At 59.4% G+C, this 96,641-nt stretch carries 79 protein-coding genes, 3 tRNA genes and 2 pseudogenes; 62 read left to right on the top strand and 22 right to left on the bottom strand.

The features are described from left to right. Nucleotides 1-61: 61 nt before the first annotated feature. The 4 genes from H585_RS0113805 to ftsH form a co-directional block, all read right to left on the bottom strand. Entirely contained in the window at nt 62-964 is a 903-nt protein-coding gene (locus tag H585_RS0113805; RefSeq protein WP_027368246.1) for a CdaR family protein, read from the bottom strand. A gap of 6 nt (nt 965-970) precedes the next feature. Further along, a complete protein-coding gene (gene cdaA, locus H585_RS0113800; RefSeq protein ID WP_014261196.1) occupies nt 971-1,738 on the bottom strand; it encodes a diadenylate cyclase CdaA in 768 nt (255 codons plus the stop codon). A gap of 95 nt (nt 1,739-1,833) precedes the next feature. Next, nucleotides 1,834-2,688, bottom strand: a complete 855-nt coding sequence (gene folP, locus H585_RS0113795) for a dihydropteroate synthase (RefSeq protein WP_027368245.1) — start codon at nt 2,686-2,688, stop codon at nt 1,834-1,836. A 19-nt stretch (nt 2,689-2,707) separates the two neighbouring features. Beyond that, the gene (gene ftsH / locus H585_RS0113790; RefSeq protein WP_027368244.1) at nt 2,708-4,723 is read right to left on the bottom strand and encodes an ATP-dependent zinc metalloprotease FtsH; all 2,016 of its coding nucleotides are present in this window, start codon (nt 4,721-4,723) and stop codon (nt 2,708-2,710) included. 314 nt (nt 4,724-5,037) lie between these two features. Here ftsH and H585_RS0113785 point away from each other — a divergent pair. After that, nucleotides 5,038-5,131, top strand: a tRNA-Sec gene (locus H585_RS0113785). Nucleotides 5,132-5,480: 349 nt separating this feature from the next. On the opposite strand, the gene H585_RS0113780 is transcribed toward H585_RS0113785, so the two are convergent. Next, nucleotides 5,481-6,035: an acetate uptake transporter gene (locus tag H585_RS0113780; RefSeq protein WP_027368243.1), complete on the bottom strand. Its 555-nt coding sequence runs from the start codon at nt 6,033-6,035 to the stop codon at nt 5,481-5,483. Between the two features lie 139 nt (nt 6,036-6,174). Here H585_RS0113780 and H585_RS23090 point away from each other — a divergent pair, with 139 nt between their 5' ends. From H585_RS23090 to H585_RS0113705, 16 genes and pseudogenes are all read left to right on the top strand, one after another. Next, nucleotides 6,175-6,558, top strand: coding sequence for a hypothetical protein (locus H585_RS23090; protein WP_138708196.1), 384 nt, complete (start codon nt 6,175-6,177; stop codon nt 6,556-6,558). A gap of 552 nt (nt 6,559-7,110) precedes the next feature. Continuing rightward, complete coding sequence (locus H585_RS0113775) at nt 7,111-7,587, top strand: cytochrome c3 family protein (protein ID WP_027368242.1); 477 nt, start codon at nt 7,111-7,113, stop codon at nt 7,585-7,587. A gap of 5 nt (nt 7,588-7,592) precedes the next feature. Further along, entirely contained in the window at nt 7,593-8,729 is a 1,137-nt protein-coding gene (locus H585_RS0113770; RefSeq protein ID WP_027368241.1) for a 4Fe-4S dicluster domain-containing protein, read from the top strand. 53 nt (nt 8,730-8,782) lie between these two features. Then, complete coding sequence (locus tag H585_RS0113765) at nt 8,783-9,763, top strand: RnfABCDGE type electron transport complex subunit D (RefSeq protein ID WP_027368240.1); 981 nt, start codon at nt 8,783-8,785, stop codon at nt 9,761-9,763. A 3-nt stretch (nt 9,764-9,766) separates the two neighbouring features. Next, nucleotides 9,767-10,336, top strand: a complete 570-nt coding sequence (rnfG, locus tag H585_RS0113760) for an RnfABCDGE type electron transport complex subunit G (RefSeq protein ID WP_014261203.1) — start codon at nt 9,767-9,769, stop codon at nt 10,334-10,336. A 9-nt stretch (nt 10,337-10,345) separates the two neighbouring features. Then, nucleotides 10,346-11,023 (top strand): electron transport complex subunit RsxE, encoded by a 678-nt coding sequence (rsxE, locus tag H585_RS0113755; RefSeq protein ID WP_027368239.1) that lies wholly within the window; start codon nt 10,346-10,348, stop codon nt 11,021-11,023. A 15-nt stretch (nt 11,024-11,038) separates the two neighbouring features. Beyond that, a complete protein-coding gene (locus H585_RS0113750) occupies nt 11,039-11,614 on the top strand; it encodes an electron transport complex protein RnfA (RefSeq protein WP_027368238.1) in 576 nt (191 codons plus the stop codon). Between the two features lie 24 nt (nt 11,615-11,638). Then, nucleotides 11,639-13,759: an FAD-dependent oxidoreductase gene (locus H585_RS0113745; protein WP_027368237.1), complete on the top strand. Its 2,121-nt coding sequence runs from the start codon at nt 11,639-11,641 to the stop codon at nt 13,757-13,759. Then, nucleotides 13,756-14,793 carry an FAD:protein FMN transferase gene (locus H585_RS0113740; RefSeq protein WP_027368236.1) on the top strand — a complete coding sequence of 346 codons (1,038 nt, stop codon included), beginning with the start codon at nt 13,756-13,758 and terminating at the stop codon, nt 14,791-14,793. Before H585_RS0113745 ends, H585_RS0113740 begins: the two co-directional genes overlap by 4 nt. A 111-nt stretch (nt 14,794-14,904) precedes the next feature. Beyond that, nucleotides 14,905-14,988: transfer RNA gene (locus H585_RS23285), tRNA-OTHER, on the top strand. 449 nt (nt 14,989-15,437) lie between these two features. After that, nucleotides 15,438-16,502, top strand: a pseudogene (locus H585_RS21560) (IS3 family transposase); the annotation flags it as partial. A gap of 257 nt (nt 16,503-16,759) precedes the next feature. Beyond that, nucleotides 16,760-17,428, top strand: a complete 669-nt coding sequence (locus H585_RS23085; RefSeq protein WP_138708195.1) for a hypothetical protein — start codon at nt 16,760-16,762, stop codon at nt 17,426-17,428. A 311-nt stretch (nt 17,429-17,739) separates the two neighbouring features. Continuing rightward, nucleotides 17,740-20,592: a phage NrS-1 polymerase family protein gene (locus H585_RS22220; RefSeq protein ID WP_081678676.1), complete on the top strand. Its 2,853-nt coding sequence runs from the start codon at nt 17,740-17,742 to the stop codon at nt 20,590-20,592. A gap of 4 nt (nt 20,593-20,596) precedes the next feature. Beyond that, nucleotides 20,597-21,001 (top strand): hypothetical protein, encoded by a 405-nt coding sequence (locus H585_RS0113715; RefSeq protein WP_027368235.1) that lies wholly within the window; start codon nt 20,597-20,599, stop codon nt 20,999-21,001. Between the two features lie 44 nt (nt 21,002-21,045). Beyond that, a complete protein-coding gene (locus H585_RS0113710; protein ID WP_027368234.1) occupies nt 21,046-21,333 on the top strand; it encodes a hypothetical protein in 288 nt (95 codons plus the stop codon). After that, nucleotides 21,321-21,779, top strand: a complete 459-nt coding sequence (locus H585_RS0113705) for an ERCC4 domain-containing protein (RefSeq protein ID WP_027368233.1) — start codon at nt 21,321-21,323, stop codon at nt 21,777-21,779. Before H585_RS0113710 ends, H585_RS0113705 begins: the two co-directional genes overlap by 13 nt. On the opposite strand, the gene H585_RS21545 is transcribed toward H585_RS0113705, so the two are convergent. The 4 genes from H585_RS21545 to H585_RS24030 form a co-directional block, all read right to left on the bottom strand. Continuing rightward, a complete protein-coding gene (locus tag H585_RS21545; protein ID WP_051183154.1) occupies nt 21,773-22,123 on the bottom strand; it encodes a transposase in 351 nt (116 codons plus the stop codon). The genes H585_RS0113705 and H585_RS21545 overlap by 7 nt on opposite strands. Before the next feature lie 256 nt (nt 22,124-22,379). Then, nucleotides 22,380-22,559: a GNAT family N-acetyltransferase gene (locus H585_RS22610; RefSeq protein ID WP_161628428.1), complete on the bottom strand. Its 180-nt coding sequence runs from the start codon at nt 22,557-22,559 to the stop codon at nt 22,380-22,382. Between the two features lie 68 nt (nt 22,560-22,627). Then, complete coding sequence (locus H585_RS21535) at nt 22,628-23,452, bottom strand: SAVED domain-containing protein (protein ID WP_211221633.1); 825 nt, start codon at nt 23,450-23,452, stop codon at nt 22,628-22,630. 409 nt (nt 23,453-23,861) lie between these two features. Further along, entirely contained in the window at nt 23,862-24,308 is a 447-nt protein-coding gene (locus tag H585_RS24030; protein ID WP_027368232.1) for a type II CBASS E2 protein, read from the bottom strand. 170 nt (nt 24,309-24,478) lie between these two features. Here H585_RS24030 and H585_RS22215 point away from each other — a divergent pair, with 170 nt between their 5' ends. Beyond that, on the top strand, nt 24,479-24,718 hold the full coding sequence (locus H585_RS22215; RefSeq protein WP_051183150.1) for a hypothetical protein: 240 nt from the start codon (nt 24,479-24,481) through the stop codon (nt 24,716-24,718). Nucleotides 24,719-24,907: 189 nt separating this feature from the next. Here H585_RS22215 and H585_RS22210 read toward each other — a convergent pair whose 3' ends face one another. Next, nucleotides 24,908-25,483, bottom strand: a complete 576-nt coding sequence (locus tag H585_RS22210) for a nucleotidyltransferase domain-containing protein (RefSeq protein ID WP_051183148.1) — start codon at nt 25,481-25,483, stop codon at nt 24,908-24,910. Between the two features lie 324 nt (nt 25,484-25,807). Here H585_RS22210 and H585_RS0113675 point away from each other — a divergent pair, with 324 nt between their 5' ends. The 5 genes from H585_RS0113675 (at nt 25,808) to H585_RS0113655 (ending at nt 31,108) form a co-directional block, all read left to right on the top strand. After that, entirely contained in the window at nt 25,808-26,173 is a 366-nt protein-coding gene (locus tag H585_RS0113675; RefSeq protein ID WP_211221632.1) for a helix-turn-helix domain-containing protein, read from the top strand. Nucleotides 26,174-26,175: 2 nt separating this feature from the next. Further along, on the top strand, nt 26,176-26,457 hold the full coding sequence (locus tag H585_RS0113670) for an ImmA/IrrE family metallo-endopeptidase (protein ID WP_027368230.1): 282 nt from the start codon (nt 26,176-26,178) through the stop codon (nt 26,455-26,457). Nucleotides 26,458-27,102: 645 nt separating this feature from the next. After that, nucleotides 27,103-28,566, top strand: a complete 1,464-nt coding sequence (locus H585_RS0113665; RefSeq protein WP_138708194.1) for a lipopolysaccharide biosynthesis protein — start codon at nt 27,103-27,105, stop codon at nt 28,564-28,566. Beyond that, the gene (locus tag H585_RS0113660; RefSeq protein ID WP_027368228.1) at nt 28,563-29,882 is read left to right on the top strand and encodes a glycosyltransferase family protein; all 1,320 of its coding nucleotides are present in this window, start codon (nt 28,563-28,565) and stop codon (nt 29,880-29,882) included. The genes H585_RS0113665 and H585_RS0113660 overlap by 4 nt, the downstream gene beginning before the upstream one ends. A 167-nt stretch (nt 29,883-30,049) precedes the next feature. Next, the gene (locus H585_RS0113655) at nt 30,050-31,108 is read left to right on the top strand and encodes a hypothetical protein (protein WP_138708193.1); all 1,059 of its coding nucleotides are present in this window, start codon (nt 30,050-30,052) and stop codon (nt 31,106-31,108) included. A gap of 454 nt (nt 31,109-31,562) precedes the next feature. Here the strand turns inward: H585_RS0113655 and H585_RS0113650 are convergent, their stop codons facing one another. The 3 genes from H585_RS0113650 to H585_RS0113640 form a co-directional block, all read right to left on the bottom strand. After that, nucleotides 31,563-32,102 (bottom strand): PEP-CTERM sorting domain-containing protein, encoded by a 540-nt coding sequence (locus H585_RS0113650; protein WP_027368226.1) that lies wholly within the window; start codon nt 32,100-32,102, stop codon nt 31,563-31,565. 448 nt (nt 32,103-32,550) lie between these two features. Then, on the bottom strand, nt 32,551-33,717 hold the full coding sequence (locus tag H585_RS0113645) for a porin family protein (RefSeq protein ID WP_027368225.1): 1,167 nt from the start codon (nt 33,715-33,717) through the stop codon (nt 32,551-32,553). Nucleotides 33,718-33,732: 15 nt separating this feature from the next. After that, entirely contained in the window at nt 33,733-34,299 is a 567-nt protein-coding gene (locus H585_RS0113640) for a polysaccharide biosynthesis/export family protein (RefSeq protein ID WP_027368224.1), read from the bottom strand. Nucleotides 34,300-35,034: 735 nt separating this feature from the next. Between H585_RS0113640 and prsK the strand changes: the two genes are divergently transcribed. The 20 genes from prsK to H585_RS0113530 all read left to right on the top strand — a co-directional run bounded on the left by prsK (nt 35,035) and on the right by H585_RS0113530 (nt 62,544). Continuing rightward, entirely contained in the window at nt 35,035-37,098 is a 2,064-nt protein-coding gene (prsK, locus tag H585_RS21525) for an XrtA/PEP-CTERM system histidine kinase PrsK (protein WP_081678674.1), read from the top strand. Beyond that, a complete protein-coding gene (gene prsR, locus H585_RS0113625) occupies nt 37,095-38,489 on the top strand; it encodes a PEP-CTERM-box response regulator transcription factor (protein WP_027368222.1) in 1,395 nt (464 codons plus the stop codon). Before prsK ends, prsR begins: the two co-directional genes overlap by 4 nt. A 20-nt stretch (nt 38,490-38,509) precedes the next feature. After that, nucleotides 38,510-39,376: an exosortase A gene (gene xrtA / locus H585_RS0113620; protein WP_027368221.1), complete on the top strand. Its 867-nt coding sequence runs from the start codon at nt 38,510-38,512 to the stop codon at nt 39,374-39,376. Then, nucleotides 39,373-40,002: an exosortase C-terminal domain/associated protein EpsI gene (locus H585_RS0113615; RefSeq protein WP_027368220.1), complete on the top strand. Its 630-nt coding sequence runs from the start codon at nt 39,373-39,375 to the stop codon at nt 40,000-40,002. The genes xrtA and H585_RS0113615 overlap by 4 nt, the downstream gene beginning before the upstream one ends. Before the next feature lie 990 nt (nt 40,003-40,992). After that, nucleotides 40,993-43,671, top strand: a complete 2,679-nt coding sequence (gene prsT / locus H585_RS0113610) for an XrtA/PEP-CTERM system TPR-repeat protein PrsT (RefSeq protein ID WP_027368219.1) — start codon at nt 40,993-40,995, stop codon at nt 43,669-43,671. A 12-nt stretch (nt 43,672-43,683) separates the two neighbouring features. After that, entirely contained in the window at nt 43,684-45,033 is a 1,350-nt protein-coding gene (locus tag H585_RS0113605) for a TIGR03013 family XrtA/PEP-CTERM system glycosyltransferase (protein ID WP_027368218.1), read from the top strand. Between the two features lie 88 nt (nt 45,034-45,121). Next, nucleotides 45,122-46,486, top strand: a complete 1,365-nt coding sequence (locus tag H585_RS0113600; RefSeq protein ID WP_081678673.1) for a nucleotide sugar dehydrogenase — start codon at nt 45,122-45,124, stop codon at nt 46,484-46,486. A gap of 41 nt (nt 46,487-46,527) precedes the next feature. Continuing rightward, complete coding sequence (locus tag H585_RS0113595; protein WP_027368216.1) at nt 46,528-47,580, top strand: SDR family oxidoreductase; 1,053 nt, start codon at nt 46,528-46,530, stop codon at nt 47,578-47,580. Nucleotides 47,581-47,702: 122 nt separating this feature from the next. Further along, complete coding sequence (locus tag H585_RS0113590) at nt 47,703-49,232, top strand: XrtA system polysaccharide chain length determinant (protein ID WP_034628096.1); 1,530 nt, start codon at nt 47,703-47,705, stop codon at nt 49,230-49,232. Between the two features lie 31 nt (nt 49,233-49,263). Beyond that, nucleotides 49,264-50,085: an XrtA-associated tyrosine autokinase gene (locus tag H585_RS0113585; protein ID WP_027368214.1), complete on the top strand. Its 822-nt coding sequence runs from the start codon at nt 49,264-49,266 to the stop codon at nt 50,083-50,085. A gap of 26 nt (nt 50,086-50,111) precedes the next feature. After that, complete coding sequence (locus tag H585_RS0113580; protein WP_027368213.1) at nt 50,112-51,293, top strand: XrtA/PEP-CTERM system-associated ATPase; 1,182 nt, start codon at nt 50,112-50,114, stop codon at nt 51,291-51,293. 5 nt (nt 51,294-51,298) lie between these two features. After that, nucleotides 51,299-52,150: a glycosyltransferase family 2 protein gene (locus H585_RS0113575; RefSeq protein WP_211221631.1), complete on the top strand. Its 852-nt coding sequence runs from the start codon at nt 51,299-51,301 to the stop codon at nt 52,148-52,150. A gap of 7 nt (nt 52,151-52,157) precedes the next feature. Beyond that, complete coding sequence (locus H585_RS21520) at nt 52,158-53,288, top strand: hypothetical protein (protein WP_051183139.1); 1,131 nt, start codon at nt 52,158-52,160, stop codon at nt 53,286-53,288. A gap of 4 nt (nt 53,289-53,292) precedes the next feature. Continuing rightward, on the top strand, nt 53,293-54,576 hold the full coding sequence (locus H585_RS0113565; protein ID WP_027368211.1) for an O-antigen ligase family protein: 1,284 nt from the start codon (nt 53,293-53,295) through the stop codon (nt 54,574-54,576). 62 nt (nt 54,577-54,638) lie between these two features. After that, nucleotides 54,639-55,751, top strand: coding sequence for a GT4 family glycosyltransferase PelF (pelF, locus tag H585_RS21515; protein ID WP_051183137.1), 1,113 nt, complete (start codon nt 54,639-54,641; stop codon nt 55,749-55,751). Between the two features lie 91 nt (nt 55,752-55,842). After that, nucleotides 55,843-56,901, top strand: coding sequence for a radical SAM protein (locus tag H585_RS0113555; protein WP_027368210.1), 1,059 nt, complete (start codon nt 55,843-55,845; stop codon nt 56,899-56,901). Between the two features lie 343 nt (nt 56,902-57,244). After that, on the top strand, nt 57,245-58,474 hold the full coding sequence (locus H585_RS22600; protein ID WP_081678668.1) for a glycosyltransferase: 1,230 nt from the start codon (nt 57,245-57,247) through the stop codon (nt 58,472-58,474). Nucleotides 58,475-58,619: 145 nt separating this feature from the next. Next, nucleotides 58,620-59,516: a hypothetical protein gene (locus H585_RS0113545; protein WP_211221630.1), complete on the top strand. Its 897-nt coding sequence runs from the start codon at nt 58,620-58,622 to the stop codon at nt 59,514-59,516. Nucleotides 59,517-59,944: 428 nt separating this feature from the next. Continuing rightward, nucleotides 59,945-61,240 carry a glycosyltransferase gene (locus H585_RS0113540; protein ID WP_027368207.1) on the top strand — a complete coding sequence of 432 codons (1,296 nt, stop codon included), beginning with the start codon at nt 59,945-59,947 and terminating at the stop codon, nt 61,238-61,240. Nucleotides 61,241-61,875: 635 nt separating this feature from the next. Then, entirely contained in the window at nt 61,876-62,544 is a 669-nt protein-coding gene (locus tag H585_RS0113530; RefSeq protein WP_027368205.1) for a DVUA0089 family protein, read from the top strand. 425 nt (nt 62,545-62,969) lie between these two features. Here H585_RS0113530 and H585_RS0113525 read toward each other — a convergent pair whose 3' ends face one another. Continuing rightward, entirely contained in the window at nt 62,970-63,449 is a 480-nt protein-coding gene (locus H585_RS0113525) for a nitrous oxide reductase accessory protein NosL (RefSeq protein ID WP_027368204.1), read from the bottom strand. A gap of 764 nt (nt 63,450-64,213) precedes the next feature. On the opposite strand from H585_RS0113525, the gene H585_RS0113520 reads away from it, so the two are divergent. The 12 genes from H585_RS0113520 (at nt 64,214) to H585_RS0113465 (ending at nt 84,038) form a co-directional block, all read left to right on the top strand. Then, nucleotides 64,214-68,935, top strand: a complete 4,722-nt coding sequence (locus H585_RS0113520; protein WP_027368203.1) for an SdrD B-like domain-containing protein — start codon at nt 64,214-64,216, stop codon at nt 68,933-68,935. A 121-nt stretch (nt 68,936-69,056) separates the two neighbouring features. Further along, nucleotides 69,057-70,328, top strand: a complete 1,272-nt coding sequence (locus H585_RS0113515; RefSeq protein ID WP_161628427.1) for a multicopper oxidase domain-containing protein — start codon at nt 69,057-69,059, stop codon at nt 70,326-70,328. Nucleotides 70,329-70,341: 13 nt separating this feature from the next. Next, on the top strand, nt 70,342-71,880 hold the full coding sequence (locus H585_RS22205) for a multicopper oxidase domain-containing protein (RefSeq protein WP_051183135.1): 1,539 nt from the start codon (nt 70,342-70,344) through the stop codon (nt 71,878-71,880). A gap of 16 nt (nt 71,881-71,896) precedes the next feature. After that, nucleotides 71,897-72,874, top strand: a complete 978-nt coding sequence (locus H585_RS0113505; RefSeq protein ID WP_027368201.1) for a multicopper oxidase domain-containing protein — start codon at nt 71,897-71,899, stop codon at nt 72,872-72,874. Nucleotides 72,875-72,985: 111 nt separating this feature from the next. Next, a complete protein-coding gene (locus H585_RS22200; protein WP_051183134.1) occupies nt 72,986-73,513 on the top strand; it encodes a hypothetical protein in 528 nt (175 codons plus the stop codon). A gap of 206 nt (nt 73,514-73,719) precedes the next feature. After that, the gene (locus H585_RS22195) at nt 73,720-74,457 is read left to right on the top strand and encodes a nitrous oxide reductase accessory protein NosL (RefSeq protein ID WP_211221629.1); all 738 of its coding nucleotides are present in this window, start codon (nt 73,720-73,722) and stop codon (nt 74,455-74,457) included. Between the two features lie 74 nt (nt 74,458-74,531). After that, a complete protein-coding gene (locus H585_RS21495; protein ID WP_169432902.1) occupies nt 74,532-74,843 on the top strand; it encodes a hypothetical protein in 312 nt (103 codons plus the stop codon). After that, nucleotides 74,830-75,966 (top strand): ABC transporter permease, encoded by a 1,137-nt coding sequence (locus H585_RS0113485; protein ID WP_027368200.1) that lies wholly within the window; start codon nt 74,830-74,832, stop codon nt 75,964-75,966. The genes H585_RS21495 and H585_RS0113485 overlap by 14 nt, the downstream gene beginning before the upstream one ends. A gap of 9 nt (nt 75,967-75,975) precedes the next feature. Continuing rightward, the gene (locus H585_RS0113480) at nt 75,976-76,761 is read left to right on the top strand and encodes an ABC transporter ATP-binding protein (protein WP_211221628.1); all 786 of its coding nucleotides are present in this window, start codon (nt 75,976-75,978) and stop codon (nt 76,759-76,761) included. A 1-nt stretch (nt 76,762) separates the two neighbouring features. After that, nucleotides 76,763-77,764, top strand: coding sequence for a hypothetical protein (locus tag H585_RS0113475; protein ID WP_027368198.1), 1,002 nt, complete (start codon nt 76,763-76,765; stop codon nt 77,762-77,764). Nucleotides 77,765-78,051: 287 nt separating this feature from the next. Continuing rightward, the gene (locus H585_RS22190) at nt 78,052-80,103 is read left to right on the top strand and encodes an efflux RND transporter periplasmic adaptor subunit (RefSeq protein ID WP_027368197.1); all 2,052 of its coding nucleotides are present in this window, start codon (nt 78,052-78,054) and stop codon (nt 80,101-80,103) included. Nucleotides 80,104-80,123: 20 nt separating this feature from the next. Beyond that, entirely contained in the window at nt 80,124-84,038 is a 3,915-nt protein-coding gene (locus tag H585_RS0113465) for an efflux RND transporter permease subunit (RefSeq protein WP_034628051.1), read from the top strand. Nucleotides 84,039-84,132: 94 nt separating this feature from the next. Here H585_RS0113465 and H585_RS22595 read toward each other — a convergent pair whose 3' ends face one another. Further along, entirely contained in the window at nt 84,133-84,360 is a 228-nt protein-coding gene (locus H585_RS22595) for an RDD family protein (protein WP_244432556.1), read from the bottom strand. On the opposite strand from H585_RS22595, the gene H585_RS21485 reads away from it, so the two are divergent. The 6 genes from H585_RS21485 (at nt 84,330) to H585_RS21470 (ending at nt 90,521) form a co-directional block, all read left to right on the top strand. Next, the gene (locus H585_RS21485) at nt 84,330-85,235 is read left to right on the top strand and encodes a Fic family protein (RefSeq protein WP_081678663.1); all 906 of its coding nucleotides are present in this window, start codon (nt 84,330-84,332) and stop codon (nt 85,233-85,235) included. The genes H585_RS22595 and H585_RS21485 overlap by 31 nt on opposite strands. A 152-nt stretch (nt 85,236-85,387) precedes the next feature. Then, complete coding sequence (locus tag H585_RS0113450; protein ID WP_027368195.1) at nt 85,388-85,720, top strand: helix-turn-helix domain-containing protein; 333 nt, start codon at nt 85,388-85,390, stop codon at nt 85,718-85,720. Next, complete coding sequence (locus H585_RS21480) at nt 85,713-87,023, top strand: type II toxin-antitoxin system HipA family toxin (RefSeq protein ID WP_051183124.1); 1,311 nt, start codon at nt 85,713-85,715, stop codon at nt 87,021-87,023. Before H585_RS0113450 ends, H585_RS21480 begins: the two co-directional genes overlap by 8 nt. Nucleotides 87,024-88,442: 1,419 nt before the next feature. Continuing rightward, nucleotides 88,443-88,883 carry a hypothetical protein gene (locus H585_RS21475; protein WP_027368194.1) on the top strand — a complete coding sequence of 147 codons (441 nt, stop codon included), beginning with the start codon at nt 88,443-88,445 and terminating at the stop codon, nt 88,881-88,883. A gap of 8 nt (nt 88,884-88,891) precedes the next feature. Further along, nucleotides 88,892-89,302 carry a 3TM-type holin gene (locus tag H585_RS0113435; protein ID WP_027368193.1) on the top strand — a complete coding sequence of 137 codons (411 nt, stop codon included), beginning with the start codon at nt 88,892-88,894 and terminating at the stop codon, nt 89,300-89,302. A gap of 604 nt (nt 89,303-89,906) precedes the next feature. After that, nucleotides 89,907-90,521, top strand: coding sequence for an IS630 transposase-related protein (locus tag H585_RS21470; RefSeq protein ID WP_244432555.1), 615 nt, complete (start codon nt 89,907-89,909; stop codon nt 90,519-90,521). Here the strand turns inward: H585_RS21470 and H585_RS0113425 are convergent, their stop codons facing one another. From H585_RS0113425 to H585_RS0113395, 7 genes and pseudogenes are all read right to left on the bottom strand, one after another. Continuing rightward, nucleotides 90,522-91,004, bottom strand: a complete 483-nt coding sequence (locus H585_RS0113425) for an HAD domain-containing protein (protein WP_027368191.1) — start codon at nt 91,002-91,004, stop codon at nt 90,522-90,524. A gap of 41 nt (nt 91,005-91,045) precedes the next feature. Further along, nucleotides 91,046-91,714 (bottom strand): metallophosphoesterase family protein, encoded by a 669-nt coding sequence (locus tag H585_RS21465; protein ID WP_034628047.1) that lies wholly within the window; start codon nt 91,712-91,714, stop codon nt 91,046-91,048. Then, a complete protein-coding gene (locus H585_RS21460; RefSeq protein WP_034628044.1) occupies nt 91,711-92,178 on the bottom strand; it encodes a DUF6915 family protein in 468 nt (155 codons plus the stop codon). The genes H585_RS21465 and H585_RS21460 overlap by 4 nt, the downstream gene beginning before the upstream one ends. Before the next feature lie 36 nt (nt 92,179-92,214). Continuing rightward, nucleotides 92,215-92,967 carry a metallophosphoesterase family protein gene (locus H585_RS0113410; protein WP_027368190.1) on the bottom strand — a complete coding sequence of 251 codons (753 nt, stop codon included), beginning with the start codon at nt 92,965-92,967 and terminating at the stop codon, nt 92,215-92,217. Next, nucleotides 92,967-93,737 (bottom strand): metallophosphoesterase family protein, encoded by a 771-nt coding sequence (locus H585_RS23950; protein ID WP_027368189.1) that lies wholly within the window; start codon nt 93,735-93,737, stop codon nt 92,967-92,969. The genes H585_RS0113410 and H585_RS23950 overlap by 1 nt, the downstream gene beginning before the upstream one ends. A 169-nt stretch (nt 93,738-93,906) precedes the next feature. After that, a pseudogene (locus H585_RS21455) lies at nt 93,907-94,698 on the bottom strand (IS5 family transposase); the annotation flags it as partial. A gap of 16 nt (nt 94,699-94,714) precedes the next feature. Continuing rightward, nucleotides 94,715-95,947 carry a tyrosine-type recombinase/integrase gene (locus H585_RS0113395; protein ID WP_027368188.1) on the bottom strand — a complete coding sequence of 411 codons (1,233 nt, stop codon included), beginning with the start codon at nt 95,945-95,947 and terminating at the stop codon, nt 94,715-94,717. A gap of 138 nt (nt 95,948-96,085) precedes the next feature. On the opposite strand from H585_RS0113395, the gene H585_RS23280 reads away from it, so the two are divergent. Further along, nucleotides 96,086-96,183: transfer RNA gene (locus tag H585_RS23280), tRNA-OTHER, on the top strand. The last annotated feature ends 458 nt before the right edge of the window (nt 96,184-96,641 follow it).

Below are 96,641 nucleotides of genomic sequence, written 5' to 3'. Positions count from 1 at the left end.
CTTAAAAGCAATCTGCTCTAGATGAGCGTGCCCATGAGCATGCCGTGAGATAGCCTGGCGGCTATTTCCTGACCGTGATCTCCACGGCCTCCGGTCTGGTCTTGAGCAGCGTCGTATGTTCGGGAAGGCGGACCTGGAAGGGCAGCGTGTAGCGCCCCGGGTCCACGTCCGGATCAATACGCAGGAAGGCTCTTACCTGCTCGTGGAGCCGATCCTCATTGATGAGCCTGAGTGGCGCCTCCAGATGCAGTCGGACTTCCTTGGGTTCAAAATCCGTTATGCGCTTGGCGCTGTCCCTGTCCAGCACCAGCGGCACACGGATCCAGATCTCGCGCGTCTTGGGACCGAAAACCAGCAGCGTCTTTACCTTGGCCGGCTCCACGCTCATGTCGCCCGGCACATCCATACTGACCGCATCCTCGAACATCAGCGGCGTCCGGCCCTCGACCTTGATTTGCTGGGTGCTCAGCCTGTCCACCTTGTCCACCATGGATCTTGGTCCGCGCAGAACGACCTTGGACGGCTCCACAAGTTTTTCCTTGAGCAGCCAGTCAGATGCCAGGTTGCCGGTCCAGGCCACCGTTACCGGGACCTCTTTCCTGGCCACCTCCTCCGCTTGGATCACGATGCGCGGCGGCTTGATCTCCACGACTTCCACGGCACCTTTCAGGGGAATGCGGTCTGGCGTGAAGTTGAGGATGTTCTCGCCGGGCTTGAGCGCGCCGAGGTCCAAGGAGTAGCCGATCTTGCGCGAATCAATGGAGCGCACCAAACTCTTGGGGCCGCGCACCACCACGTCGATGGTGCTGATGAGCCCTTCGCGCACCACGAGGTCGCGCGGCTGATTTGTGGTCTCCAGGCGCACTTGCACGGTTGAATTGACCTTCTGCTCGAAGGACACGGAGTACCAGGAGTAGAAGCCGAGTATGAGGGCGATGACCAGAAACTGCCAATTGCTCTTCATGTGCGCCTACCTGGCCCAGGCATTGCGGATGACTCTGCGCAAACGAATCTCGTCCAGGTTGGTGACGAGCTTTCCGTCAATGACCACGGAGATGCTGCCGCGCTCTTCGCTGACCACCGTGACCACAGCGTCGGTTTCCTCGCTGATGCCGATGGCCGCGCGGTGCCTCGTGCCGTACTGCGAGGCCAGCTTGGGATCGGTTGTCAGGGGCAGGACACAGCCCGCGGCCATGATCTTATCGCCTTGGATGATGACCGCACCGTCGTGCAGCGGAGTATTCGGATGAAAAATGGTCATGAGCAGCTCCTTGGTCACCTCGCCTCGGATGGGGATGCCGCGCTCGCCGACATCGCCCAGGGGCACGGTCTTTTCGATGACGATGAGCGCGCCGACGCGCATTTGAGCCATGGCGGTCAAGGCGCGCACGATCTCCTCCAGGGTCTTCTCATGCACGCCGCGATCACGCCGAAACAGGCCGCCAGTGCCCACGGCGGCCAAGCCCTTGCGGATATCGGCTTGGAACAAAATGATGATGATGAGGAAGATGGATCCCAGGAAATTCTGCAGCAGCCAGTTGAGCGTGGTCAGGCCCAGTTCGCTGGAAAAATAGTAAAGCAGCACCACGAGCACGAGGCCGTACATGACCGGTACGGCGCGCGTGCCCTTCACCAGCAAAATGAGCCGGTAGTAGACGAAGGATACCAGGACGAAGTCCAGGATCTCCTTCCAGGTTATTTGGGTGAAGTCGAAGCCGAACAGGTTTGGGATCTCCATTGCGCAGCCAGCCCTGCGGTGACTGCGTTTGGTTGTCTCCGGTCAGCCGAGCAGTTCCAAGCACATTTTCAGGAACACTTGCAATGCGGGCAACCTCAGCCGATGGCCTCGGCGATGCGCAGGCTCTGCCGCGCCAGGGCCACCTCGTGCACTCGATGGATGCTCGCGCCCTTGGACCAGGTCAGGGCCGTGGCCACGGCCGTGGCCACCTGACGCTCCAGGGGTCCCAAACCTAAGAGCTTTTGCCACAAGCTCTTGTTGGACAAGCCCATGTATACGGGCCGCCCCAAAGACAAAAATTTGTCCACTCTGCGAAGAATATCCAAGTTATGTGCCAGGGTTTTGCCAAAGCCGATGCCCGGATCGAGCACTATGCATGCCTCGGGCAGGCCCCGGCAAACCAGGTAATCCAGGCGTTCTTCAAAAAAGGCCAGAATGTCCTCCACCACGTCGGCGTAGACCGGGGCCTTCTGCATGTCCGCCGGCCGTCCCTGGCTGTGCATGAGCACATAGCCCGGCTTGTGCTGCGCCAGCACATCGGCCAACTCCTGATCAAAACGGCAAGCCGAGACGTCGTTGACGATAACCGCCCCGGCATCCAAGGCGCGGGCAGCCACCTCGGCCTTGTACGTATCCACGGATACGGCAGGAGCTTGACCGTCGGCGCAACGCAAGGCCAGTACCGCCTGAATGGCAGGCATGACCCTGGAAATCTCCTCGGCGGCATTAACCGATCGCGCTCCAGGCCGAGTGGACTCGCCGCCCACGTCGAGCATGTCCGCGCCCTCAGCCAAAAGCCGTGCGGCATGTGCAGCGGCCTGCTCCGGCAGCTCATGCGCCCCACCGTCATAAAAAGAATCCGGGGTCACATTAAGAATACCCGCCACGAGAAAGGGGGCGGGCCCGAGAACCCTGCCCCCCATGACTTGCCAATTGATGTTTCCGAGCATTGCGTCCAGATGTCAAGAATTACTGGATCTTCTTGTCGTCATCCTCGCCATGCAGCAGAAACTCGTCCTCATCCTGTCCCTGATTACGCCTGGAAGCGTCACTGGGACCCGGCTTGCCGACCTGCTCCTCGGCTTTGTCCCGATCACCGTACTTACGGTCGTCCTCTTGGCGCGCCTTGGCCTGGGCCGTTTTGAAATCCGTGCCCGTGCCCGGCTCGCCGCCAGACCCGTTCGAGGGCAGATCCTTGCCCGCGATGAGCAGATCGATATCCGCGCCGCTGATGGTCTCCCGCTCAAGCAACGCCTTGGCGATGCGCTCCATGACCTCGGCATGCTCCTTGAGCAGCTTTTTGGAGATCTGGTAGGCCTCGTCCACAAAACGGCGCACTTCGGAGTCGATCTCGCGGGCCGTTTCCTCGCTGTAATCCTTGCTATGGATGAGTTCCTTGCCCAGGAAGACCTGATCCTGGTTGTCGCCGAAGGAAAGCGGACCGAGCTTGTCGCTCATGCCGAACTGGCAGACCATCTTGCGGGCCAACTTGGAAGCGCGCTCGATATCGTTGCTCGCGCCCGTAGTGATCTCCTCCATGAACAGCTCCTCGGCCACGCGGCCGCCGAGCAGCATGGCGAGCTGATTCCTGATGAAGGTCTTGGAATAGCTATGGCGGTCGTCCACCGGCAACTGCATGGTCACGCCCAAGGCGCGGCCGCGCGGAATGATGGAGACCTTGTGCACCGGGTCCGTACCGGGCAGCAGCTTGGCCATCAGCGCATGGCCGCCTTCGTGGTAGGCCGTGATGCGCTTCTCCTCGTCCGAGAGAATGAGGCTCCTGCGCTCCTTGCCCATGAGCACCTTATCCTTGGCCTCTTCAAAATCACGCATATCCACCTGGGTCTTGTTCGTCTTAGCCGCGTGCAGGGCCGCTTCGTTGACCAGGTTTTCAAGATCCGCGCCGGAGAAACCGGGCGTGCCCCGGGCGATAACCCCCAGATCCACCTCGCTGGACAGCGGCGTGCGCCGGGCATGGACCTCCAGGATCCTCTTGCGGCCGCGCACGTCAGGCGTGGGCACGACCACCTGCCGGTCGAAACGACCAGGCCGCAGCAACGCCGGGTCAAGCACGTCGGGACGGTTGGTGGCCGCGATCAGAATGACGCCTTCATTGGACTCGAAACCGTCCATCTCCACCAGCAGCTGGTTCAAGGTCTGCTCGCGCTCGTCATGACCGCCACCCAGACCCGCTCCGCGCTGACGGCCAACGGCGTCGATTTCGTCGATGAAGATAAGGCATGGCGCGTTCTTTTTGCCCTGCACGAATAGATCGCGCACGCGGGCCGCGCCCACGCCCACGAACATTTCAACAAAGTCCGAGCCGGAGATGGAAAAGAAGGGTACGCCAGCCTCGCCGGCCACAGCCCGCGCCAGCAGAGTCTTGCCCGTGCCTGGAGGGCCGACCAAAAGCACGCCCTTGGGGATGCGGCCGCCCAGACGCGTGAAGCGCTTGGGATCGGACAGGAAATCCACGATCTCCGTGAGCTCCTCCTTGGCCTCGTCCACACCGGCCACATCCTCGAAAGTGACCTTGGCCTGCTCGGGCGAGGTGAGCCGCGCCTTGGAGCGGCCAAAGGAGAGCGCGCCGCCCTTGCCGCCGCCGCCCTGCATCTGGCGCATGAAGAAAATCCAGACACCGATGAGCAGGAGCATGGGGAACCAGGAGACGAGCACCGTGACATACCATGGCGCCTCTTCCTCCGGTTCGGCAACGACCCGCACCTTATTCTCGATAAGCTTCTCGACGAGATTGGCGTCCTGGGGAGAGTAAGAGACGAAGCGCTCCTCGCTCACCAGCACACCCGAGATCTTCTGCCCCTGAATCTTGACCTCGAGCACGTCGCCATGATCCACCCGCTGCAGGAACTCGCTGTAAGGCAGCTTGGTCTCAGCGGTCTGCGGCTGGTTGAAAAGATTAAACAGGGCGATCATGACCAGGGATATGGTCACCCACAAAATTAGATTCTTTGTAAAACTGTTCAACGTATTCCTCCGCGTTACCGGCCGGGCTAATCCAGCCGGGTGCGCCTATGGCGCCGGACGCTCTATACCTTCTGGTTATTGCGGGAGCCTGCTCAAAAAGCAAGCAGCTATAACTAATGCTTGGAAGGCCTGCGGGCAACATGGTCGCAATAAATACCCGCAGAAATTTAATAGCTAGCATACAGCCCCATGGCTGTCCACGCTGAGCGAAGAGTGCGAGAGACCGCCCAGACCCTCAGGCCTCTTGACAAGCGGGTCCGCATGCCCAACCTTGCCATGCATCGGTGGTTCTGATACTAGCCACTTTCTCGAAGGGAAGCATATCGTCACCGGTGTGGCGCCCGGACTTCAAATCCGGTGGACGGTCGAAAGGTCGTCGGTAGGTTCGACTCCTATATGCTTCCGCCAATATGAAAGAAATTTAATAAGCCCGCTGGGAAACCGGCGGGCTTTTTTGTCTATGGGGAGGATATGGGGGGACAGGGCTCGCTGGACAGCAGGGGCCGGATGACGGTCCAGATCCGTCCAATCTTGACTGGGCCAAGGCCCTTCCATCGAAAACCATAAAAACCGCTTCTAGAGCAGATTGCTTTTAAGACGCCCGCTCCGGCGTTGACGGCGCAAGTGAATTGCGCCTACGCCGAAGCTAGCGGCAAGCCATGTCGACGCATGGCTTGCAGAGCATTTTCAAAAGCAAAATGCTCTAGTAACGCAGGGACCGGGGGCATGATGCCCCCCAGACGCCGGAGGCAAGAATTTAGCCGATTGGCAGGATGGTGCGGCCGTATTGCTCGTTCAGGACTTCGGCCATGGCGAGGTAACAGGCGGAAGCGCCGCAGACGATGCCTTCGTAGCCGGCAATGGTGCCGATGAGCACGGAGCCGGTCCAGTCGCGCACGGCGAGCAGGAAGAAGAGCAATGTGAGCGAGCCGAAGATGAAGCGCAGAGCGGCGCTGGCCTTCAGGGTGCCGAGGAACATGAAGAAGGTGAACACGCCCCAGAGGAACAGGTACCAGCCCATGAAGGCGTGCGGGGTGGGATCGGCGAGGCCGAGCTTGGGCATGACGATGAGGCCGACGAGGGTTAGCCAGAAGAGGCCGTAGGAAGTGAAGGCGGTGAGGCCGAAGGTATTGCCCTTCTTGAATTCCATGATGCCGACGACGACCTGCCCGATGCCGCCGTAGAATAAGCCCATGGCCAGGATCATGGCGCTGATCGGGAAGAACCCGGCGTTGTGGATGTTCAGCAGTATGGTGGTCATGCCGAAGCCCATAAGCCCCAGCGGGGCGGGGTTCGCAAGCTTTTCGCTTATCTTTTCGCTCATCTGGGACATTCCTTGTACGTGATTGGCCGCGGAAGCGGGAAATAGGGAAATTTCCGGCCATGCACGAAGCGGGCCGCCGCATACGGCACGCTTGCGACATGACCGGCTGTCAACCGCGCCGGGCCGAATGGCCCGTCTTCATGCCTGCTCCACCATGCCATGGGCGCATTTCAAGGATTTAGAGCAGATTGCTTTTAAGACGCCCGCTCCGGCGTTGACGGCGCAAGTGAATTGCGCCTGCGCCTGCGCGCGGCGGCAAGCCATGCCGACGCATGGTTTGCAGAGCATTTTCAAAGTAAAATGCTCTAGGCTCTGCTTCCTGCTTTATGGATACCTTGGCGAGCAAGGAAGCGCACCTGCGGCACAAGAGAAAGCCGAGTTTTTCCCTTCGTGGCGTTTAACCTGGGAAGGCAGTCGCCTGGGGCATATCCACGCACGTGGACACGCGCCGGATTTCCGGAATGCAAAACCTCTCTGCTCCGAAAAACAGGAAAGCGTCCTTGTGAGTTAATCAGCTGGATAAGTTTGATAATCTTATAGTTCTTGGCGGAAAATAATCTTGGGATGGGTCTGGTATTCCGGACTCACGTTTCAAACATTGCTCACTGGATAGGAAAACGCCTGTCCTCGCCCTCCTCCAACAACACGTCATTGTGAATTATTTCTCTCGCTATTCCTGGCTCTAGCCAGTCCTTCCGTACTCTTCGGGTCCATTCGAGACCACACCTTCTTTCATGGCATGCTATCTGCTTTGTTTGGCCAACCAACCAATTTATGTATGCAACCAATCTGACCAGAAGTCTCCCCTTGCGCGATACTGCCCGTTTTTTACCAATTATTACGCTGAATTAAACGCGCATTCAGGTGGAGCGGTCCATGCAATAGCACTTTGTGCATGCCTGCCGCGCATGCTCTGCAGCACGTCTGCGGCTTGGATGATGGCTCCACCGGGCGCATGCCCGAAGAAATGAGCCCGACGGTCAGAACGAAAGACGTATCTCGCAATGGTGCGGGATCGTGCCCAAGGCTCATGAATAATGCACTTCAAGAGAGGAATGATCCATTGAAGAAGAGATACTTCTCAATCACCGCGATTGTCGCCGTCATGTTTCTGGTGGCCTTGAGCGGTTACCTCAGGCTTCAGGCAAAGCATGACGTTCCGGCCCGCGTCATCATGGACAACAACGGCGGCAGGGTCATCTTCACTCACCAGGCTCATGCCCAGGACTATGGATTCGAGTGCGCCGATTGTCACCACGACAATATCGGCCAGGACCAGCCGCTGGCATGCGGATCCTGTCATCCCTCGGCGTTCGATGAAAAGTTCAGGATCGAGCATCAGAAGACCTTCCCTAACGACGAGGCTTGCATGCGCTGCCATAGCGAGCCCCCAACGGGGCCGCTCGCCGAGGAGGACAAGCCCGACACCGAGATCATTCCCACCAGGGCCGATGCCTTTCATAACCAGTGCATGAGCTGTCACGAAGAGAGCGGCGGCCCCTACGGCAAAGACTCCTGTTACGACTGCCATGCGAGGTAGGGTTGATGCATAAAACTCAATATTCTCTCAGAACCGACTTGAACAACGGGATCATCGACATCCCCGCTCCTGCGGAACTGAACGTTCAGGTGCGCAACCTTGTCATGAAGACCAGCAAGGGAAAAACGCTCGCCGCCGGAGAGATGATCGCCGAACATCCATCCAAGCTCGGCGGGGCGTATCATACTCCGCTCTCGGGCAAGGTTGTGAAGGTCAACTATCATAACCTGACTATCAAGTGTGATGGCGGTGAAGAGGCTGTCGCACCCGTCGACATCGCCTCCATGGGTCCCGGCAAGGAACTGCTCCGCAGCCTGCAGGACCTTGGCATCGGTGTCGCTCCCCTGTCCGGTGCCGAGATCCTTGTCATCAACGGTCTCAATCCCGAACCAGGCGTTTCCGTAGCCGAACAGCTCCTGAAGGGGGAGCGTGAGCTCCTGGAAGACGGTCTGAAGCTGGTCAAGAAGTTCATCGTCCCGGTCAGGACCGTGCTGGCCCTGGCCGAGGGTGCGCCCTATAAGCTGGCCGGAAGCGAAACCAAAACCGTCAAGCCCAAGTACCCCAACTCCCTAGACGCACTGGTGGTCAAGGCCGTGACCGGTAAGGAGTTTCCCTCCAATACCAAGGTCATTAGCGTCATGGACCTGTACAACATCGGCCGCATCGCCAGGACCGGCCTGCCCATGACTCACACGGTCATGACCATCAACGGCAATAACTATCGCGTGCCGCTGGGAACGCCCATTCGCCACATCATTGACCACCTTGGGATGTCTGTCGAGCCTCATGACAAGGTCGTTCTCGGTGGCCCCTTCCGTGGCGAGGCAGTCTACAGCCTGGATGAAGGCGTGAAGAAGGGCGACTACGGTTTGTTCGTGGTTCCTGCCGGAAGCTTCCCTCCGGTCGAAGATGCGGCCTGCATCAACTGTGGAGAGTGCGTGCTGTTCTGTCCCGGTCGCATCCAGGCCAATCTGATAGCCCGCTACGCCGAATTCGAAAGGTTCGAGATGGCCGAAAAGCACGGCCTGAACAGCTGCTTCGAGTGCGGCCTGTGCGCATTCAACTGTGTCGCACGTAAGCCGCTCCTGCAGTACATCCGCTTCGCCAAGGCCCAGCTCAAGGCCAGGGGCGAAAAAGCATAGGACTCAGGCCCAAAACGACTGGAATCCCGAGAATCAAAGGGGATAGCAACGATATGACCACTTCTTCTCCCGTCATCATAAAGGCGATGTCCGACATCGCCACCAGACTCACGGTTTCGCCTCCGCCGCACTGGCGCAGCGGTCGTACCGTGCAGCGCATGATGGTGCATCATCTGCTCGCGCTCCTGCCCGCTGCAATCATGGGCGTCCTGTACTTCGGATTCGATGCGGCGCGAGTCATGACACTTGCCGGCATGGTTGCGGTCCTGACAGAGGTCGCCTGCCAGAAACTCATGGGCAGGGACATCGACGTCGACAACTTCAACGCCCTGTACGCCGGCGTGCTCTTCGCCTTCCTGCTGCCAGCCACCGCTTCCTGGTGGTTCGTGACCATGGGCGCAGGGATCACCATCGTACTCGGCCGCACCGTGTTCGGCGGCTTCGGCTCCAACCCGGTCTGCGCCCCGCTGGTCGCCTGGGCCGTGTGTAGGCTGTCCTGGCCCTCGGCCGTGGATATCGACCTGAATATGGCCCACTCGCTGATGAATTATCCGCCGGACCAATTAAAGCACTTTGGTCTGCAGGCGCTTTACCAGTTCAACTACACCGACCTGCTTCTGGGCAAACAGCTAGGCGGTCTCGGTGCATCACAAGTGCTCGCACTCCTCGCGGGCGGCATCTACCTACTCGCCACCGGCTGGATACGCGCATACATCCCAGCCGCGTTCCTCGCCGGCGTCGTGGGTCTGTCCGGCATCTTCTGGATGATCGATCCCGGCGCATACGCCGACCCGGCCTTTCATCTGCTGACCGGCAGCACTATCTTCGGCGCGTTTTTCCTGGCTACCGATGCTGCATCCTCCCCTGTGGGCAGGCTGCCTCAGGTCCTCTTCGGCCTGATCGCGGGCATGATGGTCATCACCATCCGCGTCTACGGAGTGTACCCCGACGGAGTGCCCTTCGCCATCATGGTGGCGAACCTGCTCACCCCGCTCCTTGACCGGATTCGCCCCAAACCTTTCGGAGGCAGGTAAGCCATGCGCGAAATATTTTATATGCTCGCCGTCCTGTCCATGATCTGCGCCACCTCCGGCGCGGTTCTGGTGAATCTCAAGCAGGCGACCAAGGACCGGATCGAACAGCAGGTGCTGACCTACGTGCAGGGTCCCGCCCTCCTCACCGTCCTGAAGTTCCGTGACAACGACCCCATCGCCGAACGTGTGAAGATCGGCGATGTGAACGTCTTCCCGGCCATGAAGGACGGCAAACTCGCCGGCGTGGCGTTTGAAACCTTCGCTCCAGGCTACTCCGGCGACATCGGCGTCATGGTCGGCATCGACGTGGAAAAGGACGAGCTTCTCGGTATCGGCATCACAACTCAGACCGAAACTCCCGGCCTCGGCACCCGCATCTTGGAGCCAGCCTTCACCACGCAGTTCACGGCTCACGGTCTCGAAAGCATGAACTTGAAGTCCAAGGGCGGTGACATCGACGCCGTTTCCGGCGCGACCTTCTCGTCCGTAGGTACCGTGGATGCAGTGCGCAAGGCCATCGAGATCTACCAGGGCATCAAGCCAGAAATCATAAAGACCTGGAAGAACTCATAGGAGACCGACATGAACCGTATTGGTAAAGAATTCATCAAGGGTTTGTGGGCCGAGCTCCCTCCGTTCAGGGTGCTTCTCGGTCTGTGCCCTACCCTGGCCGTCACCTCCACCGCGGAGAACGGCCTCGGCATGGGCATGGCGGTCCTCTTCGTTCTGACCATGTCCAACCTGATCATTTCCTCGCTCAGAAAGATCATCCCGGCCAAGGTCCGTATCGCCTGTTTCATCGTCATCGCTGCCTCGCTGGTCGTTGCCGTCGAGCTGCTCATGCAGGCTTACACCTACCCGCTCTATCAACAGCTCGGCATCTTCGTCCCGCTGATCGTCGTCAACTGTCTGATTCTGGGCCGCGCGGAGGCGTTCGCCTCCAAGAACGACGTGCTTCCGTCAATCGCCGACGCCCTCGGCATGGGCTTGGGCTTCATGCTCTCGCTGACCTTCCTTGGCGCCGTGCGCGAGATCCTCGGCTCAGGCACTGTCTTCGGACATGCCGTGATGTGGGATTCGTTCGAGCCCATGGCCTTCATGGTCAAGGCTCCGGGCGCGTTCGTCGGTCTGGGCATGATCCTGGCCGGCATGAACGCCTTCAACCGCTACAGGAGCCGCAAGAAGGGCGAAACAAAGCCCGTGGTTCAAAACTCCACCTGCGCCTCCTGCGGGGCGTGCAACTCCTGCGGCGGCAAGTAAGGAGGCTAGATACCTATGGATTTCTTCCTGCTGTTCATCTCCGCTATCTTCATCAACAATATCGTCCTGGTGCAGTACCTTGGCACGTGTCCCTTCATGGGCACCTCCAAGTCCACCGATCTCGCGCTCGGCATGGGCGGCGCGGTCATCTTCGTCATCGTCATGGCCACGGCCTTCACCTGGCCCCTGCAGCAGTACGTGCTCATTCCCTACGGGATCGAGTACCTGCAGACCATTGTCTTCATTCTGGTCATCGCCTCCCTGGTGCAGTTCGTCGAAATGTTCCTGAAGAAGGTACTTCCGCCGCTGTACAAGTCGCTCGGCCTGTTCCTGCCGCTCATCACAACCAACTGCGCGGTGCTGGGCGTGGCGATCATGGTGCAGCGCAACGGCTATTCCTTCTTGAAGTCCATCATGTTCGCGCTGGCCTCAGGCATCGGCTTCCTGGTCGCCCTGGTCATCATTTCCTCCATCCGCGAACGGCTGGATATCGCTCCGATCCCGGCGGTGTTCAGGGGCGTGCCCATCGCCCTGATCATGGCCGGCATCATGTCCCTGGCGTTCTTCGCCTTCCAGGGCATGGCCGCCTAACCAGCAAGCTAGGGAGACTTAGGTATGGCAACTTCGATTCTGATTCTGTTCCTGCTGGGCCTGACCGCCGCGGCCGTCCTGGCCGCCGCCTCCAAGGTCCTGCATGTCAAGGAAGACCCGCGCATCGCGGCCGTCGAAGCCTGCTTCCCAGGCGCGAACTGCGGCGGCTGCGGCTATCCGGGCTGCTCGGCGGCTGCGGGGGCCATCGTCAAGGGCGAGGCTGCCCCGGAAATCTGCGTCGCCGGTGGCTCCGACATCGCCAAGAATGTCGCGGCCGTGATGGGCCTGGAGGCTTCCTTCAAGGAGCCCAAAGTCGCCCACAATATCTGCACTGGCGGTTCCCGCGCCAACCTGCTCTTCGACTACGAGGGCATTCATGACTGCCGCGCCGAGGCCCTGCTCTACGGCGGCGAGAAGTCCTGCGGCCTCGGCTGCATCGGCATGGGCTCCTGCGTGAAGGTCTGCGGCTTCGACGCCATCCGCCTGAACGACGACAACCTGCCGATTGTCGATATGAACGCCTGCCGCTCATGCGGCAAGTGCGTCGAGGTCTGCCCCACGGGAGCCATCCGAGTCTCCGGCCTGACCATGGACCTCCTGCATCTGAACAAGACCGACGACTGCCTGGCGCCCTGCATGCAGAAATGCCCGGCCCAGATAGACGTGCGCACCTACATCCAGCAGATGAAGCAGGGTGACATGCGCGGCGCCCTGCTGACCATGAAGGAGCGCAATCCGCTGCCGCTGGCCGTCGGCCGCCTGTGCCCGGCCCCCTGCGAAACAATCTGCCGCCGCAACATCGCGGATGAGGGCGTGGCCATCCACACCCTGCACCGCTTCGTCGCCGACTGGGAAATGAACTCCGGCACGCGCGTCAAGCTGGACTGCAATCCCCGCTCCGGCCACCGCGTGGCCATCATCGGCGGCGGTCCCGCCGGCCTGTCCTGCGCCTACTTCCTGCGCCGCATCGGCCACGAGCCTGTCATCTTCGAGAAGCGTGAAAAGGTCGGCGGCATGCTCACGGGTGTTATCCCCGAGTACCGCCTGCCCGACAAGGTCGTGAACTGGGAAATCCAGTCCATCCTCGAGCTCGGCGTCGAGGTCCGCAGCGGTGTTGAATTCGGCAAGGACATCACCATTAAGGATCTGGAAGAACAGGGCTTTGAAGCCGTGTTCATCGCCACCGGCGCATGGAAGGTTCCCGGTCTCCAGGCCGAGAACGCCGATGCCGAGGGAGTGGTCGACTCGATCAGCTTCCTGTCCGCCATCAACAAGTCCATCACCAATCTCAAGGGCAAGAAGGTTGTCGTCGTCGGCGACACCAATACAGCCATGGACATCATCCGCAGCGCTGCCCGCCTGGGCGCCCAAACCACGGCGCTCATCCCCTGCATCCAGCGCAAAATGTCCGCGAACAAGAACGAAGTCACGCGCGCGGCGGAACTGGGCGGCAAGCTCATGTTCCTGACTGAGCCTGTGAAGGTTCTGACTGAAAGCGGCAAGGTCTCCGGCATCGAGTACCGCGAGCTGCAATACGATGACCCCGAGAAGGCAACGGGCACGCCCAAGCCAGTCGCGGGAAGCGAGGCGAGCATGGAAGCCGACCTTGTCGTCGTGGCCACCGATCGCCTCGTGGACACCACTCCCTTCACCGACGAAAGCGGCAAGCTTCTTCTTGATCTGGATAAGAAGACTGGCGGCATCAAGGCCGACACAACCACCTTGCGGACCAGCCTCGCGAACGTCTTCGTCGGCGGCGAAGCGCGCACCGGCCGTAACATCCTTATTCAGGCCGTCGCCGACGGCCGCCGCGCGGCACGCTCGATCCATTACCTCGTTACCCAGAATGACATCCCCGAGCCGGTCAACCCGCAAACTGGCGTCATTCCCGAGTCCATCCTCAAGCACATGGAGGTCGTCTACACCATCCCGCGCATCAAGGTCCCTGAGATCAGCGTCGAGGACCGCAGGTGCACCTTCAAGGAAGAGGTCAAGGGCTCCGTGACGTTCGAGGCCGCCCGCAAGGAAGGCAGCCGTTGCCTGCGCTGCGGCCTGACCTGCTACGACTCCTATGCCGGCTCCGAATACGCAGCCGACGCGGACGTCAGGGAATACAGCAAGCCCGCAAAGGAGCAGAGGGCATGAACAGCAAGCTGTTTACCAGAAGGGCTTTCATCCGCGCCCTGGGCATCGTGGGCCTGGGCGCGGCCGTAACACCCGCGCCAGTCATGGCCGCGATCCGCATGACCGAAACCCGGAAGATCGGAAACGCATACAAGGTCAGTGAGAACCGCTTCCTGCTGGGCACCTTCGTGGCCATTACCGCAGTGCACGAGTCCAGGCAGGCAGCCGAGAATGCCATCGGTCTCGCCTTCGCGGAGATCGAGCGCCTTTCAGCCATCTTCGACCGTCACAACGCGAGCACCCCGCTGGCGCATCTGAACGCCACCGGCCGTCTGTCCGACGTCGAGCCCGAGTTCTTCGCGGTCATGCGCGAGGCCATCGGTTTCAACAGGCTCAGCAGCGGCGCCTTCGACGCAACCGTTCTGCCCGTGGTCCAAACTTTGAAGTCCAGCGGCGGCATGCATATCTCCGAGAAGGAGTTGCGCGAGGCTCTCGAACTGGTCGATTCCAGCGCCATCCGCCTCTCCCGCTCCGAAGTCCACTTCGGCAAACAGGGCATGGGCGTGACCCTCGACGGCATCGCCAAGGGCTTCATCGTCGACCGTGCGTCCGACGTACTGGCCGCGAACGGCGTCGCCAACCACCTGATCAACGCAGGCGGCGACATCCGCGCCCGGGGTGCGCGCTCCGTCGGGCAGCCCTGGACCGTGGCCATCGAGGACCCGGCCAAGAAAGGCGACTACCCGGCGATCCTGGAGCTCAAGGACGCAGCCGTAGCTACTTCCGGCGGCTATGAGGTTTTCTACGACGCGGAGCGCAAGCACCACCACGTCGTCGACCCGAAAACCGCCCATTCGCCGACCAAGAGCGTCAGCGTCTCCGTGACCGCTCAGACCGTCATGGCAGCCGACGCCCTGTCCACTTCCGTGTTCGTCATGGCACCCAAGGCAGGCCTCAACTTCATCGACACTCTGTCCGCAAGCGAATGCTTGATCGTGGGCGACACCGGAGGCAAGCTCGCTTCAAGACATTGGAATAGATTGGTCCAGGCTTGACCAATCATTCCATCCGCACGCCCGAGGAATAGTATCGCCCCACTGCCCTCGGGAATGCTCATTCCCCTCGGAAACAGCCTCCGGATTCTCCGGGGGCTGTTTCATTTCAGGGGAAACCTGTATTCAGCCCGGACTTCAAATCCGGTGGACGGTCGAAAGGTCGTCGGTAGGTTCGACTCCTATATGCTTCCGCCATTATTGGACATTTTCAAGTCAGCCCGGCGATCAGGCGGGCTTTGTTTTTCTAGCCTGACGCATTCTATCCCCACTCTGTCCCCACTTTTTCAGACCCAAGGCCCGATACAGACGTCAATTCCCCACCCTTTTTGTAGAGAAGTTGGTTGCACAAATCGCCTACTCACCCCCTCATCATTCCAGCTCCAGTCCTGATATACTCAATGCGCCATATGCGAATTTAAACGTACCAACTCACAAGAATCCTGACGCAATCCGTCCCAAGAGGAAAGACCAATACTTGGCCCAGAAAAGCCCCCGCGCGATGACAGGCCGTCTTGTGCGGTTTTTTTGTTGCGCCTATCGCTGTCTGGCACCTTTGGAGAGCTGGGCTGATTCCAAACCCTGATCCACTCCCCCGTCAGGTATCCCAGTGTAAAGGTTGTGGCGTTGGCCAGGAGGTCGTCGTCATGCGCAAGAGCCGCTTCATCGAGGAACAGATCATCCAGATTCTCACGCGAGCCGAGGCCGGGATGTCGGTTGCCGACATCTGCCGGCAGTACTTAGGTTTCCGACACGACATTCTACAAGTGGAAGAGCAAGTATGGCGGCCTTGAGATATCCGAGGCAAGACGCCTGAGGCTTCTTGAGCAGGAGAACGCCCGTCTCAAGCGCCTAGTGGCCGAGCAGGCCTTGAACATCGGGGTGCTGCGCGAGGCGCTCCAAAAAAACTCGTAGAGCCTGCCGCACGCAAGGAGGCCGTGGTCCATGCAATCTCACAGCACGGCTACTCCGAGCGGCGGGCATGTCGACTTATGCTGCTTAATCGGCGCACGTTCAGGCGGCCTGCCGGGCCTGACAGGGATGAGGACCTGCGCAAGCGCCTGCGTGAGCTGTCCGAGGAGCGCAGGAGCTTTGGCAGTCCCCGACTGTGCATTCTGCTGCGCCGGGAGGGACTCCTTGTGAACCACAAACAAGTTGAGCGCGTCTACCGCGAGGAGGGACTCTCGCTTCGGCTGAAGCGCCGCAGAAAGCGTCCAAGCCACTTGCGAGTCGTTCAGCCTGGACCAAGTGGACCGGATGAGCAGTGGCCGCTTGATTTCGTGAGCGACTCCCTGATAAGCGGGCGCAGGCTTCGGCTTCTGACCATCGTGGAACTGTGGGATCGCAGCTGCTCGCGAATCGAGCTGGACCACTCCCTGCCGGGAGAGCGCGTGGTCCGTGTGCTTGATGCGCTACGCCTTGGAGGCCGAAAGCCGTCCGTGCTGAGGATGGACAAGGGGCCGAAGCTGACGGGCAAGGCGCTTGACCGCTGGGCGCATGAGCATGGCGTCCTGTTGGACTTCATTCGGCCTGGTCGGCCCATGGACAACGGGCACATCGAAAGCTTCAATGGCCGCTTGCGAGAGGAATGCCTGAACCTGAACGTTTTCGTTTCACTGGCGGATGCCCGGCGAATGGTCGAAGCCTGGCGTCAGGACTACAATCGCGAGCGTCCGCATAGTGCGCTTGCAGGACTCTCGCCCGAGCAGTTTCGGGCGAGCTACTACGGAAACATCAAAGACCAGGCAGTCACCAACTTATCCGTGGGGTACCAAGCGGGGGTAAGGTCAGATGAAGAGGCGAATGATGACACGCCTCCTGTAGCTTAGCGCTATTGCCGGCTGGGACCGCCCTCGGTTGGACGCGTCAGTCTTTCTCCGGCCAAGGCGTGGACTAGCTACCCATGCCGAAAAGGCGGTACTCTCGCAGCTCTGGCCGGGACATTCGGGAGAAAAGCCTGGGAGAATATATGTTTAAAATGACTGAAGAGGAATTACGGACTTTTCTTACGGTTCAGGAGGTTGAATACTTCAATAACGGCAATCCTTTCCGAGCTTGGGCCGCGCTTGAGGTTTGCCTTTATCATGGTCATCCAATTCCCTCATGGGTCGGCGAGTATCTGTTGGTTGTTTCAAATGCCCTAATTCGAGGTGGGCAGGTGGAGTATTCTAAACTTAGAGATGGATTGGGTGTCGACGCAAACGGTGTAGATAGTCCGGCATACCTAAAGAGAGCTCTTGGCATATCAGATATGAGACAAAGAAGTGAGCTTTTGATGGATATGAAAGTGACTTGTGCTGTGTTGATGGTAAAGATTGCCATGAAGACAAAATGTATAACTAGAGAAAATGCAGCAGAGGAAGTGGCGTCTGTTTTTGCTATATCAAAATCTAAGTTAGATAAGGCATATTATCGAAATGAGAGGAGTTGTTATCAACTTGATGCCGAAGTGCTGATAAGAGACATTGGTAGGTCTGTGTTGTGTATATACTCGCAGTTGACAACGGTAGAAGGTCGTGATGACTCTGTAGAGCTTAGGCGACTAGTCGCAAACACATTAGGCTTCTCTTTGGAAAGACTAAACTCAGTATTGGCCAGTGCGCTTGATGCCTTTGCAAAAAGGCCTAGACTTAAATGATAAGCATTTAGCTTCAGGTTGGCGCACGATTGCCCCTGTGTGAAACTTCAACACAGGAGGCGATATGCCCCAAGTAAAAACGTGCCTTGCAGACCTCGCATCCCGTTGGCCATCCCCCTACGTCGCACGCGACCGTGTAAGCGAGTTCAGCGGCGGCATCCTACATCCTCGGACTTTGGCAAATCTCGACAGCAAGGGCGAAGGTCCGAAGGGCCGCATTCGCGTCGGGAAGAAGGTGGCTTACCCTGTGGCCGAACTCACGTCCTGGCTAGAGTCTCGCGCCGTGTCTTGCGATAAGGGCGGTGCTATCGATGCAAAGTAGAACCCCGGCGGCCAGGGAAGGCTACCGGGGCGGGGCAATGATTGGCGGCACAAATTTATTACCCGATGCCGAAGCCTTGTGCAAGGCCGATAAAGCCAATACCTCTGACCCTGAACCAGCTAGGCCGCAAGCCATTGCGCCCAATCCTGACGGCATTCCCAATGAATTGCGCGAAGTGCCCCAATGGGTGTGCTGGCGCTATGAATGGCGTCAGATCAAAGGCGGGGAATGGAAGTGGGCCAAGGTTCCTGTGAATGCTCGTACTGGTGGCAACGCTTCCAGCACGGACCCCACCACATGGTCAGACTTCGACACCGCTTATCAGGCATACTCCCGCCTCGACTGTGACGGCACCGGCTTTGTTCTGAGCAAGGCCGACCACTTCGTCGGAATCGACCTGGACCACTGCCGGGATGCCTCCACAGGAGAGATCAAGCCGTGGACCATGGCCATTATTCAGGACATGGCGACTTATGCCGAAGCGAGCCCGTCCGGCACCGGCATTCGCATGTTCGTCTTTGCCAATCTCCCGCCCAATGGCAGGAAGAAAGGCCCAATCGAGATGTACGAGTCGGGCCGCTATCTGACCGTTACGGGCTGCCGGATCAAGGGCACACCGTCCAAGGTAAAAGCGCGGCAAGCAGAAGTCGAAGCCTTCCATGCGGAAACCTTTGGAACCCGCCCCGCCCAAGTGGCCGATCCGTCAACCGTCCAGGCTTCCAGGCCAGTGCCAGCCATCGAAGACCGCGCCCGTCTTGAGCGCGCCTTCGTCTCGAAGAACGGGCAGGAAATAAAGGCCCTGTTCGATGGCGTGTGGCAAGACCACTACGCTTCGCAGTCCGAGGCGGATTCGGCCCTGTGCTGTCATCTGGCCTTCTGGTTTGGCCGCGATATCATGGCCATAGACCGCGTTTTCCGTCTGTCCGGGCTCATGCGCCCGAAGTGGGATGCCCCTGCCCGAGGCGGTGAAACATACGGCGCGGGCACTGTGGCGCGGGCGATTGCCATTACCGCCGAAACATCCGGCCAAGGCAATTTGTTGTCGGGCACGTCGGGCACGTCGGGCGGGGTTTGCTCCCCCAACGATTGCGGGATGCCCGAAGCAGACGGCGGGCATTCGGGCACGTCGGGCGGGCCTGTCAGGCAGGACGCGCCCAAGGGCTTTGTGAACGACAACACCGGGCTTTACCGCCTGGAGGAAGACCAGGAAGGCGCGGTGCAGGAAGTGTGGCTTGGCCCACGCCTGGACGTGCTGGGCATGACCCGCGACACCTCAAGCGGGGCTTGGGGGCTTTACATCGAATGGCGTGACCCTGACGGCCAGCTGCACCGCTGGGCTATGCCCCTGTCCATGCTCTCGCGTGATGATTCGACGTGGCATTCCACGCTTGCTGACGGCGGATGGATCGGAGCACCGGGCAGGAAAAACCGCCAAAGCATTGCGACCTATCTCGCCACGTCCAGGCCTAAGGCCCGCGTGCGCTGCGTGGAACGGACCGGCTGGCATGGCCCGGTGTACGTCTTCCCCGATGAGGTTGTCGGCAGTACGGGCGAAATGGTCGTACTTCAGCACGAAGTGGCAGAAAGCGTTTACCGCCGGGGCGGCACGCTTGAGGGCTGGCAAGAATGCCTCGCCACACTGGCACAGGGCAATTCCCGCCTTGTGCTGGCAATAAGTGCGGCGTTTGCGGCGGCCCTGCTTGAAGTCGCGGGCAAGGAAAGCGGCGGGTTAAACTTCGTGGGCGGAAGCTCCACCGGCAAATCGACTGCGCTTCATGCTGCGGGGTCCGTCTGCGGAGGCGGGGGCATAAGCGGCTTTGTCCGCAACTGGCGGGCCACGTCCAATGGCCTGGAGGGCTTGGCCGCCATGCACTGTGACAGCCTCTTGGCCCTCGATGAGCTAGGCCAAGCTGATGCCCGCGCCGTGAGCGAAGCCGTCTACATGCTCGCCAACGGGTCCGGCAAATCCAGGGCAACCCGTGACGGCACGCACAGGACGCCCGCCACATGGAGAACGCTTGTCCTCTCAAGCGGCGAGATTGGGCTTGCCTTGAAGATTCAGGAAGAAATGGGGCGCACGGTCAAAGCTGGCCAAGAAGTTCGACTTGTGGACATTCCCGCCGATGCTGGCAAGGGCCTGGGCCTATTCGAGAACCTGCACGGCCATGCTTCGCCTACAGTGTTTGCCGACAGCATCAAGCGAGCCGCCGCGACTCACTACGGGCACGCCTTCCGGGCCTTCACTGCTCGCATGGTGGCCGACATGGACAACGCCCGCACCGAAGTCCTGAAGGCCATTCCCGCCTTCGTGGCTCGGGCTTGCCCTGCCGAGGCTGATGGGCAGGTCCGCCGTGTGGCCGCTCGCTTCGCCCTGTGCGCCGTGGCCGGTGAAATGGCAACCGAATGGGGCATTCTGCCTTGGCGGGCGGGCGAAGCCATCGAAGCTGCCATGCGGTGCCTTGGCGAGTGGATAGCCGCACGCGGCGGGGCCGGGGCCTCCGAGGATCGGGCCATTCTGTCAGCCGTCCGCCTGTTTATTGAGCAGCATGGAGCAGCCCGCTTCCAAGACCTTGACGCGGATGGCAACGCCAATGCCGACAGGTGCATCAATCGGGCTGGATTCAGGCGCAAGGCGCAAGCCGGGCATGAGTTTATCTTCCTGCCGAGCGTATTTAGCGCCGAAGTCCTGCGCGGCCATGACGCGAGCCGTGCGACCAAGGTGTTGAAGCAGGCCGGATGGCTGCGGACGAATGAGAAGGGCCTACAGGTCAAGGTTGCCTTGCCCGGCCTTGGGCGGCCTCGATGCTATGTTGTGGCCCTACCTGACGAGCAGGAGGGCTAGCCACATGGGATGGATTGACCTGTTCATGCCCGAGCCCGAGCCCGAGCCCGACCTGCCCGAAATGTCCGATTCCCTGTCGGGCACCTCGGAAATGGCGCAGGACATGGGCTTGCCCGACCTGCCCGACCTGCCCGAAGCGTTTTCGGCAAACACGAAAACGCGGGCGGACCAGGCCGAAGCCTTCGAGCGTCTTCTATGGTGCCTGGACGCCTACCGTGTCGAGGGCCTGCACCTGCACTTCTACGCCGTGAACCCCAAGCCCGAGTTCGCCATGGTCTATCCCGAGGCGTTCACACCATCCGAGCGGATCATGGTGCAAGACTGCTTCCTTGGGGCCGTGGACCTCATAGCCGCGCACGCCCGCGAATTGGCGAATGGATCATATAACCCGATGAAACTGGCCGCATAACGCCCGGCAGGACGCCAGGCTAAACGCACTAGGATGGTGCAGAAATGAATTTGTTCAAGATCACGGCCTATCGACAGGACTATTCCGAATCCCAGTGCCAGGGTGATTACAAGCTGTCCGAGTACGTCTATTACGCCATTGCTCGCAACGGGGGCGATGTTGCGGAGTATGAACAGCCTTTCAACCATATCAAGAGCGTCGAGCTTGTAGCGTCTGACGGCAGCGAGAACGCGCCCAACCTGATTGACACGCGGCCAGAAGCCGTGGAGCAGCACCGCGCAGAGATGAAGGCGCGCATTGCCAGGGCCGGGGGCACGCCATGCGAGTGCTAATCGACACCCGCGAGCAAGCGCCCTTCACCTTCGACAAGTACGAGTGCGAGCAGGTCCGGGGCACCCTTCCCACTGGCGACTATTCCCTTGCTGGGCTTGAGGACCGCGTGGCCGTCGAGCGCAAAAGCCTTGATGACCTTGTGGGCTGTTTGACCACAGGCCGTGAGCGATTCGAGCGCGAGCTTGCGTGGGCCGCTGCCCTGGACCGCTTCGCCGTGGTCGTGGAGGCGGGGCTACAGGACATGGCCCAAGGCCGCTACCGCTCGAAGATGCAGCCCCATGCAGCCCTGCAAAGCGTTCTGGCCTTCCAGGCGCGACACGGTACCGCCTTCCTGTGGGCGGGCAACCGGCAAGGCGCGGAGTATGTGACCTTCCATTTCCTACGTCACTACCTGCGAGAAGCGCGGGAGAGGTTGAATGCGATAACTAGAGCAGTTCTCTATTGAGCTGGCAGATACCCGCAGGCCCTGAACCATCCCAATGCATCTTCAGGGGTGACGCTATCCAGGGCCTGTGCCAGCCCTTTGTACAAGGCCTCTTCCGTGCGAGCCTTGAGCCCTCGCAGGAGGGCTTTCACCTTGCTCCACATCTGTTCAATCGGATTTAGGTCTGGAGAGTAGGCTGGCAGAGACCAGTTCGTGGCTCCGGATTGTTTTATCAATGCCCTTGCTTGCGCATCTTTGTGCGCCGAGAGATTGTCCGCGACGACAATATCGCCAGGCTTAAGCGTTCTGACCAGAACTTCACGGACATACTCACGAAATACAACTCCAATCCCGACCAAAACCATCTTCCTTGCTCCCGTGTGCATCTCGTGCATGGGATGCAGGATTTTAATGGGTTACACAGGGGTGAGCTGGGTAAGGGAACACATGGGGAACACAGCACAACACTACAATCGTCAGCGATTCTACTCATGGGGAGCTCTCAGGGAACGTGATCTGTGCCGAAAACGCTGGCCGTGAAATCCGACGACTGCGGCGCACAAGGGCATCCGCATCACCCCGCCAAGGTCTTGTGGGCGTCATCCAGGAGCAGCATATAGGTCAGCGGACGGAGGGGGAAAGCTGGAAACCCGCGCGCGCATAGAAGCGGGCGGCCTTCTCGTTCAGGGTGTAGGCTAAAAGCGCCCGCATGCCGGCGATGTCCGCGGCCTGGAGCGTCCTCAGCACGGCGTCCCGCAGCAGGTCCAAGCCAAGCCCCCTGCCTTGACAAGACTGGTCCACGGACAGACAACCGGGACCACCTCTGGCTTCTGTTCGTCAACTCTGATCGCACAAACGCCCACACCACTTCAAATGAGGGTAAGGCACTCCACAAATCCTCCGGCTGCACGGTTTTGATCGAATATATGCATAGCTAAATCAGCCTTGGACATCCAGACCCGTCCCATCTCAATGGCCACCGCGACCGGGACCGCTGGAAAGATGTGAAGTGTCGCGGCCTCGCCGTGCTCCATCTTGATGCGATCCAGAAGATACCGGAAGAACTGCCGAAACATGGAGAGTTGCTGGCGGCTTTTTAAAAAATCGTTACCCGGCTCGGATACGTGGACAGTCCAGATGGAGACGTCTTCACCGAGGACTTGATGGATTCGTGCGTTATCGATGTGGGCGCTCAGCGACAAATTGATAGCTACGTTCTGTTTCCGGTCGGCTGGCTCATCAAGATGGTAGGTAAAATCAGTAGGATGCTCTTGCCACCGCCAGTCGGGCGGCTCCCGGTGCAACTGATACACCTCGGCGGTGGAAATATCGGAGAGAAGACGCCCAAGCTCCATGAGGAGCGGCTGCGGAGCGATGCCAAAAATCGACAGATGCTGAACGGAGCCATGGGCGAGACGCTGTTTGACCACTAGGGCGAACTGGCGCCGCAAGTTCTCCTGCTCAATGACCCAGTACCTCTCTTCATGGTCCTGAAAGGAGCTATTCCGGAAGCTTAGTTCAAGGGCTGGCCTCTCTAGCGGATACCAGGTAGGCGTCATGGCCCGCGCAGCCTTTTCCCAGCTTAGGAGTGCCGTGTTCTGCCCGATATTTGCCCCATAAAGCAGAACGTGGCTCCTTTTCTCTTCGGTGATCGAAGAAAGAAGCTCTATTCGTTCCTCATGCACGCGCTTCATCTCGCGGAGCCTCTCAGGTGGGTGTCCGGGAACATCCTCGCGGTCTATGAGCCTATGGTGCTCATCGCACAGAAGCATAAGATTTGAGAGATCAGCGCAGAGCTTTTCAGAGAGGTCTTTATCTCCACGAGGTCCGGGGGTTTATCGGCAATAATATGTGCGGCGTAGGCGATGTTGAATTCAACCTTGGTAAGGGAATCGAGCCACAGTGGTTTGTTACATCCCGCATACTGGCATCTACCAGCAGCCTTTCCCCAGAGTCGTAGTTGCAGTTTGTGCGGAACATTCGTCATCGACATCCTTTTCCTCGCTCGTATTTGGGGTTTGAAGCAGAAGAAGCTGCATTTACTATCGTGGCAATCGCCCATTATTCAATGCTGTGCTATCGTCTGAATTTCTTATCTAGAGGTTATCCATTAGAAGTGGGATTAGAAGTGGGATGCTCTCCGCCTCCCTTCCATTCGTCAGATAGGAGCCACTCCTCGAAGTAAAAAAGCCACAGCAATGACCAAGGCACAATTGTTTCCGCTAGAAACATATGCTCGGCCCACTGGCCCTTGCCAGGGCGGTACAGACACAGCTTTGTGGGGCTTTGAGCGTAAACGTGTGGGATGGTGCGCCCTTCGGCGAGTGTGGGTAGATCAGGATCAGTTACCCAAACCTCGGGCGAGCCCCCTTGGCGAAATACCAATTTAAGCTTGTAGCGACGCCCAAGGAGAGTTGGCTGGTCTTCGTACTCCCAGACGATTTGCCCTCTGCGCAGAGTCCCTTGCCCGATCCCGCCATAGCGCTGTTTCAGGACTAAGAACTGGATAGCTGGTGTAAGCGGTTTTTTCCTAGAAGAGGGGCGCTTCATTATCTGCCAAAGAAGGTGTTGGGCCTGACACCAATACCGCGACCAGCGCCGACTGCAAGCCCACTCGCCGGAAGTATGCCCAGGCTTCCTGCGGCCCTGGCACTTGATATGGACTCTGTTAGAATATTAATTGCTCGTTTCGTCTCAGGGGCTCCAAACTCATAGGAGAGATGTCGGCCGATTTTATCAAGTCCCATGAGGCCCGGCAAATCCCGAACGGCGTGGAGGGCTTTCTGCTGCCAAGTATAGAAGGCATGGGCGAGTCTCACATCGGCGTTCCACTTGTCGGCAAAATTCTCCCCATGGGTTGTCTCATTCCAAATGAAGTAGAATTGCCGCCCTCCCTGCTCGTGCACTTGGATAAAATCGGGCATAATTTCTATGACATCGGCAAGGACATCAATTTCTGAACTGTAGACGCGATTTTTCGCGCAATAGGCGTAGCTCTTCGCGGCAAGGGTCGTGATGATGACGGAGATTGGCGCTAGGTGCTTATCTTCCTCCTGGAAAGTGTAATCCCGGTGTCTTTTGCAGAGTTGGACGCACCGCCTCAAGAGGCCCTTAAACTGGGTCGGAATTGGGAGGGGCTCGATTTGAGTTCAGTTTGCTGCAAACGCATCCGCGACAACGAACCGCACAGGAATCGCTGCCAACTGCTCAAACCAGTCTTTGTACCCTTGGGGGTTCGTCTCCTTCCATTCTTTGAGTTTTTTGTCAGGGGCAAGCTCGCCTCCCCTGCGGCAGGCTGGATTAGGAATCGTCGGAGTAATATCGAGGTGAAAATCTCCGGCGTAGTTGAGTCGCCAGCACCGAGGCTTCTCTTCAAGGATGGGACGGTAGCGTTCATTTGTACGCAGGCGGTCCCCGATCAGCTTTTTGAGAGCGCTTGGTTCCATATATTGCTTGCCTCTCGGGGTATGGCATACGAGATCAATATCAAACTCATTGCGACCAAGGGGCTTTACAGTCGTTCCCAAGCTCATTGAGCCCTGGGGATAAACGGTTGCAGTTTCGATAAGAGGGCTTTCGGCCTCGGCAAGCCATCGACCGACGGCCCCGTAGCGATCTTCTGCAGTTTCAAACTGGGTTTTCGTCAGCTCCAGGGCTTGGCAGATCAACTCCAGAAGGCCAGTGAGTTGAGTTTTGCGCATAACTTCTTGCTCGGATATCACCATGAACATGCTCCTTGTAAAAGCGGTTCTGCGCGTGACGTACGTGGTGTGGAAATCCCAGCGTGGATCTTCTTGTCTTTACCGCCGAGCTTGACAATCATATCCCATGTCCGGGATGCAGATGCTCGACTCCGGTGTGGGACTAGCAGACATGCTCATCGGCCTTGAACCCGACATCCTTGGTAGAGGCAGCCAAGTAACTGTCATTATTTATCTTCAATCCTTAAAGCGTCCTGCATAGCTCTTGCTATGTCGAGTTCGACATGTTACTAATGGCGAAATAACGACTTCTGGCTAAGTCGTCAACAGGAGAATGTCGGAACCGCCATGAAAAATATGTCGTCTACTCAGAAACCTTCACCTTCAGATGTTTTCAAGGAGCGTCTGCGGGCTGCCAGGGAGATGCGTGGCCTGAGCCAGGCAGACCTTGCGACCAAAACTGGCCTGCCGCCTAGTTCCATCGCTCACTTTGAGGGAGGGAAGCGTAAGCCCTCTTTCGACAACTTAAGAAAACTATCCGAGGCGCTTGATGTTACCACCGACTACTTGCTTGGTCGGGCTGATGATCCCACTGCGGCAGTTACGGCTGATCCGCTGTTTCGCCATGCGGCCAAACTCACTGACAAGGACCGAGCACTTGCCGCTGAGTTCCTTGAAATGCTTGCTAAGAGAGGTGGTCGAAAGGAGGAGTAGAATTGAAAAGTCGAAGTTTCCGGCTAGAGGATGCCAAACGCCAGGGGGAGAGGCAGGCTGAAGAAGATGGGGTGACAGGATTTCCCGTCGATTTGGCCGCGATTGCTGATAAGCGAGGTATTCTCCTCGCGGCGAACGACGATGCTGAATCTGGTGTTTCAGCCATGCTCTTACGCGAGGGCAACGAATTTGGCATCTTCTACAGCACGGCCATCTCGAACAAGGGATTCCAGCGGTTCAGCATAGCTCACGAACTTGGGCACTATTCTCTAGAAGGGTTATAAGCACAAAAAGAATGTAAACAGCCCTTTCTGCCAATAATCACAAGGACATTTCGCCCTGGCTCACAAAGATTTGTAAACAACCAGGCACCCTGGATGCTGTTTGTTTACATTTTATTGGGCCTTGTCGGTGGATGGTGACCTGCCCGGCCATGACAGCAAAGCCAAAGTCTTCGGCATGGCATAACCAAGAGCAAACAGAAGATTATGTTCTTGGATAGTGCATGCTTCGAAGATGGTGATGCCGACCTTTGAAGATCAGGCGTCGTTGACCAAGCGGTCACCGGCAGGCCAGCTGGCGTGCTAGCCACTTTTTTATCGGCCCGATTGACTATTTCACCCGCAATATGCATAAGCTGTTCGTATGTCTACGTTCACCCTTTGCCCTTTTTCAAGGAACACTAACTCTCTCCACCTAACAATGCATTCGGACAAGCGGGTTGCCTGGATGACGAGCACCTATGGCAGTCTCCTAACGGATCAGGCAGGCGCTCCTACAAAGCTCAATCCGTCTCGCGTAAAAACTCTTCCAAGCCAATCATCGTCCAAGACGGACACCTGGTGATCAGGAATTCTCGTGGCTTTTTGCAGGGCAACGCGAGCCTTGTTCACTATAATCTACCTTAGCTGAATCTTAACGAGAATCCAGTGACCAGTCTGAAGCAAAGGTTCCTCTCCGGAGTTATGTGGCAGGCAGGGGTGAAGATGCTCTCCCAAGGCTTCTCCTTCCTTGTGTCCATCATGCTCGCCAGGTTCATACTCCCGGAGGAGTACGGTCTTATCGGCATGGCCATGGTCTTCACCGGCTTCCTGAATCTCATCAACGAAATCGGCATTGGCAGCAGCATCATCCGCGAGCCCAAGGTGAGCGACAGTGCCCTCAGGAGTGCCTACGGGTTCGCCTTGGCCGTGTCAGCCGTCCTCTGCGGTCTGGCCCAAATCCTAGCGCCAGCGGTTGCAGGCTTCTTCGATTCCGAACGCGTGGAGCCGATCATCCGGGTTTTGGCAATCAGCTTTTTCTTCGGAGGCATGCGAGCCGTGCCCTGGAGCCTCCTGGCCAAGGAGATGCGCTTCAGCGTCATCTCCAAGGCAGAAGCGTTGACCGTCATTCTCGGCGGCATTACGAGCCTGGTCCTGGCCGTCATGGGATTCGGGGTCTGGGCCCTTGTCACTGGCTTCATGCTGCAGCAAGGCCTGATGGCCCTTCTCGCGAATATGCTCAGCCCAAGAAAGGTGCTGCCCTCCTGGCGTCTGGGCCAGGCCCTGGATTTGGCCAGCTTCGGGGTCAAGGTCATGCTCATAAGGGTGCTGTGGTATACCTACAGCAATGCCGATTTCTTCATCATCGGCAAGCTGCTTGGCGATAAACTGCTCGGTTTCTATTCGCTCGCATTCAAAATTGCTCTGCTGCCCACGGAGAAAATCACTGCAATCATCAATCCTGTATGTCTCCCTGCATTCTCCGAGCTTCAAAACGATACATCCTCACTGGCGAAGTACCTTTCACACCTGACGATGTACCTGAGCATAATAACCTTTCCGGTTGCATTTGGCATTTTCGCGGTCGCCGATGATTTCGTGCTGCTCTTTCTTACTGAACAATGGCTGCCAATCATCATCCCGCTGAAACTCCTCTCCATCATCGGGCTGGTCCGGTCAATAGCCATCCTCTTTCCTCCGATTCTGTTGGCCCGGAACAAAACGGCATTTCTCGTCTACTATAATATCCTGCTCACCATAGTGATGCTTGCGGCTTTCTGGATCGGAGCATCATTGCATGGCATCAACGGCGTAGCGGCAGGTTGGGCTATCGCCTACCCCGTCGTAGCCCTCACGCTCATGTACGCGACCTGCCGGGAGATCGGTCTGCCTCTCCTGCGGTACGCGGCTACGCTCCTACCGGCAACACTTGGAAGCCTGCTCATGACAGCCTTCATCATCGCTTTGCGCAGAAGTTCGGATTGCCCGCTCACATGGGGTTTCTTCCTGGTGGAGTGCAGCGCAGGCGCCCTTTGCTATGCCGGGTTCATGATCCTGTTCCAGCGCAGACGCTTCTTCGAGTTGAGGCGAGCCCTCTTCAAGAGACCCGCACAAGCTGGGGCAGCCACATGAAGCCATTGCTGATGATCGCCTACCACTTCCCGCCAGATGCCGCGGTGGGTGCGATTCGGACCCAGAAGTTCGTCAAGTACCTGCCGGGGCAAGGCTGGCGGCCGCATGTCCTGACCGTCAAGCCGGAAGCATATGATGCCATTGATCCGGGGCGGCTTGAGGATGTCGGCGAGGCGAATGTCATACGCGCGCCGCAGTGGACAACGCCGTGGGAATTGATCCTGAGGCTAAGACGAACGCAGCCGGGCGCGCATCAGGCGGAGGGAGACGACCGGACCGGTTCGAATGGCGGAGCGACATCCAGGCTGCGGCAGGTTGCCAGGGATCTCGCCTCGACCCTGAATATCCCCGACCGCATGAACGGGTGGATCATTCCGGCGGTCGCTGCCGGACTGGGCATCATGCGCCGCAACCATATCAAGCACATATACGCCACGGTGCCTCCGTTTTCCGTGGGAGCCGTCGGCTACATCCTTTCATGCATCACGGGAGCCACGCTCATTCTTGACTGTCGCGATCTGTGGACCTTTTTCTCCAGGGAAGGGGTCAAGCCTGTGCCTCCCCATATCCTGTGGCTGAATACCCGTATCGAGCGCATGATCCTCCGCCGCTCGGCAGCCATCATCTGCACCACGAAACAGGCCCGCCGGCAGTTGTGCATCGACAATCCCGATCTTGGACTTCAATCCAAGGCCCATGTCATCTTCAATGGCTATGACTCGGACGATGTTCCCACGAGGAAACGAACGGACGATCGCCTCGTCATAAGCCACATGGGCGAGTTCTACATCGGACGTGACCCGAGCCGTTTTCTTTGCGCCCTGGCGGAAGTCCTGAAGGAAAACAGTGCGTCGTCCAAAAGGATGAGAGTCGACTTCTATGGACCACACTTTGACGGGCTGGCGGAGACTGTCGAGCGGCTCAACCTGGAGGATATCGTCACCATCCATGGGATCGTTCCATACAGACAAGCGCTGCAGGCTGCTGTTGACTCGGATTTGCTGTTGCTTTTCCAGCCGCGGATAGAAATCATGATCCCATCCAAGAGCTTCGACTATCTTGCGGCCAGACAGCCCATCCTGGCGTTTACGGATGCAGGAGCGGTCCATGAGCTCATCAACGAATGCAAGGCAGGCATATGCGTAAGGCAGGATGATGTGGCGGGAATCAAGCAGGTCCTGCATTCCCTATTGCAGGGAGAACTCAAGTTAGACAAGTCCCTGGATCTGTCTCCCTACGAGCGTAAAGCAGAAACCACCAAGCTGGCCGGGATACTGGAAAACCTGACAACCGTTCGGCCCGGCAATCACACTTAACCTGATGCCGCACCGTGCCATGCGTCAACCATCGTCAGCCACTGTCAGCCACTGTCCATTGGCCGGACCGTCATGAGCTTGTCGCGCGTTCCGCACCTCCAATGCCGTCCGGCGCGGCCCGAAACCCACTGAATGCCAAGCCCCTCAACCATCAGGTGCCAACTGCGATGAACATACCCGAGCTCATTGTCACTGCGGCCGAAAGAGGAATACATCTATGCAAGGCCGGGCTTTACCCTCCGGGATACAACGGCCCCTGGGAACAGATGGAGACTCCGGCCAGGAACACCTGTCACTGGGCGGTAACCAATGCCAAGGCATACGCCCTTACAGGGAACGGCGCCTACAAGGACCTGGTGTACAGATCGATCAAGGCGATCCTGGAGCAAAGATTTTGCCCCTTCTCCGCCAGCTTCATGATCCTGAACGCCAATCGCTCCTTTCCGAACGGAATCGTCGGGCAGGCCTGGGTCATGGAGGCCTTGGTCGCGGCCTGCAGATGCCTGGAGGACCACCATTACCTGGAGGTAGCCAGGAGGCTTGCCCTGAAGCACCATTTCGAGCCTTCCGTGAATCTTTGGGCCATACTCAACATCGATGGCACAACCGGGCCGATCCACTCGTCATTGAACCAGCAGTTGTGGTTCGGCGTCATGAGCCTTGTAGTGGCCAAGCTTTCCAACGATGAGAATCTTCTGAGCACCTGCGACCGCTTCTTCGCCAACGTACATCGGCATGCCTGGTACGCGAAGGACCTCATTCACATGAAGATCAATCCGCGTTCCTTTATGGCCAAACGAGGTCGCGAGTCTCGCGACCTGATTCGGCTTCTCTTGACCGAACGCAAGACCCAATCCGAAGCGACCGTGGGATATCTGCCTTACACCTTGTTTCCCTTGGCCATGGCCTGGAAGCTCGGAGCAAACACGAAAAAGGAACTTCTACCGGAGGCAGAGCGCTGCGCAAAGAACTTCATCAAAATCCCATTGTCCGACCTGGCCAATAATTGCTACTGCTTTTCATACCATCCCACCGGGTTCGAGGTCGCATACATTCTGAAGGCATTGGACATTAACACGGAAGCCCTGTCGGATGCCGACTTCTGGACCAGCTACCAGCTTGAAAACTACTACAACCACTTCCTTCATTCGCCTGAAGCGAGCACTCGCCCGTGCCCAACCCTGATCGCACGATTCCATGAAATCACCTACCTCTGCCCAGGCTGATGAGCCACGATCGGTTTTCCACGGGCAAGATGGCCTCACCGCACCTGCCGCAGGCGATGGATTTCCCGTGACGACAGCCCAGGATGGTTCGCGGATGCGAAGCATCCGTGCGCCAGGCTTGGGCCAGGCTCAAGCCTGGCGGTGTTTGGAGTTTGAAACCGGCCGCCGAAACAGAAAGGGGCCAGGGCTGTGATTCCAGCCCCGCCTCAAGTCAAGACCACGCTCCGCTTTTGCACCTGACCTGCTCCCCGACAACTTGGCCGTGAAGGTCCATAGCGTCAGGCGTCAGGCGTCAGGCGTCAGGCATCAGGCCAACAGTGATTTGCGCCCGGATCAAAAAAAACCGGCAGGGCTGTTACACCCTGCCGGTTTACTGCAAGGAAACGATTCGGCTTTTCAGGTCCCAAGCGCTTTCGGGCCAAGCTCGGATCGCCGGACCTGAGCAACCCGGCGATCAGAGTTCTAGGCCGCGCCGCCTTCTGTAGCGGGCAAGCCCGATCATGCCCATGCCCGCGCCAAGCAGAGCCATGGTGCAGGGCTCGGGGACTGGGGTATTATCGTAACCCCAAGCGGTCAGAGTCGAGTCGCCGAACATGAAGTCTCCAATCGCTCGGGTAATCGCAACCGTCAACGTGCCATCCAGATTGAGCTTCAGCAGGCCGAGGAGGCTAAGGCCGATTTCAAGATCCTCGTAGGAAAAGTCATAAGTCGTATCTTCGAAGAAATACCCAACCAAGTCGATTTTCGCCAGCTCCCAACCGTCGTGCCAAGAGTCATCATAAAGATTGATGGACAGTTCAGCGTTGGTGATGAGGTCCTCACCCGGAGTGAATCCATGCTCGATAAGATTGTGCGTGTATGTATATGGTCTATAGCTATCCAACTTAACATCATAAGGATCATACACATCCACCCAAGCGGTTGCAGCAGCCTGTGACGCAGAGATAACCAGCATGACAAGTGAGATTATAACAGCCGACATCAAACGCCTCATAAACCACCTCCTAAAGAAATTTCTGTTTCAGCCACCAACCGGCCTCTAAGTTTAACTCTGTTTAGCAAGGAGGGTGCCTGCGTATAATATATTGATTTTTAATATATTTATTTTAAAAAGCCCCTTGACCGCCCGCTCTTTTGTAAAACCGACCGACACCAGCTGTTAAAGCCGCCTACATGTAGACATGACATGGAGGAAATCCCCGGAGACTCTCCAGCCTCAGAGCCATGCTGCCGGGATTCTCGGAAGCCATTTTGCGGGTTGCGCCGTTACGGGAGAAGCTCATGAACGTGGATGGGAGGATCGCGCGGCGGCGGCCGTTAGAGCATTTTGCTTTTGAAAATGCTCTGCAAGCCATGCGTCGGCATGGCTTGCAGCCGCGTAGGCGTAGGCGCAATTCACTTGCGCCGTCAACGCCGGAGCGGGCGTCTTAAAGCAATCTGCTCTATAGGGGAAAGGCCTTGGCCCAGGAGATAGACAGGATGAAGCGATTGCTGCCCTGCTCATCCGACAATGAATCCACGTGCGAGTATGTGTGCGAAAGGGATAACGTCCAGTTTTGCGATAATGCGTAACCCACGGATTCGTACACGGAAAAGTAGTCAGAGACCTCCGCGTCATCAGAGTCAGTACTCTGCGATTGCCTGTAGACTGCGCCAACTGACAGAGCAAGATCTTCCAGGGGGCGGTAGCTCGTTCCCAAGGTCACGGCATCCACCAGCAGAACCTCATCAAGCACCGAACGTTCATAGGACCTGCTCAAGGCGAATCGGGCATCAGCCTGGCGCCATGAGTAGGACAGGCTTGCTGAGCCCAGAGCATTGTAGGACGAGTCCTCGCTCTGGTCGGAGTGCACTACTCCGCCACCCAGGCTGGCCTCTGCCAGCAGCCTGGAGCTGAACGCATGGCCGAGCCCGAAGTACAGTGCTCCTGTGTGACTCGTGGCAGTATCGTTTTCGCCAATATTGAAGCGGTAGTTCTCGTAGGAGGTGGTGACCGATCCGCTTGTCCTGGCGTCCAGCGACCGGGTCAGCCCGAGCGAGACCTTGTGCCGCAGGCTGTCGGAAAAATTGCCGCTCTCGTAGATGTAGCCGTCAAGCCCATAGCTCAGGCTTAGGCTGCTCAAGCGATCAAGACCCCAATTGGCGCGGGAGCCGATGGTGAAAGCGTGGACCTTGCTGTCGTCGGCAGCTATCCCAGTTTCCTCGATCGCCTGCGTAGTACTGTCAGTGATGCTCAGCGATGCGAAGGCACCGACAGTAAGTCGCCGCGCAGCCTGATGCAAAACGTCAGTAGCGTAGTACTGATTGGTCCGATTGAAATCAGAACGCACCCCACTATCGGTAAGATAGCGAAACACGGCCAACCTCGCGGACAAATTGGCTCCTGTGCGCCTGTCCTGGCCGGAGAGCAGGATCGCGGGCGACAGCTGATACTCCAGGCCCGACTCGCCCTCGTAGAGGATGTTGTCATCGTAGGCGAACTCGTTGACTAGCTTCGGGACAGCCTCCCAGGCCCAATCCCCCCGGGCCGCGTTCGGCAAGGCCATGCACAGGATGAATGGCAGGACGCGCCAGATGGCGCTTGGCGGCACAAGCTTGCTCGGGATCATGCCAGTCCGGCCGGATCAGGGCACGACGATGGTGTCGTTGGATTGCAGAAAGATGTTCTGCTCCAGTTTCTTGCCCCCGGAGACCTCATCATAGTCGAACTCCAGGACAACTTGTCCCTTCTCGGTCTCCCTGAGGATGATGATGTCGTCGCTCGCATACTGGTCCAGACCGCCTGCCCGGGACAGCGCCTGGAGAACCCGGATGGGCTCGTACAGCGGAATGACTCCGGGGGTCTGCACGCTGCCGAGGACATAGATCTTCTTGCTCGCAAGCTCCACCAGCATGACCGTCACCGGAGCATCGGGGACAAAGGCGCGGATGAGCTTTTCCAGCTCGACCTGGACCTCGGGCACGGTCCTGCCGCTGGCCTGCACCTCCCCGGCCAGGGGAAAGGAGATCAGTCCGTCGGGCCGCACCCGTACGGACCGCGTCAGGCTTGGCTCCTCCCAGACTGAGATCTCGATCAGATCTCCCGGCCCCAGCTTGAAGTTACCGGAATCAGCAGCGCTCGCGGATATCGCCACGCCCGGAGCCAAAACCCACACGGTCATCATGAGCATGAGCGCTCGAATTGCTGTCATACGCACCTCGCTGTTTCGTCTCACCCTGAGACGCGCATCTACGAAGAGGCAATCGGAAGACGCACACAATGCGCGCACTGTATAGGGTGATTCCAAATTGTCGGACTGAATGCAAGTCTTTTCCTGTAACGAGCTTGTAATTTTTTAGTGGATTGTCGTATAGATTGCATTGGTCCTCCGTTCTCTTCTGCGACCCAGGTCTGAAAAGGGAATGGGAGCGGAAATGATCTGGAGGCGGGACAAAGGGAGGTTCCTGCAGGTGCGATGAAAATGATGCATATTCACGGAACTCGGCCAGCATTGCGCCCAGGCGGCATGAAGCGCGGACTAGCATCGCTGTCTCCCGTCATGTCCTCTCGATTTGAGGCCGGACGGACCACGAAGAATAGGACATGGAGCTGTCAGCGATCCTTGCTGCAAGTCATCGATTGGCAGGAACGGATAATCGAAGGCTGCAATGGATGCACAACGCAGGGAACTCCCATGGAGGCCTGTGAGTTCCTCCGCAACGGCCAGCTGCGTACGTCCCGCGGCGCGCCTTTGCCCGGGGTTTTCGAATCCAGCGGAGCGCATTTTCCACAAGCCCGTCCCACGCCCGATCGACACGCTCCTGGCGCCGGCGGCTTCATGATCGGCGGGAAGAAGGATCCGGAGCAGGAGCGCGAGGCGGTCCGCCCTGAGCAATTGTCACGCCTCACGGACCCGGCACGCACAAGATAGCCGACAAGGATCAACGTGCTGCATACCGTTCTCTCCATGACCTGCTTGTCCCTCGCGGCGCTTTACGCGATCTCCACCCTCGCCTGGCGTGAGCGCTCCAGGAGCACTATGCTCCTTGCGGCGGCCCTGCTGGTCATGGCGACCATCGACGCGCTCGACGCCATGTCCCTGGCCATTCCATACCGGGCTCCCCTGCTGCGCAGGGCGGCAATGGTCGGCGAGGGGCTGCTGGCCCCCCTTTGGCTGCTCATGAGCCAGAGGTTCGCACGAGGGAAGACCAGGCGCTCCCTGGAGGCATTGCTCCTCTTGGCTGTCTTCTCGATCCTGCCCGCTGTCCCCGTGCTCCTTGGACCCGAAAGGCTCTTCGCCTTGCAGTTGGCGGGCAGCCAGTTCATCCATCTGCATGTCACAGCATTGGTTTTCTATGCCGCCCTGACGCTGAGCATACTGCTGACGCTCATCCGGCTGGAAACGACTCTGCTGGCCAGCACCCATGCGGACCGCTGGAAGATCAAGTTCACGGTGCTCGGTTGCGGCGTAGCCCTCGTGGCCAGCCTGCTTTTCTACAGTCAGGCCTTTCTGCTCGGACATCTGAAGTTCTCTCTGCTGCCCGTCAGGTCTCTGGGGCTGGCCTGCGGCATCCTCATGGTGGCGTACTCGCACTTCGAGCGCGGAGGGGGAGTGCGGGTCAGCGTCTCGCCTCCAATGGCCTACAAGTCAGTCGTGCTCTTCGCCTTCGGCGCCTACCTCTTTGCCTTCGGACTGCTCAGCGCCGGAAGGCAAGTCCTGGACGACTCGCTGCAGGCCTCGCTCATTATGGCCTTGGCACTGCTCTGTGGCCTGGCCCTGCTCATTCTTGTGCTGTCCGAATCGTTGAGATGTCGCATACGGGACTTCATCCAGCGCCACTTCTATGAGGACAAGTACGACTATCGCTCACAATGGATGCTCGTCGCCAGGCGGCTCGCCGCAGCCAAAAACCCGCAGGAGCTCCATGCCTCCATCCTGCTCAGCTTTTGCGAGGTCTTCGGCCTGCGCTCGGCCGTGCTCTATCTCAAGGACCTGAACCAGGGGGACTTCTTCCCTGTGGAGAACGTCGAGCACCAGGCCTGCCCGACCCTCCTCCAGGCCAAGGACCCCTTCGTGCGGACCTTGGCTTCAAAGGGCTACCCCCTGGAACTATCAGGGGAGCTCCGGGACGGTCAGGGAGAACAGAGCAGCCTCCGCATCGCCGTGCCGCTCACGGCCCATGGGGAAATGGTCGGCATCGTCTTTCTCGGGCCTGCGATCATTGAACACGAGATCTATGACCAGGAGGATTTCGAGCTCATGGCATCCATGGCCAACCATGCGTCATCAGCCATCCAAAGCCTGCGCCTGGCTGAGGCCTTGGCCCAGTCCAGGGAGATGGAGCTCCTGGGAAGGGTCTCGGCGTTCATCGCGCACGACCTAAAGAACCTCGTGCACACCCTGTCGCTTTTGACCGAGAACGCCCGCGAGTACATCAACAACCGGGATTTCCAGACGGATATGCTCGATTCGTTGGACAGCACTATATCACGGATGAAGATCCTCATCAGCAAGCTCAAGGACATTCCCGAGGATGTCCACATGTGGAAGCAGCCCACAGACGTCCTGGGCCTGGTCGAGGAGGCCGCCGCGATGGCTGGCATTTCCGTGGCCATCCGGGGTGAACGGGTAGTCCTGGGCCTGGACCGGGAAGAGATGCGCAAGGTCGTGCTCAATCTGTTGCTCAATGCCGCTGAAGCGACCAGGGGCAAGGGCCCGGTGGAGGTCGAAGTGCGCGGCGGATCAGACGGCGAGGCCATGCTCGCTGTGCGTGACCAGGGCTGCGGAATGGACGCGGAGTTCATCCGCACCCGGCTCTTCAAACCTTTCCAGACGACAAAGAACAAGGGGCTGGGCATCGGCCTATACCATTCGCGGCACATCATCCAGGCCCATGGAGGAGGCATTGAGGTCAGGAGCTCGCCTGGCGCGGGTTCCGAATTCATAGTCCGTCTTCCGGGATCCGACGCGCGGGTCCACCAGGAGCTTGCGGTCAGGGAGGCACAATGACCAGACAGGCCAAGCTCGGCGATGCGATCCTTGTGGTCGACGACAACGAGGACATCCGCAAGCAAATCCGCTGGGGACTTTCCAAGGAGCCTTATGAAATCCTTCTCGCCTCCGACGCGGACGAGGCCTTGCGCCTCTTCTCCCGCAAATGGCCCCAGGTGGTGGCCCTGGATCTTGGGCTGCCGCCCAACGAGGATGGGACCCAGGAGGGGTTTCGCTGTCTGCGCAAGATGCTGGAGCTGGCTCCACGGGCCAAGGTCGTGGTCATAACCGGCAAGGCGGACCGCAAATGGGCGCTGCAGGCCATCGATGCCGGAGCGTACGATTTCTATGAGAAGCCCCTGGATCTGGGCGAGCTGCGCGTGATCATCAACCGCGCCCTGCATGTGCATTCGCTGGAATCCGAGAACCGGCGGCGGCACAAGGCGCCGCCAAGCCCGAACGAACAGTATGGCATCGTAGGCAACAGCCCGGCCATGCTCCAAATCCTGCAAACCATCGTCAAGGTGGCCGGCTCGGACCTCCCCGTGTTCATTCTCGGCGAGTCCGGAACCGGCAAAGAGCTCATCGCCCGAGCCGTGCACATGGCGAGCATGCGCGCCAATGGGCCCCTCGTGGCCGTGAACTGCGGGGCAATTCCCGGCGCGCTGCTCGAATCCGAGCTGTTCGGCCATGAGCGCGGAGCTTTCACCGGCGCGCACTCGCAGGTTCGTGGCAAGGCCGAGTACGCCGACCGCGGCACGCTTTTCCTGGACGAAATCGCCGAGCTGCCCCCCGAGATGCAGGTCAAGCTCCTGCGCTTTCTGCAGGAAAAGAGCTTCCAGCGCGTGGGCGGCCGCAAAGACATCCACGTGGATATCCGTGTGGTCTCGGCCACCAATCGGGACCTCGCGCGCCGTATCGCTGACGGCACCTTCCGGGAAGACCTCTATTACAGGATAAACGGGGTAATCATCCGCTTGCCGCCGCTACGCGAGCGGGGGTCCGATACCGAGATGCTCGCCAACCACTTCCTTGAGCATTTCGGCAAGGCGGCGGGCAAGCCCGAACTGCGCTTCAGCCCCGGCACTCTTGAAAGCATGCGCGCCTATCGCTGGCCGGGAAACGTCCGCGAGTTGGAGAACAAGATCAGCCGGGCGGTCATCATGGCCAGCGGCAAGGTGATCGAACCCGAGGACCTGGCCCTGGACGCCGGTACCCCCGATCCGGGCGACGGCCCTTCGCCCCTGTCAGCGAACACCTTGCGCGAGGCGCGCGAGCTGGTCGAAAAGGATCTCGTGGAGAGCACAGTGCGCCAGTGCGACGGGAATATCTCCAAGGCGGCCAAGACGCTGGGAGTCAGCCGGCCCACCCTCTATGATCTCATCCGCAAGCACAGGCTCGTCTCGTGAGCCTTGGGAGGAGCATGACCATGTCCATGGCCCGGAGCGCCTCCGCGCCCCTCACCCTGGGTAATGCCTTGCGCAGCCACTGGCCCGAGTTAACCCTCGTCCTGCTTGGCGTGGCAGCGCTCTACGCGCCGGTGGTCAGCCGCATGGTCGCCGTGTGGATGCACTATGACGACTACTCCCACGGCTTCCTCGTGCCGCTCGTTTCAGCGTACTTCCTCTACTGCCGGCGCGCCGGGCTGCGCGATGCCGAGATACGCCCGGCCTGGATCGGGCTGGGCGTGCTGGCCTTCGGGCTCGCGCAATTGCTGGCTGGCTCCCTGGCCGGCGAATACTTCACCCAGCGCACCTCGCTGCTCGTGGTCCTGGCCGGGCTGCTGCTGCTCCTCCTGGGCTGGCGAGTGCTCAAGCTTTCCCTGCTGCCGCTCGCCTACCTCGTGTTCATGGTGCCTATTCCGGAGATCGTCTACAATTCGGCCGCTTTCCCGCTCAAGCTCCTGGTCACGGACCTGTCCGTGGCAAGCCTCAAGCTGCTCGATGTGGCCGTGCTCCAGGAAGGCAACATCCTGATATTTCCGAACGTGACGCTGGAGGTGGCGGACGCATGCAGCGGCCTGCGCTCCCTCATTTCCCTGGCGGCCTTGGGAACGGCCTACGCCTTCATCCAGCCCTTCCCGGGCTGGTCACGGCTGCTGCTCATGGCGGCGACCGTTCCCATCGCCGTCGCGACCAACGCCTTGCGGGTCGTGTGCACGGGGTTGCTGGCCCGGCACCTGGGATCCCAGGCCGCGGAGGGCTTCTTTCATGAATTCGCCGGACTGTTCGTTTTCGTCATAGCCATGATCATGGTTCTCGGCCTTGGAGTTCTCCTGCGGAGGGTGCGGTCATGAACATGCGCCTGCGCACCGGCCTCGCCATGCTCCTTCTCCTGGCCTCCTGGTCTTTCCTCTATGCCCGCGGATCGTCGCTCCATGCCGGCGAGGTGCGCCTCGACCGCTTGCCTACGGCGCACGCAGGCTGGCTCATGACCTCCTCCGCGACCTTCAGCCAGCACGTGCTCGATATCCTCAAGCCCACGGACTACATCTCGCGGACCTACATGGGGCCCGCAGGTGAACAGGTCGAGCTGTACATCGGGTACCATGACGGGATTGAAAGCGGCGGCATCCATTCGCCGCGCAACTGCATGCCCGGCAGCGGATGGCATCAGATGGAGGGCGGCACGGTCCACCTTGACGTGCAGGGGCGATCTCTTGAGCTTGTCAGGGCCGTGTACGCCAGGGAGCGCACCAGCATGCTCGTGCTGTACTGGTTCCAGGTCATGGGCAGGCAGATCACGAACGAATACGCCCTCAAGCTGGCCGAGATCGTCTCCACGCTCCGCCACGGGCGCAAGGACTCAGCATTCGTGCGCATTCTCGTCGCCCGCGAAGGCTCGGCCATGTCGGCCGAGGACGTGGCGGAACGATTCGTGCGGGACTTTTTCCCACACATTGCCGGAGTGCTTCCACATTGACGTTTCGGTCCTTGATTCCTCCCGGTCCGGGACCGGCTCACGCAGGCCCGGACGGCGGATCCGAGCGTCCGGCCCCGCGGGGAAACACCAGTCCACGGAAATGAAATATCATGTGGAAGACTTCCTCGCCTTCTCCGACGAGCAACCGCCGCGCGCCGGTTTCTCCCGCTCTGTCGATCCCGCGCGGATGAACGCGCCGATGAGCACACCCGACACGATGGCCGCACCGAGCCAAACCCCAAGAAACGCAGCACCGCTCATGCTTCCCCCTTGCCTCTTGCGACCAACCGGAGCGAGCCCAGCATGGCTTCGGCCTCTTCAGCTTGGAAGGCCTCGATCAACATAAGAACTTATGTGCTGGGACATGCCATGTAAAGCAGTCCGGCCATGCCCCGAACCGGCTCGGCACTGGACGCTCAAACCCTGAGCAAGCTCCCCAGGCCGGGATTTCTTCCCACGCCCGCCTGACCATCAGCGCCAACCCTGACAGTGCGCGTTACCAGGGAGCCCTGACCGCCAATTCGGCTGCCAGACATTAGATTATCGAGTTAGAAATATAACGACTCATAATATACGGTTTTACCTCATGATTTATTTATCGATTTTTCTTGCCCATCGATAACCACATTGGTAAACCATGTGTTAATGTAGAAATCTATCTTTGAATAGCTAAGGCCCAAAGGGGACATCGAAAAAGAAGGTCGAATCCAAAAATGTCAATAGGAACCAGCAAAATATATCCACAAGCTTTGTTTCATACCCTGAGTAAATCTTTATATATTTCTTATAAATCGTACTATTTACCTTTATTAAATTCATGCATAGCTACATATATTTTCGCCACCAGCTCAGCTTGCGAAGCAAAATCCAAATACTAATGCCTGTACTAAACCAATATATACGGACAAATAAAATTGAAACAGATTGTTTTGAAATATGAAGCACATTTTTATAAAGCTTGACCAATTCAAAACGGATCAGGAGATATAAATGCTTCGCCACATTTCATTCATTATGGCAGTCACAATTTCCGTCATCCTGGGCACTGCCTCTATGTCTTGCCAAGGTAAGACGAAAGAGGACGCCATTATGGAAAGCCGTCAATATTATGCTGACGCAAACTACAATGGCGCAGTTGTTCTGCTCAAAAATTATCTGGAAGAAAATCCGGAGGATATTGAAGCAAGATCCTTGCTGATACAGACCTATAAGAAGCTCGGCAAGTGGGTTCAGGTCCGCAACGAGGCAAATACCCTGCTCTCCCGGGAGCCGAACAACCCCGATCACCTGCTTGTACTGGCAGAGGCGATGCTGAGGACCAACGATGTGAATGGGGCCCTGGAAACCGCGCGCGCCGCCCGCGCTGCAGCCAAAGACAAGGACAGCACCGTCAGCGCCCTGGCCCTCGTGGCTGAGGCGGCCATGGCGGTGAACGATCCCGGCCAGGCCGAGGCCGTGTTCCGGGAGTTGCAGTCCATCGACCCTGATTCGGCCGCTGCACACCTTGGACTCGCGCACATATTCCTGCAGCGTGACGACAACGGGGGCGCCAGAACCGAGGTGGATGCCATCCTGGCCGCCTCCCCGGACAATGAAGGCGGTCTCCTGCTCAAAGCCGAGCTTCATCGACGGGAGGGAGACAGAGAAGGGATGCTCAAGGCCTACCACCGTCTCGCGGAGATGGCCCCCGGCAACGCAAGGATGCAATACAGGCTCGGGCTGCTTCTGCTGGACATGGGCAAGACGGGGGAGGCCAAGGAGCATACCGAAGCGCTGTCCAAGAGCCACCCCGAATATCCGGAAAGCGATCTGCTCCTTGGGATCATCGCTTACGGCGAAGGCAACTACAAGGAGTCGCAGACCGCCCTCGAACGTTCGCTCAGCAAGGAAGCACGCATCGATACATTTTTCCATCTTGCAAGGACTGCCATCAAACTTGGCTACCTGGAAATCGCCGTAAGTCACTTGAACAGGGTTCTCGACCATGATCCGGATTTCATGCCAGCACGGCTCCTGCTTACCGAAACCCTCCTGCGCCAGCAGCGGTTCGATGCCGCGCTGGCCATGGCCGAACGCATCTCTCAGGATGAACCGGGGAGCGCCCAGGCCCGCATGGCGCTTGGCGCCGTGCTCGTAGCCTCGGGCCGTGAGAATGACGGCCTGGCCATGTATGACCAGGCCTCGACCATGGGCACCGGCTATGCGGAAGCCTACGTCAGGAAAGGCGTCATACACGCGAACCACGGCAGGACCGAAGCGGCGTTGGAATCCCTGCAGGCCGCGCTCAAGGTGGACCCTGCCAACATGAGCGCCCGGACGCTCCTGTACGGCTACCATCTGCGGAAAAAGGAGTACGATAAGGCCGAGGCGATCCTGCGGCCTGCCCTGAACGGCAGTTCAAGCGACGCCCTCATATTCACGTACCTGGGCAACGTGGAAGTGCTGCGCCGAAATTTCGATTCCGCCCTGTTCAATCTGGATAAGGCCCTGAACGCCACCCCGTGCTTTCCCCAGGCCCACATGAGCAAGGCCAAGATCTACCTCCTGCGTCGAGACAGAGAGCACGCGAAGGCCGAATACCGGATGTTGCTGGCCCAAGATCCCAGGCACGCCGAAGCGGCCATCGCCCTCTCCAGCCTGCTCAGGCTTGAAGGCAAGAAACAGGAGGCAGGGCTGGTAATCAAGGAGGCCGGCAAATCGCAGGAGACTCGCGATCTGCTTCTTCTCGCACGGCACCTGCAGACTCACCATGACACTGTTGCCGCGCTCGCCATGGCCGATCGGGCCTTGGTCCAAGATGCGCGATCCCTCGACGCGCTGGCCCTCAAGGGCGACATCCTGCTGGAAGAAGGCAAGCACGAGCAGGCGTTTGGGGTCTACGACTCCTTGCAGGCCATCGATGTCCGGCTCGGGCTGCACAGGAAAATTAGCGCCGGCATCGCCATGGGCGAACTCGGCAAGGCGGCTGAACTCGCGCAGCGCTTGGTGGAGCACGATCCGGCCTCATCGGACGGATATCTCATCCTCGCTTCCCTGCGCGAGAGGCAAGGCCGATATGAGGACGCCCTGGCGATTCTCAAGCAGACCGTCCAGAGCCACGATTCGGCCACTGCCCGCCTTGCCCTGGCCCAACTGCACATGCGGCACGGCGAAACCGGCCAGGCGCGGCAGATCTTCTCCGCCATAGTCAAGTCCGAGCCGGACAACGCACAGGCACTCTTTGGCTTGGGCCTCGTGCACGAGTCGCAAGGCGAGGCGCTCAAGGCCATGAAGGCCTACGAGCAAGCTGTCGAGGCCGACGGTGGGCATGTTCCCGCCCTGAATAATCTCGCTCTGCTCTACGCCAAGGGTATCGGTGGCCCGGAAAAGAAAACACAGGCACTCGCGCTGGCCTTTATGGCGTATCAGCGCAGCCCGCAGGAGCCCAGCATCGCGGACACCCTCGGAGTGGCGCTCCTGGCGGCAGGCCGGGACAAGGAGGCCGTGCAGATGCTGGAACGCGCCGAGCGGTCACTGCCCCATAACCCAAGCATCAAGTTCAACCTTGCCCGCGCCTATGTCGCCGTGGGGAATGTCGCCGCCGCCAAGAGTCGGCTCGTCGTCGCCCTAGGGCAGGGAACCTTTCCCGAATCCGTTCATGCTCAAAGCCTCCTCGACACGCTCAAATAGGATCACTGAGTCATGCAGCGCAGCTTCCTCCCCCTGCTCACCCTCGACGCGACCTTCGCCCTGGCTTCGCTCTACGTGTCGAGCGCATTGCACATCACGCCTCCCGCGGACATGCCGGCGTCGATCAACCCGATCCTCGCGGTGACTTTTCTGGGCATTGCCACCAGCAGCGGTATCGGTCTGGAGGTCTGCAACAGCTCGCTGAGAACTGCCCCTGGAAAGAAGCCTATCAGGGCCTTGACGTTCTTCCTGCTGGGATTTTTCATCCTGACGCTGCTGCGCTCGACCAGGGTCATCTCTCCCCAAGACTGGATCTTGGGCTCAACGGCCCTGATCGGCTTCGGAATCCTGCAGTTCTGCTGCCACCGCGCCTACAAATGTATCAATGCGCGCGCGAGGCGGCAGGTCATCGTGGTCGGGACCGGTTCCGCGGCCAAGCGGATCGGCGACATGCTGGCTCTGGAAGAAACCCGCGGCAAGCTGCTGGGCTATGTGACCCTGCCTGCCGAACCGATGGAGGTGAGCCAGGGCCTCATCGTCGGTCCCCAGGAAGACCTCACACGCATAATCGAAGAGCATGGTGCCAAGACCGTCGTTGTGGCCCTGTCCGAACGCCGGGGGGCCCTCCCGCTGCAGGAACTGCTTAGCTGCAAGATGACGGGCGTGGCGGTGGTCGATGCGCCGACCTTCTATGAACAGGTCCAGTCCAAGATGCTCATCGAGAACATCTCGCCGGGCTGGCTCATCTTCTCCGATGGATTCCGGATCACTCCCATCAAGAGGCATCTGAAGCGCAGCCTGGATATCCTGTGCGCATTGTCGGGGTTGCTGCTGACGCTGCCCCTTTTTCCGATCCTGGCGCTGCTCATCAAGATCGACTCCAGGGGCCCGGTCTTCTTCACCCAAACCCGCGTTGGCGAGCACGACAAGCTCTTCAAGGTGATCAAGTTCCGCACCATGGTCCATAACGCCGAGGCGACGACCGGGGCAGTCTGGTCCCAGAAAGGGGACCCGCGCGTCACAAGGGTCGGCCGCTTCCTGCGCGTGTCCAGGCTGGATGAGATTCCCCAGCTCCTGAACATGCTCCGGGGAGACATGAGCATGGTCGGACCCAGGCCCGAGCGGCCCGAGTTCGTGCAAACCCTCAAGAGGGCGGTGCCTTTCTATTCGGAGCGGCACTGTGTGAAGCCCGGCCTGACCGGCTGGGCGCAGGTCTGCTACCCTTACGGAAGCTCGGTTGAGGATGCCTTGGAAAAGCTCCGCTACGATCTCTACTATATCAAGAACTTTTCGCTCGTCCTTGACCTGAGGATCATACTCCGGACCGTGGGCGTAGTGCTCTTCGGCAAGGGCGGGCGCTGAAGCGGAAATTGACAGGTTCCGGGCAGATGGATCGATGTTCCGTCAATCCTACAATCCTATGGAAGCAACAAGCGCACAAGAGGCTACCATGACGCAAGTTAACCAGAAAATACGCGATTATGAGGTGGTCTTTCGGCACCAGGCGACATTGGAGTCGCTGTTCAATCGGGAAAACAGCATTGCCGTGCTCGGGTTGGGATATGTAGGCCTTCCGCTGGCGGTATATTTTTCAAAACATTTCAATGTTATAGGCTTAGATATTTCCGAGAAACGCATTCGCGAGCTACGCGCGGGAAGTGACAGGACTGGAGAAGTCCTGCCCGAGGAGCTCCGCACCTGCAAAGCCACGTTCACCTCCGATCCCGAGGAGCTTGGGCGGGCTTCCATCATCGTCGTGGCAGTGCCGACGCCCATCGATGACCACCGCAATCCGGACCTCAAGCCGCTCATAAGCGCCTCGGCAACCGTCGGCCGGCACATGAGAGCCGGTTGCACGGTCGTTTATGAATCAACGGTATACCCAAGCGTGACCGAGGACGTCTGCGTGCCGATCCTGGAGCGCGAGTCCGGGCTGAAGCTGGGTAAGGACTTCTCCGTGGGCTATTCGCCCGAACGGGTGAATCCGGGCGACAGGCTGCACACCGTCGAGACCATCGTCAAGATCGTCTCCGGCAGCGATCCGTCCACCACCGAGCTTCTGGCGACGCTTTACGGCGCCATTACCAAGGCAGGTACCTACAAGGCCTCCTCCATCAAGGTCGCCGAGGCGGCAAAGGTGATCGAGAATACCCAGCGGGACCTGAACATCGCGCTCATGAACGAGCTGGCCATCATATTCAACCGTCTGGGTATCGACACGCTCGAAGTGCTCGAAGCCGCCGGCACCAAGTGGAACTTCCTGCCTTTCCGCCCGGGCCTGGTGGGAGGGCACTGCATCGGCGTGGACCCCTACTATCTCACCCACAAGGCCGAGGAAACCGGCTACCACCCGCAAGTGATCCTCGCAGGCCGGCGCATAAACGACGGCATGGGCAAGTATGTGGCCGAGCAGGCGGTGAAGCTCATGATCGGCGCCGATTCGCACGTGCACCGCGCACGTGTCGGCATCCTGGGCCTGTCCTTCAAGGAGAACGTCCCGGACCTGCGCAACACCCGTGTCATCGACATCGTCAAGGAGCTTGAGGAATACAGCATCGAAGTCCTTGTTCACGATCCGCTGGCCAACCCGGAAGAGGCCCTGCTCGAGTATGGTCTGAAGCTCTCGCCCATCGAGGACTTTCGGAAGCTGGACGCAGTCATTCTGGCGGTCGCGCACTCCGCATTCAAGAGTCTTACGCTGGAAGCCATGGCGAGCTGGTATCTGCGTCCGGGCAAGCCTGTCCTGCTCGACGTGAAGGGCATGTGGAATCCCGCCGAGGCACCCAAGGTCGGCTATTCCTACTGGAGACTGTGAGAGTGCGGACAACCGAGGACTTCACTCAACCCGAGGTGCACATGCAATACGATTCTGTTCAGGCACAGCTTATCCGAGCCCCCAGGAAGTGGCTTGTGACCGGCGTCGCGGGGTTCATCGGCTCCAATCTCCTGCAGAAGCTTCTGCAGCTGGGACAGCAGGTCGTCGGTCTGGACAACTTTTCCACCGGCCACATGCATAATCTGGAGGATGTCCGCTCCTGTATCCCGCCCGAAGCCTGGGAGCGCTTCAGGCTCATCACGGGCGACATCCGAGATCTGGAGACCTGCCGGGCAGCCTGCGAGGGGGTGGATGTCGTCCTGCACCAGGCAGCCATAGGTTCGGTGCCCCGCTCCATCGACGATCCGCTCACCTCGCACGCCAGCAACCTGACAGGCTTCCTCAACATGCTCGTGGCCGCCAAGGACGCGCGGGTCGAGAATTTCGTCTACGCGTCCTCCAGCTCGGTTTACGGCGATGAGCCCGAGCTGCCGAAGCGCGAGGAAAGGATCGGGATGCTCCTCTCGCCCTACGCCGCAACCAAGCTCGGCAACGAGATATACGCCCAGGTCTTCGCCAGGGCCTACGGGTTCCGGGCCATCGGTCTGCGCTACTTCAACATCTTCGGCCCGCGTCAGGATCCGGACGGGGCTTACGCAGCGGTGATCCCGCATTGGTTTGCCGGCCTGATCCAGGGCACGGACATCTTCATCAACGGGGACGGCGAGACGAGCAGGGACTTCTGCTTCATCGACAATTGCGTGCAGGCCAACCTGCTCGCCGGGTGCTCCACGGATCCGCGGGCTCTCGACCAAGCCTACAATGTAGCGGTCGAGCAACGCACGACCCTGAATGAACTCTTTCTGCTTATCCGCGGGCATGTTGCCGGTCGGTTCCCCGGCACGGCGGCAGTCGAACCGATATATCGGGACTTCCGTCCCGGCGACGTGCGCCATTCCCTGGCTGATATCGGCAAGGCCAGGAAGCTGCTCGGATACGAACCGAGGTACAGCCTGAATGAAGGTTTGGCACACGCCGCCGACTGGTACCTCGCCTCGTGCGCATCGCGGAAGGGTTCCCTCCTTGCAGCCTAGACGCACGGCGCGGGTATTCCCACGGGATGCCCGCGCGTCTTCACTGCGACAAGGCTGACAGCCGCGCACATTCCCGGCGAAACAGCTTTCAATGCCCTTGGGCGGGAAGAGAGATGCACCACATGACGGATAAGAGCCTGGACATTCAGAAGTACCTCGGCCTGCTGATCAGGCGTCGCTACCTCTTCACGGTGGTCGCCCTGCTGATCATGTGCTGCGCGGTGGTCGTCAGCTATGCCCTGGTGCCGATGTATGAAGCCAAGAGCATCGTCTTCATCGAGCAGAACGTCATTACCGACATCATCAAGGGAATCGCCATTACGCCGTCCCTGGAAGCAAAGATAAAAGTCATAAAGGAATCGATGCTGCGCAGGGAGATGCTGCTCGACGTCATCCGCGAACTGGACATGGATATCAATGTCCGCAGTGACCTGGAGCGTGAGATTCTCCTCAAGGGACTTCGTGATGAGACAATCATCCAGATGGACGTCAGACGGGATCTGTTCACCATCTCCTACAGAAACACCGACCCCAAGCTGGCCCGGGATTATGTGAACACGCTCGTGCGCAAATACATCGAGGAGAACACCTCGTCCAAACGCGAGGAATCGACACTGGCGACGCGTTTCCTTGCAGACCAGATCGAGACCTTCAAGCAGCGCATCGACGCTGCGGATGCGGCCATCAACCGTTTCAAGCAGGAGAACGGCCTCATTCTGTCAACGAACGATGATTTCCTGCGCCTGGAAATCGAGGATACCCAAAAGGAGCTGGCCGAGCTTCGCGAACGCCAGAGCCAGATGCTGGCAACCAGGAAAATCATGCTCTCCAAGGGGAATGCTCTGCAAGGCGCCGCCCCGAAAGACAGCAGGCTGGCCACCCTCCGCGAGGAGTTCGAGATCCTCCAGGGAAAGTACTCCCCGGCGCATCCGTCCGTGCAGAAGATGCGCGCCGAGATCGAATCCCTGGAGAAGGCCCAGGAGACTGGCAAGGTGGCGGAACAGGCGGACATCCGCGACTCGCAGGAATATCAACTCCTGAACGTGCAACTGAACGCCATCGACAAGCGCATTGCGCGCCTTGAGCGCGGAATCGAGGAAAGCAAGGACCTGCTGCGCCAGCTGCCGATCGTGCAGGCCAAGCTCAAGGAGTTTCAGCGCAACAAGGAAAACGAGAGCATCATCTACCAGCAGCTCGTCTCACGCTACGGCCAGTCGGAGGTCTCCAAGCAGATGGAGCTTCAGGACAAGTCCGTCACCTTCCGGATCATCGAGCCCGCCATCATCCCCCAGGAACACGTAAGCCCAAAGCGGCCCATGATCATGGCCATGGGTATTGCCGGCGGGCTGGGCCTGGCCTTCGGCGTCCTCATGCTGCTCGACCGTCTTGACTCCTCGATCCGTTCGCAGGCCGAGCTGAAGCTTCTCAAGCTGCCGATCATAGCGACCCTGCCGCTCGTGAGGGACCCGGCCCAGGTGCGCAAGACACGCCTGCGCGACATCGGCTTCTTCTCGACAGCCGGGGTCTTCCTCACCTGCATCCTCTGCGTGCTGGCGCTCGAAACAGTCGGGATGGAACACATTGCCAAGTGGTCAATGCACTTGCCGTTACGGGATTACATGCAGCAGATCGAGCGCCTGCTCGCAGGGTAGGCCCGCCGTTACGATTCGTGGGAGGACATGGATGAGCAGATTAGAACGCGCCTTGGAAAACGCCCTGGAGCAGCGGAACCTGGCCACCCCTGGGGCCACGGCCCTGCTGCAGCCGCCTCCTGATCGGTTGCGCGACAAGCCCGTACGGCCTCCAAGCAACAGCCGTCACGTGACCGTCAAGCCGAGCGGTCTGCTGCTGGCCACGGCAATGGCCCCGAACTCCATCGCGGCCGAGGAATTCCGCAAGGTCAAAGAGCGGATCATGACCCAGACGGACAGCCGCCTGACCAGGAACATATTCATGGTCACCAGCGCGCTGCCGGGTGAAGGCAAATCGATGGCCTCCCTGAATCTGGCCATCAGTCTGGCTCAGGAATTCGACCATACCGTCTTGCTCATCGATGCCGATCTACGTAGCCCGTCATGCGCAAAATACCTGGGCCTTGAGTGCCATGTGGGGCTTTCCGAATGCCTCGGTCAGGGGTTGAACGTCTCCGAGGCGCTCCTGAGCACGAACATAGGCAAGCTCAAGTTCCTCCCCGCGGGCACGCCCCCGCTGAATCCGGTGGAGCTGTTCTCCTCCAACCGCATGAAGGTGCTCATGGACGAGATCAAGCACCGCTATCCGGACCGCTTCGTGATCATCGATACCCCACCCGTGCTGCCCTATGCGGAAACGCGGATCATTGCCGGAATGGCCGATGGCGTGTTCATGGTCCTCAGGGCCGGCTCCACAACCCTGGAGCAAGCCATGGAATGCCTCGGCTCGCTTCCAGTCAAAAGCGTTCTAGGTCTCATCTTCAACGGATCCACCGAAGCCAAGCACGCCGACTACGGCTATTCCTACCGCTAGCGCATCACAACCCGCAAGAACACGACATGTACACCCAATACTTCGGACTTCACACCAAGCCCTTCGAGCTGCTGCCCAACTCCAGCATTCTGTTCCCCAGCAAGGCCCACAAGCGTGCACTCACATATCTCGACTACGGCATCAGGTCCAAGGCCGGCTTCATCCTGCTTACCGGCGAAGTAGGTTCGGGCAAGACGACGCTTATCCGGAATCTGCTTTGCCGGCAGAGCCAGGACCTTGTCGTTTCGAATGTGTTCAATACCCGTGTCTCTTCGGAGGATCTGCTGCGGCTGATCAGCGATGATTTCTCTCTGCCTAGCGAAGGCAAGGACAGGTTCACGCTCCTGCGCGGGCTCAACGACTTCCTTATCGAGCAATTCGCGGGCAACCGGCAGGCCGTGCTTGTCATCGACGAGGCCCAGAATCTCACGAAACAGGCCCTGGAGGAGATCCGGCTGCTCTCCAATCTCGAGACCGATCAGGTCAAGCTCCTGCAGATCATCCTCGTGGGCCAACCCGAGCTGCGCACCCTTCTCTCCGACCCAAGCCTTCTGCAGCTCAGGCAGCGCATCAGTGTCAACTGCCATCTGCGCCCCCTTAGCCAGGAAGAGACCTCGGAATACGTGTTCTTCCGGCTGGAGAAAGCCGGCAACCGCCAGGCCGTAAGCCTGTCCTCCGAAGCACTGAACCAGGTGCACGGGGCCTCCAGGGGCATCCCCCGGCTCATCAATATCCTCTGCGATTATATTCTGCTCGACGCCTTTGCCATGAAGACACGTGAAATCGATGCTGAACTTGTGCGCATGGTTGTTCAGGAAATGAGCTTTGAGACGATCTACTGGAGCAGTTCCGTCACCGATGTGCTGTCAGCTGACCATCCGCTTGGAGGCGATCTCCAGGAACCTGAGACTTCACGCGAGAAGCTCCAGGCAGTCCCCGCCAACCTGATCCAGCGCATCGACGGCCTGGAACGTAATCTCCAGGACGTTTCCGCGCTCCGAAAGCGGCTGGAAGAAGTCGAGACGAATCTTGGCAAGCTTAGCGAAACCCTGCGAAATGGGAGCGAACAAGCCGGCGGTGCTTTCCAAGCCCTCAGCCAGCGCCCCACCCTCACCACCATCCAGCGCTCTCTTCAAGAGCGCCTTGAGCCCGATGAGAAGCATCCCGCCGGCAGATGCAGGCTCTTCAGCGCCTTTTTCAGGGGTTAGCAACAATGGGAACTCTGCCAAAGGTAACCGGGCTTGATTGCGGGCGATCAATGCCCCTTCTCTCGTTCATCATCCTCACCTGGAACTCTGAGCAATATCTTCCCGGGTGTTTTGATTCCATTAAGCAGAAGTGCAATGCCGAAGGCATTGCTTATGAAGTGATTGCCGTCGACAACGGATCCAACGATGCATCGCCAAACCTCATCAACAGGTATGTCCTGGAATTCCCGGAAACCTTTCGGCTCATATCTCTCCAGAGGAATAGGGGCACTACCTATTCACGGAATCTAGGCCTGAAGTCGGCGCAAGGAAGCCATGTCTGCATCCTGGATTCCGATACACAGCTTCGCGATGGCTCTTTGAAAGCCGTCCTTTATGCCCTTGAGGCACACAAGCAAGTCGGACTCATAGCACCCCGTCTCCTGCTGGAGGACGGCACAATCCAGAATTCAGTCAAGAAGTTCCCAACTTTTTGGCAGAAGCTGCTCAAAATACCCAAGGTCGTCTTTGGACTCAAAATTCCCAATGTCGATTTTTATGAGGACTTTCCTTTTGCTACAGCCAGAGATGTAGATTCAGCCATCTCGGCCTGCTGGTTCCTTCGGAGGGATCTGCTGGATGAAATCGGGCTCTTGGATGAGCGCATCTTCTATGCGCCGGAAGACCTTGACTACTGTCTGCGCGTCAAGAGCGCAGGTAGGAAGATTATCTATTACCCAAGCCTGACCGTGCTGCATCATACCCAGCAGATCAGTCACAGGAGTCCCTTGTCGCGAATTGCGCTCAGCCATTTCCGAGGGCTCATCTACTACTTCCTGAAACATGGCGGATGGATTTGCCGTCCAAACTTCGGATGATTCGCCCATGACCATGAAAAAAATCGTCTCCACGCTGCACTGGCTGCCCCATTACCTTTGGCGTGGGTGCATGCGCAATCTGATCCGTAAGCCGTCAAGGCCGAAGTACGTACACTTCTGCATCTGCGATCACTTCGAACCCTACTGGAACAGGTCCAGCGGCACAGTCGCCAGGAAGCGGATCCAGAAATGGATAGACGAGTATCCGAAGGTCGCAGACAGGCACCTGGATTCCAAGGGTGAAGTCCTCAAGTACAGCTTTTTCTATCCAGAAGAGGAGTATCGCGTTGAGGACATGAACGCCTTGGCAGAACTCTGCCATGTTGGCTATGGCGAGGTCGAGGTCCATATTCATCATGATAACGACACGGCGGACAATCTGCGGAGGACTCTACTCGATTACAAGCGCCGGCTGCATGAGAGGCATGGGCTCCTTTCCATCGACAGGATGTCCGGAGACATTGCGTACGGCTTCATCCACGGCAACTGGGCTCTCGACAATTCCCGGCCGGACGGCCGCTGGTGCGGGGTAAACAACGAGATCTCCGTCCTGCTGGAAACCGGTTGCTATGCGGACTTCACCATGCCTTCCGCCCCGTGCCCAACCCAGACCCGCAAGGTGAACAGCATCTACCGGGCCATTGATGACCCAGCCAAGCCCAAGTCGCACGACTGGGGGGCGGATGTCCATGTCGGTTCCGGAAACGAGGGATTGCTCATGGTGCAGGGCCCACTGGGGCTGAACTGGTCGCGGCGGAAGCTGTGGCTGCTGCCGCGCATCGATGACAGCGGGCTCATGGCGTCCAACCCGTTGAGCAGGGAGCGGGTGCGCATATGGCTGGCCCAGGGCATCCATGTCAAAGGCGCGGAAGAGCACATCTTCGTCAAGCTCCATGCCCATGGCACCCAGGAAAGCACCCTGCGGATGTTCTTCGCGGACAAGGGACTCGAAAGGCTGCTGGCCCAGATTTCGTCGGAAGTCCGGGAGATGGGAGCGGAACTGCACTTCACCAGCGCGCGGGAAATGGCGAACAGCATCCTTGCCCTGGCCGAGGGAAGCCAGGCGGCTCCCGGCACTTTGCGGGACTGGCGCTATCAACGCCCAGGCGCTTCTGTGCTGAAAGTTGCGGGAGCATGATGCAATGCTGTTCCTTCTGCTCTGTATCTATATTTCCCTCTATTACATCCGGCCATTCGAGTGGTCGGAATCCCTGCAGGGCATTCCGATTTTCCTCAGCCTTGGAGTGATCTCCATCCTGGCAATTCTCGCGGCGCTGCTGAGCGGCAAGGTCAAGCCTTTCAAATACAAGACGGATGCAATGATGGCAGGCTTTGTCGCAGCAATCGCCTTTTCGCATTTGATCAGTGGCTATGTCGGTGGAGTCGTCGATTCCATTTCCAATTTCCTGCCTTCGATCGTTGCATACTTCCTTGTAGTGTATGGCCTGGATTCAAAAAAGAAGATTCACGGCTTCGTATTTCTGCTTACCGTGCTGACGTGCTTCCTTGCCTATGAAGCATACGTGCAGTCAGTGCAAGGCATGACCCACGGTGGGATGCTGCCGTATATTCAAAGCCAGATGGGGCCCGATGGCCTCAAGATAGGCATTCCCCGGGCGCGCTGGTTCGGTCCCTTCAACGATCCCAACGACCTGGGCCTTGCCCTGGTGCTGCCGGTCGCCTTCCTGCTCGAACGGCTTTTGAGCCGGAAATACCTGCTCGCCGCCCTGTGCCTGCCACTCCTCCTGTTCGGGCTCTACCTGACAAACTCCCGGGGAGCCATGCTTTCGCTGCTGGCCTCCGTGTTCACGTTTCTGGTTCTCAGGTACCGCAGCATGAAAGGCGCCGTATTGGGAGTGGCGCTTGCCGCCGTACTCCTCCTGCTGGGCCCGAGCAGAATGGAACAGCTTACCGGTGTGGACGAGTCGGCTTATGGACGAGTGGAGGCATGGCATGAAGGCTTTCAGATGTTCAAATCATCACCGCTGTTCGGCGTCGGGAAGGATATGTTCACGGAGTTTCATCCCATCACCGCCCATAACACCTACATGCTTGTTCTCGCCGAGCTGGGCGTATTCGGATTGTTCTTCTTTATTGGTCTCTTCTACAATAGCATCATTATTGGCAAAATGTATCTGCAAGGCAAGTTGATGCCAACAGAAAGCGACGCCAGTGAAGGAATGCTGTGCGCCGCACTGGGAAGCCTGGCTGGCCTCATGGTGGCAATCACATTCCTGAGCAGGGCATACATTGGAACAATCTATATAATGATTGCCTTTGCGACAGTCATTGCCTCGAACTTCGAACAGGAAGCAAAGAGCCAGGAGCACAGCCTGAATGCAAACAGGAGACAGATTGTTCCTATCCTTGGCGTGGTTGCCTTTGTAATCGTCGGCTTCAACATAGCCATAAAGATACTGATTTAATATAAACTCAGTCATACAACACAGGCCCCAAAATGCTCCTCGAGCACTCACAAGGAAATGTCATGAATATACTCCATATTGTGCTGGGCCTGAATATTGGCGGCCTGGAGCGCCTCGTCCTTGATCTTGTCAGATTCAGATCCAGAGACATCAATCCCACCATACTGTGCCTGGAGAAAAAGGGCCCTCTGGGTGAAGGCATCAACGACATACGGATCATGGAGCTGGGCAAGAAAGATGGCTTCGATTGGAAATTGTTTACAAGAATACGCGATATTGCAAAGGAAGGCAGGATAGATCTCATACATACACACAATCAGGCGGCCCACATATACGGCTCTATAGCCGGTCTCATCTCGGGAATACCGGTTGTTCACACCAAGCACGGCCGCAACAGGTCCGAGGATAGGAAAGCGACATGCCTGAACAGGCTGTGTTCCATGCTTTCAAGAAAGGTTGTGACTGTATCCGTCGATTCCGCTCAAGTCAGCACGGTAATCGAAAATGTGCCAGCGCATAAAGTGACGACCATCCACAATGGTATCGACATCGACGCATTCTCAAGTCTTTCCCCCTCGCGGAGCGCCAGCCCGGCCGTAAACATAGGCATCGTCGCAAGGCTGGTGCCGGACAAGGATCATCTCACCCTGCTGAGGTCATGTAAGATACTCGCCAGGGACTTTTCCAATTTCACACTCTTTCTCGTCGGCGACGGCCCCCTCAGAGAGGGCCTGCAGGCCGCTGCCGTGGAGCTTGGAATCGCCCGGAATGTACGTTTCATGGGCTTTCGGCACGATGTCGCAACTCTTCTGAGAAGCTTCGATATCTTTGCCCTCTCATCCGTCACCGAAGGTCTATCCCTAACTCTCCTGGAGGCCATGGCCTCGGGCATTCCTATTGTCGCCACTGATGTCGGCGGGAACTCGGAAGTCGTTGTGCATGGGAAAACCGGCTTCATCGTCCCGGCGCAATCACCCGAAGCGTTTGCGGATAAGCTGCTTCTTCTTTCCAAGGACAGCAAGCTGAGGGTTCAGATGGGAAACGCAGGCAGGAAGCGAGTTGAGGAAAAGTTCAATATCCGCATCACTGCAAAAAGGTATGAAGCCCTGTACCATGAGATAATCAATACTCGTCTCTGGAGACACCTTGCTCTGGCTGCCAAGTCCAAACATTGATGACAACAAGTGATAGCATAGCGGAACACATGGAAGCCTGACTGTGTTGCAAGTAATGTAGAATATACATTTAAAATAGCGAGAATCGACCATGGATACGTTCAATGGAATCCAAAGGCTGCATATGTTCATGGGCTGGCAGTGCAATGTCAGGTGCACAATGTGCTATCAGACAGACTTCAGTGATCGCTTCAACATGTCTCCAGAAATTTACCGAGATGCCCTCAAAGAGTACTGGCCGCACATGAAAAGGGTCAAGATTCATGGCGGTGAGCCAACCATCATGAAAAATTGCATCGATCTGGTGGATATACTGACCCATTACGAGAACCCCAAGTTCTCAATCTCCACCAACGGCGTCGTGCTGGGCAAGTTCTGGAAGGAATCTCTCCTGAGCAATGGCGAGGCAATAAATTTTTCAATCAATGCCGCCAGAAAGGAGACCTATGACCAGATAGTCAAGTACGGCAACTTCGACAGGGTCCTTGGCAATATCGAGAACCTCGTATCAGCCAGAGGCACTGGGAAGAACTCGCTGACAATCACAATTTCCACGGTGGTTCTGAAGAACAACATATTCGAGCTCGATGAATTAATTCACCTTGCCCACAAGCTCGGCGTGGACGGCGTGAAATTCGGCACTGACAACTACCTGACCTTCAACAGCAAGGACAAGCGGGAACAAATCCATCGTGCGATAAATGCGGCTTTCGACGCTGCCGCAAGCACGGGATTGATGGTGGAAGGGCTGGGTTCGTTGAGTCGCGGCTACGGGATGAATCTTGACGGCAAGAACCTGCCGCAAGAGCTGCTTGCGTCAAGCAAGCCCAGGCAGGTTTGTCCGATTCCCTTCAAGAGCCTTGCAGTTGACGCTGACGGCACAGTTAGGCCTTGTTGCAATACGTGGATCAAGGCTGGCAATCTCAATCGTGAGAGCATGGAGTCAATCACACATGGAAAAGTACTCAGGAACTACCGATCCAAGCTGAGCAAGGGAGACTATTCCTGGTGCATTCCCAATTGTCTCGACAATCCACGGCCTTCCAAAACAGCCATCATTCGCAAGTACGTCAGCTTCTTCCGGGACGATCCAGTGCGTTTTCTCACGAAGGTTCGTCGCAAATTGGCGTTCAAGGCAGCCAGCCTGTAAGACAGTATGCCATGAGGTGGTCAGCACATGCCGAGAACAGGCTTATCGCACGTATGATGAACGGCTCAAAGCATCTGGAGGCTGCCCACCTCTGCCGGTTGGCGGCCTCCAGCACGGAAGCCCGCAATATAATCACTCATGTCATGCGCTGCACTTTCCGTGCGGCCCAAGCAGCAAGGACAGCCACCTTGAACTGCCTGATTGAACTATCCAAAAGAATAAACAGAGCATTGCCATTTTTATGCAAGCGATGATATACAATAGTGGAGTGGAGTTCCAGGCTTGACTTGGAGCATAAAACATCACGGAAGGCCATGCGGCATGGCCATTGTATGGTTGCGTCATGAAGAACAAACATCTTCTATTCATCTCAAATCTCTTTCCAAATCCGGCTTATCCCAACATGGCCACCTTTAATCATCAGCAGGTAACATCCTTAAGTAAATTTTATGACATAGATGTCATCGCTCCAGTTTCCTGGCTGGTCAAGATAAAGCATCCATCAATTCCTGCTTATAGACTGGAGAATGGCCTTTCCGTACATCACCCGACCTATTACTACCTGCCTCACTATTGTCGATCATGGCAGGGCCAAGCCTACTATTTATCCATCAGGAACGTTGCCAGGAAAATAATAAGTAAGCGCAGTTGTGATATAGTATATGCGACTTGGCTCTTCCCCGATGCCTGGGCAGCGGAAAAGATTGCTCAGGAATTCAATTTGCCGCTCTACATCAAAGCCCACGGCACAGACGTTAATAGACTGAATAATGATAGAGCCTCTCGCCAGGCACTTGCTGTGGTGGACAAGGCGGAACGAGTGATCTGTGTAAGCAAGGCTTTGCAGAGCAGGCTTGTCCAGCTAGGGTCCTCCCCTGAAAAGCTTGAAGTCCTGCATAATGGCGTAGACCGGACTGTATTTCATCCCATGCCCAAGGAAGAAGTTCGAGCGCATTTTGGAATTGACCCAAAGGAGAGGCTCATACTTTTCGTTGGGAACCTGAAAAAGGAAAAAGGCCTCAGGGAACTGCTCCTGGCCTTTCATGTTCTTGCCAAAAAAGTTTCTGGCTTGCGCCTTGTGATCATTGGAGCAGGCCCATATGAGAAGAAGCTGCGTCAGCTATCAACGAAACTGCAGCTTTCCAATTCTGCTACCCTGCTGGGCAGTCTCCCACTGCCTTCGATTGCCCAATGGATGAATGCTGCCCACGTCCTTTGCTTACCAAGTTACAATGAAGGCGTACCTAATGTTTTACTTGAAGCGCTTTCCTGTGGCACAAAGGTGGTAGCTACCAATGTGGGTGGAATTCCCGAACTTGCTAATGGACATGGTTTGCTGGAACTAGTCCCTCCAAAATCCATTGAACTCCTTGCGGTCGCACTGACAAAGTCTCTTGTATCGAACGATGAAACTGAATCGGGAGTACATGTTACATCTTGGACTGAAAATGCTTCCAGACTTCACTCCATTCTATCTCATTCCACACCAAGATACAAAGAGCAGTTCCTAGAACTTTCTATATATCGACAACAACAGGTAAAGACGACCTTCAATCAGTACCCTGGAGCTTAACCACCGCCTTGGCATGTAGCTGCCCTATGCACTCGGCAACCAGAAGGAGCATGTTGTGGTTAGAATAGCCTCACTTTCAACGTTGGTCTTTGCTTTGGTCTTATTCTCTCATGCTTTGCCCATCTCTTCAGCAGGGCATCAAGCCATGGCAAAAGGTATTCTCTTTCCACCAGACAACATCTGGAATGCACCGGTTGACGGCCTGCCTACCGATCCCAACTCGGACGCCTACATTGCTGCTATTGGCGCGGATAAGCACCCTCATCCCGATTTCGGTTCAGGCGAGTGGCCGCGCTGGTCCGGATCCCTGATTGGTATACCTTACATGGTCGTACCAGGGAACCAGCCCAAGGTGCCTGTGAGCTTCAGGAATTCAGATGAAAGCGACCCCGGGCCCTATCCGATACCGGACAATGTCCTTGTCGAGGGCGGGCCGGATGGCACGGGGGATCGCCACATTCTCCTGCTCGACCAGGACAATTCGATTCTCTACGAACTGTACAATGCCAGGCTCCAGGCCAATGGGAGCTGGTATGCCTACAGCGGTGCGATCTTCGACCTGAAGTCGCACGACCTGCGGCCGCGAGGCTGGACCTCGGCCGATGCCGCCGGCCTGCCGATCCTGCCGGGACTAGTGCGCTATGACGAGGTGGCTGCCGGCGAGATACGCCACGCCCTGCGGTTCACAGCTCCCAAGACTCAGCGGGCATATGTCTGGCCCGCTCGGCACTACGCTTCGAAGCTAAGGGATCCGCAATACCCTCCTCTGGGTCAGCGCTTCCGCCTCAAGGCAAATGTCGACATCTCCAGGTTCTCGCCCGAAATCCAGGTCATCCTCCGAGCGCTCAAGCGATACGGGATGATCCTGGCGGACAACGGCTCGGCCTGGTTCCTCACCGGCGCGCCTGACGAACGCTGGGACAACGACACCCTGCGTGAATTGAAGCGGTTGTCCGGTCATGATTTCGAGGCCGTGGACGTCTCTTCGCTCATGCACTCCCCCAATTCCGGGCAGATCAAGCAAGCGCAGGCCGGGCAATAGCTGCTCATTGTTTATAAAGCAGAGATGGAAACCTGCAAATCATGAGTCAGCCTGGAGGCAAGCCTTATGAATCCATACACACGTAGCGGGGATCAAGACTACAACGCTTTATCAAACAAATGGTGAGGATGCAAATAGCGGCAATGGTATCTCTTTATAGGGTTAACTCGCAACCCTAAGCGCGCTGCTTTTAATGATCGTGTTCAAGCTACATGCAACGACATTTGATTTCTTAAGCTGACAAGGGCATAAAATGCTTGACCATCCTGCCATATCAATCCTGATATAACGCTATCTAACAGGGTAGCAATTTCCATGTGTGCATGTCTGCATACGATTATCATCACCTTGCTGCATGAACTACAGCGTATACATCTCTTGTCATGAGCTTGCTTCAGGAACCTAAAGCCCCCAGGGAGCAATCCTCCATGTCCAAAAGGGTTCTCATTGTTACCTACATCTTCCCCCCTGCAGGGGGCGCAGGTGTTCAACGTGTCGCGAAGTTTGTCAAATATCTACCGAAATTCGGGTGGGAGCCAATTGTACTTACGGTGGCCAATTCTTCAGTTCCTTTGCTGGACAGGAGTCTGCTCAAGGATATCCCACCAGATACAATTATCCACAAGGCCGCCACCCTGGAACCTCCGTACGCGGTCAAGCAATATGTATCTTCAGGCAATGGGAACAAATTCGCTTCCCTGGTTCGGTCAAAATTGAAGAACCTGGCAAACACATTTCTCCTACCCGATGTTCAAGTGCTATGGTGGCCGAATCTCTCGATTCACCTCGTCAAACTTCTAAAACAGAATCAGATCGATTGCGTTTTTTCCTCCGCACCTCCCTTTTCAACGCTGGTACCAACCGTATTCATAGCTAATAAGTTCAAGTTACCCGTAATTATTGATTTTAGGGATGAGTGGTCATTCACGCGTACTAATTTTGAAAACAGCATTAAAAGCCCCATTGCCTGTAAGGTTGACAAGTTCCTCGAGGAATACGTTGTCGCAAACTGCAATCTATTCACTGCAGCAACCCAGAGCTATATCGATTCCATTTGTGCCAAATACCCTTCGGTTGATCCAAGCAGGGGGATTTCGATCACCAATGGCTTTGACCTGGATGACTTCTGCTCAACAGGCAACTTTGCTGCAAAGGATAAGCTGGAAATCGTCTATACCGGGACCATCTGGAAAGCGACATCACTTGAAAAGTTTTCCACCGCGCTCCTGAATATTGCCAAGCTGAAACCTGAACTTGCCGACCAGCTCAGGCTGAGGATTGTTGGACGCATCGTTGGAAACGAACTCCAACACATATCGGCTCTGAAATCCTGCATCGACGTTGAAATCACCGGCTATCTTTCTCATGAGACTATAATCAACATGGCACTCAATGCAGACGTTCTTCTTTTGACTCTCAGCAATCTTAGAGATTCACATAAGATTATACCAGGAAAGACTTTTGAATACATGGCAACAGGAAATCATATCTTTGCCATTGCTCCAGACGGAGAGACCAAAACAATCATCGCAGAAAACTACCCAAATGCAACCTTTGCGGATCCTGATTCGGTTGAAGATATACAAACGAAGCTTGAGTACTTGTTATCGACCATCAGGACAAAACCTCAGTCCGCATGCTCTGGGATATCATTTTTTTCGAGAGAAGCCCTTACTCACAGGCTGGCGGATGTGCTTGACACGGCCGTAAGCGGGAGCCTGTAACCTTCCTCGTTTAGAGCCAATCCAAAATTGATGCCTTCGGCGCGTTGTAAACCTCCCAGGGCCAATATCTCGTGGTCACAGTCAGTGTGCTCTCAACCAAGCAGAGGTGGACAAACCTGATGGAATGGTCCGTGAGCGCTTCGGCGATCCTGGGCACCCAGGTGGCCGAAAGACCGAGGATCGCGGCCACGGCATGGGCCGTTCTAGCGCGGCCGATAGTCAAGGCCGCAATGGACTGCAATTACTATTAAGTTTCTGAGATTTGGGATTGCTCGTCAGGGATTTTGGAGATGCCGCGGAAACCGGAATTGGTGCGCATGCAAAAAGATTTGTGCACACGAATCGCGGGATGCGCGTGCGCATGCACGACTCTCGATCGGGCGGTTTCCAAGGAACAGAGTGAGGGCCTGAGGGAAAGGAAATACGACACTGTCGGCGGGTTTTACAGTTTTATATAGCCGAAAGGACAAACCTTTCTGGATAAGCCATGTCGGTCGCCTTTACATCTCACCGTGAGCGCCAGCCCATCAATCATCTTAATATGCCATTATCATATAGTATTCCCGTTATGGACGGTTATTTGCTCTAAGCGGGCAGGATGCAGAACGACATAACGACAATGGAGTGAGGAGGCTATGAAAAGATCAGGGGTACTGCTCGCCGCTTTTGTGTTCGTCATTCTTAGCTATGGCTCGGCCTTTGCTTTGAATTATTCCTTTGCTGGCAACTTCGTGTATGATGACGATGTGCAGATGTTCTCATTCAGGCTTGATACACAAAGCGATGTGACTCTCAAGACTTATTCCTATGCCGGCGGAACAGATGCCGCAGGCAACATCATCGCTCGCGGTGGATTTGACCCGGTGCTGGCTCTTTTCAATTCAGCCGGGGTCCTGCTTGATATCAGTCTGGATGGATACTATCCCGAAGTTGAAATGGACAGCGTGTCCGGCCAGTACTGGGATGACTACTTCACGGCCCTGCTGGATCCGGGCATCTACTTCGTCAGTCTGATGCAGTACGACAACCTTCCTGTAGGCACCAATCTGGCGGACGGTTTCGTCAGGGAAGGACAGCAGTACTTCACCAGGGATTTCGCCATTGGCGACGACTCGGGCAACTTCTATGATACGTCCGGCATGTTGGGTAACGCGCGCGACGGCCATTATGCGTTCGATATCCTGAATGTGGCCTATGCGACCGAAGGAACCGACATTGCTCCCATCCCGGAGCCCTGCACCATGGTTCTTCTCGGCGCCGGCCTGGGCCTGATGGGCTTCGTCCGCCGGAGGCAGACGGCCTAAGCGCAGTCTGACCTTGAGCGAGAAGTGAGGCAGAGCCGGCAAGGCTCTGCCTTTGTTTTTTTATAGAGCATTTTGCTTTTGAAAATGCTCTGCAAGCCATGCGTTAGCATGGCTTGCTGCTAGCTTCGGCGTAGGCGCAATTCACTTGCGCCGTCAACGCCGGAGCGGGCGTCTTAAAAGCAATCTGCTCTAATAGGGCCAAAATGATCACGCAGTCCCCGTACCATTCGTACCCCGTATAGAGACGATCCGCATGAAAGAGGCCTCGCCGTCCCTCCTTCCGAACAGATCTTCACGAGCAATGGCCGGCCGAGGAATGGCCACCGCACGTGCCTGAAGCCGGTCAGGCCATCCGACATGGGCTTATTCGGGAAGCCCGCTTGGTTCAGGCCAGGGCGCGGTGGTCCGACACAAGGGCTGGAGTTCTAATCCAGTTCCCTCAGCAGGGCTGGAGTCACCTCTTGAAACAGGGTGATCCTCTTGCCCTTGTGGTCTCGCCGAAACGTCTCGGCCGCCTCTCGCGTCATGAGGGGGATCAACTCCCTGCCCATGGGTCCCAGGACGTCGCTGTCCAAGACGAAGAACGCCCTGGAGGCATCCAGTGGAGCCAGGTCGTAGTACTCGGTGACGTATGCCGCCGCCACATCGTCCCGACCCATGCCCGGAGCATATTTAGCCAGGTCGAGCAGATACTTGAACATGTCCTTAGCGCCGTCGAAGTATGCCACCTTCCCATTCTTGAAGCATACCCGTGCTGTCCAGTCGGGATACTTGTAAACGAACATGCCGCAGACCGGACACTTGTCTCGCTTGGATGGGGTCGAGGAAGCACACTCGCCGCCCGAGGCCGGGCCGGGTGTGCTGACGATCAGTAGGGCCAGGACGAGAAACAGTCCTTTGCTCATGCGATGCCTCCGCGAGGGGGTTTGTGCTTGGAATGACAGCCCGTGACATGATTGGAAGATCGCCAGGCAATAGGCGAGCATGCGAAGTGCGCAGTTCAAGATTGCGTGAGCGTAATTTTTTACCGCACAACTGACATGGTGCACCAGTTTCTCATCCTTGTTGAAGATCATGTGCCGGTGATTGCGCCTTCCCAGGAAACAATTACCCGGCGGAACAATCCTGCAAAATGTACATGCCATGGCAAAGAAGACCTCAGTGCATGCGCACATCTTTTCCGCGTGGATTCCCCGGTCACATGAGAATTTACGCATGGCTTTCATAATTGTGCTTCTAGCCTCTAATTGATCTACGTTTCAAGTAGGAAGTGGGAAAGGGTTGATGCGGGGTGCCTTGCATGATCGTTGGAGGGGAAGCTCTCAGTTAAATAATCAGCTGAATTCAATAAGCCAGGCTGGCACGCCAGACTTGCTGCGAAGAAACGGAAATGACCTTTATATAGGACGTTAACGGGAATTTATGTATTGGATAAACCTAAGAATACTTATGTTAAATAATATTATAGGCGCATTATAACAGATATTTGTGGTGTTAGTCTTTCCAACCAGGAGGTGGTGCGATGGAGGGCATGGGTTTTGGGCAACGATTGGGAGTGCTGAATTTTAGAGCACTTCTCTTCTGTATCGTATTGATAGGTGCGCTATTGTCAGCGGGCATAGCATCGGCGGCACTAACCATTAACATAGAAGATGATGCCGGACTTCCCGTGACCGGCTTCCGCTGGCTGATCGAGGAAGACAACACGGTGCAGACAGAGCCCGGAGCGCCTGCTTATCCAACCATCGGCACCTCCATCCATAAGAGCCATGCGACGGTTGTGGAAACTGGCGAGGAGAACGGCAGCAGCGTGAGCGTGGATGTCGACAGCGGCACGCCTTACGTGGTCTCCGTGCAGCCCTATACGGGCTACTCCATGGGTGGCAAGACCGTGACGGCCGGGCAGACCGAAGTCACGGTAGTGGTCCACAAATATCCGCTGCCCACGGCGCAGATATCCATCTTTGTCTTCAACGACAACGCGCCGATCAACAACGCGCCCGATGCGGCTGAGCCGGGGCTGGCTGGCTTCAAGATCCTGCTGGATGACACCGCCGGCCAGCAGGTCAATGACGCCTTCGGCAACCCGCTGGGCACGACTTACAAGAAGGTCGGCGACACATGGGAAGTGGACGTGATCGGCCCGGGCTATATCACGACGGATTCCCAGGGTGAGGCGCTCATCCAGTTTCTGGTTCCCGGCAAGTACGGCCTGCGCGCCATCGCTCCGGCCGGCCAGTCGGGAGACTGGATCCAGACCAGCACCATCGAGGGCACGCCGACCATCGATGCCTGGGTCAAGGCCCGGGAGCCGCGCGTGTTCGTCGAGGGTTTCGGCACGGGCACGTGGCACGTCTTCTTCGGTTTCGTGAGCCCCGACGAGCTGCCCTGGAGCGCTGCCAACGGCGGCATCCCAGCCACGCCCGCTGATCAGCAGGCCTCCATCTTCGGCGAGGTCAACTACAACCACTTCGCCCAGCCGCCCTTCCTGCAGGGCTTCCACAAGGGTACGGCGGTTCCGGGTTGCTGGGTCGGCCTCAACGACCCAGCAACCGGCGATGGCCTCATCGTCCAGCAGTGCACCACCGGCGCGGACGCGGACGGTATCGAGCGCTCCTATTTCAATTTCAGCAACATCCCGGCCGGCACCTACGAGCTGGTGACCTGGGACCAGGATCTGGGCGCCTTGTTCGGCTTCCAGACTATCGTGGTCAATCCGGGGGTCAACAACATCGGCAACCCGCCAGCGCAACTGGCTTCCCTGGATATCCTCAACAACAAATGGTTCGGCGAGCTCGAAGGTTTCGTGTTCTTCGACACGAACCTGAACGGGTTCAAGGATCCTGGCGAGCGGGGCATGTCCGACCAGGCGGTCAACATCCGCTACCGCGACGGCTCCATCTACCAGGCCCAGACCACGGGGCCCCAGGGCGACTACGCCTTCACCCAGGTCTTCCCGTTCTTCAAGTTCCTCGTGGTCGAGGTGGACTTCGCCCGCTACAAGGCCACGGGCATGACCGCCGTGGTCGACTTCGGCGGCGCGGTCCCGCCCATCGACGAGTTCCCCTACGACGCCAAGCGCACCCCGCAGGTGCAGGCGGACGGCACGTTCTACCGCACCGAGACGGGGCCTGTGCTTACCCAGGCCATGCAGGCCTTCCTGGGCCAGTACAACCGCATCGACTGGGGCAAGAACAACTACCTGGCCAGGGAGAACGGCGGCCTCTCCGGCATGATCTTCTACGCTTACACCAGGGCGGAAGATGATCCTCAGTTCGCCGTGGGCGACACCTGGGAGCCGGGCATACCCCGCGTGCAGGTGGCTCTCTACAAGGATGCCAACAACGACGGCATCATTGATGACCTGGACGGGGACGGCAAGCCCACCCTGGCCGACGTGGACAACTACCCTCAGGGCAACTTCCCCGGTCTCGGCGGCGAGGATATCGACAACGGTACCGCCGGCGTTTTCGACTACGGCGACGCCGTGCAGATCGTCTACTCCGACAGCTTCGACGACAATCTGCCCGAGGACTGCATCTGGGGCCGGCCCATGCCCATCGTGGACGGCGCGCCCATGCCCGATGGGACGTGCATCGACAACTTCGGCGTGTGGAACCAGGTGCGCCCAGGCCTGTTCGACGGCGGATACGCCTTCAACGATCACTTCCCGACGGGCATGGCCAACGTGGACGTCGCGACCGTCGAGCCGGTGGCGCTCACGGCCGGCTACTACATCGTGCAGGCCGCGGCCCCCAAGGGCTACATCCTGCAGAAGGAAGAGGACAAGAACGTCGATTTCGGCGACGAGTTCGAGCCGTCCATGATGGCCCTCGCCGCCCCCATAGGCTCGCCCGTCTGCGTCGGCGAGAAGCGCGAGGTGCCTCCCTTCCTGAGCATGCAGACCGGGGGCGGGCTTGGCCTTTATCCCCTGCTCGGCATTGACGAGGGCGACCTCATCAGTGCGCCGTTCGCCGGCGACACGCGGCCCCTGTGCGACGCCAAGCAACTGCGCGTCGGAGGCCCGCTCAACGCGGCCGCCAACTTCCACTTCTTCACCATGGTGCCCAAGGCCGCGCGCGCCGTGGGCTTCGTGAACAACGACCTGGGCGCGGAGTTCGACTCCACGAGCCCGATCTACGGCGAGAAGCCCTCTCCCAAGTGGATTCCCATCTCCTTCCGCGACTGGACCGGAAACGAGGTCGCGCGCACGTACACCGACGAGTTCGGCGCGTACAACGCCCTCGTGCCTTCCACCTACACCAACAACGTGCCTTCACCCATGGGCATCTCGCCCCAGATGCTGACCGTTTTCCTGAACCATCCTTGGCTGGCCGGCGCGAACGGCGCGAAGACCTTGGATCCGCATTACGATCCCGACTATAGCCAGATGGCCTGGACCTTCATGTACTACGCCGGCCGGTCGAGCTACCTCGACACACCGATCCTGCCGGTGGGCGCCCACGTGGGCTACCCGAACTTCGGCGTGGACGTCGAGCCCGAGGACGGCACCCCGGTCATCGAGATGGTCACGGGACCCAATCAGACCGGCCCCGTGCTGCGATTCAACGGCGCAAGCCTGTTCATCACCTCGGCTGGCGACACATACGTCGCCAATCCCGACAGCTCTGACCGCCCCGAAGAGGCGGACGAGCCCAAGACCATCCTGCGCGACTTCGGTTTCGGCTGGACCAGCGGCCAGGTCACCATCGGCGGGGTCCAGTTGGAGGTCAGGAACTGGAGCAACGACCTCATCGAGGTCAGAGCGCCGACCCTGACCGGATTGTCCACGGGGCAGCTCGCCGTGCAGCGCGGCGACAACGGCAAGTGGTCCGAGCTGGGCGTGACCGTGCACGTCGCTCCCAGGCAGAAGATCGTCTATGTCGGCGAGGGCCCCTACGTGGACGGCCGCGGGCCCATCCAGAGGGCCATCGACGTAGCAGCCGAGGGGACGCTGATCATCGTGCGCCCGGGCGTCTACGAGGAGTCGCCCATCGTCTACAAGAACGTCCAGTTGCAGGGCTTCGGCGGCCATTCCACGCAGATCTACCCGTACCCGGATCCGCTGGACAAGCTGGCCGACTGGCACGCCAAGGTCGCGGCCCTGGTGCAGGCGGGCGAGATCGTCGACATCGGCAACGGCAAGCCCCTGGCCCTGTCGTTCAAACCCATCGAGATGCCCGGCTTCCTGGTCCTGAGCAACGCCTACCGGACCACCGGCACAAGGCCGCTCGTCAATCAGCGCCTCATCGACGGCTTCCATATCACCGGCTCCATCTCGGGCGGCGGCATCTCGGTGCCCGACCTGGGGCATTACCTGCGCATCAGCAACAACATCATCACCGGCAACCAGGGCGTCCGGGGCGGCGGCATCGTCGCGGGCATCCCCGACAGCCAGCGCACCAACCCGAACATGGCAATCCGCTACAACAAGATCGTCAAGAACTCCGGCCGGGCTTTCGGCGGCGGTGGCGTGGTGATCTACGGCGGCGCCAGCAATTACGCCCTGGAGAACAACCGCATCGCGGGCAACTTCGCCTCCTGGAACGGCGGCGGCGTCTGCCACTTGGGCCTTTCGGATAATGGCTCGATCAAGAACAACAAGATCCTGTTCAACGAGATCTTCTTCGGCGGCCAGGTCGGCGGCGCGGGCGGCGGTATCTTCGTGGCGGGCGAGGCCATCGCGGACCCGCAGGGCGACGGCTCCGGCGACGTGAGCATCCTGGGCAACCTGATCCAGGGCAACCTGGCCGGGTCCTTCTCCGGCGGCGGCATCAGGGCCGTGGACATCAACGGCGTCGATGCCCTTTCCACGCCCTGGAAGCTGAGCATCGCCGACAACATCATCGTCAACAACGTGGCTGCGTACGACGGCGGCGGCATCTCCCTGCAGAACGCGGTGAACGTGGAGGTCGTGCACAACACCATCGCGCACAATGACTCCACCGCTACGTCCAGGGCCGCATTCCTGCCTGGCCAGACCACGTCCAACCCACAAGGAGCGGGCATCGTAAGCCACCCGCTCAGCACGGCTCTCGCCGATGCCAGCGGCCAGGCCTACGTAGACCCGCTGCTGAGCGAGAACATCATCTGGGAGAACCGCTCCTTCAGGATGAATACCGCCATCGGCACCGGCCAGCTCGAGTTAATGGGCTTCCACGACCTGGAGGTCGCCGGTGGCCTGGGCTACGCCCTGCACCCGCAGAACTGTATCCTGACTGACGCCTCGGCCTACCCGGGCGAGGGCAACGTGTCCACGGACCCGCTGTTTGCGAAGGAGTACTTCAATGAGCTCCTGTTCTCGGTGGTCATCGATGAGGGCGGCAACAATATCTCGGCCCGCTTCCATCCGCTGACCGAAGGCGCAGGAGGCTACCACCTGAAACCCTAGCAGCCGTGCGGGCGCCAGGGAGCGAACGAGGATACCGACTGAAGAAGCATTGAGAAACTCAACTCACAGGCCCCCTCCTGCCGGGATGGCACCCGGCAGGAGGGCACACGAGGAGAAGCCCATGAGAAACCGTTCTGAACCTAGGTACATGGCCATCCTTGTAGCAGCGCTGCTGCTCCTGCAGATGGCCGTGGCCGCCCATGCGGCCGTGCACGTCCAATGTCCGGGCGACGGCAATGGAGACGCCGACCTCCTGGACCCGGAGGACACGCCTGATCCCAATAGGCAGGTGCGCTGCATGCACTTGGCGGCGGGTGACGGGTACACGATCATGGCCGACGGCAAATCCCAGTACATTTTCGGGTTCGCCGACGCCACGGGCATGGCGCCGGAGGATGCCATCAACAACATGCAGATGAAGATGGTCTTCCCGGCTCCGACCATCGCCGTGGACGAGGGCGACGAGTTCTACCTGACCCTGACCAACGTGGGCATGGTCAACCGGCCCGACCTCTTCGACCCGCACTCCGTGCACTGGCACGGATTCCCGCAGGCCGCGAGCGTCTTCGATGGCCTGCCTGAATCGAGCTTCGGCATCAACATGATGTCCAGCCTGACCTACTACTACAACGTGGTCGAGCCCGGGACCTTCATGTACCACTGCCACATCGAGGCCGTGGAGCACATGCAGATGGGCATGTTGGGCAACCTCTATGTACGTCCGGCCCAGAACCGTCTGCCAGGCGGAACCATGCTCGGCAGCCACAGGCACGCCAATCCCGACTACAACCTCAATCCGAGCCTGGACGATCCCCTGGTCGGCCACAAGTACGTCTACAACGACGGGGACGGCTCGACGCGCTATGACGTCGAGTATCCCATCATGATGGGCGGCTTCGACCCGGCTTTCCACGATGCCAGCGAGGAAACCCAGCCCCTGCCCTTCGCGGAGATGAAGGACAATTACACCACCCTCAACGGCCGCGGATACCCGGACACGGTGATCGAGGCGGCGCTCGTCAACAACCCGCCCGCGCCCTACGAAGCTTATAACGGCCAGCCCATGAACGCCCTGATCAAGGCCACGCGGCCCCAAAAGATCCTTCTCAGGCTCATCAACCTGAATATCACGCACTTCTGGACGTTGCAGTCCTTGAGCCTGCCCATGACCGTGGTCGGCATCGACTCCAAGCTCCTGCGTAGCGCGACGGGCGAGAACCTCTACTACAAGACCAACTCCGTGACCCTTGGCGGCGGCCAGGCCATGGACATCATCATCGACACCAGGGGCGTCCCTCCCGGGACATACTTCCTCCACGCTGCCGACATGTATCTCCTGAGCAACGACAAGCAGGACTTCGGCGGCATGATGACCGAAATCCGCATCGAATAAGGGGAGGATAAACATGAACACACAGCGCGCACCACTCATGCACCTGACCGCGCTTGCGGCGCTCCTGCTGCTTCTGTGCGGGACCGCCCAGGCCAAGATCGACGGCATACCCGGCAACACATTCAACCTGCGGGCGAGCGACGGTTATATCTACACCGGAGAAGGCAACGCCATCTACGTGTGGGGGTTCGGTGACCAGGCCGGGTACATGCAGTACCCCGGCCCCACGCTCATCGTGCGTCAGGGGCAGACCGTTCAAATCAACCTGGACAACTCCCTGAATGAGCCGGTGTCCATCGTCATTCCTGGCTTCCAGGTCACGGCCACGGGCGGAACCGAGGGGCCCATCACCAGGGAGGCCGCACCCAACGGCACCGTCAGCTACAGCTTCGTGGCCGACAAGCCCGGCACCTTCATCTACCAGAGCGGCTCCAACCCGGCCCTGCAGATCGAGATGGGCCTCTCGGGCACGCTCATCGTCCGGCCGGTGGACTTCGATCCGGTTAACAACCGCATAGCCTATCCGGGCGTGGAATACGACCACGAGTACCTCTACTTCCACAGCGAGATGGACTACCGCATCCATGAGCTGGTGGAGTTCGGCCAGAATCAGCTGGTGGATCAGACGACCTACTTCCCGTACTACTGGTTCTATAACGGCCGTACTTCGCCGGACGTCTGGTCCGATGCCGGCGTGCCCTGGCTGCCCAGCCAACCATACAACTGCGCGCCCAGGATGCATCCCAACGAGAAGATGCTCCTGCGCGTGGTCGGCGGCGGCCGCGATCCGCACCCGTTCCACCATCACGGCAACAACGGCCTCCTGGTCGCCCGCGACGGCATGCTCCTGGCGAGCGCTCCAGACGCAGGGCCCGACCTCGGAGTGTCCCGCTTCACGCAGACCATCATGCCCGGCGGCACCCTGGATGTGATTTTCGATCCCTGGAAGGGCGCCGAGCTCGGCTGGGACGTGCACGACCACGCCATCACCGACGCCATGAAGGACTACGAGTCCTTTGGAAGCGGGACTCTGGCCCGGGTGCTCACGCCCGCGCAAACGGTCCTGACCGTGCCTCCCGCCCTGGCCGAGAGCATGCCCCAGAACCGCCAGTTCCGCGCCGTCATCTGGACCGGAGCATCGCTGGAATCCGGCGAGCGCGAGGTAGTCATCCTGCGGCGCAGGAACAACGGGCTGATCAACGGCAATGTCGGGTTCCACATCCTCAAGCGCGGCCTGGAGGGCACCACGGCCCTGCGGTGGGTCATCGGCGCGAACGTGACCGCAACCTACCATGGCGCGCCCTTCCCGGTGACCCTGCCCGACCAGAAGGACCTGACCTTCGGCTTCATGTACAGCGGCAGCCCATTCCTGGGCGCCATGGGCCAACTCCCCCCCGGCGAGGGCGGCTTCAACGTGAACAACGGGCTTGCCTTCATGTTCCACTCGCACAACGAAAAGGAGATGACCAACAACGACATCTTCCCGGGTGGCATGATGAGCATGATGATCGTCGAGCCCGAGGGCGTCGAGATCGAGCAAAACTTATACTGACGAGAGGGTGGTAGCCATGAAAAAACTTGCCAGACGCTTGAGTCTGCTCCTGGCCTCGGCTCTGCTCGTGGCGCTCGCCGCAGGCCAGGCCTTGGCCATCGACGTCACGCTCTACGCCGGCGCCTACACCAAGACCATGCCGGACGGCCGGCAGGTGGCCATGTGGGGCTACGGGCTTGCTCCGGGGCAATACTCGTCGCCCGGTCCGGTCATCGAGGTTCCGCCGGACCAGACGCAACTGCGCATTCGCCTGGTGAACAGGCTTCCCGAGCCGACGTCCATCGTCATTCCCGGACTGCGGGCCACCGGGATGACGCCGATAATGGCCGACGTCTATGGGGACGGCAAACCGCGGGCCATCTCTTTCGAGCGCATGGCCTATCCCAACAAGGCGTACCTGTACACGTTCAACAACGTGCGGCCGGGCACCTACCTGTACATGAGCGGCACGCATTCGGCCGTGCAGGTGCAGATGGGCTTGTACGGCGCGGCTAAGAAAAACGCGGCCGCCGGCCAGGCTTACGCGGGCGTGGCCTACGACAGCGAGCTCGTCCTTCTGTTCAGTGAGATAGATCCCGAGATGCATGACGCCGTGGCCAACGGCACGTACGGCACATCGGCCGTGCCGAGCACTATCGGCTATGCTCCGAGATACTTCCTCATCAATGGCGAGCCGTATACCTCCGACAGCCAGCCCCCGCTGATCGGCTATGCGGGCGGCAAGGCCCTGCTCCGCCTGCTCAATGCGGGATATGACATGCAGGCTCCCTCGCTCCTGGGCGGGTATGTGAGCGTGGTCGGCATGGATGCCAATCTGCTGCCCCATGCCCAGAAATGCTTCACCCTGGAGCTTGCGCCCTTGAAGACCCTTGATGCGCTGCTGGACCTGCCTGCCGAGGGGGGGCGGCTCACGCTTCTGGATCGGCGGCTGCACCTGGTCAACAACACGATGCCGGGACTGGGTGGCTTCTTCACTCACCTGTCCGTGCAGTAGGGCCCTGGTCAAGGTCGGACCGCAGTCCTCGCGGCCCGCGCCATGCCGTCAGACGGTATGGCGCGGGCCTAGGCGCATCTAAACGAAGTCAACAGAACCGGAGAATCGAATATGCCTGAGCAGCGCAGCCCTCGTTGCAAAGCCGTTCTCTGCCTGACCTTCTCCATGCTGGGTCTTGTCCTGGCCGGGTGTTCCGGCCTTTACACGGGCGCAGCCGGCGAGAGGGCGGAGCCTGCCGTAGCGCCGGCCAGCGGCTTGTACGCCGACATGCCCAGGCCGGACCTGCCCCAAGGCCTTGCCGACGACCTCGCGTCGCACTGGGGCGTGGAGGTGGTGGCCCTGCGCCACAGCGCCCACGGATACATGCTCGACTTCCGCTACCGGGTGCTCGATGCCGAAAAGGCCAAGCCTTTGGGCGATCGGCGTATCAAGCCCCAACTCATCGACCTGAAGAGCGGCGCCGTCCACATCGTGCCCGCTCCGCCGAAAATCGGCTCCTTGCGACAGACCTCGGCCGAAATGAAGGAGGGGCGAATCTACTACATCATGTTCGCCAACCCCGCGCGACGCATTCAGAAGGGAGACCGGGTAAGTGTGGTGGTGGGCGATTTTCGAGCCGACAACCTCCTGGTGGAATAGGCGGGCCTTGCAGCGCGGCGCGGATGTACCCGCGCGCCCAGCAAGTCTCCATGATTGCCCTTGCGCGAGCACGTTTTTCTAGTATGGTAAACAATGCGGCGTGAGATCGGCAATCCATGTCGGAACGTATGCATCACCGACACCACGACTGGAGACGCAAGCTTGAGGCAATCAAGGCAACCGAATTCCCAAATCCCGGAGATACCATGCGATTAGCGCTCATGATGCTGTGTGCGGCCTTGGCCATGTCCGTGCTCATCCCGACAGACCTGCCTGCCATCGGAACGGGAGAGGCGTACGAAGTTCCCGCCGACCTCAAGGACAAATGGACCGCGCAAGCCGCGTTTCTTCGGCAGGAATTCGACGTCTGCGCCGAGCACTGCGGCCAAGACGCCGCCTGCCTTAAAAAATGTGGCGACGCGTACGAACACAAGCTGAGCCGAGCCCATGGGACACTTATCTTTGACAAGGCCGTGGCCGAGGTGGGCCGGGGCGAGGCCGACTACAAGCTGCATCCCTCCTGCCCTCTGTGCGGCATGAGCCGGGAGAAGTTCGCCCACTCGCGCATGCTCGTGCAGTACGACGACGGGAGCGTATACGCCGCGTGCTCCCTGCATTGCGTGGCCATCGACCTGGTTGTGAACATCGACAAGGCCCCTGCTCGGATCATGGTTGGCGACCATGCCACCCGGCAGCTGATCGACGCCGAGAAGGCCGTGTGGGTCGTGGGCGGCAGCAAGCCCGGCGTCATGTCCGCGCGGGCCAAGTGGGCCTTCGCCGACGACAAGGCCGCCAGGGAGTACATGCAGGAGAACGGGGGCCAGATGGCTACCTTCGACGAGGCCATCAAGGCCTCCTTCGAGGACATGCACGAGGACACGCGCATGATCCGCGAACGGCGCAAGGCCAAACGGATGAAACAGGCCGAGGCTCCCCGGAGCTAGGCCCCAGGCCCGCGGCGGGCTGCCCGAGCGGCCCGCCACAGCCCCCATCCACCCATATTCACGGGAGAACCTCCGTGCGCAGGTGTCATGCATTCCTCCTACTCCAGCTCGCGGGGCTGATCATGCTCGGCGTTTGCCTGGCCGCGGGCCAAGGCTTGCCATGGGGCGAGCAGCAGCAGGCGCGGGAGCGCGGCAGGGCGCTCGTCGGGGAACTCGGCCTCACGGACCTGTGCCTGTTCACCGAGGCCAGGTACACGCGGCATCCCAGCCAGGCGGACCTGCACTCGGCGTTCCAGAACCACCCGGCGGCCCTGGACCAGTTCCCGTCCGGCGCCCTGGTGCGTCCCCCGATCCGGCTATGGGCGAGGCACCATGCGCTGGATTGAGCAACAGAGGAATTTCCTCGACTACACGCTGGCCTCCCTGGCCAGGCGCAAGGCCAAGAATGGCGTGCTCCTGCTGGCCTACGCCCTGGTTATCTTCAGCCTGGCCTCGGCGCTCTTCTTCACTCAGGCCATGAAGCGCGAGGCCGCCGAACTGCTGGCCGAGGCGCCCGAGATGGTCGTGCAGCGCATGCTGGCCGGCCGCCACGAGCATGTCCCGGAGCGGCGCATGGAGGATCTGCGCGCGATCCCCGGCGTGCGCGCGGTGGAGCCCAGGCTCTGGGGCTACTATTATAACCCGGCCTCCGGGGCCAACTACACGGTGCTGGCCAGGCGGGACTTCGCCCATGGCGACGGCCAGGTCCTCATCGGCGCGGGAGTCGCCCGCACCTGGCCCGGAGCAGGACAGGGCAAGCTCATTTTTCGCGGCCACGACGGCGGCCCGTTCGTGCTCGCCGTGGCCGGGACACTCGACGCATCCACCGAACTCGTCTCGTCCGACCTGATCGTCATTTCCGAGAGCGCCTTCCGCCTGCTGTTCGGCATGCCCTTTGGCATGGCCACGGACTTGGCCCTGACGGTGCGCAACGCGGGCGAGAGCCAAGTCATCGCCGAGAAGATCGTGCGCCTCTACCCGGACAGCCGGCCCATCCTGCGCGAGGAGATGTTGCGCACCTATGCCGCGGCCTTTGACTGGAAGGGCGGGTACATGCTGGTCCTGCTCGCGGGCAGCCTGCTGGCCTTCCTCATCTTCGCCTGGGACAGAGCCGCCGGCCTGTCGGCCGAGGAGCGGGCCGAGATCGGCGTGCTCAAGGCCGTGGGCTGGGACACGAGCCACGTATTATGCGCCAAGCTCTGGGAAGGGCTGGCCGTGTCACTGAGCGCCTTCCTGCTCGGCGTCCTCGCGGCCTGGGCCCACGTTTTCCTGGCCTCGGCGGCCCTGTTCGAGCACGCCCTCAAGGGCTGGGCCGTGCTCTACCCGCGCTTCGAACTCAGGCCGGCGCTGGACGCCACGCAACTGGCCAGCCTCTTTCTGCTCACCGTGCTGCCCTACACCCTGATCACCCTGGTCCCGGTCTGGCGAGCGGCCATCGCGGACCCGGATGCGGCCATGCGGCACGCCTGAGAGGCCCACATGCACGAAATGCCCGACGTAGCCCACGCGCTTGATGCGCCCGACTCCCTGACTCTGCTTGGCGGACCCGCCTTGCCCTGCCCGCTGGGCCGGATGGATGGGCCCGATTTCATCGACGTGCGGGACGTTCGCAAAATCTTCAACCAGGGCCGGCCGGACGCCTTCGAGGCGCTCAAGGGCTTACGCCTGAGCCTGGCGCGGGGCAAAGCCACGGCGTTCAAGGGGCCCAGCGGCTCGGGCAAGACGACACTCCTGTCGCTCATCGGCTGCATGGCCAGGCCCACCAGCGGCCGCATCCTCCTGGACGGGAGCGAGATCACGAGCCTGCCCGAACGCTTCATGGCCCAGGTGCGGCGGGGCACGTTCGGTTTCATGTTCCAGGGCTTCAACCTCATACGCGGCCTGTCGCTGCTGGAGAACATCCTCCTGCCCACCTATCCGCGCGCCGAGGGTCACAAGACGGCCCGCCTGCGAGCGGAGGCACTCCTGGAGCGCTTCGGCATGACGGCCAAGGCCGGGCAGAGGGTGGAGCTACTCTCGGGCGGCGAGAAACAGCGCGCAGCCCTGGCCCGGGCGCTCGTCAATACGCCGCGGGTGCTCATCGCCGACGAGCCCACCGCGCACCTGGACACGGCCCTGGCCGAGGAGCTGCTGGGCTTCCTGGCCAGGCTCAAGGCCGAGGGCCTGACCCTCCTCTTGGCCAGCCATGACCCGCTGGTGCTGGGCTCGGGCCTCGTGGATCGCGTCATCGAGCTGCGCGACGGCCGCATCGTGGGGCAGGACTAGCATGCTGCTCACCCCGGCCGTTCTCGCGCTACTCGTCGGGTCGGCGCTGCTGAGCCTGACCATGCTCCTCTCCTCGGCCGTGGGGCTCGAAATTATCCGCCGCTGGGACCCGAGCAGCGGCAGCCCTGCGCAACTCGCCCTGGAACGCAGGACGTATCTTGTGTCCCTGGCCGTATCCGTGGTCATGGCCTTCGAGCTCATGTCCCTGCTGCTGCTCGCCCACGCCGGAGAGGACCTGCACGTGCTCTTCAGTGGCGCCATGTGCGCGGCCGGAACTTTTAACGTCAACGACTACGGCTACCCGGCGCTCATCCTCAAGCTGGCCAACTCGCTGCTCTGCGGGGTCTGGCTCATCCTGAACCACGCGGACAACCAGGCACCCGACTACCCGCTCATCCGCATCAAGTACACGCTGCTCCTGCCCATAACCCTGTTCGTGCTCATGGAGGCCGCGCTCCAGCTCGGCTTTTTCCGGAAGATGCGGCCGGACCTTATCACCTCCTGCTGCGGCGCGCTGTTCAGCGAAGGCTCGCCCAGCGTGGCCGGGGCCATGGCCGGCCTCCCGTCGGCCTTCACGCAGACGGTCTTCTACACGAGCACGCTGCTCCTGGCGCGCGCGGGCCTGCGCGTCCTGAGGACGAATCGGAGCGCCGGCTTCTTCTCCTGCCTGAGCCTTTGGCTGCTGGTCTGGTCCCTGGTGGCCGTCATCTCCTTCGTCTCGGTCCACTACTACGAACTGCCCACGCACCACTGTCCGTTCTGCCTCCTGCAGCGCGACTACGGCTTCGTGGGCTATCCCATGTACATCCTGCTCCTGACTGGCTCCATCGCCGGGGCCGGCGTGGGCGCGGTCGAACGGTACGGCAGCGCGCCCTCGCTCCGGGAGCTGACGCCGAGCCTGCAGCGGAGCCTGGTCAAGACCTCCCTGGCCGGCCATCTCGGCTTCGCCGCGCTGACCCTGTACCCACTGCTCTTCTCCAGCTTCCGGCTGCGGGGGTATTGATGCGAATCCCAGACACCGGACACACCACAATGAGATCGTCAGCCGCGCCCATCCACTCGTCTTTAAAGCATTTAGAGCAGATTGCTTTTAAGACGCCCGCTCCGGTGCCCGCGGCGCAAGTGAAGTGCGCCTACGCGGCGGCAAGCCATGCCGACGCATGGCTTGCAGAGCATTCTCAAAAGCAAAATGCTCTAGCATATGAAATGGGTGTGCTGGGGACCCTTATCCTGACAAGGTCCTCCGCCGGGAGAGAGTCTGAGGGACGACAGTGCCTTCTCTCAGGTCGTGTGCAAAATGCTCTGGCTCGCGCGGCCCTCCTGTGCGCACTCCTGCTCACCTGCGCCGGCCTGGCCGGTTGCGGCCAAGGGCGTGACGGCGCTCACGCGGGAGGAGCGCAAGAGCCCGGTCCCGAGGCCCGGCCCGTGTTCTACATCTGCCCCATGAACGACGTGCCGCCCCTGCCTGCGCCCGGCGCCTGCCCCGTGTGCGGCATGCAGCTCATGCGCCTGGAGGATGACGCCGGGACACGGGGCGCGCCCGCGCGCATCAACCTGCCGCCCGAGGCGCTCAGGGTCGCCGCGGTCCAGGTGGCCCCGGTGGAGCGCAGGTTCATCTCGGCCGAGGTGTGCCTGTTCGGCAGCATCGAGTATGACCCCGGCTACTTCACGCGTCTGGACGCCTTCACCAACGGGGTCATCGACAAGGTCTACGTGCGCCGCACGGGCGATTTCATCCGCCCCAACCAGAAGCTCTTCGATTTCTACTCCTCGGAGATATACGGCCTGGAGCTGGAGCTGCTCGACATAGCCGGCCGGATACCCACCTATATTGCGGGCCAGCTCGGCGGGTCCGCATCCGAGAAGCTCGGGCGGGCCATGGAGGACAACCGGCACCCGGCCTTGCAGGGCTGGCCGGGACGCATGGGCCACGACCGCCAGCAGGCCGCGCCACGACCTTCGGCCCAGCCTCTTGAGCCCGAGGCAGCCGGCGTGGTCGCGCCGACGCAGGATATCACCGGGAGCGGTTCGCACGGGATGCGCGAGCTCCAGCGCCGCTTCGCAGCCATCCGTTTCCGCCTGCGCAGTTGGGGCCTCTACGACGAAGACATTAACGAGATCCTGCGCCTGGAGCGTCCCGTGGGCATCATTCCGGTGCGCATCCCGACCCTGACCTCCACGGTGGGCGGAGTGCTCGTGGAGAACAACGCCTATCAGGGCCGCTACGTGAACACGGGCACGCCGCTCATGACCATCGCCGATCCGCACTTCGTCTGGGCCAGGCTGCGGGCCTTCGAGTCCGACTACATGTGGCTGCGCACGGGCCAGGAAGTAGAGTTCACCACCGAGGCGCGGCCAGGCGAAGTTTTCCAGGGCAAGATCGTGCAACTGTCGCCGGTCTTCGATCCCCAGACCAGGACCTTCGAGGTAGGCGTGGTCTACTTCGACAAGCGCAACAAACTCCGGCCGAGCATGCTCGTGCGCGCCGTGGCCAAGGCCAGGCTGGACGAGGAGGGCCGCCCAGCCCGCGAGGACACAGCGCCGGAAAAGGCGCCCCTGGTCATCCCTGCCAGCGCGCCGCTCGTCACCGGCAAACGCGCCGTGGTCTATGTAGCCTCCAGGCAGGAGCCGGGCTCCTACGAGGGCCGGCTGGTCACGCTCGGCCCGCGCACGGCCGATTACTACGTGGTCAAGTCCGGGCTCGCCGAGGGCGAGCTGGTCGTGGTCCATGGCGCCTTCAAGCTGGACAGCGAGCTCCAATTGCGAGGCAAGCCGAGCATGCTCAACCCCGAGGGGATGCCCGCTGAGCCGGCAAACCTGGAGCATTACACCGACCCGCTGCGGGGCATCCTCGACGAGCCGGCACGGGAGCCGGACGAGCCGCATGTCGAGCCAGGCCCGGATGCCCATGGCCTGCCGTATAGCGATGGAATCGAGCCCGACCCTGCCTGTTCCGATGAACCCGGTTCCAATCCGTCCGGCGCGCGCCCCGGCCTTGACGATCTGAACGGCCTGGACATGCCGCCGGAACACACGGATGCGCTCCCGCCGACGTCACCCATCAAGCTGGATGCCGCGCCCGCCCTGAAGGAAACCGGCATCGAGCTCCTATCAAACGAGGCTCAAGCCGTTCCCCAAGGGCAGGACATGGGCGCGCCCTCCGCTGCGCCAGACGATTCCCTGCCAGCCCCGTCCCCCATCGGCCTGAACGTGACGCCTGGGCCGGATGGAGCCACCGATGCGCCGACCCCAGGCTGGGAGCATCAGGAGCAGGACGCCATGCCGCCGGATGATCCCTCCGGATGGCAATTCCCAACCTTTCCCAAAGTGGGCCGCTCCTGAGGCCGAGCCAGGCAGGAACCATGAGCGATATACCTGATCAGCCCCGGCCACGCCCACGGACGCTCCTGGACAGGCTCATCCTGTTCTGCCTGGAGCGCAGGCTTGCCGTGCTCATCGCCACGGCGCTCGTGGTCTGCGCCGGCCTGGTCGTCTCACCCTTCGACCCGGGCCTGCCCTTCCTGCATCGCGCTCCCGTACCCGTGGACGCCATACCGGACATTGGCGAAAACCAGCAGATCGTGTTCACGGAGTGGCCGGGCCGCTCGCCGCAAGACATGGAGGATCAGGTCACCTATCCCCTGACGGCGTCCCTGCTGGGCTTGCCGGGCGTTAAGACGATCCGCGCCAGCTCGGCCTTCGGCTTCTCCAGCATCTACGTGATCTTCCAGGACGGCCTGGACTTCTACTGGACCCGCTCGCGCATCCTTGAGAAGCTGAGTAGTCTCCCTGACGGCCTCCTGCCCGAGGGGGTCAAGCCGCGGCTCGGCCCCGACGCCACGGGCCTCGGCCAGGTATTCTGGTACACCCTGGAAGGCGTGGATGCCCAGGGCCGTTTCACGGGAGGCTGGGACCCGCAGGAGCTGCGCGCCTTGCAGGACTGGCACGTGCGCTACGCCTTGCTGTCCACGGAAGGCGTGGCCGAAGTGGCCTCCGTGGGTGGCTTCGCCAGGGAGTACCAGGTGGACGTGGATCCGAACCTCCTGCGGGCCTACGGCCTGACCCTGGAGGACGTGGCCCGGGCCGTGCGGCGCGCGAACACCGACGTGGGCGCGCGCACCATCGAGGTCAACAGCGTCGAGTACCTCGTGCGCGGGCTGGGCTTCATCAAGAGCCTGGATGACCTGCGCTTGTCCGTGGTGGCCACGCGGCAGAACACGCCGATCTTCCTGCACCATGTCGCCAGCGTGAGCCTCGGCCCTGCCCAGCGTGCTGGCGCACTGGATCGGGACGGCCGCGAGGCCGTCGGCGGCGTGGTTGCCGTGCGCCATGGCGCCAACCCCATGGAGGTCATCGCGCGGCTCAAGCAGACCATCGAGGAGATCTCGCCCGGCCTTCCGGGCAAGATACTGGCGGACGGCACGCGCAGCCAGGTGCGCATCGTGCCTTTCTACGACCGCTCGGGGCTCATCCAGGAGACCCTGGGCACGCTCAGCTCCGCCCTGGCCGACGAGGTGCTCATCACGATCCTCGTGGTCATGGTCAGCATCGGGCATCTCGGGGTGTCGCTCATCATCGCCATCGTGCTGCCCATGGCCGTGCTCCTGTGCTTCACCGCCATGAAGCTCACCGGAGTGGACGCCAACATCGTGGCCCTGGCCGGCATCGTCATATCCATCGGCGTCCTGGACGACCTGGCCATCATCCTGACCGAGAACGTGCTGCGGCGGATGGAGCGGAACCCAGTCCAGGGCGCCTTGCGCACGGTGTACGAGGCCTGCCGGGAGGTTTCCGGCGCCATCGTCGCGGCCCTGGGCACCACGGTCATCAGCTTCCTGCCGGTCTTCGCCTTGACCGACGCCGAGGGCAAGCTGTTCCGGCCCCTGGCATTCACCAAGACCTTCACCCTCATGGGTGCGCTGGTCGTGGCCCTGACGCTCGTCCCGGTATTAGCGCACCTGCTGCTCCCGAGATCCGGCAAGCCGGACAGGAAGCTGCTCCTGGCCTACGAGCTGCTCATCTATGCGGGCCTGGTGCTCACGTTCACGGTCCATCCGCTCCTGGGGCTGCCGCTGCTCGGCCTTGGCCTGGCCAAGACCGCCGAGCACCGTCTGCCCGAGCGCTGGCGCGGCAGGCTGCCGGCCCGGGCCGTCCGTCTGCTTGCGACGTTCCTGGTGGTCGTGACGGCCTGGGTGCTGGCCACCCGGCATTGGCTGCCCCTGGGGCCGGGCAAGGGGCTCCTCCTGAACCTGTTCATGTCCGGCACGCTCCTGGGCGGCTGGCTGCTCCTCTTTGGACTGTACCAGAGGGCCTACCCGCGCATCCTGGCCTGGTGCCTGGAGCACAAGCGGGCCTTCCTGGCGCTGCCCGCGAGCCTGATCCTGCTTGGATGCACCGCCTGGCTTGGGGCGGAAAGGGTCTTCGGCTGGATGCCCGCCCTCGTGCGACACTCGGCGCCCATGGCCGCGCTGGCCAGGAATTTCCCGGGGCTTGGTCAGGAGTTCATGCCCGCCCTGGACGAGGGCTCCTTCCTGTTCATGCCTTCGACCATGCCGCATGCCGCCATCGGCGAAGTCCTGTCCATCATCCGCGTCCAGGACCAAGCCATCTCGGCCATTCCCGAGGTTTCTTCGGTAGTGGGCAAGCTGGGCCGGGCCGAATCGCCCATGGACCCAGCCCCGCTGTCCATGATCGAGACCATGATCGCCTATCACCCGGAATACCTGCTCGACGGGCGCGGCGAGCGCCAAACGTTCCGCCATCTTCCTGGCGAGACGGGCCTTGCGCTCGACATGCGGGGCGTGCCGGTGCCAGCGGGAGACGGAGCGGGCTACTATGTCCGGGGGACATACCCGCGCGATGCCCAAGGCGGGCTCATCCCGGACCCCGGCGGAGCGCCGTTCCGTGTCTGGCGCCCAGCGCTTGACCCGGCGCTCAACCCCGGCCGCGCGGCATGGCCCGGCATCCGGACCACTGAGGACATATGGGCGGCCATCAGCCGCGCCGCCGCGATTCCCGGCACCACGGGAGCCTCCAGCCTGCAGCCCATCTCCGCCCGGCTGGTCATGCTCCAGAGCGGCATCCGCGCGGCCCTGGCGGTCAAGGTCAGGGGTCCGGACATTCCCTCCATCCAGAAGGCCGCGAGCCGCGTGGAGGCACTCCTGCGCGAGGCGCGGGCCATCGACCCCCCCAGCGTCGTGGCCGACCGTATCCTGGCCAAGCCATACCTGGAGATCGAGATCAACCGCCAAGCCGTGGCCCAGTACGGCTTCGACCTGCAAGCGGTACAGGACGTCATCGAGACGGCCATCGGCGGCAAGGCCATGACCACCACGGTGGAGGGGCGGGAGCGCTATCCCGTGCGCGTGCGCTACATGCGCGAGCTGCGCGACGATTTCCCGGCTATGGAGTCCATCCTCGTCTCTGATCCGAGCGGGCTTGAAGCCCCGCTGGGGCAAATGGTCCATTTCCGCTACGCGCCGGGTCCCGCGGAGATCAAGACTGAGAACACATTCCTCGTGGGCTACGTGCTCTTCGACAACGCGCGGGGCCATACCGAGGTGGACGCCGCGCGGGAGGCTCAGCGCCTGCTGAAAGACCTGCGCGGCTCCGGCCCGCTGGAGCTGCCCGAGGGAGTCAGCTTCAGCCTCACCGGCAGCCACGAGAACCACGAGCGCTCCCAGAAGCGCATGGCCCTCATCCTGCCCGTGACCCTGGCCCTCATCTTCCTGGTGCTCTATTTCAAGTTCAAATCGCCGGCCTCGGCCATGCTCGTCTTCACCGGCGTGGCCCTGGCCTGGAGCGGCGGCTTCATCCTGCTCTGGCTCTACGGGCAACCGTGGTTCCTGGACTTCTCGCTCTTCGGTGCATCCATGCGGGAGCTGTTCCGGATCCATCCCATCCATCTGAGCCTGGCAATCTGGGTGGGCTTCCTGGCCCTGTTCGGCATCGCCACGGATGATGGCGTCGTCATGGCCACTTATCTGGAAGACTCATTCGCGTCCCGCCCGCCGCGGGATGTGGCCGAGGCCCGCCAGAGGGCCCTGGAGGCCGGCATGCGGCGCATCCGTCCGTGCATGCTGACCACGGCCACGACAATCCTGGCGCTGCTGCCGGTGCTCACCTCCAGCGGCCGGGGCGCGGACATCCTCGTGCCCATGGCCGTGCCTTCCTTCGGGGGCATGATCCTCGTGCTGCTCTCAACGCTGCTCGTGCCGGTGCTCTACTGCTGGCTAAAGGAACGCGACCTCTCCGTTAGCGGAGTCCCCGTACAGTGATGATGTTGGAATACTTGCTGGAGGATGAGCCCATGGTTGTCCATTTCTCCGGGCACGGAAGTGGCGCGGCGCGGCCCTTGAGGGTGCGGCGTGCCTATTTCAACACGACCCGCGTCCCGGACAGCCTGTCATGGACGCAGATGCAGTCGCGATTGAGCGTGCACAGCAAGGCCAGCAGGCCAAGGGACAGGCCCGACAGAATGAAGAGCCAGAAGCGCAGGCTGGCCCGCGCGAAGCTGATGCGCCTGCCGGCGGTGTCGACCACGATGAAGCCGAGCTTGCGCTTGCCGAATGTCGCCTGCTTCGGGGACGACTCCTGCAGGGCGAAGTAGAGCCAGGGCCAGGGGCGAGCCCTACGATCCTACCCGCCTGCCCATCCTTGATGCATTGCGCAGCGCCCTGGACAGCCGAGCCCTTCCCCTCTGGCCCGACGATCAGGACAGGCGGGAGGCCTTCCAGAACGTCGCCTTTCTCGACGCCTACTTCTCGAACTTCATCGAAGGCACGGAATGGGAGGTAGGCGATGCCCAGCGGATCGTCTTCGAGGGGCGGATTCCCGAGTCCAGACACCAGGATGCCCATGACATCCTCGGGACCTTCCGCGTGGTCGGCGATCTTGCTGAGATGAGCCAGACGCCGCAGTCGCTTTCAGATCTCCTGGCCATACTCAGGCGCAGGCACCTAGCCATCATGGAAGCACGACCCGACATGCGGCCGGGTGAGTTCAAAGAGAAGGCCAATCGCGCCGGGAGCACGGTATTTGTCGCGCCGGAACTCGTGCGGGGGACCCTGCGCCAGGGCTTCGACATGTACAAGTCGCTGTCGCACCCCTTCGCCCGCGCGGCCTTCATGATGTTTCTCGTCGCGGAGGTCCATCCCTTTATCGACGGCAACGGACGCGTGGCTCGGGCCATGCTGAACTCGGAACTCGTCTCGGCCGGGCAAAAGCGCATCTTCGTCCCGAGCGTGTTCCGAAACGAGTATGTCTCAAGCCTGAAGCTCCTGACCAATCACGGCGATCCATCAGCCTTCATTGCCGCCATGTCCCGCCTGCAGGAATTCGTCGCATCCATCGACATGGAAGACCTGGAGAGGGCCAAGGCGATACTTGCGTCCCGCAACGCCTTTGAGAAGCCGGATGAAACCATCAAGCTTCGATTCGCTCCGGCTGAGGACCAGGACAGCCCACGCCCGTAATAACGCCTGAGGCCCATTCCGGGGCTCTGGCTGCGCAAAGCATGCCCGACCCCGCCTGCATAGCCTCTCCCTAACGTGAACCTTGACTTAACGCACCATTAAGTTAATTATCATTTACGGAAGATATTATTTCGTCAGATGTAGATAACATTATGCCCAAAGCCCCAAGGCCATCCATATCCGTGCTCCGCTCGCTGCGCAAGCTGGGCCAGGACATGCGCGACGCCCGGCTGCGCCGACGCCTGCCCATGGCAGTCGTGGCCGAGCGGGCGGACATCACGCGCCAGACCTTGGCCAAGATCGAGAAGGGCGACGCAAGCGTAAGCATGGGCAACTACGCGGCCGTGCTCTTCGCACTGGGGCTCGGCACGCCCCTGGGCGACTTGGCCGACGCTCGCAACGACGAGATCGGCCTCAGGCTTGAAGAGGAGCGCCTGCCCAAGCGGGTCCGCCTCCCAAGGCGGAAGGAGGACCGCCATGAATAGGGAATTGCTCGTCCACATGGACCTGCAGGGCACTCCCCACTTCGTGGGGCGGCTTTGGATCCATGTATCCAAGGGCACTGAGCTAGCATCCTTCGAGTACGCGCCAAGCTGGCTCGCATCGCCGCTTCGCTTCGCGCTCGAACCAGCCCTGAAGATCGGTGAAGGCCAGTTCCACACCCCGGCCGGGCGCGTCCTGTTCGGCTTCATGGGCGATTCGGCTCCGGACCGCTGGGGTCGGGCCCTCATGCGGCGAAAAGAACGCCGCGAGGCCACCTTGGAAAACCGGACCGAGCGGACACTGCTGGAGGCTGACTTCCTGCTCTTGGTGAGTGACGTGAGCAGACAGGGAGCACTCCGGTTCTCGGGATCGCAAGGGGGCGAGTTTCTCGCGCCGGGAGGGCTGCAGTCCATCCCCCCGTTCATCCACCTGGGGCGTCTGCTCGCCGCATCCGAGCGAATCCTGGCCAACCGGGAGACCGATGAAGACCTGAGGGACCTCTTTGCCCCAGGCTCCTCTCTGGGAGGGGCCAGGCCCAAGGCGTCAGTCATGGGCAATGACGGAAGGCTCTACATCGCCAAGTTCCCCGATGCTCAGGACGAATGGGACGTCGAACTGTGGGAGTACCTCGCCCTGACCATGGCACGCGAGGCAGGGCTCAATGTGCCGAACTTCCGCCTGGAAAAGGTGGCAGGCAAGAGCGTGCTCCTGCTTGAGCGCTTCGACCGCGATGGAGGAGGCGTGCGCATCCCTTTCCTGTCGGCCATGAGCATGCTTGAGGCAACCGACGGTGAGCAGCGCAGCTACCTGGAAATCGCAGAGAGCCTGCAGCGATATGGCGCGCAGCGTGTCGCCGACGTTCAGGAGCTATGGCGCAGGATCGTGTTCAACATCATGGTCTCGAATGTGGACGACCACCTGCGCAACCATGGCTTCCTCCATGCTGGCCCGGAGGGCTGGAGGCTTTCGCCGGTCTACGACCTGGAGCCCACCCCTGCTTCCAGGAAGCCGAGGGTGCTGCAGACCTTCATCGATCTGGACGATGGCACGGCATCCCTCGATCTGGCCTTGAGCGTGGCTGAAGAATTCGGGCTCGACCCCAAGCGGGCGGGCGAAATCGCTCATCAGGTGGGCTGCGCCGTGCGCAGCTGGAAGGACCAGGCAAGTAAACTTGGCGTGCGCCGGGAAGAGATCGACTTCATGAGCACGGCATTCGAGCATGAGAATCATCGAAAGACGCTTCTAGGACCCAGCGTGAAAGCCGTAGGGCAAACCTACGATGCGGGAGACCCTCATCCCAGATAAGTTTTGCCCCTGCTTAAGAACTCTGAAGGGAGTCTCTCCCCTCAGTGATTTCGAACGAGACACCTGATAATATGGCAAATCACATAGCGCACCCGCATGCAGGGTCGTAGCTCTTAATCCAGGTGATCCTGACCTTGCGCATGCGGACCGATCCGGCACAACCGCGTACACGGGTAGCATATCCAGCCGCCTTCATACTCAAGCGTGATCATATTTGCTTTATGCTTGTAAGCGCTCAGGGCCAATTCGGATAAGTTGCTCTTACCAATGATAAGAGTGGCTACTCTATTCTCATATTTAATTTGTCGGTTCACTTAAGCTCTTTGGGTTCCCTCAAGACTCCATATTTCCTTCAATATTGCCTTTAAAGCTAATTCTAAGCTATGATTTGGGTTCCGGGACCCCTGCATGGGTGCCAATTAACGAGCCAGACTGGGTTTAATATGATGTTTTTAGGGTCGGTTCACTCTCGCGCGAATAAGACTTAACTGATCGATGCCCTCAGATATGGAGCTTTGGGGGTTGGTTAAAATTGATGCGCAACCGCTAGCAGGTGAACAACCGGCACGCTACAAATCAGATTAACCGCACTAAGACAGGACAAACCCATGCGAGTGTAATGTCTAAGAACTAGCAGCTTTGTTACTAGGATCATTTAAACTTTAACCTCTTCGACAGAAAGCACGGTCTGGAGCTGAAGTTTCTACGGGAGTTGGTATGGTAGGTATCAAGAACAAGTGCTCTCAGAACATTTTCAAAGTCAGAAATATTCTTCCATTCCTGATTCATCAATAGGCCTCTCGAGAGAACCAGACGACTCTGCTGGCGAATCTTGCCGCAGCTACTTCTTCTGCGCGCGCCATAGCATCGTCGGGCACCGCTTGTTCGACAAGCGCCTCTTCGGCAAAGTCCGGACATGAATAATGCCAGTTTCAGACTTTGACTCACGGGTTGCGTCGGTTTGCCGTCCATCTTGGTCCTACTGGCCGGCACTATCACCGGCCCAGTCAGCGATATCCATAAACATTTACGCACAGCCCAGGCTTACCGAGGAGAGATGGTCACGGTGGCCGGACAGGTCGGCGGCGGAAACAAATTGTAGCCGGGTTACGGTTCACGCCGCCAGCGGGACGGCTCCGTGCCCGGAGTTTTTCCGATCCAGACCTTGTGGCTTTTGCCTATACTTCGACGGGAGTCCTGCCGTCCAGGCTGGAATGGGGATGGCAGGAATTGTAGTAACCAAGTCATTCTCCTGTGCCCTAGCGGGCCTCACTTCCCGCCTCGAAAGCATGCAGGTAGGCGTGTAAACCTCCCCTTTTTAGTGCCAATCGAAAGTTGAGACCTCCGGCGAATTGAGGTCCCCCCCACCATCCCCATCTTCCTGCGCTCCAGCTATCTCCTTTCCACCAAGGAGCGCACATGTCCTACATTCCAACACACTTCACATGGCCCGAACTGCTTCCCGAATCCATCTACCGCGAGCTTGAATTGGTCAAGCGGCTTGACCGCTGCGCCTTATTCCTCGACGACCGCATCCTGATCACCGCCGACCGCCTGCGGCAGCGTTACGGCAAGCTCGTCTGCAACACTTGGTTCTTCGGCGGTCAGCACCAGTTTCGCGGCTATCGGCCGCAGGGCTGCGGTGTCGGCGCGCTCCTGTCGCAGCACCGTTTCGGCCGCGCCCTGGACCTAGTGCCGGTGCAGGCCACGGCCGCCGAGATACGCGCCGACATCCGCGCACATCCCGAGCTTGAGGCCTTTGGGCACATCACCTGCGTCGAGGACGGCGTGGGCTGGCTCCACGTTGACTGCCGCAACCGTGACCGGGCGGGGCAGGGCATCCTGTTCGTCAAACCATGAGATGGCCCATGAGCATTATCGGATTTCTCACGGAACTCATTACGCCCATCAGCAGGATTATCGACAAGTTCACCTCCGACAAGGAACGCCTGGAGGCCCAGGCCGCCATTCTCCGGCTGGAGGTGCAGCTCTCCGAGCGCATGCTCGGGTACGAGACCAGGCTCATGGAGGCCCAGGCCAGGGCCATCGCGGCCGAGGCCCAGGGCAACGGCTGGTTGCAGCGCAACTGGCGGCCCGTGACCATGCTCGTCTTCCTGGCACTGGTGGTCCTGGATTCTGTGGACTGGCTGCCCAACCGCCTGGCCCCGCAGGCCTGGACGCTTCTGCAGATCGGCCTGGGCGGCTACGTGGCCGGACGCAGCCTGGAGAAGGTCGCCCCGCGCGTGACCGAGGCCCTCAGCAGGAAGGACAAGGACTGATGGACGACGCCGACATCTCCCAGCGCTGTTAAGATACTGATCCGACAAGAGCCGGGCAGATCAGTCCAGAAGAGGGCTACTCAACTTCGAAATGATTCGTGTAAATTGCTTACTCCCTACGTTACATCCCTTCGGGATAGTGGGGATGTAACGCCTGTTTGGAGGCGTTACATCCCGATAAAAATCTACAAAGGAATGCTCCCTGGTGTTTCCTTCTTGGCCGTCTGACTGCATAAAACCATGGATACCATTGCCCACCTCCTGACCGCCAACATCCCCCGGCAACCGAGCAGGTCCGGTCTCACATTGGCGCGCTTCCAGCAGAAATCATGGATATAGCCGGTCAAAGCATTGAGTTTGCCTTCGTCGACCGGGGCTACAACGAACGGGGATGCTGCGCGAGGCCTCAGCGGAGCACAGCATGTGGCTTTATCGTAATGTACTGCATTTGGACCTAGCCAGCCTCCCAAAATGTACTGCATTTGGGCATAGCCAACCCAAATGTACTGCATTTGGACCTAGTCAGCCCAAAATGTACTGCATTGCAAACACCCTCCCTACTAGAGCAGCTTGCATTTGAGCCGACGAGTGTTAGTTGGCTCTCATGGCAATCGCATCAGAAGAAATCAGGCGGCGAGCGTTGGCAGCGCTTGAGGCTGGCGAGCACCCAAGGACGATAGCCAGGGTGCTTGGAGTCGGAGAGCGGTCTATTTACCGCTGGGCTCTCCAAAGCAGGTCAGGACAGACTGCGCCAATGCCTCGTGGGCATCGGCCGCTCGCCTTGAGCGCAGAGAAGATGGAGCGGCTTGATGAGTTGGTGAAAAAGCGGCCGGACATGACATTGGAAGAGATCAAGGCGGCTCTTTCCCGTGATGTTCACATCTCGACCATCCACAGAGCCCTGCGTCGGCTTGGATACAGATGTAAAAAAACACTGCGAGCCGACGAGCAGGAAAGAGATGACATCACGTCCGCTCGCCACAAGTGGCGGATCATGCAGAAGGTCATTGATCCACGGCGATTTGTCTTTCTAGATGAATCAGGCGCGGCCACGAACATGACCAGACTCAGGGGACGGGCCATCATAGGCAGGGTAAAAACGATCCAGCCAGGAGTGGACCTCGGCAAATCCCTGTCCGAGCAGTTCCAAACATCGCTTCTGGTGATAGGCTTCAAGCATATTACTCACTGCCAGGAAATTACAAGATATTGCCCTTGATCATGACAGCTCTCCACGCCCACTCTTCATTGCTATCCGAATGGCTGCATGAGCATTCCCTTCAGATAGGCCAAATCGCTCATCAGTCTGAATCTGACATTCAAGACCAAGCTCCTCGTTATCCAAAATGATATACCCAAGCTCGCGAACATGTTCTGAAAGAATGCTGCGAAGAATCTTTGCCTTTGGACCAGGAGGCGCCATCCAGGAGACGTTTCTACCAATCCCAATATACTCGAAAAGCGCATTGATCTGCTCAAGTTTATAGAGACATCTCCAGTCCGAGATGAGCACGATCTCACAATCCTCAGGTAAATGCTGCAAAAGTGTATTCAGATTGGCAACGCATTTCGGATCAGGCAGACCAGCACCAGGAAATCTGGCCCCGGCCAGAAGGAAATCATCATCTCGGCCTTCGCGGCGTGCGCGTTCAATGCTCTCAACTGAGTTGAGCACTCCATCGATATCGAGAAAGAGGATCATCTCGATCTCCAACGTCCGCTTACGCTGCTGACTCCGCGGGATCAGACTGCTTCACCTGACATCAGGTTCCCTGGCCAAAGGAGCGTATCATTCACGTTTACACCCCACACGGAGATTCCGCCCTTGATCCAAACGGTGTAGTTCTCCTCGTGGTGATGGCCGTGGATCAGATGCTCAACACCCATGCTTCTAGCCAGGTCACCAATGGCAGAAAATCCATACGGATGGGACTCTGGGGCCTCATGGGTTACGAGGATATCTGCCTTTTGTTCTCTGAGCGCCTCGATATCCTCTGGAAAAATCGTACTCCAGTGCGTAAGCGGCACGTCATCAAGAAACCGCTGAACCGGCCGGACATGCTCGCGCATCTGGGCCCTGGTCCTGAAGCGTGGGGCCTTCCCAGGATACCAGACACGCTCTCGGAAGACACCGCCAAGTCCTGCCACCCGCAGGCCGCCCAGGACCTGTACGTGGGCATGCAGATTGTGCTCCCACATGTCTCCTCTGTGGCAGACGAGGTACTCCGGGGCATCGGTGTCATGATTGCCAAGGATGAACCACGTCCTTTGCCACCAGTCACCCAGGATGATCTTGAGAGGCCTATGCGGCGTCTGATCCCCCAGAAGCACGATGTGCTCCGGCCTTGCCTGCTCAGCCCTGGACAGGCACGACGCAAATTGCCCGTGCGGATCACCGCAGAAGAGGATCACTTGTCATCCACCGAGTATTTGGGAAGGATCAGCACCCGCTGACCATCTCGCATTTCGTAGCATGGCTCGTTCTCCGGATCCTTCTTGCGTGCCTTTTCCTTTCTTGATTCCTCGTTTCTGCAAGACGGAGCATGGTTCACCAGAGGCAGGCCGTACTTGAAGCCGAAGACATCCTGAAGGCGTGTTTCGATCTCCCGCCTCAGATGGGGCTGGCTTGGCCAAGGCATGTCCTTGAAGCCCTTCGGAATCCGCCCTTCGAAATCATCCATAACATGCATCCGGACCGCCTCCCTGGCGCGCTCACCAAATATCTCCACGGCAAGTTCAATGCCCTGCGCATGGTGCAAAATGATGCGATGCCAGCCGCAGTATTCGTCTGCGTACTGGTCAAGCCAACGGTGCAACTCAGCCCAATCCGAGCCGAGAGCAGCTTTCGTGCGAGCGCAGTGTTCTTTAAATAGCATCCAGCCTTACCCCACCTTGGCCCTGAACTGGACTACTCATTTCGCCGTTACCTCTGGAAGCCACGTCCACCAATTGGGATTTGGCGCCATGTTGAGCACGGTCCACTTGCACCCGCCAACCTCCCCTTGGATAAAGGTGTGCCAGTGGGCTGCGTACCAGAGACTCGGCCTGCAATGCGCAAGGACCCGGGAGAGAAGCGGCCTCGATGGGTCCGGACTCATGTCCCAGCCCCACTGCTTTTCGAGCGCTTCTGATGTCATTCCTCCCCAGTTAGGTACCTTGAACTCGAGAGGAACCGTGTGGCTGATGACGATGTCTGCCCTGTCAGGCAAGCCTCTCAGGTCTTCCTCGGTGAGGATCTCATCTGCAAACCAGTCCACACCGGGCTCATTCAGCTTCCAATCCGTGCTCTTGGCTCCGCCCATGAAGAGAACCAGACGCCCATCCGGCAGCTTAAGGGTTGAGCCCCGCGGCTGCCAGTAGACCCCGGGAGCGACCTCGAAATCCCCCCTGCTCTTGCGCTCATGCAGGCAGAAGTAATCCTCGTGGTTACCCTCTGTCCAATGGATCGGCACGAGCCTGCCGCCTGGAGCGTTCTTGATGCGCCCCCTGGGATCATATGTCCGCATTGCGACCATCCGGCGTGCATAGTTACGTACCATCTTCTCCTCGCGCGGATAATACCCGAAGTCGCCGCACTGAAGAATCATGTCCGGCCGCTTGCGATTCATGAGCACATTGAGCCAGCTCCAGCCTCCATGCACATCGCCGCAGACCATGATCCGCATCAACTCTCCCCCTCTCCATCCCAATGTCCCCTGCAAGCGTCTGGAAGCCAGATCCACCAGCCATCCTTCGGGGCTTCGGGGAGAACGGTCCATCTGCAACCAAGATGCTCTCCTTGGAGAAACTGATGGAAATGTCCGCAGAACCAGAGTCGTGGTCGACACTGCCGCAAAACGCGAGAGAGAATCGCTCTTGAGGGGTCCGGGCTTAAGTCCCAGCCAAGTTCCTTGGCCCGACGCTCAGTGGAACGATATACACAGAACTCACTGGGCGCTGTGTGACTGATGACGATATCAACCCGCTCGGGCAGTTGGTCCACGTCCTCTTCTGTTAGGATCTCCTCGGGAAACCAGTCTTCCCCTGGCTTGCGAAGCTTCCAATCCACCGACCTGGCCCCGCCCATGAAGAGAACAATCCGTCCATCCTGGAGAGTGAGGGTCGAACCGCGTGGTTGCCAGATTACCCCCGGAGCCACTTCGAAATCCCCCTTCTCCCTGCGAGCTCTAAGTGCATGGTGATCCTCGTGGTTTCCCTCCGCCCAGTGAATCGGCACGCGCCTTCCGTCGATCACGTTTGCTATGCGACCATCTGGGTCGTAGCGCTGCTCAAGCCTTGATTCCGGGATATAGCCCGGACTGATCACTGGGACTTCGAGGTGCGGGAAGTAGCCAAAATCACCGCACTGGAGCACCAGGTCAGGCCTTTTCTCAAGGAGAAGGTTATTCAGGAGAGGCCAACTGCCATGCACGTCCCCGCAGATGAGGATTCGCATCAGTCATCTACCCTCAGCAGCTTTCTACCCAGTAAACCCAACGGTAAACCAAAATATTTGGAAAAACTTAAACCATTTGTTGACCTTATCCCGCTTGGTACCCCACGGATAATTTGGTGACAGCCTGGTCTTTGATGTTTCCGTAGAGGCTGTTATGAACCGCCGCGAACAGCGTAGCGACCTTGCCCAGCATAAGGCAGGCAAAGGCAACGAAGTTAAGCCCGGCCACCGTTTGCGGCAAGCGTTCGTAATCTCGGACCAAGCGGCGAAAGCGGGTCGCCCAGGCAAAGCAGCGCTCGACCACCCAACGCCTGGGCTGGAGCACAAAACCGCGCTTGGCAGTGGCAAGCTTTACGACCTCAAGGCGGATGCCGTGTTCGGTTGCGGCCTCGGCGGCCGCACCTCCCGTATAGCCTTGGTCGACAAAGGCGAGTTCGACGCTCTCCCCCGTTATGTCCTGGACTTCGGCAGCAAGCACGCCCACTTGCGCCCGGCCTTGCGCGGTTGCGGGAGTGACATGCGTGGCCAGAAGATGACCAAATGTGTCCACGGCGATGTGAACCTTGGAGCCTTTCTTGCGCTTTGCCCCGTCATATCCAGCCCTGGCTCCACTCTCGGGACTGGAGCGAAGCGTGCGGCTGTCCAGGATGACGGCGCTTGGATGCGCCTTGCGTCCGGAGGAAAGCCTAAAAATCTCTCGCAGATCATGGGCCATAGCCTCGAAGCATTCGGCGGCGAGCCAACACTGCGTCTGCTGGTAGACGGCCTCCCAAGGCGGAAAGTCGTGGGGCAGCATGCGCCCGGGAGCGCCGGCACGAACAATCCAGCGCAGAGCGTTGAAAACTTGGCGCAGGTCATGCCGGCGTTGGCCGGAAGCCTCAGGCAAAAGGGAAAGATAAGGTGCGACGAAGGACCATTCCTCGTCGCTTACGTCCGTGGGGTAGGGCTTACGGTGGATCATGATCACTTTATATGCACTACCCACGGCTCATAACAGCCTCTAGACTGTTTTTACTAGGATTGATCGATATTTCTTTACCCGATTCGGCTTTGAGGGCCTGGGCAAGCCCCTGCATGGCCCGGCGCTGCACGTCCTCGGAGCCCTTGGCGTAGCGGAAGACCATGGCCGGAGTCTTCCAGCCAAACAAGCACTGCAGGTCTTTAACTGGAGTCCCACGTCGGGCTGCAAATGTGGCAGCCGTGTGCCTCAAACTATGGAATGTCAGCTTCTCCCTGGGCGAGCGGTCCTTGTTCAGCCCAAGCCGCTTGACCGTTGCCACGAAGGTATGAGGAGGCTTCTCCCACGGCGCGCCGCTTGCTTGCGTGAAGACATAGCCGCCATGGGCTCCCGGACCGCGCCTTTGGAGCATGTCCACCAGTTCCGGCGACAGAAATACTTCGCGGGCATCACGGTTCTTAGTCTCCACGAAAAGGGCTGTCTCCCGCCCAAGGTCAACGTGCTCCCACTTGAGGGTGAACGCCTCGGAGGCTCGGCAACCTGTGAAGGCGCAGAACATAGTCACGTCGAAGGCGTGTCGGTCCCTGAGTTCGATTTCCGCCAGGATCGCTTGCAACTCAGATGGCGTCAGCACGCGAAGGCGGGTGTTCTCCACCTTGGGCATGTCGAGGCGGGCCACAGGATTGTCGAGAGGGTTGACGATGCGCCTACGAGCCGCGTGCTTCCAAATGCGGCGGAAGGTGCCCAAGACATATTGAATGGTCCGAGGGCTACGCCCTTCAGCTCGCATATGATTCTGGACGCGCTCCAAGTCTGTGTCCTGAATCTCACGCAAGGGCAGGTTGCCAAGCGTGGGCCGGAACCACACGCGGTACTGATCTTCTTCCCGAACCCAGGAGCAGGGCTTGACCCTGGCCTTTAGCGCGTGGAGGTAGTCGTCAGTCCAGAAGGATTCGAGGGTAATACCGGCCCGGCGCTCCGCTTGTCGCTTGGCCTCGGCTTCGTTGCGCTTCTCGGCAAGTCGCACAGGGCCTTCGCCCCTCTTGGCTGCTTCTTTCAGTCGCTCAAGCTCAAGCCCGGCCTTGCTCTCCGTCCAGCCCTCGGAGGCCCATCCCAGCCCCTCTTCACGGCGCTCCCCTCCTGTTTGAAAGCGGAGGGTGAAATACCGGTCGGGCTGCACACCATGCTTGCGTGTGGGATGAAGTCGCCAGCGAACCCCTTTGAACTTCTTCGAGCATACCCAACTAGCCATGTGCTGCCCTCATTCTGACAGGTCACTAAACCCTGTCCCCACTCTGTCCCCACTTTTTTGGTGAAAGAGGAGGATTTTTCGTGACCTTTTGTGAAGGCAGAATAACCATAAACCGTTGGCATTGCAAGGCAGACATGGGGAATCGTGATTCTAGGTGATACAAACTAAAGCGGACTTCAAATCCGGTGGACGGTCGAAAGGTCGTCGGTAGGCTCGACTCCTATATGCTTCCGCCAAGGTTAAAGAAATTTAGTAAGCCCGCAGGGAAACCGGCGGGCTTTTTTTGTCCATCGAGGAGGACATGGGGAACAATAGTCGCTGGATAGCGGATAATCTTTCTTAGAGCAGATCGCTTTTAAGACGCCCGCTCCGGCGTTGACGGCGCAAGTGAATTGCGCCTACGCCTATGCGGCGGCAAGCCATGCCGACGCATGGCTTGCAGAGCATTTTCAAAAGCAAAATGCTCTAGGAGCCACGGTCATTGCCAGGAAGATCATGCCCTTCCGGCCGAGGTCTGTGGGCAATGGAGAAAGCAGCATTACCAGCGCTGAGGCGAGAGCCACGAATAGCCAGTATCTCTCAGGAACCGGAGCAGGAGTGCATGCTCATTTGCGTACAGGGCCAAAGGCCAGCAGATACAGCAAATGCTCATCAGGCGTCAGACCAAGCACCTGGTCGACTTCAGCATCGAAAA

It is taken from the genome of Desulfocurvibacter africanus subsp. africanus DSM 2603 (assembly GCF_000422545.1).
In the GTDB taxonomy this organism is placed as follows: Bacteria; Desulfobacterota; Desulfovibrionia; order Desulfovibrionales; family Desulfovibrionaceae; genus Desulfocurvibacter; species Desulfocurvibacter africanus.
The sequence above is the reverse complement of the archived record's forward strand: the minus strand, read 5'-3'. Positions and strand labels throughout refer to the sequence as shown.

Coding starts and splice junctions, on each gene's coding strand:
- H585_RS0113805 (WP_027368246.1), bottom strand. CDS start 964: ATGAAGAGCAATTGGCAGTTTCTGGTCATCGCCCTCATACTCGGCTTC.
- cdaA (WP_014261196.1), bottom strand. CDS start 1,738: ATGGAGATCCCAAACCTGTTCGGCTTCGACTTCACCCAAATAACCTGG.
- folP (WP_027368245.1), bottom strand. CDS start 2,688: ATGCTCGGAAACATCAATTGGCAAGTCATGGGGGGCAGGGTTCTCGGG.
- H585_RS23090 (WP_138708196.1), top strand. CDS start 6,175: ATGGCCCGTCTTCATGCCTGCTCCACCATGCCATGGGCGCATTTCAAG.
- H585_RS0113770 (WP_027368241.1), top strand. CDS start 7,593: ATGCATAAAACTCAATATTCTCTCAGAACCGACTTGAACAACGGGATC.
- H585_RS0113765 (WP_027368240.1), top strand. CDS start 8,783: ATGACCACTTCTTCTCCCGTCATCATAAAGGCGATGTCCGACATCGCC.
- rnfG (WP_014261203.1), top strand. CDS start 9,767: ATGCGCGAAATATTTTATATGCTCGCCGTCCTGTCCATGATCTGCGCC.
- rsxE (WP_027368239.1), top strand. CDS start 10,346: ATGAACCGTATTGGTAAAGAATTCATCAAGGGTTTGTGGGCCGAGCTC.
- H585_RS0113750 (WP_027368238.1), top strand. CDS start 11,039: ATGGATTTCTTCCTGCTGTTCATCTCCGCTATCTTCATCAACAATATC.
- H585_RS0113745 (WP_027368237.1), top strand. CDS start 11,639: ATGGCAACTTCGATTCTGATTCTGTTCCTGCTGGGCCTGACCGCCGCG.
- H585_RS0113740 (WP_027368236.1), top strand. CDS start 13,756: ATGAACAGCAAGCTGTTTACCAGAAGGGCTTTCATCCGCGCCCTGGGC.
- H585_RS23085 (WP_138708195.1), top strand. CDS start 16,760: ATGTTTAAAATGACTGAAGAGGAATTACGGACTTTTCTTACGGTTCAG.
- H585_RS22220 (WP_081678676.1), top strand. CDS start 17,740: ATGCAAAGTAGAACCCCGGCGGCCAGGGAAGGCTACCGGGGCGGGGCA.
- H585_RS0113715 (WP_027368235.1), top strand. CDS start 20,597: ATGGGATGGATTGACCTGTTCATGCCCGAGCCCGAGCCCGAGCCCGAC.
- H585_RS0113710 (WP_027368234.1), top strand. CDS start 21,046: ATGAATTTGTTCAAGATCACGGCCTATCGACAGGACTATTCCGAATCC.
- H585_RS0113705 (WP_027368233.1), top strand. CDS start 21,321: ATGCGAGTGCTAATCGACACCCGCGAGCAAGCGCCCTTCACCTTCGAC.
- H585_RS21545 (WP_051183154.1), bottom strand. CDS start 22,123: ATGGTTTTGGTCGGGATTGGAGTTGTATTTCGTGAGTATGTCCGTGAA.
- H585_RS21535 (WP_211221633.1), bottom strand. CDS start 23,452: ATGAAGCGCGTGCATGAGGAACGAATAGAGCTTCTTTCTTCGATCACC.
- H585_RS24030 (WP_027368232.1), bottom strand. CDS start 24,308: ATGAAGCGCCCCTCTTCTAGGAAAAAACCGCTTACACCAGCTATCCAG.
- H585_RS22215 (WP_051183150.1), top strand. CDS start 24,479: ATGTCGGCCGATTTTATCAAGTCCCATGAGGCCCGGCAAATCCCGAAC.
- H585_RS22210 (WP_051183148.1), bottom strand. CDS start 25,483: ATGGTGATATCCGAGCAAGAAGTTATGCGCAAAACTCAACTCACTGGC.
- H585_RS0113675 (WP_211221632.1), top strand. CDS start 25,808: ATGAAAAATATGTCGTCTACTCAGAAACCTTCACCTTCAGATGTTTTC.
- H585_RS0113660 (WP_027368228.1), top strand. CDS start 28,563: ATGAAGCCATTGCTGATGATCGCCTACCACTTCCCGCCAGATGCCGCG.
- H585_RS0113655 (WP_138708193.1), top strand. CDS start 30,050: ATGAACATACCCGAGCTCATTGTCACTGCGGCCGAAAGAGGAATACAT.
- H585_RS0113650 (WP_027368226.1), bottom strand. CDS start 32,102: ATGAGGCGTTTGATGTCGGCTGTTATAATCTCACTTGTCATGCTGGTT.
- H585_RS0113645 (WP_027368225.1), bottom strand. CDS start 33,717: ATGATCCCGAGCAAGCTTGTGCCGCCAAGCGCCATCTGGCGCGTCCTG.
- H585_RS0113640 (WP_027368224.1), bottom strand. CDS start 34,299: ATGACAGCAATTCGAGCGCTCATGCTCATGATGACCGTGTGGGTTTTG.
- prsR (WP_027368222.1), top strand. CDS start 37,095: ATGACCAGACAGGCCAAGCTCGGCGATGCGATCCTTGTGGTCGACGAC.
- xrtA (WP_027368221.1), top strand. CDS start 38,510: ATGTCCATGGCCCGGAGCGCCTCCGCGCCCCTCACCCTGGGTAATGCC.
- H585_RS0113615 (WP_027368220.1), top strand. CDS start 39,373: ATGAACATGCGCCTGCGCACCGGCCTCGCCATGCTCCTTCTCCTGGCC.
- prsT (WP_027368219.1), top strand. CDS start 40,993: ATGCTTCGCCACATTTCATTCATTATGGCAGTCACAATTTCCGTCATC.
- H585_RS0113605 (WP_027368218.1), top strand. CDS start 43,684: ATGCAGCGCAGCTTCCTCCCCCTGCTCACCCTCGACGCGACCTTCGCC.
- H585_RS0113600 (WP_081678673.1), top strand. CDS start 45,122: ATGACGCAAGTTAACCAGAAAATACGCGATTATGAGGTGGTCTTTCGG.
- H585_RS0113595 (WP_027368216.1), top strand. CDS start 46,528: ATGCAATACGATTCTGTTCAGGCACAGCTTATCCGAGCCCCCAGGAAG.
- H585_RS0113590 (WP_034628096.1), top strand. CDS start 47,703: ATGACGGATAAGAGCCTGGACATTCAGAAGTACCTCGGCCTGCTGATC.
- H585_RS0113585 (WP_027368214.1), top strand. CDS start 49,264: ATGAGCAGATTAGAACGCGCCTTGGAAAACGCCCTGGAGCAGCGGAAC.
- H585_RS0113580 (WP_027368213.1), top strand. CDS start 50,112: ATGTACACCCAATACTTCGGACTTCACACCAAGCCCTTCGAGCTGCTG.
- H585_RS0113575 (WP_211221631.1), top strand. CDS start 51,299: ATGGGAACTCTGCCAAAGGTAACCGGGCTTGATTGCGGGCGATCAATG.
- H585_RS21520 (WP_051183139.1), top strand. CDS start 52,158: ATGACCATGAAAAAAATCGTCTCCACGCTGCACTGGCTGCCCCATTAC.
- H585_RS0113565 (WP_027368211.1), top strand. CDS start 53,293: ATGCTGTTCCTTCTGCTCTGTATCTATATTTCCCTCTATTACATCCGG.
- pelF (WP_051183137.1), top strand. CDS start 54,639: ATGAATATACTCCATATTGTGCTGGGCCTGAATATTGGCGGCCTGGAG.
- H585_RS0113555 (WP_027368210.1), top strand. CDS start 55,843: ATGGATACGTTCAATGGAATCCAAAGGCTGCATATGTTCATGGGCTGG.
- H585_RS22600 (WP_081678668.1), top strand. CDS start 57,245: ATGAAGAACAAACATCTTCTATTCATCTCAAATCTCTTTCCAAATCCG.
- H585_RS0113545 (WP_211221630.1), top strand. CDS start 58,620: ATGGCAAAAGGTATTCTCTTTCCACCAGACAACATCTGGAATGCACCG.
- H585_RS0113540 (WP_027368207.1), top strand. CDS start 59,945: ATGTCCAAAAGGGTTCTCATTGTTACCTACATCTTCCCCCCTGCAGGG.
- H585_RS0113530 (WP_027368205.1), top strand. CDS start 61,876: ATGAAAAGATCAGGGGTACTGCTCGCCGCTTTTGTGTTCGTCATTCTT.
- H585_RS0113525 (WP_027368204.1), bottom strand. CDS start 63,449: ATGAGCAAAGGACTGTTTCTCGTCCTGGCCCTACTGATCGTCAGCACA.
- H585_RS0113515 (WP_161628427.1), top strand. CDS start 69,057: ATGAGAAACCGTTCTGAACCTAGGTACATGGCCATCCTTGTAGCAGCG.
- H585_RS22205 (WP_051183135.1), top strand. CDS start 70,342: ATGAACACACAGCGCGCACCACTCATGCACCTGACCGCGCTTGCGGCG.
- H585_RS0113505 (WP_027368201.1), top strand. CDS start 71,897: ATGAAAAAACTTGCCAGACGCTTGAGTCTGCTCCTGGCCTCGGCTCTG.
- H585_RS22200 (WP_051183134.1), top strand. CDS start 72,986: ATGCCTGAGCAGCGCAGCCCTCGTTGCAAAGCCGTTCTCTGCCTGACC.
- H585_RS22195 (WP_211221629.1), top strand. CDS start 73,720: ATGCGATTAGCGCTCATGATGCTGTGTGCGGCCTTGGCCATGTCCGTG.
- H585_RS0113485 (WP_027368200.1), top strand. CDS start 74,830: ATGCGCTGGATTGAGCAACAGAGGAATTTCCTCGACTACACGCTGGCC.
- H585_RS0113480 (WP_211221628.1), top strand. CDS start 75,976: ATGCACGAAATGCCCGACGTAGCCCACGCGCTTGATGCGCCCGACTCC.
- H585_RS0113475 (WP_027368198.1), top strand. CDS start 76,763: ATGCTGCTCACCCCGGCCGTTCTCGCGCTACTCGTCGGGTCGGCGCTG.
- H585_RS0113465 (WP_034628051.1), top strand. CDS start 80,124: ATGAGCGATATACCTGATCAGCCCCGGCCACGCCCACGGACGCTCCTG.
- H585_RS21485 (WP_081678663.1), top strand. CDS start 84,330: ATGTCGCCTGCTTCGGGGACGACTCCTGCAGGGCGAAGTAGAGCCAGG.
- H585_RS0113450 (WP_027368195.1), top strand. CDS start 85,388: ATGCCCAAAGCCCCAAGGCCATCCATATCCGTGCTCCGCTCGCTGCGC.
- H585_RS21480 (WP_051183124.1), top strand. CDS start 85,713: ATGAATAGGGAATTGCTCGTCCACATGGACCTGCAGGGCACTCCCCAC.
- H585_RS21475 (WP_027368194.1), top strand. CDS start 88,443: ATGTCCTACATTCCAACACACTTCACATGGCCCGAACTGCTTCCCGAA.
- H585_RS0113435 (WP_027368193.1), top strand. CDS start 88,892: ATGAGCATTATCGGATTTCTCACGGAACTCATTACGCCCATCAGCAGG.
- H585_RS21470 (WP_244432555.1), top strand. CDS start 89,907: ATGGCAATCGCATCAGAAGAAATCAGGCGGCGAGCGTTGGCAGCGCTT.
- H585_RS0113425 (WP_027368191.1), bottom strand. CDS start 91,004: ATGATCCTCTTTCTCGATATCGATGGAGTGCTCAACTCAGTTGAGAGC.
- H585_RS21460 (WP_034628044.1), bottom strand. CDS start 92,178: ATGCTATTTAAAGAACACTGCGCTCGCACGAAAGCTGCTCTCGGCTCG.
- H585_RS0113410 (WP_027368190.1), bottom strand. CDS start 92,967: ATGCGGATCATGGTCTGCGGCGATGTGCATGGAGGCTGGAGCTGGCTC.
- H585_RS23950 (WP_027368189.1), bottom strand. CDS start 93,737: ATGCGAATCCTCATCTGCGGGGACGTGCATGGCAGTTGGCCTCTCCTG.
- H585_RS0113395 (WP_027368188.1), bottom strand. CDS start 95,947: ATGGCTAGTTGGGTATGCTCGAAGAAGTTCAAAGGGGTTCGCTGGCGA.